Source organism: Saccharopolyspora galaxeae, assembly GCF_016526145.1.
GTDB lineage: Bacteria > Actinomycetota > Actinomycetes > Mycobacteriales > Pseudonocardiaceae > Saccharopolyspora_C > Saccharopolyspora_C galaxeae.
This window is the reverse complement of record NZ_JADDUE010000002.1, coordinates 337,444-451,020: the sequence shown is the minus strand read 5'-3', so window position 1 is coordinate 451,020 and position 113,577 is coordinate 337,444. Positions and strand designations below refer to the sequence as shown.

The 113,577-nt window shown below is 69.5% G+C and carries 109 protein-coding genes and 1 tRNA gene (1 of these 110 only partly in view); 41 read left to right on the top strand and 69 right to left on the bottom strand.

Annotated elements, in window-relative coordinates; genetic code table 11:
• The first annotated feature begins 134 nt into the window (after positions 1-134).
• On the top strand, positions 135-1,289 hold the full coding sequence (locus INP57_RS06480; protein ID WP_200069108.1) for a hypothetical protein: 1,155 nt from the start codon (positions 135-137) through the stop codon (positions 1,287-1,289).
• Here the strand turns inward: INP57_RS06480 and INP57_RS06475 are convergent.
• The gene (locus tag INP57_RS06475) at positions 1,286-3,355 is read right to left on the bottom strand and encodes an NB-ARC domain-containing protein (RefSeq protein ID WP_200069107.1); all 2,070 of its coding nucleotides are present in this window, start codon (positions 3,353-3,355) and stop codon (positions 1,286-1,288) included. The two genes, INP57_RS06480 and INP57_RS06475, sit on opposite strands and share 4 nt — an antisense overlap.
• A 145-nt stretch (positions 3,356-3,500) precedes the next feature.
• Between INP57_RS06475 and INP57_RS06470 the strand changes: the two genes are divergently transcribed.
• From INP57_RS06470 to INP57_RS06445, 6 genes are all read left to right on the top strand, one after another.
• Positions 3,501-3,573: transfer RNA gene (locus INP57_RS06470), tRNA-Arg, on the top strand.
• A gap of 258 nt (positions 3,574-3,831) precedes the next feature.
• The gene (locus INP57_RS06465) at positions 3,832-4,215 is read left to right on the top strand and encodes a DUF6317 family protein (RefSeq protein ID WP_200069106.1); all 384 of its coding nucleotides are present in this window, start codon (positions 3,832-3,834) and stop codon (positions 4,213-4,215) included.
• Positions 4,216-4,295: 80 nt separating this feature from the next.
• A complete protein-coding gene (locus INP57_RS06460; RefSeq protein WP_200069105.1) occupies positions 4,296-5,624 on the top strand; it encodes a putative T7SS-secreted protein in 1,329 nt (442 codons plus the stop codon).
• Positions 5,624-6,232, top strand: coding sequence for a hypothetical protein (locus tag INP57_RS06455; RefSeq protein WP_200069104.1), 609 nt, complete (start codon positions 5,624-5,626; stop codon positions 6,230-6,232). Before INP57_RS06460 ends, INP57_RS06455 begins: the two co-directional genes overlap by 1 nt.
• On the top strand, positions 6,229-6,867 hold the full coding sequence (locus tag INP57_RS06450; RefSeq protein ID WP_200069103.1) for a hypothetical protein: 639 nt from the start codon (positions 6,229-6,231) through the stop codon (positions 6,865-6,867). Before INP57_RS06455 ends, INP57_RS06450 begins: the two co-directional genes overlap by 4 nt.
• Before the next feature lie 486 nt (positions 6,868-7,353).
• Positions 7,354-7,923, top strand: a complete 570-nt coding sequence (locus INP57_RS06445; RefSeq protein ID WP_200069102.1) for a DUF4232 domain-containing protein — start codon at positions 7,354-7,356, stop codon at positions 7,921-7,923.
• A 120-nt stretch (positions 7,924-8,043) separates the two neighbouring features.
• Here INP57_RS06445 and INP57_RS06440 read toward each other — a convergent pair whose 3' ends face one another.
• Positions 8,044-9,336: an MFS transporter gene (locus INP57_RS06440; RefSeq protein ID WP_200069101.1), complete on the bottom strand. Its 1,293-nt coding sequence runs from the start codon at positions 9,334-9,336 to the stop codon at positions 8,044-8,046.
• A gap of 71 nt (positions 9,337-9,407) precedes the next feature.
• On the opposite strand from INP57_RS06440, the gene INP57_RS06435 reads away from it, so the two are divergent.
• Together INP57_RS06435 and INP57_RS30265 are read left to right on the top strand one after the other, a co-directional pair.
• A complete protein-coding gene (locus INP57_RS06435) occupies positions 9,408-10,400 on the top strand; it encodes a GlxA family transcriptional regulator (RefSeq protein WP_200069100.1) in 993 nt (330 codons plus the stop codon).
• A gap of 88 nt (positions 10,401-10,488) precedes the next feature.
• Entirely contained in the window at positions 10,489-11,643 is a 1,155-nt protein-coding gene (locus tag INP57_RS30265; protein ID WP_200069099.1) for a cytochrome P450, read from the top strand.
• A 5-nt stretch (positions 11,644-11,648) separates the two neighbouring features.
• Here the strand turns inward: INP57_RS30265 and crcB are convergent, their stop codons facing one another.
• Together crcB and INP57_RS06420 are read right to left on the bottom strand one after the other, a co-directional pair.
• The gene (gene crcB, locus INP57_RS06425; protein ID WP_200069098.1) at positions 11,649-12,011 is read right to left on the bottom strand and encodes a fluoride efflux transporter CrcB; all 363 of its coding nucleotides are present in this window, start codon (positions 12,009-12,011) and stop codon (positions 11,649-11,651) included.
• A complete protein-coding gene (locus INP57_RS06420; protein ID WP_200069097.1) occupies positions 12,008-12,478 on the bottom strand; it encodes a fluoride efflux transporter FluC in 471 nt (156 codons plus the stop codon). The genes crcB and INP57_RS06420 overlap by 4 nt, the downstream gene beginning before the upstream one ends.
• A 167-nt stretch (positions 12,479-12,645) precedes the next feature.
• Here INP57_RS06420 and INP57_RS06415 point away from each other — a divergent pair, with 167 nt between their 5' ends.
• Positions 12,646-13,590 (top strand): RsmB/NOP family class I SAM-dependent RNA methyltransferase, encoded by a 945-nt coding sequence (locus INP57_RS06415; protein ID WP_200069096.1) that lies wholly within the window; start codon positions 12,646-12,648, stop codon positions 13,588-13,590.
• A gap of 167 nt (positions 13,591-13,757) precedes the next feature.
• Positions 13,758-16,055: a heavy metal translocating P-type ATPase gene (locus tag INP57_RS06410; protein WP_200069095.1), complete on the top strand. Its 2,298-nt coding sequence runs from the start codon at positions 13,758-13,760 to the stop codon at positions 16,053-16,055.
• A gap of 550 nt (positions 16,056-16,605) precedes the next feature.
• On the opposite strand, the gene INP57_RS30480 is transcribed toward INP57_RS06410, so the two are convergent.
• On the bottom strand, positions 16,606-16,854 hold the full coding sequence (locus INP57_RS30480) for an HC3 family zinc finger protein (protein ID WP_200069094.1): 249 nt from the start codon (positions 16,852-16,854) through the stop codon (positions 16,606-16,608).
• Between the two features lie 134 nt (positions 16,855-16,988).
• On the opposite strand from INP57_RS30480, the gene INP57_RS06400 reads away from it, so the two are divergent.
• Together INP57_RS06400 and INP57_RS06395 are read left to right on the top strand one after the other, a co-directional pair.
• A complete protein-coding gene (locus INP57_RS06400; protein ID WP_307849935.1) occupies positions 16,989-17,873 on the top strand; it encodes a helix-turn-helix domain-containing protein in 885 nt (294 codons plus the stop codon).
• Between the two features lie 3 nt (positions 17,874-17,876).
• Entirely contained in the window at positions 17,877-18,080 is a 204-nt protein-coding gene (locus INP57_RS06395) for a DUF397 domain-containing protein (RefSeq protein WP_200069093.1), read from the top strand.
• 37 nt (positions 18,081-18,117) lie between these two features.
• On the opposite strand, the gene INP57_RS06390 is transcribed toward INP57_RS06395, so the two are convergent.
• The gene (locus INP57_RS06390) at positions 18,118-20,064 is read right to left on the bottom strand and encodes a bifunctional copper resistance protein CopD/cytochrome c oxidase assembly protein (protein ID WP_200069092.1); all 1,947 of its coding nucleotides are present in this window, start codon (positions 20,062-20,064) and stop codon (positions 18,118-18,120) included.
• Positions 20,065-20,300: 236 nt separating this feature from the next.
• Here INP57_RS06390 and INP57_RS06385 point away from each other — a divergent pair, with 236 nt between their 5' ends.
• Both INP57_RS06385 and INP57_RS06380 read left to right on the top strand, forming a co-directional pair.
• Entirely contained in the window at positions 20,301-21,689 is a 1,389-nt protein-coding gene (locus INP57_RS06385) for a PepSY-associated TM helix domain-containing protein (RefSeq protein WP_200069091.1), read from the top strand.
• Positions 21,690-21,691: 2 nt separating this feature from the next.
• Positions 21,692-22,330: a DUF5134 domain-containing protein gene (locus INP57_RS06380; protein WP_200069090.1), complete on the top strand. Its 639-nt coding sequence runs from the start codon at positions 21,692-21,694 to the stop codon at positions 22,328-22,330.
• 3 nt (positions 22,331-22,333) lie between these two features.
• Here INP57_RS06380 and INP57_RS06375 read toward each other — a convergent pair whose 3' ends face one another.
• From INP57_RS06375 to INP57_RS06350, 6 genes are all read right to left on the bottom strand, one after another.
• The gene (locus INP57_RS06375; RefSeq protein ID WP_200069089.1) at positions 22,334-23,221 is read right to left on the bottom strand and encodes an alpha/beta fold hydrolase; all 888 of its coding nucleotides are present in this window, start codon (positions 23,219-23,221) and stop codon (positions 22,334-22,336) included.
• A gap of 267 nt (positions 23,222-23,488) precedes the next feature.
• Entirely contained in the window at positions 23,489-23,737 is a 249-nt protein-coding gene (locus INP57_RS06370; protein ID WP_200069088.1) for a hypothetical protein, read from the bottom strand.
• A 1,026-nt stretch (positions 23,738-24,763) separates the two neighbouring features.
• Complete coding sequence (locus tag INP57_RS06365; protein ID WP_200069087.1) at positions 24,764-25,399, bottom strand: GTP-binding protein; 636 nt, start codon at positions 25,397-25,399, stop codon at positions 24,764-24,766.
• Positions 25,380-26,273 (bottom strand): DUF742 domain-containing protein, encoded by an 894-nt coding sequence (locus INP57_RS29385; protein WP_233626963.1) that lies wholly within the window; start codon positions 26,271-26,273, stop codon positions 25,380-25,382. The genes INP57_RS06365 and INP57_RS29385 overlap by 20 nt, the downstream gene beginning before the upstream one ends.
• Before the next feature lie 4 nt (positions 26,274-26,277).
• Positions 26,278-26,724 carry a roadblock/LC7 domain-containing protein gene (locus INP57_RS06355; RefSeq protein WP_200069086.1) on the bottom strand — a complete coding sequence of 149 codons (447 nt, stop codon included), beginning with the start codon at positions 26,722-26,724 and terminating at the stop codon, positions 26,278-26,280.
• A gap of 186 nt (positions 26,725-26,910) precedes the next feature.
• On the bottom strand, positions 26,911-30,189 hold the full coding sequence (locus INP57_RS06350; protein WP_200069085.1) for a sensor histidine kinase: 3,279 nt from the start codon (positions 30,187-30,189) through the stop codon (positions 26,911-26,913).
• A 754-nt stretch (positions 30,190-30,943) separates the two neighbouring features.
• Here INP57_RS06350 and INP57_RS06345 point away from each other — a divergent pair.
• Both INP57_RS06345 and INP57_RS06340 read left to right on the top strand, forming a co-directional pair.
• On the top strand, positions 30,944-31,375 hold the full coding sequence (locus INP57_RS06345) for a DUF485 domain-containing protein (protein WP_200069084.1): 432 nt from the start codon (positions 30,944-30,946) through the stop codon (positions 31,373-31,375).
• Between the two features lie 32 nt (positions 31,376-31,407).
• The gene (locus INP57_RS06340) at positions 31,408-33,012 is read left to right on the top strand and encodes a monocarboxylic acid transporter (RefSeq protein ID WP_374220919.1); all 1,605 of its coding nucleotides are present in this window, start codon (positions 31,408-31,410) and stop codon (positions 33,010-33,012) included.
• A 124-nt stretch (positions 33,013-33,136) separates the two neighbouring features.
• Here the strand turns inward: INP57_RS06340 and INP57_RS06335 are convergent, their stop codons facing one another.
• The gene (locus tag INP57_RS06335; RefSeq protein ID WP_200069083.1) at positions 33,137-33,334 is read right to left on the bottom strand and encodes a hypothetical protein; all 198 of its coding nucleotides are present in this window, start codon (positions 33,332-33,334) and stop codon (positions 33,137-33,139) included.
• Between the two features lie 327 nt (positions 33,335-33,661).
• Between INP57_RS06335 and INP57_RS06330 the strand changes: the two genes are divergently transcribed.
• Entirely contained in the window at positions 33,662-34,018 is a 357-nt protein-coding gene (locus INP57_RS06330; protein WP_200069082.1) for an SH3 domain-containing protein, read from the top strand.
• An 88-nt stretch (positions 34,019-34,106) separates the two neighbouring features.
• Here INP57_RS06330 and INP57_RS06325 read toward each other — a convergent pair whose 3' ends face one another.
• Positions 34,107-35,081 carry an aldo/keto reductase gene (locus tag INP57_RS06325; protein WP_200069081.1) on the bottom strand — a complete coding sequence of 325 codons (975 nt, stop codon included), beginning with the start codon at positions 35,079-35,081 and terminating at the stop codon, positions 34,107-34,109.
• 32 nt (positions 35,082-35,113) lie between these two features.
• On the bottom strand, positions 35,114-36,763 hold the full coding sequence (locus INP57_RS06320; protein WP_295146197.1) for an FAD-binding dehydrogenase: 1,650 nt from the start codon (positions 36,761-36,763) through the stop codon (positions 35,114-35,116).
• 250 nt (positions 36,764-37,013) lie between these two features.
• Here INP57_RS06320 and INP57_RS06315 point away from each other — a divergent pair, with 250 nt between their 5' ends.
• The 5 genes from INP57_RS06315 (at position 37,014) to INP57_RS06295 (ending at position 41,299) form a co-directional block, all read left to right on the top strand.
• Positions 37,014-38,042: an NAD(P)-dependent alcohol dehydrogenase gene (locus INP57_RS06315; RefSeq protein WP_200069079.1), complete on the top strand. Its 1,029-nt coding sequence runs from the start codon at positions 37,014-37,016 to the stop codon at positions 38,040-38,042.
• Between the two features lie 24 nt (positions 38,043-38,066).
• Positions 38,067-39,119: an amidohydrolase family protein gene (locus INP57_RS06310; protein WP_200069078.1), complete on the top strand. Its 1,053-nt coding sequence runs from the start codon at positions 38,067-38,069 to the stop codon at positions 39,117-39,119.
• A complete protein-coding gene (locus INP57_RS06305) occupies positions 39,116-39,826 on the top strand; it encodes an iron-sulfur cluster assembly protein (protein WP_200069077.1) in 711 nt (236 codons plus the stop codon). Before INP57_RS06310 ends, INP57_RS06305 begins: the two co-directional genes overlap by 4 nt.
• A 5-nt stretch (positions 39,827-39,831) precedes the next feature.
• A complete protein-coding gene (locus INP57_RS06300; protein WP_200069076.1) occupies positions 39,832-40,656 on the top strand; it encodes an IclR family transcriptional regulator in 825 nt (274 codons plus the stop codon).
• A gap of 223 nt (positions 40,657-40,879) precedes the next feature.
• A complete protein-coding gene (locus INP57_RS06295) occupies positions 40,880-41,299 on the top strand; it encodes a peptidase inhibitor family I36 protein (RefSeq protein ID WP_200069075.1) in 420 nt (139 codons plus the stop codon).
• Here INP57_RS06295 and INP57_RS06290 read toward each other — a convergent pair.
• From INP57_RS06290 to INP57_RS06270, 5 genes are all read right to left on the bottom strand, one after another.
• A complete protein-coding gene (locus INP57_RS06290; RefSeq protein WP_200069074.1) occupies positions 41,258-42,466 on the bottom strand; it encodes a glycosyltransferase family 4 protein in 1,209 nt (402 codons plus the stop codon). The genes INP57_RS06295 and INP57_RS06290 overlap by 42 nt on opposite strands.
• The gene (locus INP57_RS06285; RefSeq protein ID WP_200069073.1) at positions 42,466-43,383 is read right to left on the bottom strand and encodes an alpha/beta fold hydrolase; all 918 of its coding nucleotides are present in this window, start codon (positions 43,381-43,383) and stop codon (positions 42,466-42,468) included. Before INP57_RS06285 ends, INP57_RS06290 begins: the two co-directional genes overlap by 1 nt.
• Positions 43,384-43,392: 9 nt before the next feature.
• On the bottom strand, positions 43,393-44,628 hold the full coding sequence (locus INP57_RS06280; RefSeq protein ID WP_233626962.1) for a glycosyltransferase: 1,236 nt from the start codon (positions 44,626-44,628) through the stop codon (positions 43,393-43,395).
• On the bottom strand, positions 44,625-45,566 hold the full coding sequence (locus INP57_RS06275; RefSeq protein ID WP_200069072.1) for a DMT family protein: 942 nt from the start codon (positions 45,564-45,566) through the stop codon (positions 44,625-44,627). The genes INP57_RS06280 and INP57_RS06275 overlap by 4 nt, the downstream gene beginning before the upstream one ends.
• 1,253 nt (positions 45,567-46,819) lie before the next feature.
• Positions 46,820-47,620 carry a GH25 family lysozyme gene (locus INP57_RS06270; RefSeq protein ID WP_200069071.1) on the bottom strand — a complete coding sequence of 267 codons (801 nt, stop codon included), beginning with the start codon at positions 47,618-47,620 and terminating at the stop codon, positions 46,820-46,822.
• Between the two features lie 455 nt (positions 47,621-48,075).
• Here INP57_RS06270 and INP57_RS06265 point away from each other — a divergent pair, with 455 nt between their 5' ends.
• The 10 genes from INP57_RS06265 to INP57_RS30260 all read left to right on the top strand — a co-directional run bounded on the left by INP57_RS06265 (position 48,076) and on the right by INP57_RS30260 (position 57,904).
• A complete protein-coding gene (locus INP57_RS06265; RefSeq protein WP_307849934.1) occupies positions 48,076-48,759 on the top strand; it encodes a DUF4232 domain-containing protein in 684 nt (227 codons plus the stop codon).
• Positions 48,760-48,960: 201 nt separating this feature from the next.
• Complete coding sequence (locus INP57_RS06260) at positions 48,961-49,764, top strand: alpha/beta hydrolase (RefSeq protein ID WP_200069070.1); 804 nt, start codon at positions 48,961-48,963, stop codon at positions 49,762-49,764.
• Between the two features lie 245 nt (positions 49,765-50,009).
• Positions 50,010-51,116 carry a DUF2382 domain-containing protein gene (locus tag INP57_RS06255; RefSeq protein WP_200069069.1) on the top strand — a complete coding sequence of 369 codons (1,107 nt, stop codon included), beginning with the start codon at positions 50,010-50,012 and terminating at the stop codon, positions 51,114-51,116.
• Between the two features lie 134 nt (positions 51,117-51,250).
• Positions 51,251-52,105 carry a hypothetical protein gene (locus tag INP57_RS06250; RefSeq protein WP_200069068.1) on the top strand — a complete coding sequence of 285 codons (855 nt, stop codon included), beginning with the start codon at positions 51,251-51,253 and terminating at the stop codon, positions 52,103-52,105.
• Positions 52,106-52,270: 165 nt separating this feature from the next.
• Positions 52,271-52,531: a hypothetical protein gene (locus tag INP57_RS06245; RefSeq protein WP_200069067.1), complete on the top strand. Its 261-nt coding sequence runs from the start codon at positions 52,271-52,273 to the stop codon at positions 52,529-52,531.
• 1 nt (position 52,532) lies between these two features.
• Positions 52,533-52,784 (top strand): hypothetical protein, encoded by a 252-nt coding sequence (locus INP57_RS06240; RefSeq protein WP_200069066.1) that lies wholly within the window; start codon positions 52,533-52,535, stop codon positions 52,782-52,784.
• Between the two features lie 135 nt (positions 52,785-52,919).
• Positions 52,920-55,706, top strand: a complete 2,787-nt coding sequence (locus tag INP57_RS06235; protein WP_200069065.1) for an FtsK/SpoIIIE domain-containing protein — start codon at positions 52,920-52,922, stop codon at positions 55,704-55,706.
• Entirely contained in the window at positions 55,703-56,095 is a 393-nt protein-coding gene (locus INP57_RS06230) for a hypothetical protein (protein WP_200069064.1), read from the top strand. Before INP57_RS06235 ends, INP57_RS06230 begins: the two co-directional genes overlap by 4 nt.
• 204 nt (positions 56,096-56,299) lie before the next feature.
• The gene (locus tag INP57_RS06225; RefSeq protein ID WP_307849933.1) at positions 56,300-57,319 is read left to right on the top strand and encodes an NADP-dependent oxidoreductase; all 1,020 of its coding nucleotides are present in this window, start codon (positions 56,300-56,302) and stop codon (positions 57,317-57,319) included.
• A gap of 120 nt (positions 57,320-57,439) precedes the next feature.
• Positions 57,440-57,904 (top strand): DUF397 domain-containing protein, encoded by a 465-nt coding sequence (locus INP57_RS30260; RefSeq protein ID WP_307849932.1) that lies wholly within the window; start codon positions 57,440-57,442, stop codon positions 57,902-57,904.
• Here the strand turns inward: INP57_RS30260 and INP57_RS06215 are convergent.
• Positions 57,790-59,448, bottom strand: a complete 1,659-nt coding sequence (locus tag INP57_RS06215) for an FAD-binding oxidoreductase (RefSeq protein ID WP_200069061.1) — start codon at positions 59,446-59,448, stop codon at positions 57,790-57,792. The genes INP57_RS30260 and INP57_RS06215 overlap by 115 nt on opposite strands.
• A gap of 16 nt (positions 59,449-59,464) precedes the next feature.
• Here INP57_RS06215 and INP57_RS06210 point away from each other — a divergent pair, with 16 nt between their 5' ends.
• Positions 59,465-60,115 carry a TetR/AcrR family transcriptional regulator gene (locus INP57_RS06210; RefSeq protein WP_200069060.1) on the top strand — a complete coding sequence of 217 codons (651 nt, stop codon included), beginning with the start codon at positions 59,465-59,467 and terminating at the stop codon, positions 60,113-60,115.
• Complete coding sequence (locus tag INP57_RS06205) at positions 60,112-61,689, top strand: glycerol-3-phosphate dehydrogenase/oxidase (RefSeq protein WP_200069059.1); 1,578 nt, start codon at positions 60,112-60,114, stop codon at positions 61,687-61,689. Before INP57_RS06210 ends, INP57_RS06205 begins: the two co-directional genes overlap by 4 nt.
• 56 nt (positions 61,690-61,745) lie before the next feature.
• On the opposite strand, the gene INP57_RS06200 is transcribed toward INP57_RS06205, so the two are convergent.
• From INP57_RS06200 to infA, 8 genes are all read right to left on the bottom strand, one after another.
• On the bottom strand, positions 61,746-62,576 hold the full coding sequence (locus tag INP57_RS06200) for a tRNA pseudouridine synthase A (protein WP_200069387.1): 831 nt from the start codon (positions 62,574-62,576) through the stop codon (positions 61,746-61,748).
• Positions 62,577-62,641: 65 nt separating this feature from the next.
• On the bottom strand, positions 62,642-63,172 hold the full coding sequence (gene rplQ, locus INP57_RS06195) for a 50S ribosomal protein L17 (protein ID WP_200069058.1): 531 nt from the start codon (positions 63,170-63,172) through the stop codon (positions 62,642-62,644).
• Between the two features lie 49 nt (positions 63,173-63,221).
• Positions 63,222-64,304, bottom strand: coding sequence for a DNA-directed RNA polymerase subunit alpha (locus INP57_RS06190; protein WP_200069057.1), 1,083 nt, complete (start codon positions 64,302-64,304; stop codon positions 63,222-63,224).
• Between the two features lie 142 nt (positions 64,305-64,446).
• Positions 64,447-65,052: a 30S ribosomal protein S4 gene (gene rpsD, locus INP57_RS06185; RefSeq protein ID WP_200069056.1), complete on the bottom strand. Its 606-nt coding sequence runs from the start codon at positions 65,050-65,052 to the stop codon at positions 64,447-64,449.
• A 23-nt stretch (positions 65,053-65,075) separates the two neighbouring features.
• Positions 65,076-65,480, bottom strand: coding sequence for a 30S ribosomal protein S11 (gene rpsK, locus INP57_RS06180; protein WP_200069055.1), 405 nt, complete (start codon positions 65,478-65,480; stop codon positions 65,076-65,078).
• Between the two features lie 25 nt (positions 65,481-65,505).
• Positions 65,506-65,886 (bottom strand): 30S ribosomal protein S13, encoded by a 381-nt coding sequence (gene rpsM, locus INP57_RS06175; protein ID WP_200069054.1) that lies wholly within the window; start codon positions 65,884-65,886, stop codon positions 65,506-65,508.
• Positions 65,887-66,047: 161 nt separating this feature from the next.
• Positions 66,048-66,161: a 50S ribosomal protein L36 gene (gene rpmJ, locus INP57_RS06170; RefSeq protein WP_184476415.1), complete on the bottom strand. Its 114-nt coding sequence runs from the start codon at positions 66,159-66,161 to the stop codon at positions 66,048-66,050.
• 52 nt (positions 66,162-66,213) lie between these two features.
• The gene (gene infA, locus INP57_RS06165) at positions 66,214-66,435 is read right to left on the bottom strand and encodes a translation initiation factor IF-1 (RefSeq protein ID WP_009948665.1); all 222 of its coding nucleotides are present in this window, start codon (positions 66,433-66,435) and stop codon (positions 66,214-66,216) included.
• A gap of 660 nt (positions 66,436-67,095) precedes the next feature.
• Between infA and INP57_RS06160 the strand changes: the two genes are divergently transcribed.
• Both INP57_RS06160 and INP57_RS06155 read left to right on the top strand, forming a co-directional pair.
• A complete protein-coding gene (locus tag INP57_RS06160; protein WP_307849931.1) occupies positions 67,096-67,746 on the top strand; it encodes a class I SAM-dependent methyltransferase in 651 nt (216 codons plus the stop codon).
• Positions 67,747-67,852: 106 nt separating this feature from the next.
• A complete protein-coding gene (locus INP57_RS06155) occupies positions 67,853-68,458 on the top strand; it encodes a methyltransferase domain-containing protein (protein ID WP_200069053.1) in 606 nt (201 codons plus the stop codon).
• An 18-nt stretch (positions 68,459-68,476) separates the two neighbouring features.
• Here INP57_RS06155 and map read toward each other — a convergent pair whose 3' ends face one another.
• From map to INP57_RS05990, 33 genes are all read right to left on the bottom strand, one after another.
• On the bottom strand, positions 68,477-69,280 hold the full coding sequence (map, locus tag INP57_RS06150) for a type I methionyl aminopeptidase (RefSeq protein WP_200069052.1): 804 nt from the start codon (positions 69,278-69,280) through the stop codon (positions 68,477-68,479).
• A gap of 38 nt (positions 69,281-69,318) precedes the next feature.
• Positions 69,319-69,876: an adenylate kinase gene (locus INP57_RS06145; RefSeq protein ID WP_200069051.1), complete on the bottom strand. Its 558-nt coding sequence runs from the start codon at positions 69,874-69,876 to the stop codon at positions 69,319-69,321.
• A gap of 265 nt (positions 69,877-70,141) precedes the next feature.
• Complete coding sequence (gene secY / locus INP57_RS06140; RefSeq protein WP_200069050.1) at positions 70,142-71,446, bottom strand: preprotein translocase subunit SecY; 1,305 nt, start codon at positions 71,444-71,446, stop codon at positions 70,142-70,144.
• A 290-nt stretch (positions 71,447-71,736) separates the two neighbouring features.
• Positions 71,737-72,333, bottom strand: coding sequence for a hypothetical protein (locus tag INP57_RS06135; RefSeq protein ID WP_200069049.1), 597 nt, complete (start codon positions 72,331-72,333; stop codon positions 71,737-71,739).
• 37 nt (positions 72,334-72,370) lie between these two features.
• Complete coding sequence (locus tag INP57_RS06130) at positions 72,371-72,976, bottom strand: hypothetical protein (RefSeq protein WP_200069048.1); 606 nt, start codon at positions 72,974-72,976, stop codon at positions 72,371-72,373.
• 63 nt (positions 72,977-73,039) lie between these two features.
• Positions 73,040-73,537 (bottom strand): hypothetical protein, encoded by a 498-nt coding sequence (locus tag INP57_RS06125; RefSeq protein ID WP_200069047.1) that lies wholly within the window; start codon positions 73,535-73,537, stop codon positions 73,040-73,042.
• 310 nt (positions 73,538-73,847) lie between these two features.
• Entirely contained in the window at positions 73,848-74,297 is a 450-nt protein-coding gene (rplO, locus tag INP57_RS06120) for a 50S ribosomal protein L15 (RefSeq protein ID WP_200069046.1), read from the bottom strand.
• Between the two features lie 2 nt (positions 74,298-74,299).
• On the bottom strand, positions 74,300-74,482 hold the full coding sequence (rpmD, locus tag INP57_RS06115) for a 50S ribosomal protein L30 (protein WP_200069045.1): 183 nt from the start codon (positions 74,480-74,482) through the stop codon (positions 74,300-74,302).
• 4 nt (positions 74,483-74,486) lie between these two features.
• Positions 74,487-75,098, bottom strand: coding sequence for a 30S ribosomal protein S5 (gene rpsE, locus INP57_RS06110; RefSeq protein WP_200069044.1), 612 nt, complete (start codon positions 75,096-75,098; stop codon positions 74,487-74,489).
• Between the two features lie 42 nt (positions 75,099-75,140).
• Complete coding sequence (gene rplR / locus INP57_RS06105; protein WP_200069043.1) at positions 75,141-75,545, bottom strand: 50S ribosomal protein L18; 405 nt, start codon at positions 75,543-75,545, stop codon at positions 75,141-75,143.
• 2 nt (positions 75,546-75,547) lie between these two features.
• Positions 75,548-76,087: a 50S ribosomal protein L6 gene (gene rplF / locus INP57_RS06100; protein WP_200069042.1), complete on the bottom strand. Its 540-nt coding sequence runs from the start codon at positions 76,085-76,087 to the stop codon at positions 75,548-75,550.
• Positions 76,088-76,099: 12 nt separating this feature from the next.
• Positions 76,100-76,498: a 30S ribosomal protein S8 gene (gene rpsH, locus INP57_RS06095; protein ID WP_200069385.1), complete on the bottom strand. Its 399-nt coding sequence runs from the start codon at positions 76,496-76,498 to the stop codon at positions 76,100-76,102.
• Between the two features lie 232 nt (positions 76,499-76,730).
• Positions 76,731-76,916 carry a type Z 30S ribosomal protein S14 gene (locus tag INP57_RS06090; RefSeq protein WP_200069041.1) on the bottom strand — a complete coding sequence of 62 codons (186 nt, stop codon included), beginning with the start codon at positions 76,914-76,916 and terminating at the stop codon, positions 76,731-76,733.
• A gap of 42 nt (positions 76,917-76,958) precedes the next feature.
• Positions 76,959-77,522, bottom strand: coding sequence for a 50S ribosomal protein L5 (gene rplE, locus INP57_RS06085; RefSeq protein WP_200069040.1), 564 nt, complete (start codon positions 77,520-77,522; stop codon positions 76,959-76,961).
• Positions 77,523-77,524: 2 nt separating this feature from the next.
• Positions 77,525-77,839 carry a 50S ribosomal protein L24 gene (rplX, locus tag INP57_RS06080; RefSeq protein WP_200069039.1) on the bottom strand — a complete coding sequence of 105 codons (315 nt, stop codon included), beginning with the start codon at positions 77,837-77,839 and terminating at the stop codon, positions 77,525-77,527.
• Positions 77,839-78,207 carry a 50S ribosomal protein L14 gene (gene rplN / locus INP57_RS06075; RefSeq protein WP_200069038.1) on the bottom strand — a complete coding sequence of 123 codons (369 nt, stop codon included), beginning with the start codon at positions 78,205-78,207 and terminating at the stop codon, positions 77,839-77,841. The genes rplX and rplN overlap by 1 nt, the downstream gene beginning before the upstream one ends.
• A gap of 134 nt (positions 78,208-78,341) precedes the next feature.
• On the bottom strand, positions 78,342-78,626 hold the full coding sequence (rpsQ, locus tag INP57_RS06070) for a 30S ribosomal protein S17 (protein WP_200069037.1): 285 nt from the start codon (positions 78,624-78,626) through the stop codon (positions 78,342-78,344).
• A complete protein-coding gene (gene rpmC, locus INP57_RS06065; RefSeq protein ID WP_200069036.1) occupies positions 78,623-78,865 on the bottom strand; it encodes a 50S ribosomal protein L29 in 243 nt (80 codons plus the stop codon). The genes rpsQ and rpmC overlap by 4 nt, the downstream gene beginning before the upstream one ends.
• Positions 78,865-79,284 (bottom strand): 50S ribosomal protein L16, encoded by a 420-nt coding sequence (gene rplP, locus INP57_RS06060; protein ID WP_200069035.1) that lies wholly within the window; start codon positions 79,282-79,284, stop codon positions 78,865-78,867. The genes rpmC and rplP overlap by 1 nt, the downstream gene beginning before the upstream one ends.
• Before the next feature lie 3 nt (positions 79,285-79,287).
• Positions 79,288-80,187: a 30S ribosomal protein S3 gene (rpsC, locus tag INP57_RS06055; protein WP_200069034.1), complete on the bottom strand. Its 900-nt coding sequence runs from the start codon at positions 80,185-80,187 to the stop codon at positions 79,288-79,290.
• Positions 80,187-80,600 (bottom strand): 50S ribosomal protein L22, encoded by a 414-nt coding sequence (rplV, locus tag INP57_RS06050; RefSeq protein WP_200069033.1) that lies wholly within the window; start codon positions 80,598-80,600, stop codon positions 80,187-80,189. Before rplV ends, rpsC begins: the two co-directional genes overlap by 1 nt.
• Positions 80,601-80,632: 32 nt before the next feature.
• Positions 80,633-80,914, bottom strand: coding sequence for a 30S ribosomal protein S19 (gene rpsS, locus INP57_RS06045; RefSeq protein ID WP_200069032.1), 282 nt, complete (start codon positions 80,912-80,914; stop codon positions 80,633-80,635).
• An 18-nt stretch (positions 80,915-80,932) separates the two neighbouring features.
• Positions 80,933-81,769, bottom strand: a complete 837-nt coding sequence (gene rplB, locus INP57_RS06040) for a 50S ribosomal protein L2 (RefSeq protein WP_200069031.1) — start codon at positions 81,767-81,769, stop codon at positions 80,933-80,935.
• A gap of 32 nt (positions 81,770-81,801) precedes the next feature.
• Positions 81,802-82,101: a 50S ribosomal protein L23 gene (gene rplW / locus INP57_RS06035; RefSeq protein ID WP_295150907.1), complete on the bottom strand. Its 300-nt coding sequence runs from the start codon at positions 82,099-82,101 to the stop codon at positions 81,802-81,804.
• Complete coding sequence (gene rplD / locus INP57_RS06030; RefSeq protein ID WP_200069030.1) at positions 82,098-82,796, bottom strand: 50S ribosomal protein L4; 699 nt, start codon at positions 82,794-82,796, stop codon at positions 82,098-82,100. Before rplD ends, rplW begins: the two co-directional genes overlap by 4 nt.
• A complete protein-coding gene (gene rplC / locus INP57_RS06025) occupies positions 82,796-83,446 on the bottom strand; it encodes a 50S ribosomal protein L3 (RefSeq protein ID WP_200069029.1) in 651 nt (216 codons plus the stop codon). Before rplC ends, rplD begins: the two co-directional genes overlap by 1 nt.
• 57 nt (positions 83,447-83,503) lie before the next feature.
• Positions 83,504-83,809, bottom strand: a complete 306-nt coding sequence (gene rpsJ, locus INP57_RS06020; RefSeq protein WP_009948626.1) for a 30S ribosomal protein S10 — start codon at positions 83,807-83,809, stop codon at positions 83,504-83,506.
• 655 nt (positions 83,810-84,464) lie between these two features.
• A complete protein-coding gene (gene tuf, locus INP57_RS06015; RefSeq protein WP_200069028.1) occupies positions 84,465-85,658 on the bottom strand; it encodes an elongation factor Tu in 1,194 nt (397 codons plus the stop codon).
• Positions 85,659-85,803: 145 nt separating this feature from the next.
• Complete coding sequence (gene fusA, locus INP57_RS06010; protein ID WP_200069027.1) at positions 85,804-87,906, bottom strand: elongation factor G; 2,103 nt, start codon at positions 87,904-87,906, stop codon at positions 85,804-85,806.
• Between the two features lie 76 nt (positions 87,907-87,982).
• Positions 87,983-88,453: a 30S ribosomal protein S7 gene (rpsG, locus tag INP57_RS06005; protein WP_200069026.1), complete on the bottom strand. Its 471-nt coding sequence runs from the start codon at positions 88,451-88,453 to the stop codon at positions 87,983-87,985.
• Positions 88,453-88,827 carry a 30S ribosomal protein S12 gene (gene rpsL / locus INP57_RS06000; protein WP_200069025.1) on the bottom strand — a complete coding sequence of 125 codons (375 nt, stop codon included), beginning with the start codon at positions 88,825-88,827 and terminating at the stop codon, positions 88,453-88,455. The genes rpsG and rpsL overlap by 1 nt, the downstream gene beginning before the upstream one ends.
• A gap of 626 nt (positions 88,828-89,453) precedes the next feature.
• Positions 89,454-90,599: an ADP-ribosylglycohydrolase family protein gene (locus INP57_RS05995; protein WP_233626960.1), complete on the bottom strand. Its 1,146-nt coding sequence runs from the start codon at positions 90,597-90,599 to the stop codon at positions 89,454-89,456.
• Between the two features lie 224 nt (positions 90,600-90,823).
• The gene (locus INP57_RS05990) at positions 90,824-94,534 is read right to left on the bottom strand and encodes an ADP-ribosylglycohydrolase family protein (RefSeq protein WP_200069024.1); all 3,711 of its coding nucleotides are present in this window, start codon (positions 94,532-94,534) and stop codon (positions 90,824-90,826) included.
• A 524-nt stretch (positions 94,535-95,058) separates the two neighbouring features.
• Between INP57_RS05990 and pdxR the strand changes: the two genes are divergently transcribed.
• Both pdxR and INP57_RS05980 read left to right on the top strand, forming a co-directional pair.
• Entirely contained in the window at positions 95,059-96,447 is a 1,389-nt protein-coding gene (gene pdxR, locus INP57_RS05985; protein ID WP_307849929.1) for a MocR-like pyridoxine biosynthesis transcription factor PdxR, read from the top strand.
• A 116-nt stretch (positions 96,448-96,563) separates the two neighbouring features.
• On the top strand, positions 96,564-97,001 hold the full coding sequence (locus INP57_RS05980) for a DUF6319 family protein (protein WP_200069023.1): 438 nt from the start codon (positions 96,564-96,566) through the stop codon (positions 96,999-97,001).
• Between the two features lie 65 nt (positions 97,002-97,066).
• Here the strand turns inward: INP57_RS05980 and INP57_RS05975 are convergent, their stop codons facing one another.
• Positions 97,067-98,002 (bottom strand): NADP-dependent oxidoreductase, encoded by a 936-nt coding sequence (locus tag INP57_RS05975; RefSeq protein WP_200069022.1) that lies wholly within the window; start codon positions 98,000-98,002, stop codon positions 97,067-97,069.
• A 99-nt stretch (positions 98,003-98,101) separates the two neighbouring features.
• On the opposite strand from INP57_RS05975, the gene INP57_RS05970 reads away from it, so the two are divergent.
• Entirely contained in the window at positions 98,102-98,416 is a 315-nt protein-coding gene (locus INP57_RS05970; RefSeq protein WP_200069021.1) for a hypothetical protein, read from the top strand.
• A gap of 122 nt (positions 98,417-98,538) precedes the next feature.
• Here INP57_RS05970 and INP57_RS05965 read toward each other — a convergent pair whose 3' ends face one another.
• Positions 98,539-102,450, bottom strand: a complete 3,912-nt coding sequence (locus INP57_RS05965; protein WP_200069020.1) for a DNA-directed RNA polymerase subunit beta' — start codon at positions 102,448-102,450, stop codon at positions 98,539-98,541.
• Between the two features lie 111 nt (positions 102,451-102,561).
• Positions 102,562-106,044 carry a DNA-directed RNA polymerase subunit beta gene (rpoB, locus tag INP57_RS05960; protein WP_200069019.1) on the bottom strand — a complete coding sequence of 1,161 codons (3,483 nt, stop codon included), beginning with the start codon at positions 106,042-106,044 and terminating at the stop codon, positions 102,562-102,564.
• A gap of 744 nt (positions 106,045-106,788) precedes the next feature.
• Between rpoB and INP57_RS05955 the strand changes: the two genes are divergently transcribed.
• A complete protein-coding gene (locus INP57_RS05955; protein WP_200069018.1) occupies positions 106,789-109,917 on the top strand; it encodes a CHAT domain-containing protein in 3,129 nt (1,042 codons plus the stop codon).
• 49 nt (positions 109,918-109,966) lie between these two features.
• Here the strand turns inward: INP57_RS05955 and INP57_RS05950 are convergent, their stop codons facing one another.
• The 4 genes in view from INP57_RS05950 to INP57_RS05935 are tightly spaced (at most 47 nt apart) and all read right to left on the bottom strand, a layout consistent with a single transcriptional unit that may run on beyond the window.
• Positions 109,967-111,091: a hypothetical protein gene (locus tag INP57_RS05950; RefSeq protein WP_200069017.1), complete on the bottom strand. Its 1,125-nt coding sequence runs from the start codon at positions 111,089-111,091 to the stop codon at positions 109,967-109,969.
• Between the two features lie 47 nt (positions 111,092-111,138).
• On the bottom strand, positions 111,139-111,687 hold the full coding sequence (locus INP57_RS05945; protein WP_233626959.1) for an Rv1363c family protein: 549 nt from the start codon (positions 111,685-111,687) through the stop codon (positions 111,139-111,141).
• Between the two features lie 32 nt (positions 111,688-111,719).
• Entirely contained in the window at positions 111,720-112,826 is a 1,107-nt protein-coding gene (locus INP57_RS05940) for an MCE family protein (RefSeq protein WP_200069016.1), read from the bottom strand.
• A protein-coding gene (locus tag INP57_RS05935) for an MCE family protein (RefSeq protein ID WP_374220916.1) crosses the window boundary here: on the bottom strand, positions 112,826-113,577 show its 3' portion. It continues 454 nt past the right edge of the window; the window shows 752 of its 1,206 coding nt (coding positions 455-1,206); its start codon lies off the right edge, out of view — the gene reads right to left on this strand; its stop codon occupies positions 112,826-112,828. Before INP57_RS05935 ends, INP57_RS05940 begins: the two co-directional genes overlap by 1 nt.

The following is a 113,577-nucleotide window of genomic DNA, read 5'->3' as shown; positions in this document are numbered from 1 at the left end:
GAGCCGGAGAGCCGGAGAGCCGGAGAGCCGGAGAGCCGGAGAGCCGGAGAGCCGGAGAGCCGGAGAGCCGGAGAGCCGGAGAGCCGGAGAGCCGGAGAGCCGGAGAGCCGGAGAGCCGGAGAGCCGGAGCGGGCATGGCCGCTGAACGCGCCGACCGCTGGTCCACCGTCCCGGTGCGCCGCCGCGTGCTCGGCGTGGTCCGCACGCTGACCGCGCTGGACCGGCTGCACGACGTTTTCGGCGTGCTGGCCGACGATTTCCGCGTGGAGGTGCGGTTCGCGGTCGCGGAAGGTTCGGAGTTCTCCGACCGCCTCGCCGAACACCTGCACGCCGCTGGCATGACCGTCGTCGATTGGCAGGACGCGACGAAGGAGCACTTCGACCTCGCGATCTCCCCGAGCAGCAACGGCGCGCTGCACGAACTGGACGTCCCGCTGCTGACGCTGCCGCACGGCGCCGGCTACCACAAGCTGCGGCCGACGGATTCCGGCGTGGCGGGCGCGATTTCCGGCCTCGCACCCGAACAACTCCTCCACAATGGACGCGTGGTGGCGTCGGTCCTGGCGCTGTCGCACGACGACCAGCTCGACCTGCTCCGCCGTTCCTGCCCGCAAGCGGCCGAGCGCGCGGCGGTCGTCGGCGACCCGTGCTTCGACCGGCTCCGGGCGAGCGTGCCGATGCGCGCGCACTACCGATCCGCCATGAGCGGCGGAAAACTGGTGATGGTGAGTTCGACCTGGGGCGGCGAGTCCCTCTTCGCCCGGCAACCGGACCTGGCCGCACGCCTGGTCGCGCAGTTGCCCGGCGATCACCGGGTCGCGCTGGTGCTGCACCCCAACATCTGGTCCCGGCACGGTGCCTGGCAGATCGACCGGTGGACGCGCGGTGCGCAGCGCGCGGGGCTGATCGTGGTGCCGCCGCACCGCGGTTGGCGGGCGGCGCTGGTGGCTTCGGACGTGGTCCTCGCCGACCACGGCTCATTGGCGCTGTACGCAGCGGCGCTGGGGAAACCGCTGCTGCTGGCCGAGTTCGGCGCCGCCGAGGTCGCTGCGGGAACTCCGGCGGCCGATCTGGGCACTCGCGCGCAGTTCCTCGGCCCTGGCGACTTGCGGTCCCAAGTGGACGGTGCGATCCCGCTGCCGGAACACGCCTCGTTCGCCGCCCGGACGTTCGCCGCACCGGGCGGATCGACGGCTCGGTTGCGCGCGGTCATCTACGACCAGCTCGGCCTGCCGGAGCCCGACTACCCGGCACGTCCGGAACCGGTCGAGGTGTTCGCCGGGAGTTAGAGCTGTTCGCGCAGCTGCTCGGCGCGCGGACTACCGGCCTGTTCCAAGATGTTCAGCGCCTCCGCGGCGCATTCCCGCGCGGCCGCGGTTTCGCCGATGTGCGCGAGGGATTCCGCCAGCAGCTCCAACGGTTCCGCGAGGTCGTGCGAAACCCGCCGCTCCCGCGCGTCGGACTCCGCGGCACGCAGCACCCGCACGGCCTCGGCGTGGTCGCCGAGCCGCTGGTGCACCCGCCCCATCGCGACTCGGATCCGGCCCGGTGTGCGCTTGTCCTGCGGATAGTCCTGGAGCCGGTCCAGCGCGCTGTGCAACTGCCGCAGCGCATCGTCCGGTCGTCCATCGCCTCCGAGCGCGCGCCCGAGCATGTATTCCTGCAGCGCCATGGCGCGCGGCAGCCCCAACTCCGCGTTGAGGTCGCGGGCCCGCCGGAACAGCGGTATCGCTTCGGCCCACGAGCTCTGCTCGAGGTGGGCGCGGCCGTGGAACTCCAGTGCCGAAGCCAACGCCCGCCGGTGCCCGGCCCGCTCCGCCACCTCCCGAGCATGAGCGGCCTGCTCGTGCGCCGCGGAGAAATCGTGCTGTTCCGTGTGCAACCGCACCAGCAAGGTCCGCATCCGGGCCTCGGCGACCAGGTCCTGCGCGCGCTCGGCGGAAGAAACTCCGTTGCGCAGCGCCGAGATCGTGTCCGCGTAGTGCTTGTGCTGGTTGTGCAGCGTCCACACCGGACTGTCGCAGAGCGAGATCACGACCCGGTCCCATCCCTGCTGGTGCGCGGTGTCCAGCACGGCCAGCAGGTTGACCCGCTCGCGCTCCAGCCATTCCAGCGCGGAGTCGTGGTCGAACGGGTTCTCGCCCAGCAGCTCGTCGTCGTGGCCGACCCGGAACCGCTGCGGCTCCATCACGGCCCGGTCCGCGTACGCCCCGCGCAACCGGTACCAATCCGCGAGCCTGCGCAGCGCCGCCGCGTCGGCACGCCGCTTCTCCACCGCGTGCAGCCGGACGAGGTCGTGGAACCGGAACTCGTCGTGGTCGTTGCGTTCCAGGAGGTTCGCATCGTGCAGCTCGTAAAGGAGGTCTTCGGCCTCGTCGACAGTCAGCCCTGCCAGCGCGGCCACGGCGTCGGCCGCGAACGCCGGTCCCGGAACGTTGCCCAGCAGCGCGTACAAATCCCGCTGCGCCTGCGGCAGTTCCTCGACGGCGCGGTCCAAGGCGTTGCGCACCACCGGCTCCCCGCCTTCCTGCAAGCGGTCAAGCCTGCTGTGGTCGTCTTCGAGTTCCGCGGCGACCCGGGCGAGTTTCCAGCCGGGCCGCTTCGCGAGCCGTCCCGCGACGATCCGCAACGCGATGGGCAACCCGCCGCACAGCTCGACGAGCCGCCGCGCGTGCGCGGGTTCGGCATCGACACGCGCAGCGCCCGCGGAGCGCAGCACGTCGACCCCCGCAGCCGCGTCGAGCCTCGGCACTTGCAGCGACAGCACACCGTCGACCGCCAACTCCGCCATGCTCCGCCCGCTGATCACTCCGACCAGCGCCGCGGACGAGGCGGGCCGCAGCTGAAGCAGCTCCCGCGGTTGCACGACGTTGTCGAAGACCAAGGCGACCGAGCGACCGCTGGTCTTGCTGCGGTAGAGCGCCAGCGCAGCGTCCGACGACCCCGGATACTCCTCGCCCAGCGCGGACAGGCAATGCCACAGCACTTCGTCGAGCCCGACGCTGCGCCCCCGCATGTCCAGGTACACCACATCGTCGAACCGCGCCCGCGCACCGTGCACCCACCGCGCCACCAACGCGCTCTTGCCCGTCCCGCTGCCCCCGCTGACCAGGACGCACAAGGCTTGATCAGGAGCCCGCTGCGCACCCAACGCCGCGTCCAGCTCCGCCAGCACGTCCTCCCGGTCGACGAAAAGCGCCGGCGCGGGCGGCAACTGCTGAGCACGCAACGCTTCGCCGCGATGATTGTGAATGTGCACGTCGCCGACCGTCTGCGCCTGCACCAGGTTCCGGACGTCGCCGACGTTCTCGTTGCGGCCGAAGTTCTCGTTCTGGCCAGCGCTCTCGTTGACCATCCCACTCCCCAGGCACGACCGACTCGACCCCGTGACGATCACATCACCCTACGCCACCCGTCACCCCTGCCCCGGCCGTCCGCACTCCCTGCTGTCAACAACCACGCCCCGGCCGGTACCCTCCAGGGGTCGACACGTCGACCACGCCCCCGTAGCTCAGGGGATAGAGCACGGCTCTCCTAAAGCCGGTGTCGCAGGTTCGAATCCTGCCGGGGGCGCATACGCTGACCAGCGGAAACGCTGGTCACGAGGTTCGAGTTCTGTCGGTATGGGCGGCTGCTGCGTCCGGGTCTTCACCGACGCCTACCCGGTCACCGGTAAACCAGGCCAACGCGATGGTCAACGGCCCAAGGCGCCAGCCCCCGAGTTAAGACCTCCGGTGCGGCGCGGGTCTCGTCTTTCTTCTGTTCTCCCCCACGCGCGCCGAGCGATTGCTACTTTGCCCGGGCAGCGATCGTGCGAAGAGGAAGGTTTCCGTGGGGGACGGCTACCGAGTCCACATGGACAAGCTGGCGCAACTGGTCAACGACCTGGACCGCGCGGCCGACGACATCACCACCGCGAACAACGCGCTGAGCAACGCCCGAGGCCGCGACCTGGGCACTCCGGGCATCGACAACGCCAGCGAGCACTTCCGGGAACGCTGGTCGCACGGCATCAAGAAGATCTCCGAAGGCGCCAAAGCGACCAGCGACGCCCTCGACGGCGCCCGCGCCACCTACGCCAAGCTCGAAAACGAAGTCGCCACGCTGGTCGCCTCCGCAGCCGAAGCCCAGCCGGGGAACTCGGGCGGCGATCACGGCCGGCCCGCGGACGGCGAGCAGCCCTCGAGCATCGAACAACGCATGGCCGGGCAATGACCGCCCACGTGGGCGCCGGAACCACGTAGCTCCAGGAACTGCTAAGACACCGTTTCGGGCAACCAGATAAGGACGACAGGGTGACTGGAACCTCCGAGTATCCGGTGCTGGGATTCGACCCCGCGCCCGGCACAGTAGCGACGGTCGAATCCGTGGCCACCGATCTTCAACAAGTTTCGACCAAGATGGGTGACGCTCATCAAGCCCTGACCAAAATCGGGCGCGAGGACGGGATCTGGGAAGGCCAGGCAGCCGACGCATTCCGCAGAACTGTGGGTGAACTGCCGAAGTACTTGGAGCAAGCGCACCGTTCACTCGGTGACGCGGCACGGACGCTCACCCAGTGGTACGAGCATTTGGGTTCCATGCAGCAGAAAGCGCGCAGCTACGAGGCCGAAGCAGCCGCAGCGCAGCAACGAGTGCGCCAGGCCGAGTCCAATCCGCACTTCAACCTGGCCAACCAGCACTTCCCGGACCGAGCATCGCTACAGCAGGCCCAAAGCAAGCTGGACGCCGCCCAATCCACCCTCAACAACGCCAACGCCGACCTCGAAGCGATCCGCGAACAAGCGACTCGCTTGCTGCACCAGCACGACGACCTGGCCAAAACCGTCGAGGACGCGCTACGGCGGGCCGCCGACGAAGCCCCTGAAAAGCCGGGCTTGCTCGAACGCCTCGGCAACGCTCTCGACCAACTCGGCCAAAGCATCAGCGACTCCGCGGACAAGGCATGGCAATGGATCCAAGACCACGCCGACGACCTCAAGCAAGTCGGCGATGTGCTCAGCACTGTCGGAAGTGTGCTCGGCGTCGTCGCGCTAGCTACCTCCTGGATCCCGGGCGTGAACGCGGTCACGGCCGGGGCGGCGATGACCGTGAGTGCCGCAGCGTTAGGTGTGAACGCACTGGCCAAGGCCGGCGGTGCCGACGTTTCCTGGGGGAAGATCGCCACAGATGCTGTCGGGGTTATCCCGGGCGGTCGTATCCTGGCAGGCGCCAAGAACGCTGCGTCCCAGGCAGCGAAGGTCGGCTTGGCTGCCCAAAGCACGGGGAGGGCAGGCAGGATCGGTCAAGCCGTCACCGGAACCGGCAAGGTGACCACCGAATCGAAGGTGCTGAAAGATGTGACCGGAGTCGGTGGCAAGGTGGACATTACCCCCAGCACGATGGCGGAATTGAAGGCCAATCCGAAGGAAGCCATCGACAATGCCGCGACCTTCACCCACACGAAGTCGGTCGAGCTGGTCAACAAGATCCCTAATGTGAACCTGGACCCGTTTTCCAATGCCGGCATCGCAGCCGGCGCTGGAGTAGGCTCCGTCAAGAAGGTTGCCGTGGCCGAGGGCATTGACTACGCGTCGGGCCAGGTGGAATCTCAGATCCAACAGAAAACAGGTGTGAGGCCCTGATGACGAGCACGAACAACACCAGCGCGTTCTCGCCGGAGCGCGAACAGCAGAGAGTGAAGATCCGGCAGTGGGGCCAGGGCACCTGGGCAGAACCGTGCGACGCGATCTTTTTCCACTGGAAGCGGTTTTCCCTGAGCAAGTTCAAGGGCCGTCAAGAGCTGGGCACCAAGCCATTCTGGTTCAGGATCGTCTGGGTGCTGGCGCTGCCTGTGCTTCTCATCTACGGCTGGATCCGGCAAGGTCTTGACGATGCGGGCCTGACCAAAGAGCCCGAAACGAAGACCACACCTGGCTTGATCTCCGTTTCGGGATCGACGAGCAATCCTGCCCCAACCTCGCTGATCGACACGGTAAAACGCGCCCCACGACCGCTATGGATGGTCTTCTCACACTCGCGGTTGGCAGTCGTGGCAGCCGCCAAGGACGAAAGCGCGCCGAGCGTGGTGTGGCAGACGGACGAGGCCGCCAGTGTGCGCTTCCACCATGCGGCGCAGAACAGCATCGAAGTCACCTGGCCGGATCGTTCCCGCGTCTTCTTCTACCCAACGATCGAAGAGCGGGAAATCATTACAGGCTTCGTCCGGTCCACCTGGAACGACCCGCGATGACAACAGCGTCCACCCCTGCCCTGCCGAGCTATTCCCTCCTTCTCCCGGAAGGCTTCATCGAACTACCCGGCGGTGAGCCGACTGACGCCAAGCTGCACGCGCTCGCCTCCACGATCGCCTTCCGCTTCGGCCTGCCCGCCGACACCGAGGTCGACCAGAGCCTGGCCGGAACAGCGGCCATGCTGATGACCCTCGGCGCCTCGGCCGAGGCTGGTGGCGCGCACTACTCGGCCGCTGCGGTTTTCCGTTCCGCCCAGCAGTCGGATCGACCGTTGATGGTCGTGGTGAGCTGTTTCATCGTGATGTCCGAGCATGCTTCGCCGCGTACCGCGGTCGCTGGTTTGGAGGAGTACTACAACAACGAGCCAGGCACGGACGTCGAACAGGTCCGCTTGCCGGCAGGGGATGCGGTCGTGACGAAGACTGCAAGCAATAGCACGATTGAGGCCAACGACCAGGTCGTCGAGATCAGTAGCCACGCGATCACAGCCTGGGTTCCGAACCCGGCTGGGCCGGGAATCTTGAACGTCTCGATCACCAGCAACAACCCGGAAGATTGGACGGACATCGTCGACCTCGCACACGGCATCTTCGAAACGGTTGAATGGGCACCGCGCGAAGAACCGGTCGAGTGAAGGCCAGGGGTTTCATGCTCCGTCGCCAACGGCTTCCGAGCGGCGTTCGTCTCCGGTTCGGGTGAGAGCCGCTCAGCGGTTGATATAGCACGCGCGACCAACACCCAGATTTCCGAGCAGCACCGCGAACAGATCCGCCGCATGCCCGCGCAACTCAACCAACGAGACAGCCTCCGCCGTGCACTTCTCCGCCCGGTCTCCCTGCACCGGACGCATTAGACGCTCGTGAAACGCAAGGCGGGGGCGCGTGTTCGCGCAACGCGCCCCCGCCTTTCTCAAAGATGGTCGCGTTTCCTATTGGAGCACACGCAACTCCCAACGAACGAATTGCGCCGTCCGGACCGAACGGCGCCACCGGGATCCCGTTCCGAGCCGCGACGACGGTGCGCGCCACGGCGAGCACGCGAGGCAACCTGAATCGGATTCGGGCGTCTTACTGGGAGAGGCAGGCGGGAACACGGACTCCCGCAAGGAGAGGAGCAGAACATGCTGCGGACCACCCTTGGGGCGCTGGCTCTGGCGGGCACGGCCTTGACTATGACGGCGTGCGGAGCCGGTGCCCAGGCGGGCCAGTCGGCGCTCGACGTGCAGTCGGCCGCCGGGAACAACGCGGTGCGCACCGCCGAGGTCGACACCCCGCGTTGCGGCACCGGCGATCTGAACGCCAAGTTCGGCGGGGTCCTCGACGACGGCTCCGGCCAGCTGCGCATCCAGCTGGAGTACACCAACGTCTCCGACCACGAGTGCATCCTGCGCGGCACGCCGGGCGTCGACCTCATCGGCCCGATCGACCCCGTGCACGGGCCCACTTATTCGGTTCCGCGGATCGACGACGGGGACCCCGGATACCTGCTGAAGGCCGGCGAGAGGGGTATCGCCTGGCTGACGGTGCTCCCCGACCACAGCCCGGAAGCGTGGCGGCCGACGGAGCTGATCACCATTCCGCCGGGCCAGGAGGACCCGCTGCGGATCCCGTGGTCGCACGATTTCGGCGTGGTGCGCCAGGACGGCGCCACCCACCCGGGCACCTACGTGCACAACTTCAAGCCGTTCTGATCGGCCGAGCGGACCGTTCGTGCCACCTGGCCGTTCGGTCCGCTCCCAGTCCAGGACCGCATCGTTCATACGACGACCCGGGGCGTGCGTGCGGAACGAGATCCCAATGCTCTGATCCATTTACACCCGCACTGCGGCCGGAAAGGCGCCACCAGCGGCGCGGGATCGGACTCCGGTTCCGAGCCGCACCGACAACGCCGCCGCGGCCAGGCACAGCACTCCCGACCCGAGCCACACGGCCGTGTAGGAACCCGCCAGGCCGCGCAGCACCCCGCCCGAAAGGGCCGCCGCACCCGCGCCCAACGCGTGCACGGCGCTGAGCCAGCCGAACACGATCGGGCCGTTGTCCGCGCCGAAGAACTCCCGGCACAGCGCGATGGTCGGCGGCACGGTGGCCAAGTCGAGCAGACCGTAGACGACGGTGAACACGATCATCCCCGCGCCGACCCCTGACCCCATGAACAGCGGCAGGACCAGCAGCGAAACGGCACGAGCGCCGTAATGGCCGACCAGCAGCCACCGCGCGCTGAACCGGTCGGTGAGCCAACCGGAACCGGCCGCGCCGACGATGTTGAACACGCCCATCACCGCGAGCAGCGAGGCCGCGACGACCACGTGCATCCCGTGTCCGGTCGCGGCGGGCACGAAGTGCGTCATCATGATCCCGTTCGTGGAGGCGCCGCAGATTCCGAAAGTCACGGCGAGCAGCCAGAAACCCTTGGTCTTCGCGGCGTTGCCCAGCAGCACCAACGCTCGGCGCGCGGCCCCCTCCGAACGTGCCGGCGGCGCGGTGAACTCGGCCGCGCCGTGCGCGCGGGCGCCGACCTCGCCGGGGTGATCGCGCAGCACGAGGAACACCAGCGGCACCAGCGCCAAGGAGGCCGCGCCCACCACGACGGCCCCGATGCGCCAGCCTTCGTGGTGCACGATCCACGCCAGCAGCGGCATCAGCACCATGCCGCCGAACATGCTCGACGACGTGAGCACGCCGCTGACCAGTCCTCGGCGGGCGACGAACCAGCGGTTCGCGACGGTGGCCGCGAAGGTCAACGCCATCGATCCGGTGCCGAGGCCCACCAACAGGCCCCAGCCCAGCAGCAGCTGCCACGACTCGGCCATCGCGGCGGTCAGCGCCGAGCCGGCGGCCACGATCGCCAGCGCACCTCCGACGACGCGCCGGATTCCGATGCGGTCCATCAGCGCGGCGGCGAACGGGGCGGTCAGCCCGTAGAGCGCCATGTTCACCGCGAAAGCGAAGGCGATGGTTCCGCGGGACCAGCCGAACTCCGCGCGCAGCGGTTCGGTGAGCACGTCCGGCACGCCGGTCGACCAGCCGGTCACCAGCACGACGAGGCCCGTGACGGCCGCGACCCACCAGGGACGGCGCGATCGAGCAGGGGAAAACCGAGTCATACCGGTCATCGTGCGATCCCGGCCGCAACGAAACGAGTGGCCCGGAAGCCATCATGTGCAAGGATCGGGCCATGGCCGTTTTCCGCCACCCCGCTCGCCACCACGTCGCCGTCCTGGTGCGGCAAGGCCTGCTGCCGATGGAGCCGGGCATCGTGCACCAGCTGTTCTCGCTGGCCGCGAACTCCGCGGGCGAGCAGCTGTACGAGGTCGTGACCTGCGGTGTCACTCCCGGCGCGGTGCGCACGACCGCCGATTTCAGCGTGTTCGTGGAGCACGGGCCGGAAGCGTTGGCCGAGGCGGACACGGTTTTCGTGCCCGCCTCCGACGAGGACTACGAGCCGACCGCGGGCGACCTGTCCGATCCGCTGGCGGCAGCTGTCGAACACATCCCTGCGCACGCCCGCGTCGCCTCGATCTGCACCGGTGCGTTCGTGCTGGCGGGGGCAGGGCTGCTCGACGGGCGGGCGGCGACGACGCACTGGAATTCCGCCGCGCGCTTCGAGCAGCGGTTCCCGGACATCCGGCTCGACCCGGACGTGCTCTACGTCGACGAAGGATCGGTGCTGACCTCCGCGGGCGAAGCTTCCGGGATCGACCTGTGCCTGCACCTGATCCGCAAAGATCACGGCACGGCCGTAGCGAACGACGTAGCTCGCCGGGCGGTCGTCCCCGCGCACCGCGATGGCGGCCAGGCGCAGTTCATCCGCTGGGCGGTGCCGGAGCCGCAACGCGCCAGCACCGGCCGTGCGCGGGCATGGGCGTTGCAGCACCTGGACCGCACGTTGCCCCTGAGCGAACTCGCGGCGCGCGAGTCGATGAGCGTGCGGACCTTCACGCGCCGATTCCGGGACGAGGTCGGGCTTTCGCCGCTGCAATGGCTCACCCACCAGCGCGTGGAACGCGCGCGGCAGCTGCTGGAGGAGACCGACCTGCCGGTCGACCAGATCGCCGAGGACTCCGGATTCGGCACCGCGGCCTCGCTGCGCCAGCACTTGCGCGCGAAGCTCGGCACCTCGCCGAGCACGTACCGCAGCACCTTCGGGTCGGCTCGGCCTGCCGGTTAGAACTCGCGCTGCTCCGTTAGGAGTGCACTCCCTGGGCACGGACCTGCCGCCCTGCTAAGCAAGAACGGGCGACGCTGCGGGAGGAACCGTGCAGGACGCGCGCAAGATCGTTCGCGAAGAATCCCGGGACCGGTGCCCGGTGCACCGGGATCCGGACGGGATTTGGCAGGTCAACGGCCACGCAGCAGCTCGTGCGGTGCTGCGCAGCTCCGACACCGTGCAGGCCGGGCTCGGCGTGCAGACGCTCGAGAAGATGCCGCCGAACATGCGCCGCCCCGTGCTGTACCGGGACGGGCAGGGGCATCGGGACGACCGGAGGCAGACCGCGCGGTTCTTCACCCCGCGGCGAGTCGACGAGCACTACCGCGGCGTCATGCAGCGCACCGCCGAAGCCCAGATGGCGACACTGCGCCGCGACGGCGAAGCGCACCTGGGCGACCTGGCCTTCCAACTCGCCATCGGGGTCGCCGCCGAGGTGATCGGGCTGACCGAAAGCCGTCCCGGTATCCGGCGGCGACTCGAGCGGTTCTTCCCCGAAGAGTTCGGCACACCCGGTTTCACCAGCATCGATGGACTCCGCTGGCTCTTGCGGCAGGTGGTCAACTGGAGCGCGATCCACATCCGCGACGTGCGCCCCGCGGTGCGGGCGAGATGGCGGGAACGTCGCGACGACGTCATCTCGCACCTGCTCGACGAGGGTTGTTCCAGCGCGGAGATCCTCGCCGAGTGCATCACGTTCGCCGCGGCGGGCATGGTCACCACCCGCGAGTTCGTCAACCTCGCGGCCTGGCACCTGCTCACCACACCCGAGCTGCTGGCCCGGTACCGCGCCGCGGACGAGCCGGAACGGCTGGCCGTGCTGCACGAATTGCTGCGCCTCGAACCGGTCCTCGGCCATCTGCGCAGGCGCACCACCGCACCGCTGGAACTGTCGGGCACGACCATCCCGGCAGGCGCGCTGGTGGACATCGCGCTCGGCGACACCAACGTCGACCCGGCCGAGATGGGCGCCGAACCGCTGCAGGTGTGCCCCGGACGCGAAGTTCCCGGTGACGCGGCGGGGCTTTCGTTCGGGGACGGTGCGCACAAGTGTCCCGGCGCAACGATCGCGATCTTGGAGACCGACGTGTTCCTGCGGGAACTGTTCGCCCTGCCGGTGCGGATGAAGACGCCCCCGCGAGTCTCGTTCAGCGAGGCCACGACCGGCTACGAACTGCGTGGCCTGGTGGTCGCGGTGGATTGAGCCGGTCAGCTCAACGCGGCTTGCACCGCGACGAGCCCGAGCAAGGCCGCGCCGACCGAGGCCAGCACGCTCACCACTACGTTCACCGCGGCGTAGAAGTACGCCTCCTGCTCGGCGAGCCGCAGCGTCTCGTAGCTGAACGTGCTGTACGTCGTAAGCGCACCGCAGAAGCCGACGCCTAGCAGCGCCGACACCTGCTCGGGCAGCACACCACCGGTCAGCGCTCCCAACAGCAACGAGCCGACGACGTTCACGGTGAGCGTGCCCCACGGGAAAACCGTGTCGTGGCGCTGCTGCACCGCGCGGTCGGTCAGGTATCGCAGCGGTGCCCCGATCGCCCCGCCGAGGAACACGAGCACGGCCGTCACTGTTGCACCTGCTTTCCCACGATGGAACGGGTGAGCGCCACGCCCGCCAGTACCGCGAGCAGCGCTCCCAGCACGGTGCCCACGAGGTACAGGCCCGCGGGCAGAACTGATCCCGGCCGCAGCAACCCGGCGAATTCCACCGCATACGTGGAAAAAGTGGTGAACCCGCCGAGGACACCGACTCCGATGAACGGTCGGAGCAGCCGATGCACCGACCAGACCTCGTGGATCAGCACCATCAGCACTCCGATGAGCAGGCAACCGAGCACGTTGACCCCGAAGGTCGCCCACGCTCCGATCGGCAGCAGCACCCCCACCGCGTACCTCGCCAGCGCGCCGAGACCCCCTCCCAGCGCGATCACCAGCAACACCGCGCCGTGCGTGCGGACCAGCTCACCGCGTTGCTCCGCGACGTGCACGTCCACGTCGGGATCGATGGGTTCCTCGCGATCGGCCTCGGTTGCCATGCTGCCTCCCGATTCCGGACGGGTTCGGGTCGAGCAGGGACCGTTGGCGGCTCGCAGCCGCGGTTCTCCGTGCCGGACCGGTGAGCCCCACCACCGCGGCCCGCGATGCTATCGCGCCAGGTCCGCACCGGTAGATTGGTCCGCGTGCAGGACGGGAGCCTCGGGCGGTGAGCGGTCAGCGCAAGACCCGCGCGTTCGAGAAGCGGATGGCCGACGTGCTCGGGATCCGGGCGAACCAGGTCGAATCGGTGTTCCGGGGCGCGCGCCCCACGTCGATCCGGGTGAACCGGCTGCTGGACGAACCGCGCTACCAGGAGACGCTGGCCGAGGTGCGGGCCAAGGCGCCGAGCGTGCAGCCGGTGGACTGGTGCGAGCACGCCTTCTTCTGGCTGGAGCAGGACGGTTTCGACGACATCCTGCCGATGGCTCACGAAGGCCGGGTTTACCTGCAGAACGCCGCGAGCCTGATCCCGCCGGTCGCGTTGGACGCGCAGCCGGGCGACGACGTCCTCGACGTCGCCGCGGCGCCGGGTGGCAAGGCGTTCCACATCGCCGCGCGCACCGGCAACGAGTGCTCGTTGTGGCTGAACGATTCGGCGCCGCCGCGGGCGCAGAAGCTCGCCGAGCTGGCCGAGCTCTACGGCGTGCGCTACTCCGAGCTGACCACGCACAGCGCGCAGTACATCGACAAATCGCTGCCTGCGGAATCCTTCGACCGGATCCTGCTGGACGTGCAGTGCTCCGGCGAAGGCCGGGTCAACCTGCGCAAATCAGACGCGCTGCGGTACTGGTCGGAGGAGCGGGTCGAGAAGTACAAGTTCCTGCAGACGAAGATGTGCGACGCGGCGTACAAGCTGCTGCGGCCGGGCGGGGTGATGGTCTACTCGACCTGCACGCTCAGCCCGGAAGAGGACGAGTTCCCGGTGCACAAGGTGCTGCAGCGGCATTCGGAACTGACCGTGGAACCGCTCGGGTTCACCGAGGAGGAGTTCCTCGGCGGCGTGGGTTCGTGGCAGGGCACCAAGTTCGACAAGCGACTCCGGCACGCCGTGCGGGTGCGCCCGTCGGAGCTGTTCGAGGGCTTCTTCGTGGCGCGGCTGACGAAGGGCTGAAGCCACCCCTTCGTGTCATGGCGAACGACTGTTCGACCCAGGATCATGGAGTCATGGCCGCCGAGTTCCGCGACTCACACCCGGGAACCCGCAGGCGGTCACTGCCGACCATGTCAACGCCAGAGGTTTGCCCAGGACCACCGAGAGCTCCCCGCGAGAGGTAGACGATGTCCCCGACGGTTGCCGAAAACGACCAGGTCGAGCTGGCCGTGCGCGGCATGACCTGCGCCGCGTGCGCCACGCGCGTCGAGCGCAAGCTGAACAAGCTCGACGGAGTGCGCGCGGGCGTGAACTACGCGACCGGGCGGGCGAGCGTCGCGGGCGCAGGGGACGTCGACCTGCTGTTGCGGACGGTCCGCGATGCGGGCTACGAGGCCGATCCGATCCCGGAAGAGGCGCCGGAGTCCGCCGCCGCGGAGGAGCCGGATCGGGTGCGGGACCTGTGGCGGCGGATGCTGGTGGCGATCGTGCTGTTCATGCCGCTGTGCGATCTGTCCATCATGTTCACGGTGCTGCCGCAGTACCGGTTCGCGGGCTGGCAATGGCTGCTGGTGGCGTTGACGATCCCGGTCGCGGGCTGGGCGGCGTGGCCGTTCCACCGGGCCGCGTTGCGCGGCGCCCGGCACGGTTCGTCCTCAATGGACACCTTGGTGTCGCTGGGGATCACCGCCGCGGTCGGCTGGTCGCTGTATTCGATGTTCTTCCAGCCCACGCTGCCCGCCGAGGCGGGTTGGCACCTGCTGCTGAGCCCGCAGGGCGCGCTGTACCTGGAAGTCGCGGCCGGAGTCACGGCGTTCGTGCTGGCCGGGCGCTACTTCGAGGCGCGAGCGCAGCGTCGCGCCGGGGACGCGTTGCGCGCGTTGGCCGCGTTGCGCGCCAAAGCGGTGACCGTGGTCCTCGACGATGGCGCGCAGCAGGAGATCCCGGCCGAGGATCTGCAGGTGGGACAACGGTTCCTGGTGCGCCCGGGCGGCACGATCGCCACCGACGGCGTGGTCGTGTCCGGTCAGGGCGCGTTGGACCGCAGCTCCATGACCGGCGAGTCGGCACCGGTGGAAGTGACCGAGGGCGATGCGGTGCTCGGCGGCACAACGGCGCTGAACGGCCGGCTGGTCGTGCGGGCCACGCAGGTCGGTGCGGACACCCGGCTTTCCGCGATGCTGCGGCTGGTCGCCGATGCGCAGTCCGGGAAAGCGGCCGTGCAGCGGCTCGCGGACCGGATCGCCGCCTACTTCGTCCCGGCCGTGCTGGCGCTCGCGGCGGTCACCCTGCTCGGCTGGTCGCTGCTGGACGGCTCGGCGGACCGGGCGTTCACCGCCGCACTGGCCGTGCTGGTGATCGCTTGCCCGTGCGCGCTGGGCCTGGCGACGCCGACCGCGCTGATGGTCGCCTCCGGACGTGGTGCCGCGCTGGGCATCTTCATCAAGGGCTACCAGGCGCTGGAGTCGACCCGTGCGGTGGACACGGTGGTGCTGGACAAGACCGGCACCGTCACCGAAGGCCGGATGTCGGTGGTGGAACTGGATTTCGTCGCTGATCAGGACCGCGCTTCGGTGCTGCGCCAGGCGGGCGCCGTGGAAGAGGCGTCCGAGCACGCGGTCGCCGCGGCGATCAGCGAACTCGCCCGCTCCGAGACCGGGCAGCTCCCGGCCGCCGAATCGTTCGCGGCACGGCCGGGACTGGGCGCGAGCGGCAAGGTCGACGGCCGCGAAGTCCTCATCGGCCGCCGGGAACTCTTCCAGGAACAGGACTGGTCCGTTCCCGAAGAACTCGACCGGACCCGCGAGCAGTGGCAGGAACAGGGCCGCACCGTGGTCCTGTCCGGTGTGGACGGAGCGGCGGTCGCGGTGTTCGCGCTGGCGGACGCGGTGAAACCCTCTGCGCCGCAGGCGGTTGCCGAACTGCATCGGCTCGGCCTGCGCACGGTGCTGCTGACCGGCGACAACGATGCCACGGGACGCGCGGTGGCGGACGAGGTCGGCATCGAGCGGGTGATCTCCGAGGTACTCCCGGACGAGAAGGCCGAGGTGGTGCGCGGTCTGCGCGCGGAGGGCCGGACCGTCGCGGTGATCGGCGACGGCGTCAACGACGCACCGGCGCTGGCGACCGCCGACCTCGGCCTCGCGGTCGCGACCGGCACCGACATCGCGATCGACGCAGCCGACTTGATCTTGGTCCGACCGGACCTGATGGTCGCACCGGACGCGATCCGCCTTTCCCGCGCTACCTTGCGCACTATCCGCGGCAACCTGCTGTGGGCGTTCGGCTACAACGTGGCCGCGCTGCCGCTCGCCGCCTTCGGCCTGCTCAACCCGTTGATCTCCGGTGGCGCGATGGCGTTGTCGTCGTTCTTCGTCGTCTCCAACAGCCTCCGCCTCCGCCGGTTCACCGGGAGCGGTGCAGTCGCCGGTTCCCAGGCACCGCAACGGGAACGGACAACGGCAACAGCCGACGCCGCCGCTTGATCGCGCTCACCGAGCGCAGCACGGGCGCTTCGACCACCCTCGTGGCCGAGAAGTACGAAGTCGACGGGTGATGGGGTGGCCGGACAGCGCGCTTTTCGGGGAGGAACTGCGCGCGCTGCCCGGCCATTCGGTCCGTCGCTGCTCGGGAGAGTGGGCAGTTCCGGACCGCATCGGGAAAGCCGCGGGGGACTCGGCCTTCCCAGCCTTGGCGGTTGAGCTTCGGCGCGGCGATCAAGCCGCCGTGTCGTTCATCAGCGGTTACACCAGCTCGCTGGGATTCCGTTCGTTGCCGGGCATGGGAGCGAAAACAGCGTGCTCACCGGTGATCGTCACGGGCCCCAGCTGCGGACCGGGATCTTCCAGCACGATCCGCTGGTTGCAGGCGCGACAAAGCCACCTTCCGCTGCGAGGAACGGGGATCCGCTGCCGGTGGTGGACGGGCCCGAGCACGACATGACCGCATTCGGCGACCGGCGCCAAGAAGCCACCGACCCGGCGGCAGCTCGCCAGTCGGTGCCACACCGACTCCGCGACACCGCACATCCACCGTTCAGTCCCCACGCGGCCGTACCTCCGGAAGCGGATTCCTCGCGTTGTGCCGTTCCGCGATCGGCCGGACCTTTTCCGCGCAGGTTGTGCACGTCGGCCACAGCCACGCGGCAGCCCCTTCCTCCGCCACCAGCGCAGCACCGCACAACGCCTCGACACACGTCCCCGCTCGAAAACCCAGCCGCGGCGCGGAATCCCGGCCCGCATGACGCTCACCCCTCGCCGGAAACCAACGAAACGGATACGGCAACGCACACCTCCAGGGAGCACTACCCGCGATCGATCACGGGCTCGAGAGCAATGAACCGCCGTCAACTTGTCCCATGAATCTATCTTGTCCCACGGGACACATCTATTCCACGTTGGAGTGATCTATCCGGTCGCGTGGTCGACATCGGCCCCGCCTCTAGGATCGCGACCATGGCGACCACACCAGCCAACTCACCAGCGACACGTGCACTCGGGGCTGAGCTGCGGAACGCGCGCACCCAGGCCGGATTGACCGTGCGGGCGCTGGCCGAGAAGTTGGACCTGCCGAAGACGCGCATCAGCAGGTGGGAGACGGGCAGCGGAGTCCCGCAGCCCGAAGACGTCGCTAGCTACCTGACCGCGCTCGGTGTGACCGGAGACGAGTACGAGCGCTTGCTGGAACAAGCTCGCAGCACCGAAGCGCCGAGCTGGGTGACCTCCGGCATCCCGGGAGTCCAGAAAGAACTCGCATCACTGGTCCAGTTCGAGCGGACCGCTACCGAGATCGTCGATGTCGCACCGATGCTGATACCCGGCCTGCTGCAAACCGCTGACTACATGCGAGCGGTCATGAACGGCATGGACGACAGCCAGATCGGTCCGCGCATCCTCACCCGCATGGAACGGCGCACGATCTTGACCAAGAAGCGAGCTCCGACCTTCACCGCACTGATCGGCGAGTACGCCCTCCAGGAACCCTTCGGTGGGCCGCACGCGATGGCGGAGCAGTTGGCCCACATCGAAGCTACGGCCGTCGACGTGCCGAACGTGACGGTCCGCGTCCTGCGTTCCGGGGCTGAAGGCTTTCACCCCGCGCACGCTGGGCACTTCGTGCTGATGCGCTTCCCGAAAGCCGATCCGATCGTAGAGGTCGAGCACTTCAGCAGCCTGGTCTTCCTCAAGTCACCGCGCGACATCGCTGCTCATTCCAAAGCCGTGGACACGCTGACCGATCTCGCCCTGAGCGAATCCGAGTCCCTCGACCTCATCGCAGATATCCGAAAGACGATGGAAGGATGAACGATGAATCCTGAGCTGCGCGGATGGCGCAAGAGCAGCAGGTCCGCCCAGCAAGGCTCCTGCGTCGAAGTCGGCGGAGCCCCCGGCCTCGCCGCCGTCCGCGACACCAAGGACCGCGACGGCGGACACTTGATCTTCGCCGCACCGGCTTGGTCCGCGTTCCTGCGGCACCTCCGCACAGGCGCCCTGGACCGCTCGCACACCTGAAGGTTCGCCGAGAACACCCGCTGGCGAGCGTGCCGCGTCAGTTGCCGCGGCGTTGGGCGAGTTGGGCGAGCATTTCGTTGTAGGCAGCGAGTTCCTCGTCGCCGGAGCGATCGGCGCGGCGGGCCTCACGCATGTCGTGCCGGTACCACTGGGTCATCAGGGCCAGCAGCACCACGATCAGCGGGCCTTCGCCCGCCGCCCAAGCGATCCCGCCCGCGAGGTACTGGTCGGCGAGCAGGTCGTGCGCCCACGGCAGGTCGAGGGTGCGGTAGAAGTTCTCCGCGATCACGCCGTCCATGCTCATCATGATCACGCCGAAGAAGGCGTGGAACGGCATCACCGCGAACACCATTCCGAGTTTCGCCAGGTGCGGCAGCGGTTTCGGCGCCGGATCCACGCCGATCACCGTCCAGTAGTACAGGTAGCCGACCAGCAGGAAGTGGATGTTCATGAGCTCGTGCGCCCAGTGCTCGGACATCGCGGCCTCGAACAGCGACGTGAAGTACAGCGCGTAGAACGAAACGACGAACAGCACCGTGGCGATCGCCGGGTGCGCGAGCCACCGGGCGAGCGGCGAGTGCACGGCGGTGAGCACCCATTCCCTTGGGCCGTGCGGATTTCCGCGTCCGGCCGGGGTGCAGGCGCGCAATGCCAGCGTGATCGGCCCGCCCAGCACGAGCAGCACCGGAGTGAGCATGTTGAGCACCATGTGCACGAGCATGTGCACGCTGAACACTCCGGACGAGTAGACGCCGAGCCCGGAGGACGTGGCGATCACGAGCGTCGCGCACCCCACCAGCCACGCCGCCGTCCGGCCCGGCGGCCAGGAATCCCCGCGCTTGCGCAGCGAACGCACTCCCAGCAGGTAGAGCGCGGCGAGTGCTACGGCGGCCGTGCCGAGAATGAGGTCGAAGCGCCAAACCGTCAGCAGGTTCAGCAGGCTCGGCGGCCCGGGCAGGTCGTAGCCGAGGATCACTTCGGACGTGCTGGTCGTGCGGTCCAGCAGGTTCGGCGGTGGCGTGTGCGCCATGCCCATCGATACCCCGACCGACACGAGCATGATCGTGAGCTCGGTGCCCAGCAGCGCCGCCGGTGCCGCGAGCCGCCGTCGCGCCCACATCCCGGCCGCGCCCAACGCGGCCAGCAGCACCACCTTGGCCAGCACCAACGCGCCGTATCCGGTTGCCAGTCGACTCGGCGGCAGCAGCACGAACGCATCCACGAGCCCGGAAGCTGCCAGCACGAACCAGCAGACGGCCGCGAGCTTGCGGTAGCGCGCCAGCACCAGTTCCCGATGTCCACCGCCACGGCGCACGTGCGCGATGACGGCGATCAGCACGCCCAGCCACAACGCGGCCGCCACCACGTGCAGCACGATCACGTTGGTCCCGTAGTCGTGCCCGGCGTTGGATGCCGAATGACTCACCACCGCCGGTGGCAGCAAGCCGATCGCGGCCAGCGCCGCCAGTCCCATCGCGGGTCGCCACATCAACGCCATCCGCGCGCACACCGCGACGACCAGCGCGATGAGTGCCGTGGCCAGCCACGCCTTCGGCTCGTACAACGCGGACAGCAGACCGGTGAACGCCGATGGCTCCACCACGTCGGCCAACGACTGCCCGGACGAATCAGCCATTTCGAGCGGAATCATCAACACCGCTGCCACGAACCAGACCCAGCCCGCAGCGCCACCAGCACGCACCGCCGCGAAACCGTCCGGAGACACCCCACCGGAACCGCGCGGTGTGGTGAAGAACGTCGCGAACGCCAACGCTCCCAAGCAGATCGCTGCGGACACGTCGGCTACCAGCCGCACGAGTCCGATGCCGAGCTGCACCACCGCGCCCGGTGCCGACAGCCCTAGCTGCGCGTAGACGTCCGCGCCGCCGAGCGCGGCGACGAACACCGTCAGCAGCACCGCGAAGCCACCACCCAGCAGCCACGGCAATCCGCTCCGCACCCGGCCCGTACGTTCCTCCGACATCGGTGGTTGCTGCTCCCTGCGCCTATCGACACCGGCCGCCCGAGATGGCAGGCCGCACAGGACGGGTCGGCCGCGAGTTCGTCGCGGTTCCGGCAGATGTTGCGGCGTGACAAGGCACACGGCCGAACCGGCGCGGCCGTTCCCAGTTGATGGACGTCATTTTCCCGGCCGGGAACCGATGCCGATGATCCCGCGACTAGTGGTGCGACGACACGCGCCGAACGGTGGGAGAAGCGATGGCGACGGATCCGACGCTCGTGCGGCAGGACCCGCTACCGGAAGCCGGCGCCCCGGAGGACGTGCCGCCGGGGCGTTCCACCTGGGCGGTGCTGCGCCCGCTGATCATGCGGCTGCACTTCTACGCCGGGATCTGCATCGCACCGTTCCTCACCGTCACCGCGCTGACCGGCCTGCTGTACGTGTTCACCCCGCAGCTGGAGCAGTGGGCCTACGCGCACGAGCTGCACGTTCCGGCCGCCACGACCAGCGCACCGCTGTCCGCGCAGATCGACACCGCGAAGGCGGCGCTGCCGGACCGGGAACTCAGCGCGGTGCGCCCTGCGCCGACCGCGACCGACACGACGCAGGTCATCTTCGCGCCCGACGCAGGCCGCTCGGACAGCTACCACCGCACGGTGTTCGTCGACCCGCACACCGGCGAAGTGCGCGGGAACTTGGAGACCTACGGCGACGGCCAGTCGTTGCCCCTGCGCACCTGGGTCGACAACCTGCACCGGGGACTGCACCTCGGCGACGCGGGCCGGGTCTACAGCGAACTCGCCGCGAGCTGGTTGTGGGTGGTGGTGCTCGGCGGACTCGCCTTGTGGATCGGGCGGCGCCGCCGCGAGCGCCGCGCCCGGCTGCTGCTGGCACCGGAGTTCCGGCCCGCCGGGCGCAAGCGGGTGCTGTCCTGGCACGGAGCGGTGGGCATCTGGGCCGCGATCGGCCTGCTGTTCCTCTCCGCGACCGGACTGACCTGGTCGCTGTTCGCCGGTGAGAACGTGACCGCGTTGCGCGCGGCGCTGTCCTGGGAGACGCCCGAAGTCACCACCGATGTGCCACCCGCTCCGGCCGCGGGCCCGAGCGGAGACGTGGGCGTCGACCGGGTGCACCAGGTCGCGCTCGGGCAAGGGCTCAACGGACCCGTGGAGATCACTCCGCCCGACGGCCCCGGCAGCGCCTACACCGTGATGCAGGTGCAGCGGCACTGGCCGACGCAGCAGGACCAGATCGCCGTCGACCCGGCGAACGGGAACGTGACCGGAATCGTGCGGTTCGCGGACTACCCGCTCACGGCGAAGCTCTCGCGCTGGGGCATCGACGCGCACATGGGGATCCTGTTCGGCTGGGTCAACCAGGTGCTGCTGGCCTCGCTCGCCCTCGGCCTGCTCAGCATGATCTTCTGGGGCTACCGGATGTGGTGGCTGCGGCGGCCCACCCGCGGTTTCGGCCGGTTGCCGGAACGCGGGGCGTGGCGCCGGATCCCCGGCCGGGTGCTCGCGCCGATCATCGTCGGAGGCGCCTTCATCGCCTACTTCGTCCCCTTGCTGGGGGCTTCGCTGCTGTTTTTCCTGATCGTCGACATCGTGCTCGGGCTGCGCGCCCGGCGGATCACCGGAGCCTGACCGTGGTCGAATCGTTGCTGCTGCGCTGGGTCCTGACCGTGCTGTTCACGCTGACCGCGGTGTGGTGCGGATTCCGCGCCGCCCGCCCGGCCGGTGGGTGGCCGGACCGGCTCAGCTCGATCAGCCACCTCGCGATGAGCCTGCTCATGATCGCGATGGCCTGGCCGTTGGGCATGAGCGTGCCCGCAGGGCCGCAGATCGCGCTGTTCGCGGTCGCCACCGGGTGGTTCCTGGTGCTGACCGCGCTGCGGGTGCCTTGCGGCCACGCCCGGCGGGCGCGGATCGCGCACACCCACCATGCCGTGATGTCGGCGGCCATGGTGTGGATGATCGCGACGATGCCGATGCTGATGATGGGCGGATCCGACTCCGGCGGCGGGCATCATCACCACTCCATGGGCGCACCGTCGTCCGGAGTGCTGGCCGCCGCGGCGACGCCAGGGCCGCCGGGCGGTGTCGTGACGATTTCGGTGCTGCTGGCCGGTTTCCTGGTGCTGTCGTCGGTGGTGTGGATTTCCAGCGCCGTCGACACCGGCCGTCGCGCCCTGGCGGAATCCACCGCGACCCACCCGGCGTGGGACTCGGCCTGCCACGGGGCGATGAGCATCGGCATGGGCGCGATGCTGCTCAGCATGGTCTGAGGTTCACAAGCTGCCGAAGAAGGTCAGCAGCGCATCCGCGGTCTCCTGCGGCGCTTCTTCCGGCACGTAGTGACCGGACGGGAGTGCCGCCCCGCCCACGTTGTCGGCATAGCCGCGCCACACCGACAGCACGTCGTAAGTGGCGCCCACGAACCCTTCCGCGCCCCACAACGCCAGCAACGGCGCGATGACGCGGTTCGCGCGGTCGGCTTCGTCGTGTTCCAGGTCGACCGAGGCCGCCGCGCGGTAGTCCTCGCAGGACGCGTGGATCGCCGCCGGATCGGAGAAGCACCGCACGTACTCGTCCACGGCCGCGGGCTCGAGCAGCCCGGCGTCGCCGCTCCACGCGTCGATCCGGCTGCGCACCCAGAACTCCGGCGCGCCACCGATCAGCCGCTCCGGCACGCCATCGTCAGCGGCCAGCAGGAACCAGTGGTAATAGCCGAGCGCAAAATGCATGTCGGCGTGCCTGAACGCGTAGTGCGTCGGCACGATGTCCAGCACCGCGAGCCCGCGCACCGCGTCCGGATGGTCCAGCGCCATCCGGTGCGCGACCCGGCCGCCGCGGTCGTGCCCGGCGACGGCGAACCGCTCGAAGCCGAGCTCCCGCATCACCAGCACTTGATCCCGCGCCATCGTGCGCTTCGAGTACCCCTCGTGCCCCGGCCCGCCCGCTGGCTTGTCGCTGTCGCCGTAGCCGCGCAGGTCCGTGAGCACCACGGTGTGCTGCTCGGCCAGCGCGGGCGCGACCCCGTGCCAAATCAGGTGCGTCTGCGGGTAGCCGTGCAGCAGCAGGACCGGCGGGCCGTCGCCCCCGACGAGGGTGTTGATGCGGACATCGCCGACTTGGACGGTTTCGCGGCGGAACGAGTCGGGCAGCGGGACGCTCATGCAGGTGCTCTCCTGACTGTCTCGGCAGCTCCTCCCCGCACGCTAACCCGCCGGTCAGCGCTCGCGCGTCAACGTCGTCACGATCACTTGCTCGGCCGGGGACAAGCGTTCATCGCTGCGGCGTCGACGCTACCGGGGATCCGCGTTCGCCGTGGTTTCCGGAAAGCCGCAACGCCGGAACCGTCTGCTGTGGATCGTCCTTGAATCGAGCGAGCCGGTGAGCGCGGCCGGACAGGTGCGCTCACCTTGCACCGAACGGCGGGGCATTCATCGCACACCGCGTCCCGCATTCGCCCGAATCCATTTCTTGGCCTGCACGCGCACATCCTGGTCATCGATCCAATCGGTGCCGACCTGCACGGTGTCGACCAAACCGTCATCACCGTGCGAACCACGCGCGTCGCCGCGATGCACGGTGATCACTCCGGCGCCGCGGCCCCAGCGGAATGTGTAGCTCTCGCGCGCCGACACCCGCTCGAAGTGCCAAGCCATCGGCAAGTGCTTCTTGTCGTTCACCGCGCACCCCCGGGCTCCGCGCGACGTTGCTGCGGGATGCGCGGCCAACGCCGCCGGAAACGGAAATTCGCGCAGGTGTGCGCCTCGTCGCCGGCTGCGGGCGGAATCGGTGCTGCGGCTGAAGAATCCCGGGTTCGCGGAAGTTCCGGGACCACCGGTGAACCGCGCGCGCCGTGCACGGGTAATGCGAGCAACGCGGGAACCACCTGGTCCACGGGCCCGGATCGCCGCCACGACGCGAGCGGTTCGGGATTTTCCAGGTCCGCCGCCCGATATCGGGCGGCGACCGAGTCGTCGGGCGCGCTGGCGAGGAACACGTCCAGCACACCTCGCACCACGCAGAATCCTTGCAACACCGGCGCCGCCGGGACGCGCGCGCACCGGAATCGGAACCCCTCGCGCGCCGCGGCGCGAATCGCCCGCGACTGCGGCTGGAAGAGCGCGTCGATGTCCACAATGGCCACCTTTCGTCGGATCGCCTTCTCGAACGCGGGAAATCACCTGGAACAAGGCGGTGCCGCCACCCGAGAACGATCTCGGGAGCGCGCCGCGACAGCTCGCTCAGGCGCTGTCGAGAAGTGGGATTAGTCGGCCATCGGCCGCTATTGAGGAATGTTAGCGGCCGGATAACGACGGGCGCACTCTTTCAATTGGGTGAATATTTCGCAGCGGTCCGGCACGGCCACTTGCGCACTTTCCTCCATAAAGGACTGTGCCGCGCAAGTGGCCGGACCAGCCGGAATCCGCGTCCGCGGACTCCGGAAGTCACCGCACAGCAGGCAAAAACCGCGCGCCGCGCGGGCGCGCACCGGCATACCCGGGTGGACGAACGCGGCACCGTCCACCGAAGATCGTCAAGAACACCGTGGACAGTGCCCGCGCCCGGGACCGGCGCCCGGCCGGGCACGAGATTTTCCCCGCACAGCGCAAAAAAGAGCGCGCCGCTCGAACGTTTCCGCTCGAACGGCGCGCTCGCGCAGGAGTTCCACCGCGGCAACCGCGGCGGGCCCGGTCACCGCAACCGGTTCACCGGGATGCTTGCGCGCCCTGCTTGGCCTGCCAGTGCCGCATCGAGTGCTGCACCAGCGCGATCAGCGCGTGCTTGGTGGACTGCTGGTCCCGCGCGTCGCACGGGCCGATCGGCACGTGCGGGCCGATCGCCATCGCCTCGCGGATCTCCTCCATCTGGTGGCGCAGCTCCCCGTCGAAGCAGTTCACCGCGATCAGGTAGGGCAGCCCGCGATCCTCGAAGAAGTCCACGGCCGAGAAGGAATCCGCGAGTCTGCGGGTGTCCACCAGCACGACGGCACCGATCGCACCGCGCACCAGGTCGTCCCACATGAACCAGAACCGCTGCTGCCCGGGCGTGCCGAACAGGTACAGGATCAGATCCGAATCCAGCGAGATGCGGCCGAAGTCCATCGCGACGGTGGTGCTGGTCTTGTCCGGCGTCGCCGCGAGGTCGTCGACGCCGGAACTGGCCTCCGTCATCACGGCCTCGGTGGTCAGCGGGACGATCTCGGAGACCGACCCGACGAAAGTCGTCTTGCCGACCCCGAAACCGCCGGCGACGACGATCTTGGCCGAGGTGGTGGCACTGCGCTGCTGGGCAAGCGGTCCCTGAGCGCCTGCTTGGGGAGCTCTAAAGCCGACGGAGTCCACTCAAAACCCTTTCCATCAACATCATGTGTGGTGCGCTGCCGCTTTCCGTCACAGTCTGGTGCACCGTGATCATCCCCAGTTCAGCCATGTCGGCCAGCAGCACCCGGGCCACCCCGATCGGAACGGACAGCATCGCCCCGACCTCGGCAACCGACCGCGGGTGCCTGCACAACTCGGCGATCGACTCGTGTTCCATCCGTCCCGCCGCGCCGGATCGGTACGACTCGCTGGTGGACACGAGCGTTTCCATTTGAAGCTCGTAGTTCGACCGGGTCCGCCCCCCGGTCCAGGTGTAGGACCGGATGCTGGAAGCCGCCGGCACGTCCGATTCGGCGTCCTGCGCAGGCCACTCCGCCGCGGGCCGCTCCCACTCCTGCCCCGCGGGCCGCTGCCCGCCGGTGGCCGGGACTCCGCGCGCAGGTCCCGCGGAGCCCCAGTCCGGTGGCGGCTGCGGCGGAACCGGCGGCTGCGGACCCGTGGACCACCCGCCGGGCGGCTGCTGCGCCTGGAAACCCGGCGGCGGCCCGGGAGGCTGCCTACCGGGCTGCGGAGGCGGAGCAGGCGGCCCGGGCTGCTGCGGAGCCGGGCCGGGCGGCGGTGCCTGTCCCGGCCCCGGCGGCCCCGGCGACTGCTGCCGCTGCGGCGGCTCCGGCTGCTGCGGTTGTTCCGGCTGCGCAGGTCCCGCTTGCGGAGGCTGTTCCGACGGCTCCTCCGACCGCTGCGCGCGCTTGCGCCTGCCGCGCCTGCCGCCGCGACCGCTGTCGAAGCTGAAGCCGTTCATCACATCGGCGAACGTGGTGCCTTCCGGCCCCTCTTGCGGACCCGTGTCGTCCCGTCTTCGGTCCTCGTGTTCGCCGAAATCGGAGTCGTCCATCGGTTCACCTCACCGCGGCCGGTGGGGAGAACGGATTCCCGGCGCCCTGCAACTGGTGCCGCAGCTCCGGCGTGAGGATCTGGCCGACGCGCTCCACCAGCATCGCCATCTCGTAGGCGATCAGGCCCATGTCGCACTGCGGTGCCGCGAGCACCGTCAGGCACGAACCGTCGCTGATGCCCATCTGGATGAGCGTGCCGTAGTGCATCTCGACGATCGTCTCGGTCACCTCACCGGCCTCGAAGCACTTGGCGGCGCCGTTGGTGAGGCTGAGCAGACCGGACGCGACCGCGGCCAGCTGGTCCGCCCGGTCCGGGGGGAGTTTCGCCGACGAGGTCAGCAGCAGGCCGTCCGCGGACACCACGATCGCGTGCGCCACACCGGCGACGCGCTCGGTGAAGTCCGTGACCAGCCACCCGAACCGCCGGGACATCGTCTCCTGGGGAGTCATGCAACCTCCTGGCTGTTGCTAGTGGAGTCGCCGGTCGAGACGACCCCGTGTTGCCGTATCGGTGGAACCGGGCGCGACCGGCGCCCGCAGTGGCCTGGTTCAGGACTCCTCGTCGCAGCGCAGCTCATCCGCACCTGAGCAACGCATTCACACCATCTCCTAAGTCTTTTCCGCCGGCGTGCGTTCTCAGGACTCGTCCGGTGCGCGGTGGCGTCCACGTTGGACACCGGTCTGGAAGCTGGAGAGCCGTCCGCGCAGCGCGTTCGCGTCCCGCTCGAACGGTTTGTCCTGCTCCTCCTGCTCACCGAAGAACGTGCCCGCGCTGCCGGGTGCGAGCTGCGCCTTCGGCGTGCGCCGCGGCAGGCCGGAAGAGGTGAACGACTCCGGGCTGGAGCTCGTCGCCGCTGCGGCCTGCTTCCAGCCGTCGTCGGTGGCGAAGTTCCAGCCGTCGGCGCCCGCCTCGGCACCGTTCGAGTCCGCGCCGTGCGATTCGGCGGACTCGGTGATCCAGCTCGAACCACCGTTGCGGCGCGGCTGCAGCTGCCGGTCCGCCGCGGTTTCCGGCGCGGCTTCCTGTTCAGTCTCCTGCGACTGCACTGGCCCCTTCCTCCCGAAACGCAGACCGCCTTGGAGGTCGGCCAACCGGCGGCTCAGTTCGTGCGGGCTGCGTCCCGCGGAATCGGGTTCCGCGGCAGCCGTCCCGTTCCCGGCGGCACCGGAGCGGCCGAGATCTTCACCGCCGGTGCCGTTGCGCCCGTCGGCGAGGTGGTCGATGCCGAGCGGGTCGGATTCGTCGATGCGCGGCTCGGAACCGGCCGAGCCGCCGGGATCGCGGCGGGGCAGTCCGGAACCGGTGGCCTGCTCACCGGGGAACCCGGCGGTTCCGGAGTCCGCTGTGGACCCGCCGGTGGGTTCCCCGGTCGGCCAGGCGTGCTCGTCCGGAGCGGCCTCGGGTTCGGGGGCCGGCTGGAACCACTGCGTGGAGACTTCCTCGAAGATCGGCGAGGGCGCGTCCCCGGACGTGCTCGGCGCCTGCGTCGCCGAGTCCTCGATGGCAGGCGGCCACGCCAGGTCCGAAGAGGTCCAGTCGGAGCGGAAGTCCTGCCCGTCCTGCTGCTCCGGGATCTCCAGCGGCGTGAACAGGCTCGCGGTCGGCGCGTCGCCCGGATCGTGCGTTTCCTCGTCGCGCTGCGAAGGCGCGAACATGCCCGCGGACGGTTCCCGCTTCGGCAGCGCGTTGCCTGCGACGTCCTCCCCGGACCCGGTGAAGAAGCCGCTGTTGAACGTGTTGTCCGGCTGCGCGGTGGAGAAGCCGGTCTCGGCGCTGTCCACCCCGCTGTTGTTCCGCTGGAACGCGGTTTCCTCAGCGGTAGCCGCGCCCGAGGCCGATGCGCCCGGCTGCGCGGACTGGGCGGCGCCGATCGCTCCCGAGGTCGGCATGTCGTGGTGCGCGAACCCGTTGCGCTGCCCGCCCTGCGCCGGGGTGGGCTGGGCGCTCGCGGGCGGCCCGGCGGTGGAGACCACGTGCTCGGCGGGCACGACCACGGTCGAGCGCACGCCTTCCACGTCCGGCCCGCCGTAGAGCCGGACCGCGATGCCGTGCCGCAGCGCCAGCCTGGAGATCACGAACAGGCCCATCCGGCGCGAGGTTGCCAGGTCGTTCTCCTCGACGCGTGCGAGCTTGGCGTTCGCGTCGGCCAGCTCCGCCTCGCCCATGCCGATGCCTTCGTCGAGCACGTCCACCGTGATCGAACCGTCCCCGGCCTGGTAGGTGGAGACGGTCACCGAGGTGTCCGGCGAGGAGAAGTTCGCCGCGTTGTCCATCACCTCGGCCAGCAACCGCACCATGTCGCTGGCGGTGTGCCCGAGGATCTTCACCTGCGGCGGCGGCTGCAGGACCACCCGCGGGTACTGCTCGATCTCGGAGACCGCGGCGCGCAGCACGTCGGAGAGGTCGGTGGGCCGCACGAAGCGCCGCGCCAGGTCGCTGCCGGAGAGCACCATCAGGTTCTCGTTGTTCCGGCGCATCCGGGTCGCCAAGTGGTCCAGCTGGAACAGCCTGGAGAGCTGGTCGGGGTCTTCCTCGTCCTGCTCGAGCTGCTCGAACAGGCGCAGCTGGCGCTCCAGCAAGCTCTGGCTGCGTCGCGATACGCCGACGAAGGATTCGCTGTACCCGTGTCGCAGCACGGCCTGCTCGGCGGCCAGCCGCAGCGCCTGCCGCTGCACCTCGTCGAAGGCGCGGGCCACCTGGCCGACCTCTTCGGTGGTGGACACCGGCAACGGCCGGATCTCGTTGACCTCACCGCCCGCGCGGATGCCTTCCACCGCGTCCGGCAGCTCGTTCTCGGCCGCGTCCAGCGCGCCGCGGCGCAGGGCGCGCAGCGAGCCCAGCAGCTGCCGGCTGATCGTGATGATCACTGCGGCGGCCGCGATCAGCGCGGACAGCAGCAGCACCGAGTCCCAGCCCGCCGCGGCGCTGGCGTCCTCCTCCAGCTTGCCCGCATCGGCGCGCACCTCGTCTGCGAGGTCGTTGTGCCCGTCGTCGATGAGGGCGACGACCTGATCGGACACGGAGTTCCACTGCTCGGTCCCGACCGGGTAGCCGCCGGAGGGCTTGTCGTCCATCGTCGCGGCGACGATCGCCGTGAGCAGCCCGTTGCGCTGCTGGATCGGCGGGCTGAGCAGCGTCGCACCCAGCCGCTTCTCCCAGTGCCGGGCCACCGTGGCGCGCGCGTCGGTGATCTTCGATTCGAGCCGGGCGCGGGATCCCAGCAGCTCGTTGATCGCCTGCTGCTCCAGGTTTCCCTCTTCCAGCCCGGTGAGCACCCACGCCTGCTGGAAGCGGACTTCCTCCATCAGGCCCAACATGTCCTGCAACGCCGAGGCGGTACTGGCCAGGCTCGGCTCGGACACGGTGCTGGTGAGCGCGCGGTCCATGGACAGCACGGTGTTGATGGCGGTGGTGTAGCCCTCGATCACCTGCGGCGCCGGGGCGAGGCCCGCCTGCACCGCGGGGCGCGCGGAGCGCAGCTTGTCCAGCGCGAGGTGCATTTCCCGCTGGCGGTCCTGCACGAGCTGGCCGAATTCGCCGGGATCACCGAGCTGCGCGTCCACCTCGCGCGCCGTCTTGTCCACATTGGACATCCGCTCGGCGAGGCCGACGTCCTCGCCGAGAGTGCGCTGCACCGCCGCGTTGCGCTCGGCCTGCAGCGCCTCCGTCAGCGGCTCCACCCGCTGCGCCGTGTCCAGGACCTCGGCCACGCGGTTGTATTCGTCGGCCTGCTCGACCTGCCAGCGAATCTGCGAGACACCGAGGCCGACCGCGAACAGCACCGGCACCAGCACGACCGCCGCGAATTTGACGGGCAGGCTCCAGTTGCGCCACTGGCGGACTCCGGCGCGTCCGGGTGCGACGTCCTTGCGTGCTTCGTACGCCGTCTCCGTCCGGGCGTCCGGCGTCGTCACGAGCACCACCCCGGCAGCAGCCGAACGGCCCGGCGAGGCAGGAGGTCTCTTTCGAGTGGACTTGGCGTCGGGGAACGGCGCATCCGTGTGATCCCGCAATCGTCGTCTGGGTTGTCGGTGGGAAAGGTTTCCGGCGGCGGGCAGGCTCGCAGGCGAGTGCGCGCACTACCAGCACGGAACCGTATCGGAACGGCGGCTCCGGCGAGACCGAGCGTTACCGAACCGAGCTGGCGCAGCCGCGGCGGAGGCATTCCGGACACTGGCACCTAACCGGGGCGGAGGAACAGGAGCGGTCTGGTTTTCAGGTGCCTCGCACTATAAACCCCCCGCCCGGGAAACAGCGGAGGGCGTTTTCAGCGGAATCCACTGCTGTGAACACCGCACACCGAAGGCCGTCCGGCGGCGGCCGGAAGCGGCCGGAACGAGGAATTTTTCACTGCGCGGAAGGCTCTCCGGCACCCGGCGGGCAGCCTCGGCAACGAGCTGATAACACTTCTCCCAAGATCGTCGACAGTCGACCGAGTATCAACCGTTCGCGTGACGCCCCATCCCGGACGTCGGTATGGCTGTGACCTACAGTGACAAAATTGATCACTCCATGTGCCCCAAGGGTGTACTTTCTGCTCCACCGACAGAGTCGTTATGCTTCGCCGCCGCGAGGTCCTTCGCCTCCCCGCGAAGTCCTCGACGCCCCCAACTCCGCCGGATCCTGAAGGGTTTGGCCGACCCGACGCACAACTTCCTGGAAGGAAGCATGAGCAACGCAACGCAATCCGCGCTGCGCGGTCGCCCCCACGACCGGTCCGGGAAAGCACGGACCGGCTTCGGGGGAATCGAGAAGAGCGCGGTCCGCACCCAGCAGACCGAGCCGAATTACCAGGCCATCGCGCAGAGTGCGGAATTCAACGACCTGCGCCGCCGGGTGTCCGCGTTCGTATTTCCGATGACCGCGCTATTTCTGCTCTGGTACCTCGCCTACGTGATCATCGCGGCGTACCTTCCGGACTTCATGTCCCAGCCGGTGTTCGGCTCGGTGAACGTCGGGCTGCTGATGGGCATCGGCCAGTTCGTGTCCACTGTGCTCATCACCGCCGCCTACGTGCGGTTCGCCGACCACTACATGGACCCGCGGATCGAGCAGCTGCAGGCCGCTGTGGACGGTCGCGCTGAGGAGGGTGCGCAGTGATCCCGACGCTGTCCGCGCAACATCGGCAGCCGATCCTGGCGCAGGCACCCGGAAGTGACCTGCTGCCGTCCGAAGGCCCGATCATCAACACCGTCATCTTCGCCGGCTTCGTGCTGCTGACGCTGTTCATCGTGTACCGGGTCAGCAGCGCGAACACCTCCAGCGACTACTTCGCCGCAGGCAGCTCGTTCACCGGCGTGCAGAACGGTGTCGCGTTGTCCGGCGACTTCCTGTCCGCGGCGTCGTTCCTCGGCATCGCCGGTGCGATCGCGGTGCACGGCTACGACGGGTTCCTGTACTCCATCGGGTTCCTGGTGGCGTGGCTGATCAACCTGTTGCTGATCGCGGAGCGGATGCGAAACACCGGCCGCTTCACGATGGGCGACGTGCTGAGCTTCCGGATGAAGCAGCGCCCGGTGCGCGCCGCCGCGGCCATCTCCACGATGGCGATCACGTTCGTCTACATGATCGCGCAGATGGCCGGTGCAGGCGGCCTGGTCGCGCTGCTCGCGGACGTGCACAGCTACTGGGGCCAGGCGATGGTGATCGCCATGGTCGGCCTGGTGATGATTCTTTACGTGCTGCTCGGCGGCATGAAGGGCACCACATGGGTGCAGATCATCAAGGCCACGCTGCTGATGCTGTGCGCCGCGATGATCACGATCTTCCTGCTCGGCAAGTTCGGCTACGACTTCAGCCGGGTGCTCGACGAAGCGGCGGCGAACAACCCGAACGGCAGGGACATCCTCGGCCCTGGCGTGGAGTACGGGAAGTCCGAACTGACCAAGTTGGACTTCGTGTCGCTGTCGCTGGCGCTGGTGCTCGGCGTCGGTGGCCTGCCGCACGTGCTGATGCGCTTCTACACCGTCCCGAATGCCAAGGAAGCCCGCCGCTCGGTGGTCTGGGCGGTGTGGACGATGTCGCTGTTCTACCTGTTCACCCTGGTCATCGGCTACGGCGCCGCCGCGCTGGTGGGCACTCCGACGATCGTCGGCGCACCGGGCGGGGAGAACTCCGCGGCGCCGCTGCTGGCCTACCGCATCGGCGGCACGCTGCTGCTGGGCATCGTCGCGGCGATCGCGTTCGCCACGATCCTCGCGGTGGTCGCCGGGCTCACGCTGACCGCGTCGGCGTCGTTCGCGCACGACGTCTACGCGAACATGATCAAGCGCGGCAACGTCGAATCGCACAAGGTGGTGCGGGTGGCGCGGCTGACCGCGCTGGGCATCGGGCTGGTCTCGATCGTCGGCGGGGTCGCGGTCAACGGCCAGAACATCGCGTTCCTGGTCGGGCTGGCGTTCGCGTTCGCGGCGTCGGCGAACCTGTCCACGTTGCTGTTCTCGCTGTTCTGGAAGCGGTTCAACACCACGGGCACGCTGTGGGGCATCTACAGCGGACTGATCTCCTGCCTGCTGCTGGTGGTGTTCTCGCCGGTGTTCTCCGGCGCGGCCGACTCGATCTTCCCGGACGTGGACTTCGCGTTCTTCCCGCTGAAGAACCCGGGCATCGTGTCCATCCCGATCTCGTTCCTGTGCGCCGCGCTCGGCACCCTGTTCGGGCCGCGCTCGGACGACCACGAGCGGCAGTCCGAGATGGAGGTCCGGTCGCTGACCGGCATCGGCGCTCGCATCGGCTGACCGCGGGCAGCGGTCGAAGCGGCCGGGACGGGCATCGCCCGCCCGGCCGCTTCGCTTTTCCGGGCCGAACGGTGCCGCGGGCTCGCGCGTCCGGACTCAGGCGCACGGCGCCCGGGCCGCCGACTCAGCCGCCTGCCTGCTCGAACCCGACGCACTCGACGACCGGCAACCCCGGGTAGCGCGGCAGCCGCTCGTCCCAGGACGCGCGCGTGCAGCGCATGTAGGTCACGCCATGCCTGGTGCGGTTCAACGACGGATGCGCGCACCAGCGGCACAGGCCGGGCGGCACGGCCAAGCCGTCCCAAAGATCCGCCTCGCTCATCGCACGCCCCTCTCAGACCCGGCCGAGGTTAGTCGCCGCTCCGTCACGCGCGGCGAACGCACCGCGCCGATACCCCCACGTAGGTGGGCACTCCCGCGGGAATCCGCGTGGCGAACGGTAATCCACCTGCGAATTCCATTCAGGACTCCGCACGAAAGCGCGCAGCTGCCCCGATACCTGAACGGCTACTCCCGGAAACCGGGCCACCGCCGATAAAATGAGAGCGCGTTGCAGAGATCGACCGGCCGCGCCGAACGCCGCCGAGCGATCTTGTCGCGAGACTCCCGCCCAGGGCAACGGCCCCCGGCGGGAGTTTGGGGGGAAAACATGCATGCGATCCGGAATGCGGTGCTCGCCGCGGTGGCGACCCTGGTGCTGCCGATGAACGGCGTGGCCAGCGGCGTCGCGCACTTCGTTTTCGAATTCGGCGAGCGGCTCGGCGAACTCAGCCGCGCCGCCGATCGCACCGGCGACTTCCGGGTTCCGGGGGTGAACCTGCGGGCGGCGCCGGACACGGCCTCGGCGGTGCTCGGCCTGGGCAACGCCGGCGACCGGGTGCGGAAGAACCGGCAGGCGGAGGGCGAACCGGTGACCTGTCCGGGCGGCCGACCGGACCGCACCTGGTGGCACGTCCTGGACCGGCACACGCGCGTCGCCGGGTGGGTCAGCGCCTGCTACCTGTGAGCCGGTGGGGCCGCGCTGGACACGGCCCCACCGGCCTGCACACGGGATTTTCAGCGGTGCGGCCCTGCGCGTCCGGGCCGCACCAGGCTCACGCCACGCCTTCGGGCGCGGCGCCCTCGATGGACATGCCGTCCGCGGTGATGCGCTCGATCTCGGCGAGGTCGTCCGCGCTGAGGTCCACTTCGGCCGCGGCCAGGCTGTTCTCGATGTTGCGCGCGCTGCGCGCCCCCACGATGGCCACGTGCACGCCGCGCTGCGCCAGCACCCACGCGATGGCCAGCTGGCTGACCGTGAGCTCGCGGGCAGCGGCGAACTCCTTCAGCCGCTGCACCACGGCCAAGTTCCGCCGCAGCATCTCGCCCCGGAACGCCGACGAGTTCGCACGCCAGTCGCTGTCCTCGAACGTGCTCTCCGGCGTCAGCGTCCCGGTCAGCAGCCCGCTGGCCAGCGGGCTGTAGGCGAGCACGCCGATGTCGTGCTCGCGGGTGTAGGGCAGCACCTCGTCCTCGATGCCGCGCCGGAACAGGTGGTACGGCGGCTGCAGCGTCTCGACCGGGCGGGTGCGGTCGAACGCGGCGAGCTGGGCGGCGTCGTAGTTGGACACCCCGGCGTGCCGGATCTTGCCCTCGTCGACCAGTTCCTGCAGGGCACCAGCGGTCTCCTCGGCCGGCGTGTCCGGGTCCGGCCAGTGCACCTGGTACAGGTCGATGTGCTCGAGCCCGAGCGCCCGCAGGCTCTCCTCCACGCCTTGGCGCAACCAGGCGCGCCCGGCGTCGCGGGGTCGTTCACCGCCGGGGTTGATGCCGCCCTTGGTGGCGATGACCAGGCCGTCCCGGTCCCTGCGCAGCTCGTCCGCCAGCGCACGGCCGAGCACCTGCTCGGAGCGGCCGAAGCCGTACGCCTGCGCGGTGTCGAAGAAGTTCACGCCCTGCTCGCGGGCGTGCCGGATAGCGGCCACCGCGGCGTCCTCGTCGAACGAACCCCACTCACCTCCGAGCTGCCAGGTGCCGAAGGCGATGCGGGACACGTCCAGTCCGGTCTTTCCCAGCACGATGTTTCGCATGTGCCCATCACATCACGGAACCGCGAATCGGTTCAGCCCGTCGCCCGCGCGGCCGCGCGCCCGGCGGTGCGCCCGGAGAACAGGCAGCCGCCGAGGAAAGTCCCCTCCAGCGAGCGGTATCCGTGCATCCCGCCGCCGCCGAAACCGGCGACCTCGCCCGCCGCGTACAGGCCCGGCAACGGGTTCCCGGACGACCCGAGCACTCGAGCGTCCAAATCGGTCTCCACCCCGCCGAGCGTCTTGCGGGTCAGCAGCGACAGCCGGACCGCGATCAGCGGGCCCGCCGCCGGATCCAGCAACCGGTGCGGCGGTGCGACCCGCGCCATCCGGTCCACCCGGTAGCGGCGGGCTTCCCGCACGAGGTTGACCTGCGCATCCTTGCCCAGTCCGGAGTCGACTTCGCGGTCCCGCGCGCGGATGTCGCGTTCCAGTCCGGACGGATCGATCAGGTCCTCGCCGACCAGCTCGTTCATCCCGCGCACCAGGTCCGGCAGGTTGCGGCGGACCACGAAATCGGTGCCGCGCTTGACGAACTCGGCGACCGGCGGTGGCGTGACCTCGCCGCCGCGGCGCAGCACCTCGGCCACGTTGCGCTCGGTGAGGTCGGGGTTCTGCTCGGAGCCGGACAGCGCGAACTCGCGGCTGATGATCCGCCGGTTCAGCACGAACCAGGTGTGCTCGTGCCCGCTCGAGTTGATGTGCGCCAACGTCGCCAGCGTGTCCGCGCCGGGGAACAGCGGCGGCGGCAACCGGCGCCCGCGCGCGTCGATCCAGAACGGTGACGGGCCGGGCAGAATACGGATGCCGTGGTCCGTCCACACTGGACTGTAATTGCGGATTCCCTCGGTGTAGTGCCACATCCGGTCGGAATTGATGACGCGGCCACCGGTCTCGCCGACGACTTCCAGCAGCTGCCCGTCCACGTGATCGGGCACTCCGGCGATCATCTCGCGCGGTGCCGGACCGAGCCGTTCCGGCCAATTCCGCCGCACCAGCGGGAGATTCGCGCCGATCCCGCCGGAGGTCACGACCACGGCCTGCGCGCTGAGCGCGAATTCCCCGGCCACGGCCCGAGAACTCTTCTGCCCGCGGGAGACACCGCTGGGCTCCAGCACCTCACCGCGCACTCCGTCGACGGTGCCGTCGGTAGTGCTCAACCCGGTCACGCGGTGCCGGAATCGCAGCGACACCAGCCCGCGCCGCTCGGCATCCCGCACCCGGCGCAGGAATGGTTCGAGCACGCCCGGACCGGTTCCCCAGGTGACGTGGAAGCGCGGCACCGAATTGCCGTGCCCGGTGGCCAGCGACCCGCCGCGTTCGGCCCACTGCACCAGCGGGAACAGCGAAATCCCCTGCTGCCGCAGCCAAGAACGCTTCTCCCCCGCGGCGAAGTCCACGTACGCCTCGGCCCAGCGCGCCGGCCAGTGGTCGTCGTCCCGGTCGAAACCCGCGGTACCGAGCCAGTCCTGCCACGCCAACTCGTGCGAGTCGCGCACCCCGAGACGTCGTTGCTCGGGCGAGTCCACGAGGAACAATCCGCCGAACGACCAGTGGGCCTGACCGCCCAAGGACGCTTCGGGTTCCTGGTCCAGCAGCAGCACCCGGCGGCCCGCATCAGCGAGTTCCGCGGTGGCGACCAGACCGGCGAGCCCGGCTCCCACGACGATGACGTCCGCGTCCACGTCCGCCTCCTTAACGCGCCAGTAGCAACGTCTCGGCACTATAGACACCGCAGCCATCGAGCGGTGCTGCGAGACGGCGCAACAGCCCGCTGGCACACGGCCCCGAGCAGATGGCGCCGATCCGCCGCAGCGCTTGCTGCGACCAGCCCAGACGCATTGCCTTATCAGCATCTGACAACGGCTCTTTGCTCCTCACGGGACGCCGTACACCCTGTGGTGCGGGACACAGCTCAACGGAGAGGAGCCCGCCGTGAAGGCAGTCAGAGTGCACGCCTACGGCGAGAAACCCGCGGTCGAATCGATACCCGATCCGGCCGTGCGGGACCCGCTGGACGTGCTGGTCGAGATCAACGCGGCGGGCGTCTGCCGCACCGACCTGCACATCATCGAAGGACAGTGGGCGGACAAGAGCGGTGTCGCGCTGCCCTACGTCATCGGCCACGAGAACGCGGGAACGGTCCGCGAAGTCGGCTCCGCGGTGAGCAACGTGCGCCCCGGCGACAAGGTCATCCTGCACCCACTGGTGACCTGCGGCTTGTGCCGCGCATGTCGCAGCGGCGACGACGTGCACTGCGAGAACTCGCAGTTCCCCGGCATCGACACCGACGGCGGCATGGCCGAACTGCTGCGCACCAACGCCCGCTCGGTGGTCAAGCTGGACGACGGGCTGGCACCGGCCGACGTGGCCGCGCTCGCCGACGCCGGACTCACCGCGTACCACGCGGTGCGCAAAGCGGTGCCGCTGCTGTACCCCGGCGCGCACGTGGTGATGATCGGCGCCGGCGGACTCGGCCACATCGGACTGCAATCCCTGCTGGCGCTCACGCCGGCGGAAATCACCGTGGTGGACCGGTCGGCGGAAGCCCTGCGGCTGGCCACTGAGCTCGGCGCGCACCACACCGTCAACGCCGACGGCAAGCACGTGGACACCGTCCGGGACATCACCGGCGGCAAGGGCGCGCACGTCGTCCTGGACTTCGTGGGCGAGAACGGCACCGAAGCCGAGGGCGTGGCGATGACCCGCGACGCGGGCTCCTACTTCGTCATCGGCTACGGCGGCCGGGTGGACGTGCCCACCATCGACGTGATCTCCCGCGAGATCAACGTGATCGGCAACCTCGTCGGCTCCTACAACGACCTCGACGAACTGATGACGCTGACCGCGCAGGGCAAGGTTTCGCTGCGCACCCGCACCTACCCGCTGGACGGCGCGCTGGATGCGCTCGCCGACCTCGACGCAGGCCGCATTCCGGGCGGCCGCGCCATCCTCGTCCCCTGATCGCTCCCACCACGGAGGTAATTCATGTACGAGAAGGACGGCACGAAGTACTTCATCGTCGACAGCCACATCCACGCCTGGGACGGAACCCCGGCCAACCAGGCCAACCGCTACGGCGAAGGCTTCCTGAACTGCTTCTACGACTACCACCGCAACCTGAGCCCGGAATCCGCGCTGTGGTCGCACGAGCAGTTCCAGAAGCAGAGCGAGGAGAAGATCCTCCACGACCTGTTCGAGGTCGGCTACGTGGACAAGGCGATCTTCCAGCCCACCTACCTCACCGACTTCTTCGTCAACGGCTTCAACACCACCGAGCAGGACGGCGTGCTGGCCGAGAAGCACCCGGACAAGTTCATCGTCAACGGCGGCTGGGACCCGCGTGACGGCGAGTCCGGGCTGGCGGCGCTGGAGCGGCTCGCGGAGCGCTGGCAGCTCAAGGGCACCAAGCTCTACACCGCCGAGTGGAAGGGCGAGTCGAAGGGCTGGAAGCTGACCGACCCGTGGTCCTACCGGTACCTGGAGAAGTGCCAGGAACTCGGCATCAAGAACATCCACATCCACAAGGGCCCGACGATCTACCCGCTGAACCGGGATGCGTTCGACGTCGCCGACGTGGACGACGTGGCCTCCGCCTTCCCGGAGCTGAACTTCATCGTCGAGCACGTCGGACTGCCGCGGCTGGAGGACTTCTGCTGGATCGCCACCCAGGAGCCGAACGTCTACGGCGGGCTCGCGGTGGCGATGGCGTTCATGAACCACCGCCCGCGCTACTTCGCGCAGATCATCGGTGAGCTGCTGTTCTGGCTGGACGAGAACCGGATCACCTTCTCCAGCGACTACGCGATCTGGACGCCGAAGTGGCTGGTGGAGCAGTTCGTCGACTTCCAGATCCCGGAGGACATGCAGTCCGAGTACGGCGCGCTGACCACCGACATCAAGCGCAAGATCCTCGGGCTCAACGCCGCCCGGCTCTACGACATCGACGTGCCCGCCGAGATGCGTGCCAGCGAGGCCGCGGTGCCGGCCGGTGGCGAGCCGGTCGCCTCCGAGCTGAACAAGGAGGTCCTGCCGTCATGACCACTGCCGTGAGCCTGGAAACCGAGGTCTGGCGGGCGCTGGGCACGGTGCTCGACCCGGAGCTGGACCAGCCCGTCACCGAACTGGACTTCGTCGCCGAAGTGCGCCTCGACGGTGCGGACGTGCACGTGGACCTGCGGTTGCCGACCTACTTCTGCGCCCCGAACTTCGCCTACCTGATGGTCGCCGACGCGCACGACGCGGTGGCCGAGCTGGCCGGGGTCGAGCGGGTGCGGGTGCGGCTGCTGGACCACTTCGCGTCCGAGGAGATCAACGCGGGGGTCGCGGCCGGGGACGGCTTCAACGCCGCGTTCCCCGGTCTCGCCGCCGGTGAGCTCGAAGAACTGCGGGTGACCTTCCTGCGCAAGGCGCACGTGGCCTACCAGGAACAGGTCGCGCAGGAGTTGTTGCGGGACGGCGTCACGCACGAGGAGCTGGTCACCAAGCGCCTCGGCGAGTTGTCCGCGAGCACCCCGCTGGACCGGTTGCGCAGGCGCCGGGAACAGCTGGGGCTGCCCACGGGCCCGGATGCCCCGCTGCTGCTCGACGAGCAGGGCGAACCGGTCCCGGTCGAGGGGCTCTCGGCGCGGCTTCGGTTCGCACGCACCACGAGGGTCAGCATCGAAGGCAATGCCGGTTGGTGCCGCGGGCTGCTGGACACCCGATATGGTTCACCCGTACGGCGTAACGGGTCTGACCTACATTGAGGAGTATGAACGCGCTACCCACCGGCGGATCGAACCCGCAGAACGGCGCGAAAGCGGCATCGGGAACGCTTCAGTCGGTGGGTCGCGCGCTGCGCGTGCTGGAAGCGATCGCCGCATCACCGTGCGGGATCAGCGCCAAGGACCTCTCCACGGCGCTGGGGTTGACGCTGCCGACCACGTACCACCTGCTGACCACGCTGGTGGAGGCCGGGCACGTGGTGCACCTGACCGACAAGAAGGTGTTCGCGCTGGGCTACAAGGCGCGCTACCTAGGTCAGGCGCTGTCCCGGCAGCTGGCGGTCCCTTCGGAGATCGCCTCGTCCATCCGGGTCGTGCACCAGCAGGCGGACGCGGCCGCGTACTACGCGATCTACCGGGACACCGAGGTGGTCATCGCGCACGTCGAGGACTCCGACCGGCGGCCGCGGGTGCAGCCGCTGGACGTGGGTTTCCACCAGGCCGTGCACGCCACCGCGTTCGGCAAGATCATGTTGTCCGCAATGGAGGCCGAGCAGCGGACGCAGTATCTGGACCAGGCGGGCATGGACCCGTGCACGCCGTCGACGATCCGTTGCAGAGACGGGCTCGAGGAGCACCTCACGCACGTGCGGCAGTCGCAGATCGCGCTGGAGATCGGCGAGTTCCAGCACGGGCTGGCCTGCATGGCCGCGCCGGTGTACGACCCGGCGGGCGGGGTGACCGCGTCGGTGGCGATTTCGCTGCCGATCGCGGAGTTCCGCGCCCGGCGGTGGTCGGTGGAGCGCGCCGTCCGGCAGGGCGCGGTGCGCGTCACGCGCTCGTTGGCGCTGGTCGGCAGGTCCGGAGCCTGAGTTCCGGCCGATCCCCGCTCGTCGTCCGCCGCCCCGGACGACGGGCGGAGATCTTCGCATTTCCGCTCGGAGAAAAATCCCGGAACAGCACACGGTCGGGGTGTATCCGGTCGAAATGCTGGCGCGGCGATCACGGCTTCGGGAATCTGGATCTCATCGGGCCGCCGCAAGGCGCGACCGCCCGGAATCCGTTGATTTCCCTTGCTGTGAAAGGTGATCCCTGATGTTCGCTCGCGTCCGCATGATCGTCCGCCGCGGTTCCCGCATCCGTCCTTTTAGGACCAGCAGGGTCGTGATGCCCGCGGTCCTGCTCGCACTCGGCGCCGCGTCGACCGGGCTGAGCGGTGCCGCGCAGGCCGAAGCTCCGGCCGGCTGCGGAACCGGAACCTTCTGCGCCTACCCGGAACCGGACTACCGGGGCGAACCGCATCGCGCCGAGCTGCGCTCGACGACGTTGGAGCAGTGCATGCCGCTTCCCGCGCGTCCGGAGACGAAATCGTTCGTCAACAACACCGGCAAACCCGTGACGGTGTACCAGGACCCGGAGTGCGACACGCACGCCGACTTCGCCACTTACCCGACCGGGACCTTCGTACCCGGCTCAGACTTCGTCGCCCGCGCCATCAAGGTCTGGCCGCGGTGAGCCCGGCACCAGCACTTCGAGCAACCGTCGGGCCGAACGGTCCCAGCTGAACCGCTGCGCCTGCTCCCGGCCGCGGTGGGCGAGCCCGGCGCGCACCGCGGGATCGGTCACTTCGCGCACGGCCGCGGCGAAGGCTTCGGCGTCGCCGGGCGCGAAGAACCGCGCGTGACCGCCCGTGACCTCTCGGAAGATGTCCAAATCGCTGCACACCACAGGAGTTCCGCAATGCATGGCTTCGATGAGCGGCAGTCCGAAACCCTCGTCGCGGGATGCGGTGACCAACGCGGCCGCCCGGCTCAGCAAAGCGCGGTAGTCGGCTTCGGCGATTCCGCGCCAGAACACCACATCGGTCCCGTCCGGGACGAGCCCGCGCAGCTCGGCCTCCCGCGCCGGCGGGATCCGGCTCAGCAGGTGCAGGCGGTGGCCGGGCAACGAGCGCATGCCGGCGATCAGCGTCTCGACGTCCTTGTACGGCATGAAGGACCCCATGTAGACGAGGTCTCGCGCGCCGTCGGAGTCGGCTGCCTCGATGTCGGCCGTCTCGGGCAGCCCGGACGGTGCGTTGTGGACGACGGTCACCGGTTTCCGGGTGAGCCGGTGCCGCTCGATCAGCCGCCGGGTCGTCTCGCTGACCGTCACCACCGCGTCCCCGCGGTTGAGCAGTACGCGTTGCGGCCAGTACGCCTTGTGATAGATCCGCCAGAGCAAACGCACCGGCCACGGCAGGAAACCCGGCGGCTGCGGATGGCGGTAGTAGATCAGGTCGTGCAGCGTGAGCACGAGCCGGTACCGGCGCCGGAGACCGCCGATGACCTGCATCGGGCTGAACACGACGTCGGCACCGAGAGCGTCCAGCCGCCGGGAGACGGCGAGTTCCCGCACCGACATCGGACTGTTGATCTTGACGTGCGGCACGCCGTCCGGCAACAGCGCGAGCTGGCGTTCGTCGTGGATCAGCATCGTCACCGGGTGCAGCCGGTGCAGCGCTTCGGCCAGGCACGCGCCGAACCGGCTGATCCCGTCGTGGGCGTCGACGCGGGTCCACCGGGCGTCGATGAACACCCGCGGCCGCCGGCTTCCGTCGGCGGCGGTGCCGAGATCCGCGCCGGACCGCGATTCGCCGGTCAGCGATTCGCCGGTCGGTGATCGTTCGGGCACGGGACTCATCACTGCTCCAAGAACCGCTCGATGGCCTCGGCCGCAGCCCGCGGAGTCTCGTAGTGCACCAGGTGCCCGACCTCGTCGAGCACGACGAGCTCGGCGTCAGGGAGCCCTTCGACGAACGCACGCTGCCCCTCCAGCGGCGCGATCTCGTCGGACTCGCCCGCAATCGCAAGCGTCGGAAGCTGCAACGCACCGCGGTAGTCGGCGACCGTGCCGCTGACCGACGCGGTGTAGGTCTCCTGCAGCAGCTGAGGGCTGTGGAACCGGCTGAAGTGCCGCAAGTGGCTCTCGTGCACGAACCGGCGCACCTCCGGGTCGCGCGAGCGCAGCATCGCCCGGCTGGCACCCAGCACCACGAGCCTGTTGGACAGCAATGCGCGGCCCAACCGGTCCGGCAACGCCGTGCCGATCTTGTAGTAGAGCGAGGTCAACCAGGACAGCACCACCCGAGGACCCCGTAACGCCGGGGTGGAGATCGGGTTCACCAGCACCAGCCGCCGCACCAGATCAGGCTCGGAGGACACGACGTGCGCCGCCACGATGGAACCGAAGGAGTGCCCGAGCAGCACCACGGGCCGCTGCCGGCCACCCAGCGACTCGATCAGCTCGCTGATCGCGGCCGCGTACCCCTGCACGTCGTGCGTGCGACCCGGCATCGGGCCGGAATCCCCGAAGCCGGGCAGGTCCGGCACCACCACGCGACGACCCGGCAGGTGCTCGACGATCGGCTCCAGGCCGTGATGGGTACCGCGCAGGCCGTGCACCATCACGATCAACGGCGCCTCAGCCGAAACCTCCGCGGGGTCCGGCCCGTACTCCCAGAAGTGCAGGTCCGCGCCTTGGATCCGCTCGACCCGGGCGACCGGGCCATCGTTGCGGGCAGCCGCGTCCGATCGTGCCGTGTTCGGTGTGCCTTCCATGGCGGCAGATTAGCTCGCCAGTTCGGCGGGCACGTCGACCGGCTCGGCCGCGTCCTCCTGCTCGAGCGCGTACCGGTAGATCGACTCGAACCGCCCGAGCACCGCGTCGATGTCGTGCTTGCGCACCAGCTTCGCGCTGGCCGCGCCCATCCGGTCGATCGTGGCGCGGTCGGCGATCACGTCGTCGATCGCGTGCGCCAGGGAATGCACGTCGCGCGGTGGGTACAGCCAGCCGTTCTCGCCGGGCTCGACCAAGTGCGGCAGCGCCATGGCGTCGGCCAGCACGACCGGGGTGGTCGCCGACATCGCCTCCATCGTGGCCAAGCTCTGCAGCTCGGCGATGCTGGGCATGCAGAACAGGTCGGCGCGCGCGTAGGCGTCGAGCAGTTCTTCCTCGCTCACCAGCCCGGCGAAGTGGACCTGGTCGGCGATCCCGAGTTCCGCGGCCAGCTCGCTCAACGGCTCGCGGCAGCTCCCGTCGCCGACGATCTCCAGCCGGACCGGCTCCGCGGTCTTGCGCAACGCGACCGCGCGCAGCAGGTCGTCGATGTGCTTCTCCTCGTCGAGCCGCCCGACGAACAGGATGGAGCGGGTGCTCGGCTCCGGGCTTTCCAGGCGGTGCTGCTGGGCCCGCCGCCGATACCGGTCCACGTCGATGCCGCAGGAGACCGGCACGGCGGGGCGGTCGAACCCGTTCTCCTTGAGCAGCTGCACCGCACGCGGTGTGGGCGCGGTGACCAGCTGCGCCTTGGCGTAGTGCTTGATCAGGTAGTGCCAGAGCACCCGGGCACCCGCCTTCTGCAACGCCCGCGGGATCCGCACGTAGCCGAAGATGTTCTCCGGCATGAAGTGGTTCGTCGCGATCAGGCCGATGCCCAGGTCGCGCGCCGCGTTGATCAGGCCCCGGCCGATGAAGAAGTGCGACTGCACGTGCACCACGTCGGGCTGGATCTCCTCGAGCAGCCGCCGCGCGACCGACTTGGCCTGCCACGGCGGGCAGACCCGGAACGTCGGGTGCGCCGGAGTCCGGTAGGAGGCGACCCGGTGCACGGTCACCCCGTCCTCCACCGACGTGCTCGCCTGCCGATCCACCGAGTGGCAGATGACGTGCACGTCGTGGCCGCGGCGGGCCAGTCCGATGGCGAGCCGGTGGCCGAAGTTCGCCGCGCCGCTCACCTCGGGCGGGTACATGACCGCGCCGAGCACGATGCGCAGCCGGCCTCCGCCGAACGGTTGCGAAGTCAAGTCACTCTCCCGTCAGAACGATCGGAACGCGACGCGATGGCGGCACCACCGGCGTCGACGTCAGTCGATTGCACTCGCCGCTGTTCGGTTTCGGGGTGGAACCGCGCGAGTGCGAAAACCCCGGCGCAGGCGACGAGTCCGCAAAGCACTTCGCCGACCGCGGTGGCGCTGCCGACCTTGTCGGCTTCGCCGAGCAGCCCGATGCCCAGGCTCACCGCGATCAGCGGGTCGATGACCGTCAGGCAGGCCACGACCAGATCGGGGGGACCACTCGCGTAACCGTGCTGCAGCAGCCAGCCGCCCACGAGCATCGCGACGACGATCACCAGCAACGGTGCCGGATTGATCTGCAGCAGCGGGGTGCTGCCGATCTGCTGCGCGACCGCGCGCACCAGCAGCGACACCAGCCCGTAGGCGACCGCGCAACCGGCCGCGTAAGCCATGCAGCGCACCTTGGATCGGGTGAACAACCCGAGCACGCCCAGCAACACCACGGCCGCGCCGACGAGCTGAGTGGCCGTTATCTGGTCGTCGCGCAGCACCGGCGTGGCGGTCGCGCTGCCCGCGGCGAGCACGACGAACGCGGCGACCCCACCAGTGGCGCCGCACACCGCCAGCACGGCGTTGATGTTCAAGTTCCGGATCGCCATGCCCTGTTGCCTGGCGTTGAGCAGCACGGTGATCGGCAACGCCAGGACCCCCACCGGCTGCACGACGCTCAGCGGGGCCAACCCGAGCGCGACCGCGTGCAGCAGCGCACCGAAACCCAGCGCGAACAATCCGAGCAGCCAGCGCGGGTTGCGCAGCAACTGCAGCTGGCTGCGCACCTTCAGCCCGCCGTCACCGATCGTGGCGTGCACCGCTGTGTGCTGCACCCGCGCACCGACCGCCTGTGCGCAGGCGGCGATGACGACCAGTCCCACCGCGAACGCGGTCATGGCGCACCACGTCCCATGAAACCAACGACGGCCGTTGGTTTCGGACGACAGGAGGACGCCGAGTGCGGACGGCCGTCAGCGCTCGTCCGGAACGCCTGCGACAACCGCACGGGCCGGGCTGCGTCCTGCGCAGCACCGTCGTCTCCGGCTTCGAGCCGTTCCTCGACAGCTTCGCCCGCAAGGTCGCGCCGACCCGTCACTGGCAGCTTGTGCTGTTCGTCCACACCGCTCAATCTCGCGCATCGCGGATACGCCCCACATCGGGGTGCACCCTCAATTTCCCTGAGCCCGATCGCCCGGCCGCCCCGTGCAGCTCCCTCGGCGCGGTCGGCCGCGGCCCGTGCCATCGCGCCCAATAGTCCCGCGCCTTCGCGCCCCAATAGTCCCGCGCCATCGCGCCCCAATAGTCCCCGCGCCTTCGCGCCCCATAGTGCTGCAGGCGCACCTGCGCGCGCGGCGTTTCCAGCGATCCATCCGGTTCCGGCCGCGGACCACAACACCGCGTCGAGCGGCGCGCTTCGCCCGGCCAACACCCGGAACACCGCAAGCCCGCGTGGTTCCGGAATCCGCGCGCACCTGGGTACGCATCCGGCCGAACACCTTCCGTGGCCGCGGCCGCGACGGTGAATTCCGCAGCTGCGCCCACTTGACCGAAAGCGGACGCAGTCCGTCCAGAACGCGCGGGCGAACATTCGACGAATATTCGCGCCCTGCGCGGGAAAGGCGTCGGCGAAGCCGGGTCGGCCGCTGCGAACCGAACAGCGCTCGCTTCACGGGAATGCGCCACGTGATCGGCCGAGTGCGACGCGTGCAAGTCGGTTCGCGGTGGCTCGGCGACGGCCTCCGAATAAGCGGACGCGAGCCGGGACGGGGTATGCCTCGCGCACCCCGCACGCCCATTACCGTCCGCCGGATCCATGTGCCCGACTCTAGAACAACCCCTCCGGGGCCTTTGTCAGCAACACATCAACCCGGGAGTTTCCCTCAGCTACGCAGAGCTGATCCGCCGCGCCGGGAACCCGCCATTTGCAGGGACGACGACGTCCCGCTCGACCCGGCACGCACAATCAAGATCAACAACTTCGATCGTCGAAATGGTGATCGGACCGACATGTCGAACCGTTTCGGCGCCCGCTCCCCCGACGGGCTGCGGCCGGTCGTGCGGGCCCGCCGTGCTGCCCGCACGCCGACCGGAACCGGTGCAGCGGACTTCTCGACGCCCGCTGCCGGTCGAAGTGCAACTCCGCAGTGGCTCACCGCGGGATGCGCAGCACTTGCCCCACGTAGATCAGGTTCGGGTCGGTGATGCCGTTGGCCTGCGCGACCGTCTGCCACGGCACGCCCACCTTGTTCCCGATGTCGGAAAGCGTGTCGCCCGGCTGCACCACGTAGGTGTCCGGCGCGGGCTGCGGAGCCGGTTGCGGCGCGGGCGCCGGTCCGGTTCCACCCGTCAGGACCTGCAGGTCCACCAGCGAAACGTTCAGGTCGGTCGCCCCGCCGATGCCGGGAACCTGGCCGTCGTCAGCGTGCTGGTGGATCGCGACCCGGTCGGTGAGGTAGCCCGGCTCCCCCGGTGGACGCCCGTAGTGCGCCACCCAGAGGGACACTCCGGGGTCGACCCACGAGTCGGTGGCGAGCTTCCCGGACAACCAGCTCGACGATGCGTACACGACGACCTCGTTGCGTCCGGTGTGCCCGCGCAGCGCGGCGATGAACCCCTTGGTCCAAGCGGCGAGGTCGCCGCCTTCGGTCTCCATGTCCAGGCACGGGGGCAGGTTCCCGCCCGCGCTGGAGTTGGTCCGCGCCAGCTGCCCCGCGAAGTCGGCCGCCTCGGCCTCCGGTGCGTTGGTGTCCGGTCGTGCGTAGTGGTACAGCCCGGTGACCAAGCCCGCCCCGCGCGCCCCGCCGAGCTGCGCGTCCAGCGTCGGGCTCACGTACCCGATGCCTTCGGTGGCTTTGATGTAGGCGAAGGCGTATCCGGCGCCGCGAACCGCTGCCCAGTCCGGTTCCCCCTGATGCTTCGAAACATCGATTCCCGGAATGTGACCTGCCATGCCGACCCCCTCACTGCGCCGAATTCCGGCGGCGCGCGCCACGCGCCCGCGCCACGGCGATTGCGTTCGGTTCTGCGTTCTGTGCACGCCCCGGGGGCGGCATTTCCCGGGAAACCGCCGGAACGGTTCGCCCGCCGCACACCGGGCGCAACTCAAAGTATCGGAGGTCGACGATCATGCAGTTCCGCCGTTCAGGTCAAGGTGGCAACCCGAACGGGCCTGTTGCGGCAGTGCACGGCCGCGGTCCTCCCCGGCGACCTGTTCGCAGCGGTCCGGCAGGTCGCGACGTGCCGCGGGCAGCGGGAGGGTTGACCCGGCAGCACTGCCCGCCATCCGGGGGAACTCGGGCGGATCGGGCGCCAGACGTGCAACCGCCCACGGCGCCATACGTCCTCATATCAGCGGACCGGTAATCGAAAACCCGCCGCACGAGGCGGCCGACGGAGGTGGTCACCGTGACCCCGCAACGCATGGGCAAGCTGAACCGACTCGGACCTGCCGGAGCGGCGGTGCTGACCGCAGCGCTGCTCGGCGGCTGCGGCACGATCGCGAACCAGGCCGAGCTGCCGAACGCGGCAGGCAACGCGGTCACGCCGAGCTCCCCGGCGCCCGCACCGGCTCCGGAACCGGCGTCGAGGCCGTCCCCGGCTGCGGAAAGCAGCGCGGAGCCGACCGCTGAACCGGCCACGGAACCGGCGCGCGAGCAGGCGCAGCCCTCCCAGGTGGAGCGCTGCCACACCTCGATGCTGTCCGGCAACGTGCAGCGCGGTGAGCCGGGTGCCGGCCAGCGCTACGCCGAGCTGGTGCTGACCAACACCAGCGGCGAAGCGTGCACGCTGTACGGCTACGGCGGGATGCAGCTGATCGACGAGAACGGCGACCCGTTGCCGACGGACGTCGAGCGGACGCCGAGCCCCGGCCCGGAGGTGGTCCGGCTAGCACCGGGCGATTCGGCCAGCGCGACCTTGCACTGGACGGCCGTGCCGCACCAGGGCGAGCCGACCGATGGCCCCTGCCAGCCGCGCCCGGCCAGCGCGCAGGTGATCCCGCCGGACGAGACCGACCCGCTCACGGTGAGCTGGCAGTTCGGCCCGGTGTGCGGCTTCGGCTCGATCGACGGCAGCGCTTACCACGCCTGATCGGGATCCGGGTTGCCCGTCGCGGAACCTGCTCCGGTGCCGGCTTTTCAAGTCGCATCAGCCGCTTCCGCCACACCGGCGCAGATCGAGTCGACGTCGTGCACCGGGGCGCGCGGCGGAACCGACCGGGTTCCGCCGCGCGCCCACACGCGAGCGGCTCGGGTGCTGGCCGGGAAAGCAACGGTGTGCTGAGGTGAGGGCATGATCGAGCCTTCGCAGCGACGGGTGTCGGGTTCCGGCGGCGAGCGCGTGGTGCGCGAGTGGTCCGGGCGCTCGCCCGGCTGGATCGCCTTGCTCGCGCACGGCTACGGCGAGCACTCGGGCCGCTACCAGTGGCTGGCCGAGCAGCTGGTCGGCAACCGCGCGCTGGTGGTGGCCGAGGACCACGTCGGCCACGGCGAGTCGCCCGGCGAGTGGGCGGCGGTTCCCGACGCCGATCAGGTCATCGCGGACCTCGACGCGGTGCGCCGAGACGTCCTCGTGCGGCACCCGGACCTGCCGGTGGTGCTGATCGGGCATTCGCTGGGCGGCATGTTCGCGGTGCGCTTCGCGCAGAAGCACCCGGACGCGCTGGCCGCCCTGGTGCTCTCCGCGCCGGTGCTGGGCACCTGGCACGTGCTGGATCTGCTGGAGTGCGACGAGATCCCGCAGACCCGCATCGACCCGGCGACGTTGTCCCGCGACCCGGAGGTCGGCCGCGAGTACACCGAGGACCCTCGGGTGTGGCACGGCCCGTTCAAGCACACGACGTTGACGATGGTCGACCGCTGCCTCACCGAGATCAACGATGGCCCGGCGTTGCGGATTCCGACGCTGTGGCTGCACGGCGCGGACGACGAACTGGTTCCGGAAGCGGACACCCGGACCGGCATCGACCGGGTGCGCGGCACCGAATTCCACGAGCACATCTACCCCGGCGCGCGGCACGAGCTGTTCAACGAGACGAACAAGGCCGAGGTGGTCGAGGAAGTGCTGACCTTCGTCGGGCGCGAGCTCAACACGTGAAACCCGAACGGTCTGCTGCTATTACTCGTTCGTAGTGCTGACTGCGCACCCTCGATCACTTCGACTCGATCGCGCAGTTCGACTATCACTCACACGGGTCGACGTCGCCGCCCGACCGGTTGCGACCTGCTGTTTCGGAGCGCAGCGTTGGAAGCGTCGGCGACCGGCCCCCGGAGCGGGCTGCTTTTCCGGCGGCCTTCGGACGATCCCGAGCTGCTCCGGCAGCGACGAGTGAGGCGGTAGTCATGAAGGACGTGAAGCGTGCGCAGGACTTGATCGGCAGCGACGTGTACGACACCGGCGGCGAACGCATCGGCCGGGTCGGCAACGTCTACGTCGACGACAGCAGCCACCAGCCGGAGTGGGTCACCGTGCGCACCGGGATGTTCGGCACGAAGGAGAGCTTCGTGCCGCTGACCGGCGCGGAACGAAGTGACCGGGGCATCAACGTGGGGGTGTCCAAGGAGAAGGTGCGCGACGCCCCGCGCGTCGACGTGGAACACGGCCACCTCTCCGACAACGAGGGCCGCGACCTCTACACCTACTACGGGATGCAGCCCGGTTCGACCTCGCCGCAGCAGCGGGACGTGCCGCGGCAGCAGAGCACCGGCGGCACCGAGGGTGCTGCCGCGGGAACCGCGACCGCGGCTTCCGGGAGCCGTACCACCGAGCAGGAGACCCGTTCGAGCGCCACCGGTTCCGAAACCGGGACCGCGTCGACCTCCGCTGCGGGCACGGCGTCGACCACCACGGGCGCGACCGAGACCGGCTCGATGTCCGGAACCCGCCAGTCGGGCGCCACGGCGCAACGCACCGCGGGCGAGAGCACGGCTCGCGGGGACAGCGCGGGCATGAAGTCGATGACCCGCTGCGAGGAACGGCTGCGGATCAACACCGAGCAGGCGGAATCCGGCCGGGTGCGGGTGCGCAAGTACGTCGTCACCGAGCAGCAGTCGGTGACCGTGCCGGTCAGCCACGAAGAGGTCCGCATCGAGCGCGAGCCGATCAGCGAGTCCGAGCGCGGTTCGATGTCCTCGGCCCGGATGGGCGAGGAGGAGCAGGAGGTCGTGCTGCACGAGGACCGGCCGACGGTGAGCAAGGAATCCGTTCCGGTGGAGCGGATCCGGCTGCGCACCGAGACGGTCACCGAGGAACGGACCGTGCAGGACGAGGTGCGGATGGAGCGCTTCGACGTGCAGGACCAGAGCGGCAGGCACCACGAGCGCTCCGACGGACGCGGCAGCTCCGGCCGGACCGAGACCGGCGGCTCCGGCACCGGCGGCCAGAGCGGTTCCGGCGGCCAGAGCGGCACCGGTGGCCAGCGCAGCGGTGGCGGCACTCCCCGCTCCTGACCCGCATCGACACCGATGGCCCGCACCCGAACGGGGCGGGCCATCGCTCGTTCGCAGCGCCGCCACCGGTCGCCGGGAGTTCACCTGATCAACCCTTCGCCGGGTTGCGAAGGATGCGGGACAATCTCCGCGCGATGACTGAGAACACCGGCCTGGAACTGCTCATCACCGTCGTGCTCGGTGCCGAGGACGACGGTCGCGCCCGCGAGGCGTGCCTGCCGCTGCTGCAGCGCGTCGGCGGCCGGATCGTGGAGTCCGGCGACTGCTCCGACGAGGAACCGGGCTGCTGGTCGGTAACGATCAGCAGGCCCGCGGACTCGACGCACACCGGTCCGGCCGCGCTTGCCCGCGCGGTGCGCACCTTCCTGCGCGAGCTCGGTTCGCTCTACAGCGGCCAACGGGTGGCGTGCGAGCCGCCTGCGGCGTGGGCCGTGATCGACGATCCGGAACTGGTCGGCGAGCTGGTTCCGGGCGGGGAACGACTGCTGCTGGAGGCGTGGGCCGCCGGGCCGGTGCTGCAGGACGGAGCCGGTGCCGACGACGTCGCCGTCGACACCTTCGCGGACGACCCGGACGAACCCGCCCCGCCCGCACCGGAACCGGGCATCGACGACGTGGACGAGCACGGCAGGCCGCGGGCCCGGCTGCAACTGCTGGTCGACGTGGTCACCGAGCGCCGCGCGGGTGCCGAGTGGCCTGCTCGCGCGCTGGCGGCCAGGTTGTCGCGGCAGCCGACGATCACCGGCTGCTCCGAACATCCGCCGGTGGTGCGGGTTGCGCTGGATCTCGGCCCGTCTCCGGGAGAACCGGCCGAGATCGTGCTGGGCGCGGTCACCGCGCTCGGCGGCGACGGCTGGTCGCGGCTGCGGGTGCGGGACAGCAGCGCGATGTCGCGGTGGTCGGCGGCGCCGACGCCGCGGTCCGGGATCGCGGCCGTGGAGTTGAACGCAGCGGCGCCGGACCCGGCTCAGCGGCAGCCGGCGGGATGAGCGCGCACCGGCCGTCCGGGCGCGTCCGGACGGTCGAGCCGGTTCGTCGCACCAGGGGGCCACCCCTGATCAACACCGCCGCCCTGCCCGCGTCCGGGCGGGTGGCGCGGGATAACTTTGCACCGTCAACTGATCACCTTCGGCGGAAGGGTCGGCGAAGAACACATGGCAAGCGTGGATGAAGTTCGCCAGGAAGTTGCACGCGCCAAGGACAAGGCCGACGAGAGCCTCGGGAGGATCCAGGAAGCGATCTCGTCGCTGGACGAGGCGCGAACGGCTCTGCACGGAGCGACGCACGACAGCGTGCAGGACGATGTTCACCAGGCGTACGGAATGCTCTCCGAAGCCGTGAGCAACCTGACCGCGGTACAGGGCGCGATCCGGTCCAGCATCACGCAGGCCGAGGGCTACGCGGGACGGCTGTGACGTGTCGTCGCTGACGGAGCTGATGGCGGCGCTGCGCGCCACCGAGGCGAAGCTTGACGAGGCGAACCGCGGCCTCACCGCAGGCCGCCGTTCACTGGCGGAGGCGAAGGTCGCATTGGCGAAGTTGGATCCGGATCATCCGGAGACCGTGGTACCGGCGGGAATGTCCCACGCGGACGACCAGCTCGAGCGAACTCAGGCGGCGGTGGCGCACGTGGTGGACACGTTGCGTACGTACGCCGCAGGGCTGTGAGTCGACCGGCCGGACGGCCGTCTCCGAGCGGCCGCACCGGAATCCAGCGGTGGCGAGTGCCACCGGAACCGACTCCAGGAAACCTTCGGGTGGTAGTTTCCTCACGGTCCGTAACACCGGCTGCCGAGGTGGGGTGTGCGCAAACGCAACGAGCGGCGTAGCAGCATCGAGTCGGCCTTCGACCACCTGCGCAGCACCGTCGCCGGTGCCCTCGGCGCCGCGGAGAACGAACTCGACCGGGTCCGCGTCTCGTTCGCCGAGCAGGAATTCGCCAAGCGCATCGCCACGACGGGACTGGCAGCGGTGGAGCGCGATCCGGATTCGATCGAAGACACCCCGAGCCTGGCCTTCGACAGCGCGCTGCGGGAAGCCCGCGCCGAACGCGAGCGGTTGTTCACCGGCTGGACCGGCGACGGTCCCGACCAGCTCACCGAACTGGTCGCCGCGGCCGCACCAGGCACCGCGGGGCGGCCGATGCACGAATGGCTCGGCACGACCGGCACCGCGGAGCTGAACTCGCCCCCGCCGCAGCTGTGGCGGATCGGAACCGGCCACGTGCCGGAATCGCCGGACCCGCGCCCGTTCCCGGTGGCGATGCCGATGCTCGACGAGTCGCACCTGCGCATCACGTCGAGCTCGCAGACCACCGAGGCGCGCGAGGCGCTGGTGCAGAACCTGCTGCTGCGGATGCTCAGCCACTACAAGCCCGGCCTGGTGCGCGTGCACGTCTGGGACGTCGCGCAGCTGACCGGCACGCTGCCGGGCCTGTACCCGCTGACCAACGCGGAACTGCTGACCGCGCACGACCCGACGCGGCTAGGCGAGATGCTCGAAGAGCTGTCCGACCACATCCGCCGGATCCACACCAACGCGCTCAACGGCGGGCACATCTCGCTGCGATCGCTGGCCGAGCAGACCGGTCAGCGCGATGAGCCGTGGCGCGTGGCGGTCCTGTTCGGCGATGGCGAACCGCTGCGGGAGGAACGGCAGCAGCAGCTGCAGCGCGTGGCCCGCAACGGCCTGGCCTGCGGGATCCAGCTGATCGTTGCGGACCTGCCGATGACCGTGAACAGCTCGGTGGAGTCGGTGCGGCTGCTGGATGCCGACGACGTCCGCACCAGCATGACCGGCCCGGAAACCGCCGTGCGGCTGGACGAGGCGCCGCCGCGCGACCAGGTCACCAAGGCGTGCACCGCCATCGCGCAGGAGTTCATCACCCATCGCGCGCGCGTGCGCACGTTCGACGATCTGGTGCCGGAGCAGATCTGGACGCAGCGCTCCGCGTCCGGATTGCAGGCTCCGGTGGGTTTCCACGAGGGCGAGCCGTCGAAGGTGACCCTCGGCGACGCGAGCCCGCACACGCTGATCGGCGGCCCGAGCGGCTCCGGCAAGACGAACCTCCTGTACTCGATGCTCGGCGGGATGGCGGCCCGCTATTCGCCGGACGAGCTGGAGCTGTACCTGCTCGATTTCAAGGAGGGCGTCTCGTTCGCGCAGTTCACCCCGGGCCGCCGGGACCCGACCTGGCTGCCGCACGCGCAGCTGGTCGGGGTGAACGTGAACGCCGACCGCGAGTTCGGCCTGGCGCTGCTGCGATTCCTGTCGACCGAGATGCGCAGACGTGCCGACGCGGCCAAGGAGCACGAGGTCACCAAGCTCGAGGAGCTGCGCGCGGAGGACCCGGACGGGCGCTGGCCGCGGATCGTGGCGGTGATCGACGAGTTCCAGTACCTGTTCGCCGAACGCGACACCGTTTCCTCGCAGGCGACGTCGCTGCTGGAGGACGTGGCCCGGCGCGGCCGCTCGCAGGGCATCCACCTGGTGCTGGCCAGCCAGGACGTTTCCGGGATCGAGGCGTTCTGGGGCAAGCCCGCGATCTTCGAGCAGTTCATCCTGCGCATCGCGCTGCCGAAGGCGCGGCGGGTGCTGGCCGAGCAGAACGACGCCGCGCTGGAGCTGCCGCGCTGGCACGCGGTGGTCAACCACGAGTCGGGCGTCAAGCACGGCAACGACGTCGCGCGCATCCCGGACGCCACCGCGAAGGGCACGTTCGACGTGTTGCAGCGGCGGTTGTGGGAGCAGCGCCCGGAGGGCTCGGCGCCGCCGCGGCTGTTCGACGGCTCGCTGCTGCCCTCGCTGGCCGCGCTGGCTGATTTCCGCGCACTGAGCACCGCGGCGGGCACCCCGGCGGCGCTGCTCGGTCAGGTCATCGACGTGGACGGCACCGCGGCGGAGGTGCGGTTGGCCCGCTCGCCGGGGCGCAACATCGCGGTGCTCGGTTCGGTGCGGGTGGACGCCACCAGCGTGCTGGGCGCGGCGGCGCTGTCGCTGGCCCGCCAGCACGAGCCGGGCAGTGCCCGGTTCACCGCGCTGGGCCTGGTGGAGGAGGTCGAGCCGGACGTGCGGCAGCTGGTGCAGGCGCTGCTCGGGGACGGGCACGCGGTGCAGTCCTACGGTTTCGGCGACGTCGACAAGACCGTCGAGGAACTGGCCGCGGAGCTGGACAAGCGCGCTTCCGGCGCGGAGGACTCCGACCACACCCCGCACTACGTGCTGATCTACGGCGTGGACGCGGCGCACTCGCTGCTGGAACGCAAGGACCCGGCGACGCTGACCAGCGGCTTGGACCGGCTGCGCAAGCTGCTCAAGCAGGGCCCGGAGCAGCGGATGCACGTGCTCGGCTGGTGGCGCAGCCCGCAACGGCTGAAGAACACGCTGATGGGCCCGGTCGACGAGATCGGCGCGTGGATCGCGTTCGACGTGCACGGCCAGGAGCTGTCCAGCTTCGCCGCCGGGCAGCTGGTGAACTGGTCGCCACGGGAGCGGCGCGGGTTGTTCTTCGACCGCTCGGTCCACTCGCAGCCGGAAGTGGTGCTCCCGTTCGACCTCTCCGCCGCGCTTTCGCAGGAGGACGTGCAGTGACCGATCCGCAGGTCCCAGCTTCGTCCCGCTACAAGGAGATCATCGCCGCCGCGACCGGCGCCGCGGAGAAGATGCGCGAGCACGAGCGGGAGAAGGCGGCCCGGCTGGCCAAGGAGGTCGCGTCGGCGGACGAGCGGATCGCCGAGGCCGAGCAGCAGCGCGACGACGTGGTCGAGGGCGCCGAGCTGCGCTGGAACCACGCGATGGAAGCGCTGTGGGACGAGCGCTGGATGCGGGTGACCCCGATGCCGCAGCCGGACCACCGGGCGCAGCCGGGCCGCGCCGCCGACCTGATCGCGCTGATGCAATCCGCCTACCTCGGTTTGCGCCGCTCGCTGGAGAAGTCCCGCTGGACTCCCACGCTGCGCCGCGGCAAGCGGGAAGAGTAGCCCGGGTCGGGCACCGCGGCCGGTTCTGCCCTGCGGTGATCCGTCAGGTGGAATGGAGCGGCGGCCGCACGGCGTTGTCTCGTCGAGAGGCCGTCGTCGCGCCGGGGCAGCCGGTCGGATCCGGGACGGAGATCCATCCAGTGCGGAGACCCGTCCTCGGCGTGACATTTTCGGTACCGACAAGTTCCGTATATGGAGGTCAGTGTGACGACCCAGGCACTTCCCGACCTCGGCGTGGAGATCCGGCTCGCCGCCCGCCCGCAGGGCTGGCCGACCCAGGAGAACTTCGAGATCGCCGAGGCCCCGGTGGCCGCTCCCGGTGACGGCGAGATCCTGGTGCGCAACAAGGTCATGAGCGTCGACCCGGCGATGCGCGGTCGGATGAACGACGTGCGCTCCTACGTCGCACCGTTCCAGCTCGGCAAGCCGCTCGACGGCGGCGCGGTCGGCGAGATCATCGCGTCGAACTCGCCGAAGTTCCAGGTCGGCCAGCACGTGCTGCACGCGCTCGGCTGGCGCGAGTACGCCACCCTCAGCGCCGACCACGCGACCGCCGTGGACCCGGATGCCGCGCCGCTGAACGCCTACCTGGGTGTGCTGGGAATGCCGGGCATGACCGCCTACGCCGGCCTGTTCGACGTCGCCCGCTTCCAGGAGGGCGACACCGTGTTCGTCTCCGGCGCCGCGGGCGCGGTCGGCTCGCTGGCCGGGCAGCTGGCCAAGCTGAGCGGTGCGGCCAAGGTGATCGGCAGCGCCGGCTCCGCGGAGAAGGTCCGGCACGTCACCGAAGACCTCGGCTTCGACGCCGCGTTCAACTACAAGGACGCGCCGGTCGCCGAACAGCTGGCCCAGGCAGCGCCGGACGGGCTCGAGGTGTACTTCGACAACGTCGGCGGGGACCACCTCGAAGCCGCCATGGACAACCTCAACGACTTCGGCCGGGTCGCCGCCTGCGGCGCGATCTCGCAGTACAACAACGCCAAGCCGGAGCCGGGCCCGCGGAACATGTTCCAGATCGTGAAGAAGCGCCTGCACATCCAGGGCTTCATCGTGATCGACCACGCGAACCTGAAGGACCAGTTCGTCGACCACGTCGCACCGCTGGTGCGCGATGGCCGGATCCACTACACCGAGACCGTGGTGGAGGGCCTGCGCAATGCGCCCGAGGCTTTCCTGGGCCTGCTGCGCGGTGAGAACACCGGAAAGATGCTCGTCACGGTCTGACCGCCGACCGGATCTCCAGCGAACGGACCGCCCGCCGCTGCAACGGGGCAGGCGGTTCGTTCGCTCGTCGGCGACTGCTTTTCGAGCGGTCCGGCGGCCGCTCGGTCCAATCGCTTGCGGATGCTCGCGGGAACTCGCGATGCTCCGAGCCGATTCCCCGATTCCGCCATTTCCGATCTTCGCCGCGGATACGATGACTCGCGGTTCCAGCGCGCCGGCGCGGCTCGGCCCCGACTCCGGTCACCTCGAGCGCTCCCGCGCGGGAACCGGAGGGGGGAATCGATCATGAGCGGCTGGCACAAATCCAGTCGATCCGGAGCGAACAGCGGCTGCGTGGAAGTCGGCGGTTTCGCGGACACGGCGGCGATCCGGGACACCAAGAACCGTTCCGCCGGGCAGCTGAGCGTGCCGAAACCGCAGTGGTGCGCGTTCCTCGCGGCGTTGAAGCGCGGCAGGTTCGACGGCTCCGGTCAGTCCACCAGCTTGCCGGGGTTCAGGATGCCGGTCGGGTCCACCGCCCGCTTCGCCGCGCCCAACACCGCCGTGCCGACCGGACCGACCTCGGATTCCAGCCACGGCAGGTGATCCGCGCCCACGGCGTGGTGGTGGGTCAGCGTGCCGCGGCCGGTTTCGCCGCCGGGCGGGCGTTCGGCGATGGCGTCGGTGGCGGCCTTCTTCGCGCGCTGCCACTGGCCGATCGGGTCGTCGGAATCCCGCGCCGCGAGCACCGTGAAGTACAGCGAAGCTCCCGTTTCGTAGGCGTGCGAGAGGTGGCACATCACGATGGGCGTCCGGCCGTCGCCGTCCAACGCCCCGATCAGCGCCGCGCGCACCGCCGAGCGCAGCTCGGCCAGCCGGGACCAGTGCGTGGCGGTCTCCAATGTCTCCACGCACACGCCGACGTCCAGCAACGCATCCCGCTGCCGCGGAGCCGCGAACCTGTTGGCGCGCCAGGACTCGCCACCACGCGCACCCAGCTTGAACGTGCGGAATCCGCGCAATGCGCGAAAAGTCGCCGCGCGGCGCTGCTTGAGCTCGGCCCCGGTGGCCGCCTCCCAGCCGAGCACCAACATGCACGGTTCGCTGATCCCCCTGCCGCGCAACAACGTTCGCAGCGCACGCGCCTTCGCCGCGCCGGACAGTTCCAGCTGCACCGCGGTCTCGTCAACATCGGACAGACGGGTCACGTCGGCGAGCACCCGCTGCTGGGCCAACGCCCGCACCGCACCGGCACCCGCCTGCCAGCCGTCCAGCACCAGTGCCTCGTAGCGGGTTTCGGAAGGCTTCGGGCGCACCCGCAACGCCACCTCGGTGAGCACGCCGAACGCGCCTTCCCCGCCGATGGCGAACTGGCGCAGATCCGGGCCTGCCGCCGAGTTGGGCGCGGTGCCCAGCCGCCACTCCCCGGCCGGAGTCGCCACCTGCACGCCTTCCACCAGGTCGGCGAACCGGCCGTAGCCCGACGACGCCTGCCCGGCCGAGCGGGTCGCCGCGAAGCCGCCGATGGTGGCGCGCTCGAACGACTGCGGGAAGTGCCCGAGAGTGAACCCGTGCGCGGCCAGCAAGGACTCCGCTTCCGGCGCGCGCACCCCGGCCTGCAGCACCGCCACCCGCGAGACCGGGTCGACCGACACCAGCCGGTCCAGCCGGGCCAGGTCCAACGCGATGACGGCGGTTTTCCCGCCGCGCAGCGCGGAAACACCGCCGACCACGGAGGTGCCGCCGCCGAAGGGCACCACCGCCACGTCGTGGCGCACGCAGATCTCCAGCAGCCGCTGCACCTGCTCGGGATCGGCGGGTAGCACCACGGCGTCCGGGACCGCGAAACCGGTGCCGTCGCGCCGTCGCATCAGGTCGCTGTAGGAGAGCCCGCCCGCCCGGCCGAGGCGGGCGCTGCCGTCGGTGTGCACGTAGCGCTCACCTACCAGGTCGGCCAGCTCGGCCCGGGCGCTCTCCGGCAGTGCACCGTCCGGGATGTCCAGCAGTGAGGCGGGCAGCGCGGGCGTCGTCTCGCCGCTGAGCCCGAGCCTGGCGGACAGCCACCGCAGCGCGTGCGCGGGCAGCGGTGCCGCACCGGCCCCCGAAGGGGTCCAACCGCTGCGCAAGGTGTGGTCGATCAACTCGCTCACCAGTACAGTGTTACACATGACGGCGCAATGTCACAGCGCCTCGGGTTGGTCGGGCACACCACCCCGGAGCACCCGCGTGGAAGATGCCGAGATCCTGCGCGCGGCGCGGGATTGCGTGCTCGCGCACGGCGTGCGGCGCACGACCCTCACCGGCATCGCCCGCCGCGCCGGAATCAGCCGGATGACGCTATACCGCCGGTTCCCGGATGTGACCAGCGTGGTCAACGCGCTCATGACCGAGGAGTTCTGCGCGATCCTGCGCGGCGCCCAGTACGACGAGGGCGCCGGGACCGCCCGCGAGCGCCTGGTGACCACGGCCGTCGAGGCGGTGCGGCAGTTGCAAGCCTCCCCGCTGCTGCGGCGCGTGCTCGACACCGACGCCGAGCTGCTGCTGCCGTACCTGGTGGAACGGCTCGGCAGCACCCAGCGCGCGGCCGAAACCTTCCTGCTCGGTTACGTCACCGAAGGCCACCGGGACGGTTCGGTGCGCCGATCCGATCCCGCGGTGCAGACGCGGGCGCTGCTGCTACTCGTGCAGTCCTTCGTGATCTCCGCGAAGGTCGCCGCCGACGGGACCGATCCCGGGGCGCTGGCCGCGGAACTCGCCGACGTCCTCGACGCCGCGTTGCGGCCGAACCTCACCCGCACCTGTTCGGAGTCCGCATGACCGCCACACCGCTGCCCGCCGGATCGCTTCGCGCCACCTCGCTGAACGCGGGCAGGCGCAGCGCCGAACTGTCCGCCGCCGCGGACGAGGTGCTGGACCTGCTCGTGGTCGGCGGTGGGGTGACCGGCGCAGGCACCGCGCTGGACGCCGCCGCCCGCGGGCTGCGGGTCGCGCTGATCGAGGCCGAAGACCTCGCCTGGGGGACGTCCCGCTGGTCGAGCAAGCTGGTCCACGGTGGACTGCGGTACCTGGCGCGCGGTGACGTGCCGCTGGCGCGGGAAAGCGCGGTCGAGCGCAACGTGCTCATGACCCGCACGGCGCCGCACCTGGTGCGCACGCTGCCGCAGCTGATCCCGCTGCACGACGAACTCTCCCGGAAATCCGAGGTGATCCTCAATGCGGGCCTGCGGGCGGGTGATGCTCTGCGGCGCAGCGCACGCACGCCGTCCGCGGTACTGCCCGCGCCGCGGCACGTTCCGGCGGTGCAGGCGAGCGCACTGGTGCCCGGGCTGCGCACCGACGGACTTCGCGGCGGGCTGCTCAGCTACGACGGACAGCTCATCGACGACGCGCGGCTGGTCGTCGCGATCGCCCGCACCGCAGCGGGATTCGGCGCGAAGGTGCTTCCCCGGGTGCGCGCCACCGCGCTGCACCGGGACGGCGCGGACGCCGTCGACCGGCGCAGCGGCGAGTCGCTGCGGATCCGCGCGCGGGCGGTGGTGAACGCGACCGGGGTGTGGGCAGGCGAGCTCGCGCCGGACGTCCGGCTGCGGCCGTCGCGCGGATCGCACCTCGTCATCGACGCCGCATCGGCCGGGTTGACCGGGACCGCGCTGGTGCTGCCCGCCTCCGGCGGGAGATTCCTGTTGCTGCTGCCGCAATCCGACGGCACCGCCTACCTCGGACTGACCGACGAGCCGGTGCGCGGGCCGATCGAATCGGTACCCGAGGTACCGGAGTCCGATGTGGACTTCCTGCTCGACGCGGCCCGCTCCGCGTTGAACGTCCCGCTGAGCCGCGAGCACGTCGTGGGCTCGTTCGCCGGGCTGCGGCCGTTGCTGGACGCCCCGGCGGGCCGCAAGAAGTCCGACTCCGCCGACCTGTCCCGCCAACACGCGGTGCGCACCTCGCCGGACGGCGTGGTGACCGTGGTCGGCGGCAAGCTCACCACCTACCGGCGGATGGCCGCGGATGCCGTGGACACCGCGATCCGGGCCGCGGGCCTGCCCGCCGGACCGTCCCGCACCACCGCGGTGCCGCTCGTCGGGGCTGCGCCCCGCGCCGACCTGGAGCGCGTCGAAGCCGACCCGAGGCTTCTCGCGCGCTACGGCACCGAAGCCGCGCGGGTCGCCGCGCTGGCCGAACTCGACTCCGACCTCGACTCACCCGTCGCCGAGGGCATCGACCTCACCGCCGCCGAAGTGCTGTGGGCGGTGCGGCACGAAGGCGCACTGGAAACCGAGGACGTGCTGGACCGGCGCAGCCGCATCGGCCTGCGGCGCGATCGGCGGGATCGGGCGCAGCCCGCGGTCGCCGAACTGGTCGACAAAGCACTGCACGGCGTTCTCGCCTAGGTCCGGAGCGGCGGAGCCGCTTGCGCCAACCCGCTGAGACCGGCGTCGCAGGCGGATCAGCGCAGCGTGCGAACGGCCCTGGCCTGCGCAGCGCGGTCGGCCAGCCCCGCGGCGTCCGGATAATCGACGCCCACGAGGGTGAGCCCGTGCGCCGGTGCGACCGAACTGGTCCGCTCCCCCGAATCAGCCAGCTCGGCGGGCCAATCCCGGCCACGCCGCCCATCGCCGACCATGAGCAGCGCCCCCACCAGGCTGCGCACCATCGAATGGCAGAAGGCGTCCGCGCTGACCCGCGCGAGGATCAGGTGCTCACCCACCCGCTCCCAGGAGAAGCGCTGCAACTCGCGCACCGTCGTGGCGCCCTCGCGCGGCTTGCAGAACGCGGCGAAATCCTTGAGCCCCAACAAATCCTGCGCGCACGCATCCAGCACGTCCACATCGACCGGACGGTTCCAAGCCAGCGTGTCCCGCCGCCGCAACGGATCCACGCCCCACGGCGCATCCGAGACCTGATACCGGTAATGCCGCCGCAGCGCGGAAAACCGCGCGTCGAACCCCTCCGGAGCCACCGACACCCGCAGCACGCGCACGTCGCCGGGCAAGATCCGGTTCCACCGGTGCCGCATCCGCTCCAGATCCGGAACGCCCCGCTCATCGACGGGAACGCGTGCTTGCGCAGGCGACTCGAACGGCACGGCGTCGACGTGCACGACCTGCCCGTCCGCATGCACCCCGGCATCGGTGCGGCCCGCCACGACGACCGAGCGCGGCACCGCACGCCCCGGCGGCTGCTTCGCCAGCGCGTCCTCGAGCAGGCCCTGCACCGTGCGCAATCCCGGCTGGCGCGCCCAGCCCGAGAAGTCGGTGCCCTCGTAGGCGATGTCCAGCCGAAGACGAACGAGCCCGCCGCCCCCGGAGGGAGCAGCGGGCTCGTTCCCGGCTTCGGGAGGAATCAGGACTCGTCCTTCTTCTCGGTCTCCTCGGCCGACTCGGTGGACTCGACGGCCTCGGCGTCCGCGGCACCGCCCTTCTCCTCGGCCGGCGTGGCCTCGGTGACCTGCTCGGCAGGGGCGGCGTCCTTGGCGAACTTGGTGCCGCGCGCGGCCTCCGCCTCGGACGTGACGGTCTTCTCCGTCACCAGCGCGATCACGGCCATCTTGGCGCTGTCACCGCGGCGCGGCATCGCCTTGATGATCCGGGTGTAGCCGCCCGGCCGGTCCGCGAAGTGCGGGCCGATCTCGTCGAACAGCTTGTGCACCACGTCCTTGTCGCGGATGGTCTTCATGACCTCGCGACGGTTGTGCAGATCGCCCTTTTTCGCCTTGGTGATCAGACGCTCGGCCAGCGGCCGCAGCCGCTTCGCCTTGGCCTCGGTCGTGGTGATCTTCCCGTGCTCGAACAGCGAAGTGGCCAGGTTGGCCAGCATCAGCCGCTCGTGCGACGGCGACCCGCCGAGACGCGCTCCCTTGGTGGGGGTGGGCATCGGTTGCTCCTCTCAAAGCGCGGATCGGGTAGCCCTCCGCGCAACACAGCTACAGCTGCTCTGTCTCCGCGTAGTCCTGGCCGTCGTCGTAGTCGCCGTCCTCGGCAACCGACAAGGAACCCAGCGGGGTGTCGTCGCCTGCGGCCCAGCCTTCCGAGGGGTACTCGGCGGCCGCGGCCGTCGGGTCGAACCCGGGCGGGCTGTCCTTGAGCGACAGGCCCAGACCGACCAGCTTCAGCTTGACCTCGTCGATGGACTTCGCACCGAAGTTGCGGATGTCCAGCAGGTCCGCCTCGCTGCGCGAAACCAGCTCGCCGACGGTGTGGATGCCCTCCCGCTTGAGGCAGTTGTAGGAGCGCACCGTCAGGTCCAGGTCCTCGATCGGCATCGCGTAGGCCGCGATGGTGTCGGCCTCCGCGGGCGACGGCCCGATCTCGATGCCCTCGGCGTCCACGTTGAGCTCGCGCGCCAGCCCGAACAGCTCCACCAGGGTCCGACCGGCCGAAGCCACCGCGTCCCGCGGGGTGATCGACGGCTTGGTCTCGACGTCCAGGATCAGCTTGTCGAAGTCGGTGCGCTGCTCGACGCGGGTGGCCTCGACCTTGTAGGTCACCTTCAGCACCGGCGAGTAGATCGAGTCCACCGGGATGCGGCCGATCTCCGCGCCGGTCTGCTTGTTCTGCACCGCAGGGACGTAGCCGCGACCGCGCTCGACGACGAGCTCGATCTCCAGCTTGCCCTTGCCGTTGAGCGTGGCGATGTGCAGATCCGGGTTGTGCACGGTCACCCCGGCCGGCGGCACGATGTCCGCCGCGGTGACCTCACCCGGGCCCTGCTTGCGCAGGTACATGGTCACCGGCTCGTCCTCCTCGGAGCTCGTGACGAGCTCCTTGAGGTTCAGGATGACGTCGGTGACGTCCTCCTTCACGCCCGGAATCGTGGTGAACTCGTGCAGCACACCGTCGATGCGCAGGCTGGTGACCGCCGCGCCGGGAATGGAGGACAGCAACGTCCGGCGCAGCGAGTTGCCGAGGGTGTAGCCGAACCCGGGCTCCAGCGGTTCGATGGTGAACCGGGAGCGGGTCTCGGTCACGGCCTCTTCGGCCAGTGAGGGTCGCTGGGAGATGAGCACTTGGGTTTCCTTTCCTCACGGCGCCCGCCATTTGACGCCGATGGGATGGCGGCCCGCGGAGATCGCGGGCGGGCGGCGGAATCCGATCCCGCCACCCGAACTGCCACCGCCGGCGACCACGCGTGGCCGCCGGCGGGAAGCGTCACTTCGAGTAGAACTCGACGATGAGCTGCTCGGTGACCGGGGTGTCGATCTGCGCGCGCTCCGGGAGCTGGTGCACCAGGATCCGCAGGTTCGACGGCACGACCTGCAGCCAACCCGGAACCGGCCGCTCGCCCAGGGTCTCCTTGGCGATGATGAACGGCGTCATGCCCAGCGACTTCGGCCGCACGTCGATGATGTCGAACTTGGACACCTGGAAGCTGGGGATGTTCACGTTCTGGCCGTTGACCAGGAAGTGGCTGTGGTTGACCAGCTGGCGGGCCATCCGCCGGGTGCGGGCCAGGCCCGACCGGTAGATGACGTTGTCCAGCCGGGACTCCAGCAGCTGCAGCAGGTTCTCGCCGGTACGGCCGGAGCGCCGGTTGGCCTCCTCGTAGTAGGAGCGGAACTGCCGCTCCAGCACGCCGTAGGTGTAGCGGGCCTTCTGCTTCTCCTGCAGCTGCAGCAGGTACTCGGTTTCCTTGATCCGCGCGCGGCCGTGCTGGCCCGGCGGGTACGGACGGCGCTCGAACGCCTGGTCACCGCCGACGAGATCGACCTTCAACCGGCGGGACTTACGGGTCGCGGGACCGGTGTAACGTGCCATCTTCTTCTACTCCCTTCCCGCGATCAGACCCGGCGCCGCTTGGGCGGCCGGCAGCCGTTGTGCGGCTGCGGGGTCACGTCCTGGATCGTGCCGACCTCGAGGCCGGCGGCCTGCAGCGAGCGGATCGCCGTCTCCCGGCCGGAACCGGGGCCCTTGACGAACACGTCGACCTTCTTCATGCCGTGCTCGGCGGCCTTGCGGGCGGCGTTCTCCGCGGCCATCTGCGCGGCGTACGGGGTGGACTTGCGGGAGCCCTTGAACCCGACGTGGCCCGCGGAGGCCCAGCTGATCACCGCACCGGTCGGGTCCGTGACCGACACGATGGTGTTGTTGAAGGTGCTCTTGATGTGCGCCTGTCCGTGCGCAACATTCTTCTTTTCCTTGCGCCGCACCTTCTTGACGGCGCCGGCGCGAGACTTGGGTGGCATAGCTGTCGTGGTCTCCTAGCGAGGCTTACTTCTTCCCGGCCTTCTTCTTGCCGGCGACCGTCTTCTTCGGCCCCTTGCGGGTGCGGGCGTTGGTCTTCGTCCGCTGCCCGTTCAACGGCAGGTGGCGGCGGTGCCGCGTGCCCTCGTAGCAGCCGATTTCGATCTTCCGGCGGATGTCGGCCGCGACCTCGCGGCGCAGGTCACCCTCGACCCGGTAGTTGTTCTCGATGTGCTCGCGCAGCCGCGCGAGCTGATCGTCGTCGAGGTCCTTCGCCCGGACGTCGAACGGGACGTCCGTCGCCTTCAGGATCTCCTGGGACCGGCTGCGGCCGACCCCGAAGATGTAAGTCAGCGCGATCTCCATGCGCTTGTCGCGCGGGAGGTCGACACCGCTGATCCGTGCCATCTCGGCAGGTCTCCTTCGGTTCGTTCCAGGTCTGCAACCCCTGCCGTCCCCGCGCCGGTGTCAGCGCGCGGAGCCCCGGCCTGGACCCGGGGGTCGCACCGGTCCACTCGCGGACCGGCTGGTCAGGGGAGTTCCCTCGGTTGTCTGGCTGCGAGTCGCGATCAGCCCTGGCGCTGCTTGTGGCGCTGGTTGTCGCAAATCACCAGCACCCGCCCGTGACGGCGGATGATCTGGCACTTGTCGCAGATCTTCTTCACACTCGGCTGGACCTTCACGGTCGTGCTCCTGCTCGGACGGCGTGCCCGGTCTCGCCGGACACCGTGGAGGTCACTTGTAGCGGTAGACGATGCGCCCACGGGAGAGGTCGTAGGGCGAGAGCTCCACGACGACCCGGTCTTCGGGCAGGATGCGGATGTAGTGCTGTCGCATCTTGCCACTGATGTGCGCGAGGACCTTGTGCCCGTTCTCCAACTCGACGCGGAACATCGCGTTGGGTAGCGGTTCGATCACCCGACCCTCGACCTCAATGGCCCCGTCCTTCTTGCCCATGTCCTCCGCGTTTCGTGACGGTGACGGTTTGTAGGCTTGCGCCTTCGGCCGCCCGCCCCGGAGACTTCCCAGGACAAGCGATCGGACGCACTTCGACCGGTTCGGACACCCCCTGGAAAACGGCGGCGAGCCGTGCGGCGAGAAGACGCTCCCAGGAAAAAGCCCCTGCGAACCCCTCCGAGCGCAGCGCCCGGAGGACAGCAGCCCGAAAAGGACTTCCGTTCCTGGAACCAGGCTCCTCATGGGCCGGATCCTCGAAGCGGAACCGACTCCCCAAGGGGCCGGTGTTCCCTCAAGGCACGGCAAACCGGCGCGATGCGTGCGCCGATGCTCCACTGTACGCGCACGCCGAATGGGCACTTCACCCCGGGTGCGAGGCGGACTGCGCCGGTCGCGCCGGGCACGGCCGAGCGCACCGCCCGCAACACCGGAAACGCGTAGAAGATCACCGATTTGCGCCCGCCGATCACTGGCGGGGGTGGTTGCGGTGCGCGTTCCCCGCTGTCTACGTTCAACTCGATCGGCTGCCCGACAACGCGGTCCGGCAGCAGTGCGTCCACGCGCAGGCCGGCGCACCGCCTGATCATTCCGCTCGTCCACCGCCGTGATCGTCCGATCGCTCGACCATCGGCGCGCGCGGCCCGTGCTCCGAGGAGAGACGTGACAGCCCAGCAGGACAGCCGCTCGTCCGCCCGCAGGAAACCGCTGATCAAACCGGCCGCCCGGATCGGCGAGTACCGCACGTTCTTCAGCAGCGCTTTCCACAACCCCAAGCAGGTCGGCGCGGCCACGCCCACCTCCGCCGCGGTCGCCGATGTCGTCGCGCAGGTGGTGCCGACCACCGGGCGGCCGGTGGTGGTCGAGCTGGGTCCGGGCACCGGCTCGCTCAGCAGCGGCATCCGGCAGCGGCTGCCCGCCGAAGCGCGGCACATCGGCATCGAGGTCGTCGCCAGCATGGTCGAACACCTGCGGGTGCACGCGCCGTGGATGGAGCTGGTGCACGGCGACGCGGGCGAACTGGTCGAACTGCTGGCGCAGCGGGGCATCGAGCAGGTGGACGCGGTGATCACCAGCATTCCGTGGTCGCTGCTGGAAGACACCGAGCAGGACCGGATCCTGCGCCAAGCCGCCGAGGCGCTGGCGCCGCACGGCGCGTTCACCGCGCTCACCTACGTGCCGGCCGAGCACAACTCGGGGGGTCGGCGCTTCCGCACTCGCCTGGCCGACACCTTCGACGAGGTCCTCACGCACACCACCTGGCGCAACTTCCCCCCGATCCTGCACTACATCTGCCGCCGGCCGCTGCGCTGAGCGGGCTCCCGCCGTACGCCTGCGGACCGCGCACCGGCCGCACCCGTACGGCCCACTACCGTGCGGGCAGGACAGCCCAGCCCGACCGAGCCAGGAGAAGCCGCCCGTGAGCAACCAGGCCAAGCTGCGCGAGTACCGCACGTTCGTCACGCGCGCCTTGCGGCAGCCCAGCACCGTGGGCGCCGTGCTGCCCACCTCCGAGCACGTCGCGAAGGCCGTGGCGCGGGTCGTGCCCGCCAGCGGCGCGCCGAGAGTGCTGGAGCTGGGGCCCGGTACCGGTGCGCTGAGCAACGCGCTGCACGAGCGGCTGCCCGCCGCCGCCGATCACTTCGCGGTGGAGATCGACCCGGAACTGGTGCGCTACCTGCGAAGCGCCAAACCGTGGCTGGAGGTCATCGAGGGCGACGCGCGGCACCTCACCGAGCTGCTCGCCGCCACCGGCCGCGACCAGGTGGACGCGGTGATCAGCAGCATCCCGTGGACGCTGCTTCCCGCCGAGCAGCAACGCGCCCTGCTCGGCGAGGTCGCGAAGATCCTCACCCCGCAAGGCGTGTTCACCACGGTCACGTACCTGACGACGCTGTGGCGGGCGAACACGATCGCCTTCACGCGGATCCTGGAAGAGACCTTCGAAGAAGTGCTGCCGCGCAGCGCGGTGTGGCGCAACGTCCCGCCCGCCCGGGTCTACGCCTGCCGCCGCCCGATCAACTGAGCGGCGGCCCGGCGGCCATCAGCGGGCGTCGGCGTCCTCGGCCTCGGTGAGCACCCAAGGGCCGTTCTCGGTGATCGCGACGGTGTGCTCCCAGTGCGAAGCGCGCGAACCGTCGAAGGTCACCACGGTCCACTCGTCGTCCAGTTCGCGGGTCACCGCCGAACCCAGCGTGAGCATCGGCTCCACCGCCAGCGCCATCCCGACCCGCAGCTTCGGGCCGCGGCCGGGCTTGCCGAGGTTCGGCAGGAACGGCTCCATGTGCATCTCGGTGCCGATCCCGTGCCCGCCGTACTCGGCGATGATCCCGTAGTCGACGCCGTCCACCGCCGACGAGGTCTGCGCCGCGGTCTGCACCGCGTAGGAGATGTCGGACAGGTGCTTGCCCGGCTCGGCGCGCTGCAACCCCGCCCACATCGCCTTGCGGGTCGCCTCGGACAGCGCCCGGTCCCGCGAGCTGAGCTCGCCGACGCCGATGCTGACCGCCGAGTCGCCGTGCCAGCCCTCCAGGATCGCCCCGCAGTCCACCGACAGCAGGTCGCCTTCGGCCAGCACCTCCGACTTCGACGGGATGCCGTGCACCACCTTCTCGTTCAGCGAGGTGCAGATCGACGCCGGGAACCCGTGGTAGCCCTGGAAGGACGGGACGGCGCGGGCGTCCCGGATCGTCTGCTCGGCGATCTCGTCGAGCTCGCCGGTGCTCACGCCCGGCTTCGCCGCCGCGGAAACGGCGGCCAGCGCGCGGGCCACGACCAACCCGGCCGCGCGCATCGCCTCGATCTCCCCCGCCGACTTGAGCTCGATGCCCTTGCCTCGCCGAAACACCCGCGATCCCGTCCGTTCCTGGTTGCTGGTGAGCCGTCTCAGGCCCGCTGCTTGCCCAGCGCCTGCAGCGCGCGCTCGGTGATCTCCTCGACCGAACCGACGGCGTCGACCGTGATGACCTTGTCCCGGTAGTACTCCAGCAGCGGAGCCGTCTCCGACTCGTAGACCGCGAACCTGCGCCGGATCACGTCCTCGGTGTCGTCCGAGCGGCCGCGCTCGAGCATCCGCTTGACCAGTTCCTCCTCCGGCACGTCGAACTGCAGCACCGCGGTCAGTTCCATGCCGTTCTCGCCGAGGATGTCGCCGAGCACGTCGGCCTGCGGCGTGGTGCGCGGGAACCCGTCGAGCAGGAAGCCCTGCTGCGCGTCCGGTTCGGCCAGCCGCTCGCGCACCATCTCGTTGGTGACCTCGTCGGGTACCAGCTCACCGGCGTCCATGTAGGACTTGGCCTTCTGCCCGAGCGGCGTGGAGTTGCCGATGTTCGCCCGGAACAGGTCGCCGGTGGAAATGTGCGGTACGGCGAGCTGTTCGCCCAGCACGGCCGCTTGGGTGCCCTTGCCCGCACCCGGCGGGCCGACGAGAACCAATCGCACCAAGGGTCTGCCTCCGAATCAGTCCGGTGGTCTGCCGCCACCTTCGTCGAGCGCTCCGCATTTCACGCCGAACGCGGATGCTGATCGCCGTGCCCGTTGCCCGGCGCGGGGACCGGTGCGGATCGGCTCGACGTCCCGGAAGCTCCGGGCGGCGGCCGAGCCGCGCACCGCCACGAACGAACACCCTAACGCACGGGTTCCGCGAAACGGCTTTTCTATTTCGCGATGCGGAACCGGAAGCGTCGCCCGGTGCTCGTGTCGAGCGAGTTTACCGGAGGAATCCCTCGTAATTGCGCTGCGTGAGCTGGCTCTCGATCTGCTTCACCGTGTCCAAGCCCACGTTGACCATGATCAGCACTGCGGTGCCGCCGAACGGGAAGTTCTGGTTCCCGCCCTGGCCGGTCAGCCCCAGGAAGAAGTTCGGCAGGATCGCGATGATGCCCAGGTACAGCGAACCGGGCAGCGTGATCCTGGAGAGCACGAAGCTCAGGTACTCGGCAGTGGGCCTGCCCGGGCGGATGCCCGGGATGAAGCCGCCGAACTTCTTCATCTCGTCGGCACGTTCCTCCGGGTTGAACGTGATCGAGACGTAGAAGTAGGCGAAGAAGATGATCATCGCCATGTACAGCAGGATGTGCACCCAGCTGGACGGATCGACGATGTAGGTCTGGATGAACTGGGCCCACCAGGAGTTCTGGTTGCCCGCCAGCTGCCCGAGCAGCTGCGGCAGGTACAGCAGCGAGGAACCGAAGATCACCGGGATGACACCGGCCTGGTTCACCTTCAGCGGCAGGTAGGTCGAGGTCCCGCCGTACATCCGGCGGCCGATCATGCGCTTGGCGTACTGCACCGGGATCCGGCGCTGCGCCTGCTCGATGAACACGACCGTGCCAATGATCACCACGGCGAAGGCGCACACGACGCCGAACACCAGACCGCCGTGCGTCTGCAGGATCTTGCCGCCCTCGGCGGGGATCCGCGCCGCGATCGAGGTGAAGATCAGCAGCGACATGCCGTTGCCGATGCCGCGCTCGGTGATCAGCTCACCCATCCACATCAGCAGCGCCGCACCCGCGGTCATCACGACCACGATGGAGATCAGGTTCAGCACCGAGCTGTCCGGGATGACGTCCGCGCTGCAGTTCGGGAACAGCTGGCCCCGCTCGGCGAGCGCGACGATGCCCGTGCCCTGCAGCACCGCCAGCGCGATCGCGAGGTATCGGGTGTACTGCGTCAGCTTCGCCTGGCCGGACTGGCCTTCCTTCTTCAGCTGCTCGAAGCGCGGGATGACCACCTGCAGCAGCTGCACGATGATGCTCGCGGTGATGTAGGGCATGATGCCCAGCGACAACACCGACAACTGCAGGAGCGCGCCGCCGCTGAAGAGGTTCAGCAGCGAGAAAACGCTTTGACTGCCCTGCAACTCCTGGTAGCACGTCTGGACGTTCGGGTACGAAACCCCGGGAGAGGGAATCGTGGCGCCGAGCCGGTAGAGCACGACCATGCCCAGGGTGAACAGGATCTTGCGGCGCAGGTCCGGCGTCGCCAGAGCCGAGCGGAAGGCGCCGAGCACGCGAACCTCCTGTTGCGCGAGCCGGGTGGTACCGGCCGGGACGGTGGCCGGCTTCCCAGAACCTCGTAGCGGGGGCCGGCACGGCTGGAAAATCCGCAGCACCGTGCCCGGCACGGTGCTGCCTGGGCGACCCTAGCAGGTCGCCGGACACGCTCCGTCGGTCGGCGGTGATTCGCCGCACCCGGCGTCAAGCCTGCCCTCGTTCGCGCCCTGCCGGGCACGACCAGTGGTAACTCGAGGGGCCGCCCGGCGCGGTGCCGGACGGCCCTGTCGAACCGTTTCACCGAGGGTCAGCCGCAGTTGGCCTGGCGCTCCTCGTCGGTCATCGGGCTGGTGTCCTGGGTGACCGTGCTCGTCTGCTCGTCGGCCGGGCCGGTGACCTCCATCGGCACGTACCAGATGTAGTGGTCGTAGAACTTGTCCTCGAAATGCAGCTCGTAGGTTCCCTTGACCTTCTGCATCTGCGGACCGTGGTAGACCCGCCCGACGTCGCCGCCGTTGACGTCGATGTTCGTCGTCTGGGTCTCGGTGTGCGACTGCTTCCACTCGTGCCCGTAGGTGGTCTTGAAGCTCACCTTGAACACCTCGCCGAACGAGGTCTCCATCGACAGCCCGAGGCTGTTGCTCTCGCTGGTGGTGTCCGACCACGAAACCGTCATGCGCTGCTTGCGGTCGGTGCAGTTGAACGTCGGGCTGCCCACCTGCTCGGAGTTGTTCTGGAAGTACTCCGGTTCGCCCTCGGGGTGGAACACGCAGCTGTCGGTGCCGTTGTCGCACTTCTCCAGCAGTTCCCGCGCGGTCGGCTCATCCGCCGCGGAGGCCGGTGGCGCGATCAGCAGTCCCGCCAAGGCGGTCACGCCCGCGGCGGTGATGGTGCGGCGGATCATCAGAAGATCTTCCTTCCTGCCCACGAGCGCGTCGTGATCACGGGCACTGGCCCTGCTCCTCATCCGTCATCGGCCGGACGTGCTGGCTGACCGCCTGCGAGGAGTCCTCGGCAGGGCCGGTGACCTCCATCGGCACGTACCAGATGTAGTGGTCGTAGAACTTGTCCTCGAAATGCAGCTCGTAAGTGCCCTTGACCTTCTGCATCTGCGGGGCGCGCTCGACCCACCCGACCTCGGCGGGCCGGGTGTCGACGTTCGTGGTCTGGGACTCGGTGTGCGATTCCTCCCAGGTGTGCTCGTAGGTCTGCTCGTAGGAGACCGCGAACGCCTTGCCGAAACCGGCCTCGGTGGTCATCGACAGGCCGACGCTGTTGCTCTGCGAGGTGGTGTCGGACCACTCGACGGCCGAGCGCTGCAGACCGTCGGTGCAGTTGTAGACGGGGTCGCCGACGGTTTTGGCCTCGTCGGTGTAGTACTCCGGTTCGCCTTCGGGGTGGAACACGCAGCTGTCGGTGCCGTTGTCGCACTTCTCCAGCAGCTCACGGGTGGTCGGCTCCTCAGCAGCCGCCGCCGGACTCGCGAACGCGACCGCGGCCAGCGAGCACGCTGAGGCCAGGACCGCGCAAGAGCGTCGATGGGACATGGGGGCTCCTCGATCTGGGTCCGCCGGGCGCGGCGCCCGCGACCGGCTGGGTTCGCGGGCGGCTCAGCTGAGCCCGACCGACCGGGTGCGGTCGTTCATCAGCTCGCCGACGTCGCCGGTGTTCTCCTTGAACGGACCGTCCCGATCGCCGCCGAGATCCGGTTCCGGGTACAGCCAGATCCAGCAGTCGCCCCACGGCTGCACCGAGGACACCCGGTTCTGCCAGTCCTCCGGCAGGTTGATCTGGTAGTCGACCTGGTCGTTCTTCTCGCACAGCCCGTCGCCGTAGACGGTGAAGCTGGCGCCGCCGAAGTCCTTCTCGTCGAACAACGTCGCCTGGGTGATCTCGCCTGCGCGCACGCCCGATCGGGCTCGGACGTCGGCGGTGGCCTCCTGCACGCTGCCGAAGCAGCGCTGCTGCCCGGTCATCGCATCGAAGTTGCAGTGCCGCGCGGTCTCGCCCGCGTCGCCGCCCTGCGCACCCGCCACGGCGGGTGTGCCTGCGGCCAGCAGGGACAGCGCCACCACCGACAGCCCCGCTCGTAGTTTCCGATGCCGCATACCCGCTCCTCACGGTCGATCCGCGCCGATGTCGCCGCGCACCGGCACGGTCAACCTAAGCGGGTCGCGAAACGCCATGTACCGACCGATGGGAGCGCTCGCATGCATCGTTCGGAAGGCACGGTCAGCAATTTCCGCACCACTGTGCGGCGGAGCCGGGCTGCTCCGGACCGGTCCGAGCGCCCCGCACGGCACCGCTGACCAGCGCTCGCGCGCACCACCGGCGCATCGGCGCAATACCGCTGAAAACGCGAAAAGGCCGGCCGACCCGAAGGTCGACCGGCCCTTGCGAGGCGATGCGTGCCGGAGCTCAGCGCTCCAGCTTCGTCGCCGAACCGCCCACGGCGGTGATCTTCTCCTGGGCGCTGCCGGTGAAGGCGTGCGCGGTGACATCCACCTTGACGCCCTCCAGCTCGCCGCCGCCCAGCACCTTCACCAGCTCGCCCTTGTTGGCCAGCCCAGCGGAGATCAGCTCGTCGATGCCGACGGTGCCCCCGTTCGGGAAGGCCGCGGCGATCCGGCCGATGTTGACGCCTTGGTACTCCACGCGGTTGCGGTTCTTGAAACCGCGCAGCTTCGGCAGCCGCATCTGCAGCGGCATCTGCCCGCCCTCGAAGCGCGGGGAGACGTTCTTCCGGGCCTTGGTGCCCTTGGTGCCGCGACCGGCGGTCTTGCCCTTCGAGCCCTCACCGCGACCGACCCGGATGCGGTCCCGGTTCGAGCCCGGAGCAGGCCGCAGATCGTGAATCTTGATGACCATGCTCAGTCGACCTCCTCAACCGTGACCAAGTGGTGCACGGCCTTGACCAGACCACGCGTGTTCGGGTCGTCCGGGCGCACCACGGACTGCCGGATCTTGCGCAGGCCGAGGGAGCGCATGCTCTCGCGCTGGTTGCGCCTGGTGCCGACCAGACCGCGAACCTGGGTGATCTTCAGCTGCGACATCGGATCACACCCCCTGACCGGCGCGCGCCCGCAGCACGGACGCCGGGGCCACGTCTTCCAGCGGCAGGCCGCGGCGGGCCGCGACCTCCTCCGGACGCTGCAGGGCCTTCAGCGCCGCCACCGTGGCGTGCACGATGTTGATCGGGTTGTCGCTGCCCAGCGACTTGCTCAGCACGTCGTGCACGCCAGCGCCTTCCAGCACCGCGCGCACCGGGCCACCGGCGATGACACCGGTACCGGCGCTGGCAGGCCGCAGCATGACCACGCCTGCGGCGTCCTCACCCTGCACGGGGTGGGTGATGGTGCCGCCCAGGCGCGGGACGCGGAAGAAGTTCTTCTTCGCCTCCTCGACGCCCTTGGCGATCGCCGCGGGCACCTCCTTGGCCTTGCCGTAGCCGACACCGACCATTCCGTCGGTGTCGCCGACGACCACGAGCGCGGTGAAGCTGAACCGCCGGCCGCCCTTGACGACCTTCGCGACGCGGTTGATCGTCACGACGCGCTCGAACTGCATGCTCTTGTCTTGGGCCGCCCCGCCACGGCCACCGTCGCGGCGGTCCTTGCGGTCTTTGCCGCCGGACTCCGAACCGCCGTCACGCCGAGTGCGTCCAGGCATCAGGCGTCCCTTTCGATCGTCGTCATTTCAGTCGTACGCATGTCAGAACTCCAGCCCGCCGTCGCGAGCGGCGTCCGCCAGCGCGGCCACCCGGCCGTGGTAGGCGTTGCCGCCCCGGTCGAACACGACCTTCTCGACACCGGCGTCCTTGGCCCGGGCCGCGACGAGCTCGCCGACCTTGGTCGCCTTGGCCTTCTTGTCGCCCTCGATGCCCTGCAGGCCGGCTTCCTTGGTGGAAGCCGAAGCCAGCGTGTGGCCGGCGACGTCGTCGATGACCTGCGCGACGATGTGCCGCGTGGAGCGGGTCACGGCCAGGCGCGGGCGCGCGGGCGTGCCGCTGATCTTCTTGCGCAGCCGGAAGTGGCGCTTGTCCCGGGCGTTCCGACGCACGGTCGAGATGCTCTGACCCACGGGCTTGCGCTTCGTAGCAGTAGTTGTCTCGCTCATGGTCACTTACCCGTCTTCCCGACCTTGCGGCGGATGGCTTCGCCCGCGTAGCGCACACCCTTGCCCTTGTACGGGTCCGGACGGCGCAGCTTGCGGATCCTGGCGGCGACCTCGCCCACCAACTGCTTGTCGATGCCCTTGACCGTCAGCTTCGAGGGACCGTCGATGGCGAACTCGATGCCCTGCGGCGGCTCGATCACGATGGGGTGGCTGTAGCCCAGCGCGAACTCCAGGTTCGCGCCCTTGAGCTGCACCCGGTAACCCACGCCGTGGATCTCCAGGTCCTTCTGGAAGCCCTGGCTGACGCCCAGCACCATGTTGTTGACCAGGCTGCGCGACAGGCCGTGCAGCGAGCGGTTCTCCCGCTCGTCGTCCGGCCGGTTGACCAGGACCGACCCGTCGTCGTCCTGCGCGACGGTGATCGGCTCGGCGATCTGCTGCGACAGGGTGCCCTTCGGCCCCTGGACCGTCACCGCCTGCCCGTCGATGGTGACCTCGACACCGGAGGGCACGGTGACCGGAAGTTTCCCGATACGCGACATGCTCCTCCTCCCTCACCACACGTAGGCGAGGACTTCCCCGCCCACGCCCTGCTTGATGGCCTGCCGGTCGGTCACCAGACCGCCCGACGTGGAAATGATCGCGATGCCCAGCCCGCCGAGGACCTTCGGCAGGTTCGTGGATTTCGCGTAGACCCGCAGGCCGGGCTTGGAGACCCGCCGCAGGCCGGCGATGCTCTTCTCGCGGTTCGGCCCGTACTTGAGCTCGACGACGAGGTTCTTGCCCTTCTCGCCCTGCTCCTCGCGGGAACCCGAGACGTAGCCCTCGCGCTTGAGGATCTCGGCGATGTTCGCCTTGAGCTTCGAGTGCGGCATCACGATCTCGTCGTGGTATGCCGAGCTTCCATTCCGCAGACGGGTCAGCATGTCTGCGATGGGGTCGGTCATCGTCATGGTGACCTGGTCCACCTTTCTCACCTGGTTCCGACGGAGCCGGACGCACCCGCGCACGGGGGTCTGGATCCTGGCCTGGGCGAAGTCGGATCACGCCTGCCCGCGGGCAGGCCACGTCATCGGCGCGCGCGGGTCGTCGAACCCGGCAGCGCCTGCCCGCCGAAGCGGGTAAAAGCCCTGGTGATGCCCACCGAGCGTACCGATTGCCTGTCGCAGCCCGGTGGGCGGGCGGTCACCAGGAAGCCTTGCTCACGCCCGGCAGCTCGCCGGCGTGCGCCATGTCGCGGAAGCACACCCGGCAGAGGCCGAACTTGCGGAAGACCGACCGCGGACGGCCGCAACGCTGGCAGCGGGTGTAGCCCCGCACCTTGAACTTCGGCTTGCGCGCGGCCTTGTTGATCAGCGCCTTCTTGGCCATCGGCTCAGTTCTCCTTGTTTCGACGCCCAGCGATGCCCGACATCACTGCTCCTTGAACGGGAAGCCCAGCTGGCGCAGCAGCACCCGGCCTTCCTCATTGGTGGCGGCCGTGGTCACCACGGTGATGTCCATCCCGCGCGGGCGGTCGATCGAGTCCGGGTCGATCTCGTGGAACATCGACTGCTCGTTGAGCCCGAAGGTGTAGTTGCCGTGCCCGTCGAACTGCTTCGGGGACAGGCCCCGGAAGTCGCGGATCCGCGGCAGCGAGATCGTGACCAGGCGGTCGAGGAACTCCCACATCCGGTCGCCGCGCAGCGTGACGCGCGCGCCGATCGGCATCCCCTCGCGCAGCTTGAACTGCGCGATGGACTTGCGGGCCCGGCGCACCTCGGGACGCTGGCCGGTGATGGTCGTCAGGTCGCGCACGGCGCCTTCGATCAGCTTGCTGTCCCGCGCGGCGTCGCCGACACCCATGTTCACGACGACCTTGACCACGCCGGGCACCAGCATCGGGTTGGAGTACTGGAACTCCTCCTGCAGCGCCGAGCGGATCTCGTCGCGGTACCGGGTCTTGAGCCGGGGGACGATCTTCTCCGTCGTCGTCATGATCAGATGTCCTTCCCGTTGCGGCGGGAGATGCGGACCTTCTTGCCGTCCTCATCGAACCGGTAGCCCACGCGCGTGGGGGTGCCGTCGGAGTCGACCACCATCACGTTGCTGATGTGGATGGGCGCCTCCTGCGTGACGATCCCGCCGGACTGCGCACCGCGCTCGGTCCGGGAGACCTTGGTGTGCTTCTTGATCCGGTTCACGCCCTCGACCAGCACCCGCTCGCGCTGCGGATAGGACGCGATGACCTTGCCCCGGGCACCCTTGTCCTTGCCGGAGATCACGACGACCGTGTCGCCCTTCTTGATCTTCATCACAGCACCTCCGGCGCGAGCGAGATGATCTTCATGTACTTCTTGTCGCGCAGCTCGCGGCCGACGGGGCCGAAGATGCGGGTGCCGCGCGGACCGCCGTCGGTCTTGATCAGCACCGCGGCGTTCTCGTCGAAGCGGATGTAAGAGCCGTCCGGACGGCGCTTCTCCTTCTTCTGCCGGACGATGACGGCCTTGACCACATCGCCCTTCTTGATCCCGGCACCGGGCATGGCTTCTTTCACGGTGGCGACGATGACGTCGCCGATGCCTGCATACCGCCGACTGGAACCACCGAGGACGCGGATCGTGAGGATCTCCTTGGCCCCAGTGTTGTCGGCGACACGCAGTCGCGACTCCTGCTGGATCACTTCTGACTCCTGACCCTAAGTGCCCGCACCCTGCGCCCGGGCACACTCTGGCACGCCAAATTCCCGACCTGACGTGCGCGGTCATCACCGCGCGCGGGCCGCCCGCCGGGGCGAGCGGCCTGCGCGACGATGCCTTACTTGGCCTTCTCCACGATTTCGACGAGCCGCCAGTGCTTCGTCGCCGACAGCGGCCGGGTCTCCATCAGGACCACCCGGTCGCCGACGCCCGCGGTGTTGGCCTCGTCGTGCACCTTGACCCGCTTGGTCTGGCGCATGACCTTGCCGTAGAGCGCGTGCTTCTTGCGGTCCTCCAGCGAGACCACGACGGTCTTGTCCATCTTGTCGGACACGACGTAGCCCTCGCGGATCTTGCGGTAGTTCCGCCGCGCCGCAGCGGTCTCCTCGGTCTGGCTGCTCATGCCGCGCCCTCCTCGGTCGCGTCAGGGGACACCGTCAGGCCGAGCTCGCGCTCGCGCATGATGGTGTAGATCCGGGCGATGTCCCTGCGGACCACGCGCAACCGGCGGTTGTTCTCCAACTGGCCGGTCGCCATCTGGAACCGGAGGTTGAACAGCTCCTCCTTCGACTCCCGGACGCGCTGGATGAGCTCCTCGTCGCCCAGTTCCCGGAGTTCGCTAGCGGTGACACCCGCTGCCATCAGAAGTCACCACCCTCGCGGGACACGATCTTGCACTTCATCGGGAGCTTGTGCGCCGCGCGAGTCAGCGCCTCGACCGCGGTCTTCCGGTTCGGGAAGTTCAGCTCGAACATCACGCGGCCCGGCTTGACGTTGGCGACCCAGTACTCCGGCGAACCCTTACCGGAACCCATCCGGGTCTCGGCGGGCTTCTTGGTCAGCGGGCGGTCCGGGAAGATGTTGATCCACACCTTGCCGCCACGCTTGACGTGCCTGGTGATGGCGATACGGGCCGACTCGATCTGGCGGTTGGTCACGTAGCCGTGCTCGAGCGCCTGGATGCCGTACTCGCCGAAGTTGATCCGGGTGCCGCCCTTGGCGAAGCCCGAGCGCTTCGGCGCGTGGGCCTTGCGCCACCTCACCTTGCGTGGGACCAGCACTGCTCAGCCCTCCGTCTTCTGATCGGCCTGCGGCTCGGCCACGGCCGGAGCGTTCGCAGTGGCCGCGTCGCCCGCGGTCTGCGCCTGCTCCGGGCTCTCCGCCGAACCGCCCTTGGCGGCGCGACCGGCCTCGGTACCGCCGGAGCCGGTGGTGCCGGAAGCGCCGGAACGACGCCGGCCACCGCGCTCGGAACGGCCGCCGCGCTCACCGCGTCCGCCGCCGCCCTCGCCGCGCGGCGCGCGCACCTCGGACTCCTGCTGCTTCTGCTTCAGGCCGCCGACCAGCTCGCCCTTGTAGATCCACACCTTGACGCCGATGCGGCCGAACGTGGTGCGGGCCTCGAAGAAGCCGTAGTCGATGTCCGCGCGCAGCGTGTGCAGCGGCACCCGGCCTTCGCGGTAGAACTCCGAACGGGACATCTCGGCCCCGCCCAGACGACCGCCGCACTGCACCCGGATGCCCTTGACCTGCGGCGAGCGCATGGCCGACTGGATGGCCTTGCGCATCGCGCGCCGGAAGGACACGCGGTTGGACAGCTGCTCGGCCACGCCCTGCGCGACCAGCTGGGCGTCCGCCTCGGAGTTCTTCACCTCGAGGATGTTGAGCCGGACCTGCTTGCCGGTCAGCTTCTCCAGCGAATCGCGGATGCGGTCCGCCTCGGCACCGCGGCGGCCGATGACGATGCCCGGCCGGGCGGTGTGGATGTCCACCTGGACCCGCTCGCGGGTGCGCTCGATCTCCACCTTGGAGATACCGGCGCGCTCCATACCGCGAGAGAGCCGACGGCGGATCTTGACGTCCTCCGCCACGTATTCCGAATACTGCTTGTCGGCGTACCAGCGGGACTTCCAGTCCGTGGTGATGCCGAGTCGGAAGCCGTGCGGGTTGATCTTCTGACCCACTACCGGGCACTCCCCTTCTGGCTCTTCGACTTGCTAGCCGCCTTCGGCCGCGACTCCACCTCGACGGTGATGTGGCTGGTCCGCTTGCGGATCCGGTAGGCACGCCCCTGGGCGCGCGGCTGGAACCGCTTCAGCGTCGGACCTTCGTCCACGTACGCCCGGTGCACCCACAGGGTGTCGGGGTCGAGCGACTGGTTGTTCTCCGCATTGGCGACCGCGCTGGCGAGCACCTTCGACACCTGACCGCTGGCGGCCTGCGGTGCGAACTGGAGCACGGCCAGGGCTTCGCTGGCGCTACGGCCCTTGATGAGCTCGACCACGCGGCGCGCCTTCATCGGCGCCACGCGGACGAAGCGGGCCCGCGCCACCGCGCGGTTGGCGTCCGCGGCGGTGTCGTCGGAACGGGCTGTCATCCTGCTACCCCTTGCTCTTGGTTCGCCCCCGCTCAGCGGCGGCGCGACTTCCGGTCATCCTTGACGTGGCCCTTGAAGGTCCGCGTCGGCGCGAACTCGCCCAGCTTGTGCCCGACCATCGCCTCGGTGACGAACACCGGGATGTGCTTGCGGCCGTCGTGCACCGCGAAGGTGTGGCCGAGCATGTCCGGGATGATCGTGGACCGGCGGGACCACGTCTTGATCACGGTCTTCTTGTTCGCCTCGTTCAGCGCGTCCACCTTCTTGAGCAGGTGGTCGTCCACGAACGGGCCCTTTTTCAGGCTGCGTGGCATTTGCTGCTACCTCCCTGCTCAGCGCTTCTTCTTGCCGGTGCGACGGCGACGGACGATGAGCTTGTCGCTGGGCTTGCTGCGGCGGGTGCGACCCTCCGGGCGGCCCTTCGGGTTGACCGGGTGGCGACCGCCGGAAGTCCGGCCCTCACCGCCACCGTGCGGGTGGTCCACCGGGTTCATGACGACACCGCGGACGACCGGGCGCTTGCCCTTCCACCGCATCCGGCCCGCCTTGCCCCAGCTGATGTTCGAGTGCTCGGAGTTGCCGACCTCGCCCACCGTGGCCCGGCAGCGCGCGTCCACGTTGCGGATCTCGCCCGAAGGCATCCGCAGCTGGGCGTGCGGCCCGTCCTTGGCCACCAGCTGCACCCGGGCGCCCGCGGAACGCGCGATCTTCGCCCCGCCGCCGGGGCGCAGCTCGATCGCGTGGATCACGGTGCCGGTGGGGATGTTGCGCAGCGGCAGGTTGTTGCCCGGCTTGATGTCCGCACGCGCGCCGGCCTCCAGCCGGTCGCCCTGCTTCACGTTGTTCGGCGCGATGATGTAGCGCTTCTCGCCGTCCACGTAGTGCAGCAGCGCGATGCGGGCACTGCGGTTCGGGTCGTACTCGATGTGCGCGACCTTGGCCGGCACGCCGTCCTTGTCGTTGCGGCGGAAATCGATCACGCGGTAGGCGCGCTTGTGGCCGCCGCCCTGGTGCCGCGTGGTGATCTTGCCGTGCGCGTTGCGGCCGCCGCGGCCGTGCAACGGGCGCACCAGCGACTTCTCCGGATGCGACCGGGTGATCTCGGAGAAGTCGGACACGCTGGAACCGCGACGGCCCGCCGTCGTCGGCTTGTGCTTGCGAATGCCCATCTCTGTAGAAACCTCGTCCTAATCAGCGCCGGTCAGGAAGCCGAGCCGCCGAAGATTTCGATCGGCTTGCTCTCCGGGGACAGCGTCACGATCGCCCGCTTGGTGTCCTTGCGCTTGCCGTACCCGGTCCGGGTCCGCTTGCGCTTGCCGACGCGGTTGATCGTGTTCACGTTGTTGACCTTCACGCCGAAGATCTTCTCCACGGCGATCTTGATCTCGGTCTTGTTCGAGCCGGGACGCACCAGGAAGGTGTACTGGCCCTCCTCCAAGAGCCCGTAGCTCTTCTCGGAGATCACCGGCGCCAGGATGATGTCTCGCGGGTCGGGGATCACTGCTGTGCCTCCTCAGCGCTCGCGGCCTCGGCCGACGTGGCCACGGCCTTGGCCGAACGACCCCGTGCAGGCCCGGCGACGAACCGCTCGAACGCAGCCTTGCTGAACACCACGTCGTCGTTGACCAGCACGTCGTAGGTGTTGAGCTGGCTCGGGTCGATCAGGTGCACGTTCTGCAGGTTGCGCAAGCTCAGCCAGGAGTTCTCCTCCTCCGAGCGGTTGAGCACCACCAGCACGCGCTTGGCCTCGGTCCAGGTGCGGACCGCGGACTTGGCGGCCTTGGTCGACGGCGTCTCGCCACCCACCACGTGCGTCACGACGTGCAGCTGACCGGCGCGCGTGCGGTCGGACAGCGCACCGCGCAGCGCGGCGGCCTTCATCTTCTTGGGAGTCCGCTGGGTGTAGTCCCGGGGCTGCGGACCGTGCACCGTGCCGCCACCGACGAACTGCGGGGCGCGGATCGAGCCCTGGCGGGCGTTACCCGTGCCCTTCTGCCGGTACGGCTTCTTGCTGCCACCGGAGACCATGCCGCGGGTCTTCGTGGCGTGCGTGCCCTGGCGCGCGGCCGCGAGCTGGGCCGTCACCACCTGGTGCAGCAGGGCCACGTTGGCCTGCGCGTCGAAGATCTCGGCGGGCAGCTCCACGCTGCCGTCGGTCGCGCCGTCCGGAGTACGGACGTCCAGCGTCAAGCTCATCACGCACCACCCTTCGCAGGGCTCTTAACCAGCACCAGACCGCCCTTCGGGCCGGGGATGGCGCCCTTGATCAGCAACAGGCCGCTCTCCTGCTCCACCCGGTGCACCGTGAGGTTCTGGGTGGTCACGCGGTTGCCGCCCATCCGGCCGGACATCTTCATGCCCTTGAACACGCGGCCCGGGGTGGCGCAGCCGCCGATGGAACCCGGCTTGCGGTGCACCGCCTGAGTACCGTGGCTCATCGGCTGCCGGTGGAAGCCGTGCCGCTTGATCGTGCCGGCGAAGCCCTTGCCCTTGCTCGTACCGACCACGTCGACCACGGCGCCGTTGTCGAAGACCTCGGCGGTGAGCTCCTGGCCGATTTCGTACTCACCGGCGTCGTTGGTGCGCAGTTCCACCAGGTGCCGCCGCGGGGTGACCCCGGCCTTGGTGAAGTGGCCGGTGCGCGGCTTGTTCACCTTGCGGGGGTCGATGGCGCCGTACGCCAGTTGGACGGCCGCGTAGCCGTCCTTGTCGGGGGTCCGGATCTGGGTGACCACATTCGGCCCGGTCTGCACGACGGTCACCGGCACGACCCGGTTGTTCTCGTCGAAGACCTGGGTCATACCGAGCTTGGTGCCCAGAATCCCCTTGATCTGCCTGTCAGACATCAGTCTCGTTCTCTCCGCACTAGGCCCGTGCAGGCCCGCCTCACGATGGGCCGACCCTTACTGGATGTTCACGTCGACGCTGGCCGGAAGGTCGATGCGCATCAACGCGTCCACCGTCTTCGGCGTCGGTTCGAGGATGTCGATCAGCCGCTTGTGCGTACGCATCTCGAAGTGCTCCCGCGAGTCCTTGTACTTGTGCGGAGAGCGGATGACGCAGTAGACGTTCTTCTCCGTCGGCAGCGGCACCGGCCCGACGACCCGAGCGCCGGTGCGCGTCACGGTCTCGACGATCTTGCGCGCGGACGCGTCGATCGCCTCGTGGTCGTAGGCCTTGAGCCGGATGCGGATCTTTTGTCCCGCCATAGTGGCTTGCCGTTCCTCTAGTCTCGTGCCGCCAGTGGTCGGCGCGACGCCGCTGCGCAGCTCGGAAGCTGCCTGCGGCGCCTGGCGCCCATGGGCTTCGGGTGCCCGTCGCGGCCCGGGCCGGTCGAGCACCCCGCCGCGGGAATCCGCGCGGAAGAGCTCCAGCCCTCGGTCCGCCCCTGTTCAGGTTGCTGGTGCCCGGTACACGCGGTCGGGCGTGTCGCCCACTGTGCACAAACCGGTCCCACCGAACTCCGCCGCTGGGATGGGCCGCTGGGATGATTCCGCGCGAAGAACTCGCCGGAAAAGATCCCGAAGACCCGTACACCTCTTGCTTTGCACCCCTGCCGGACCGGCGAATACCGCGAACCAGCGGATCGCAGCGCCCAGGCCCGGCCGAAACCGGTCCTGATCCGAAACTTCCAGGGCGCGGGCTTCTCGCAGCGGAGCGGCCGGGACTTCCCCAGCTCGACGGACAATTCTCCGAACGCCGAACGACTGGTGGAAACCGGCCGCTCCGAACGAGCAACCCATACAGGATGGCACATGCCTTGCGCCAGCCCGAATCGGGGGTGGCTTTCCGGGCAGCACCGCGGTACGGCCCCGGAAAACCGACGAGGACCCGCCCCTACTGGAACGGGTCCTCGCCCTCAGATCACTTGTTGATCTTGGTAACGCGGCCGGCGCCGACCGTGCGGCCACCCTCGCGAATCGCGAAGCGGAGGCCTTCCTCCATCGCGATCGGCTGGATGAGCTGCACCGACATCTCGACGTTGTCGCCCGGCATGACCATCTCGGTGCCCTCGGGGAGGGTCACCACACCGGTCACGTCGGTGGTGCGGAAGTAGAACTGCGGCCGGTAGTTGTTGAAGAACGGGGTGTGCCGGCCACCGTCCTCCTTGGACCGGATGAAGACCTGGCACTCGAACTCGGTGTGCGGGGTCGTGGTACCCGGCTTGACGACGACCATGCCGCGCTCGACTTCTTCGCGCTTGGTGCCGCGGATCAGCAGGCCGACGTTGTCCCCGGCCTGGCCCTGGTCCAGCAGCTTGCGGAACATCTCGACGCCGGTGACCGTGGTCTTGATCGACTTGTCCTTGATGCCGACCAGCTCGACCTCTTCGCTGGTCTTGATGATGCCGCGCTCGACCCGGCCGGTCACCACGGTGCCGCGGCCGGTGATCGAGAAGACGTCCTCGACCGGCATCAGGAAGGGCTGGTCGGTCGCGCGCTGCGGGTCCGGGACGTTCTCGTCCACGGCGTCCAGGAGCTGCATGATCTTGTCAGTCCACTCCGGGTCGCCTTCCAGCGCCTTCAGCGCGGAGACGCGGACGACCGGAACGTCGTCGCCGGCGTACTCCTCGCCGGTCAGCAGCTCGCGGACCTCCATCTCCACGAGCTCCATGATCTCCTCGTCGTCGACCATGTCGGCCTTGTTCAGCGCGACGAGGATGTAGGGCACGCCCACCTGGCGGGCCAGCAGCACGTGCTCGCGGGTCTGCGGCATCGGACCGTCGGTCGCCGCGACCACCAGGATCGCACCGTCCATCTGGGCGGCACCGGTGATCATGTTCTTCACGTAGTCGGCGTGACCGGGAGCGTCGACGTGCGCGTAGTGACGCTTCTCGGTCTGGTACTCGACGTGCGCGATCTGAATCGTGATGCCGCGGGTCTTCTCTTCCGGAGCCTTGTCGATCTCGTCGAACGGCGTGAAGGGGTTCAGCTCCGGGTGCTTTTCGTGCAGCACCTTGGTGATGGCCGCGGTCAGCGTGGTCTTGCCGTGGTCAACGTGACCGATGGTCCCGATGTTGACGTGCGGCTTGTCCCTCTCGAACTTCGCCTTCGCCACTGGATTGTCCTCCTGGACTTGTTCTCTTTCCGCCGTACGACTTGCCAGTCCCCGCGTTGCTGACGCGAAGATTCAGTGCCAGGCGGAGTCCTGTCGGGTTTGGCGGCGGACGACCGGCGGCCACCCGCCCCCGAACTACAGGGAATTACTCGCCCGTAGCCTTCGCGATGATCTCCTTCGCCACGTTCGCGGGAACCTCGGCATAGGAGTCGAACACCATCGAGTAGTTCGCGCGGCCCTGCGTCCGAGAACGCAGGTCGCCGACATACCCGAACATCTCGGACAGCGGCACCTGCGCCTTGACGACGCGCGCACCGCTGCGCTCCTCCATGGCCTGGATCTGGCCACGTCGGGAGTTCAAGTCGCCGATGACATCGCCCATGTAGTCCTCGGGCGTGGTCACCTCGACCGCCATCACCGGTTCCAGGATCGCCGGGGAAGCCTTCTGCGCGGCCTCCTTCATCGCGATCGAACCGGCGACCTTGAACGCCATCTCCGAGGAGTCGACCTCGTGGTACTGGCCGTCCAGCAGCGTCATCTTGACGCCGACCAGCGGGTAGCCGGCCAGCACGCCGTACTGCATGGCGTCCTGGGCGCCTTCGTCCACCGACGGAATGTATTCGCGCGGGATGCGGCCGCCGGTGACCTTGTTGTCGAACTCGTACGTCGCACTGTCCGCGGTCTGCTCGATCGGCTCGAGCGCGATGATGACGCGGGCGAACTGCCCGGAACCACCGGTCTGCTTCTTGTGCGTGTACTCGTACTTCTCGACCGGCTTGCGAATCGTCTCCCGGTAGGCCACCTGCGGCTTACCGATGTTCGCCTCGACCTTGAAGTCCGTCTTCATCCGGTTGACCAGGACTTCCAGGTGCAGCTCACCCATGCCGGACAGGACCATCTGACCGGTCTCCTCGTCGTGGTGGACGCGGAAGGTCGGGTCCTCCTCGGCGAGCTTCTGGATCGCCGTGGACAGCTTCTCCTGGTCGGCCTTGGTCTTCGGCTCGACCGCCACGTCGATGACCGGTTCCGGGAAGGTCATCGACTCGAGCACGATCGGGTTCTGCGGGTCGCAGAGCGTGTCACCGGTGGTGGTCTCCTTGAGCCCCACCACGGCGTAGATGTGCCCCGCCTGCGCCTCCTCGACCGGGTTCTCCTTGTTGGAGTGCATCTGGAACAGCTTCCCGATGCGCTCCTTGCGCTCCCGGGTGGCGTTCATGATCTGCGCACCCTGGGAGATCTTGCCGGAGTAGACCCGGACGTAGGTCAGCTTGCCGTAGAACGGGTGCACCGAAACCTTCGAGACCAGCGCCGCGAACGGCTCCTGGGTGCTCGGCTTGCGCTCGGCCTCGGTCTCGCCGTCCCGCAGCAGGCCCTGCACCGGCGGCACGTCCAGCGGCGACGGCAGGAAGTCGACCACCGCGTCGAGCATGGGCTGCACGCCCTTGTTCTTGAACGCGCTGCCGCACAGCACCGGGAACGCCTCGCGGTTGATGGTGAGCTTGCGGATGCCGGTCTTGATCTGCTCGGTGGTCAGCTCCGCACCACCGAAGTAGGCCTCCATCAGCTCTTCATCGGACTCCGCCACGGCCTCGATGAGCTCCTCGCGGTACTTGGCCGCGCTCTCGGCCAGGTCCGCGGGGATGTCCTCGATCTCGTACTGCTCGCCCTTCTTCACGTCACCGCGCCAGGTCAGCGCCTTCATGCTGATCAGGTCGACGACGCCCTCGAACTCGGATTCCCGGCCGATGGGCAGCTGCAGCACCAGCGGGCGGGCACCGAGCCGTTCGCGGATGGTGTCCACGCTGAAGTAGTAGTCCGCGCCCAGCTTGTCCATCTTGTTGATGAAGCAGATGCGCGGCACGTCGTACTTGTCCGCCTGCCGCCAGACCTGCTCGGACTGCGGCTCGACACCTTCCTTGCCGTCGAAGACGGCGACGGCACCGTCCAGGACGCGCAGCGAACGCTCCACCTCGGCGGTGAAGTCGACGTGCCCCGGCGTGTCGATGATGTTGATCTGGCAGTCGCCCCAGAAGGTCGTGGTAGCAGCCGAGGTGATCGTGATCCCCCGCTTCTGCTCCTCGGCCATCCAGTCCATCGTCGACGCGCCGTCGTGCGTCTCGCCGAGCTTGTGGTTGATCCCCGTGTAGAAGAGGATCCGTTCGGTCGCGGTGGTCTTGCCCGCATCGATGTGGGCCATGATGCCGATGTTGCGGACCTTCGTGAGGTCCGTCAGCACGTCGCGTGCCACGAGTTTCTTCCCCGTTCCTACAGCAGGTGCAAGCCGTCGAATCGGTGAGCCGAGGCGGGCAGGAGCCGACCCGTCGTCACCAGCGGTAGTGCGCGAAGGCCTTGTTGGACTCCGCCATCTTGTGCGTGTCTTCGCGCTTCTTGACGCTCGCGCCGAGTCCGTTGCTGGCGTCGAGCAGCTCGTTCATCAGGCGCTCGACCATGGTCTTCTCCCGGCGCTTGCGGGAGAAGGTGACCAGCCAGCGCAGGGCCAGCGTGGTGGAGCGGCCGGCGCGAACCTCGATCGGCACCTGGTAGGTCGCGCCACCGACGCGGCGGCTGCGGACCTCCAGGGTCGGCTTGACGTTGTCCAGCGCGCGCTTGAGCGTGACCACCGGGTCGGTGCCGGTCTTCTCCCGGGCGCCTTCCAGCGCGCCGTAGACGATCCGCTCGGCCAGCGAGCGCTTGCCGTCGACCAGGACCTTGTTCACCAACTGCGTGACCAGCGGCGAGCTGTACACGGGGTCGGCGTTCAGCGGCCGCTTCGGGGCCGGACCCTTGCGGGGCATCAGCTCTTCTCCTTCTTCGCGCCGTACCGGCTGCGAGCCTGCTTGCGGTTCTTCACGCCTTGCGTGTCAGCGGACCCGCGGATGATCTTGTAGCGCACGCCGGGGAGGTCCTTCACACGGCCGCCGCGAACGAGCACGATCGAGTGCTCCTGCAGGTTGTGCCCCTCACCCGGGATGTAGGCCGTGATCTCGGTGCCGCTGGTGAGCTTGACACGGGCGACCTTGCGCAGTGCCGAGTTGGGCTTCTTCGGGGTCGTGGTGTACACGCGAGTGCACACGCCGCGCCGCTGCGGGCTCCCCTTGAGCGCCGCGGTCTTGGTCTTCGCGGCCTTGTCCTGGCGGCCCTTACGGACCAGCTGCTGGATGGTGGGCATGGACCGGCTTTCTCTTGAGCGTTCGCGTCTTCGTGGTTGCTCTCGCCCGGCGGCGCTCGCACGAGTCGGCGTCCGGGCACGTGCCCTGGCGCCGAGCACCTGGCAGGCACTGTGTACTTGGGACTCCCCCGCACCACGAGGTCGGGCGTGTCGGCCACTCCCCGGCCCTTGCGGCGCTAATGGTGTCTCCCACGGGAGCGAACCGACAGGAACGAACCCGATGGTTGTCAGGAGAGTTCCGCACGGCCCATGTCCATGGTCGCGGTCACCTCGATGAGCCAGTCATCTCAACGACCACGTCGCACGCACGGGCATACGGACCGACCCGATCGCTTTCGGGTCCGATAAGCAAAGATACCCGCCCCGTTCTGAGGGGGTCAAAACGGGGTCCCCATGACCTGCTCGGTCGTCCCCAAGCGCCGCAGACCGAGCTAATGGTGTGGTGTTCTTCGCGACTTTACCCGCGATGACAAGGGGTGCGAGCGGACGCGGCGGCGGGCCCCGGCGCCCGGTGAGCCGCGCAGACCTCGAGGTGCTGCGACGCGGTCGTCCGCTCGTGGCGCTGTCCAGGACCGGCAACACCGCAAATGGACGGCGGGCCGCGCCGTGCGCCGACCATGAACTCCTCACCAGGCAGGATAGCGCCGGGTCCAAGCCGGGTCGGTAGGCGCGGCGGGGCTGAACTCAGTCAGCGCGTCGGTGGCCAGCGCCTCGATCACGTCCCGCAGTTCCAGCGCGCGCAGCCATTCCGGGGGAACGGCCCGAGTACCGTACAGCGCACCCGCGATGTTGCCGCAGACGATGCCGGTGGAGTCCGAGTCCCCCGAGTGGTTCACCGACAGCAGCAGCGCGCTGCGCAGGCCCTCGGTCGCCAGCACGGAGTAGAGCCCGATCGCGAGCGCTTCCTCACCGGTCCAACCCTCTCCCAGCGTCTCCTTGAGCTCTTCGGGACCGACCGGCCCCTTGCTCGCGAGCTGGACGGCGGCGTCCAACGCCCGCAACTGCTCTTCGTGACCCGGCCAGCGCACGAGGAGTTCGCGCGCCATCCGCACGCTTTCCGGCAACGAGACGTCCCGCAGCAACTGGTGCACGAGCACGGCGAGCACGCCGGCCGACACGAAGCCGCTGGGATGACCATGGGTCAGCGCCGCCGTCCCGACCGCGGCCCAGAAGACCTCGGCCGGATCGTCCGACCACACCGCAACCGGAGCGGCCCGCATGACCCCGCCGCAGCCCTTGGAGTCGTTGATCCGGTGGTCCGGGGTCGCGTGCTGATGCGTCCGCGCGAAGTTCAGCAATGCCGACATGCAAGTGCTGCCCGGGGCCCGCGGCGCGAACAGCTCCTGGTTGCTGATCAACCACCCGTCCGGGACCTGGAGGTGCTGCGCGTAAGGACCACCGGCCTGCTCCCACGGCCGGTTCTGGGTGTGCAGCCACCGCAGGTAAGCGTGCTGCACCTCGGGAACCGGGTCGTTGTCCACGGGCTTGATCCGGCGCGCGACGTGCGCGCGGATCAGTCCTTCCGCGGTGAACAGCATCATCTGCGTGTCATCGGAGATCTGCGCGACGCCATCCCGCAGGACCGGCTCGGTGAGCCCGTGATCCCCGTGATAGCGGCGGATCATCCCGATGTCGTGGAACTCGATCGCATAGCCGAGGGCATCGCCAAGGGCACCGGCGAGCATCGAGGCGATGAAGCGTTCTTGAGGGGTGCGGGGAGACATCGCGTCGGCAGGCGAGGTCGAGCCTGCCTGCGTCGAATCATCGCGCAAGATCGGGTACCGCCGTTACCACTCGTCGTCGTTTCGCGGACCATCCGCTCAGCCGCGCTGATGCCGCCGACCCGAACGCTCGCGACACCGCGCGGTCGACGTTCACGCAGCGCTGCGGCCTCCTTGGCCGGCGAGAACGCTATCAACATCAACACTGGCCGAGAGTCGATTCACCGCATTCGGCCGCTGTATCCCGGATCACGGCGAAACCGATCGGATCGCCCTCAGCCCTCGCTGTCGTAGGCGGGCTGTGCACCGTGGATGCGGCGCGGAGCAGGCTTCGGCGCGGGGAACGCGGCCAGCGGCTCTGGATCCGCGGGCGCGTCCGGAGCCGCCTGCTCGGGCTCGGCCGGAGCATCGCCGGGCTGCGCGGACTCGGACACCGGTGCGCCCACCGCGGGCAGCAGGGCCGTCGGCGAATCACCCCGCCCGGCGGCGGGCAGCGGCTGCACCGGATAGCGCTGGTCCCACTCCTCGTCGGCGGGCCGCTCATCGGCCGGGGGCTCCGGGGACTCCGGATCGTGCAGCAGCGGTTCGCCGAACTCCGCGACGCAATCCAGCGCGATCTGCTCGACGACGTCGCGCAGTTCCAGGTCGGCCAGCCAGCTCACCGGGAGCTCTCCCACCCCGGTCAACGCGCCGACGATGTTGCCGCAGATCGCACCGGTGGAATCGCTGTCACCGTCGTGGTGCACCGCGATGCGCAGCGAGTTCGGCACATCGCCGCCCGCGAGCGCGGCGCACACCGCGATCGCCAGCGCCTGCTCGCCGACCCAACCGCCGCCGAGGGTCTCGGCGATCTGCTCCGGCGTGGGCTCGCCCTGCTCGGCCAGTTCCACGGCCAGCTTGAGCAGCTCGCTGGTCTCCTCGTGCCCGTCCCAGGTCTCGAGGACCTGCAACGCCAGCCACACGCCGTCGTCGAGGGTTTGGCCGAGCAGCGCCTGCTGGACGATCACGGCCAGTGCACCCGCGGACAGGTAGCCGGACGGGTGGCCGTGCGTCAGCGCCGTCACCCGGGCCGCGAACTCGAACGCGACCGGCGGGTCGGGCGAGTACAGCGCCACGGGAGCTGCCCGCATCACGCCGCCGCAGCCCTTCGAGTCGTTGACCGGCTCGGCCAACGAGCCCGCCTGCTGCCCATCGCCGAAGCGCGACAGCGCGCGGAAGATCGTCTTTCCGGGGGCGCGGGTGCTGAACAGGCCGCGCACCCCCATCAGCCAGCCGTCCGGTTGCGGATACCGGTCGTGGAACACGCCCGCGGCGGCCTCCCACTCGACGCCCTGGGTGTGCAGCCAGCGCTGGTAGGCCAGCTGCACCTCCGGCATCGGGTCGGTGCCGCCGAGGGTGCGGCGGGCGACGCTGCCGCGGATGAGGCCCTCCGCGGTGAACAGCGTCATCTGCGTGTCGTCGGTGATGGCACCCGGCACGCCGTACGCCTCGCGGAGTCCTTGCGGGCCGCCGGGCCCGAACCGCTCGGTGATCTGCTCGGCGGTGGCGAACTCCAGGTCCGAACCGAGCGCGTCGCCGAGCGCGCCGCCGAGGAAGCAGCCGAGCACCCGCTCGGTCAGCGAGGGCGCGACCTCGTCGGTGAACTCGGGCTTCGCGTGGCCGCCGGAGACCGGTTTAGCCGCGCGCGCCTCGGAAACCGGGAGCGGATCGGTGTGCGCCTCGGAGGGCTCCGGCTGGTCCGCGTGCTCGTCGGGGGATTCCGCAGCTTCCGCGGCGACCGCTTCGTCCGATGTCTGCGGCTGCTGGACGGGTGCTTCCCAGAGCTGCGCAGCGGAGTCCGCGGGCGCGGGCTCGGACTGTTCGCCCGTCGACGGCTCCGACTCCGAACGCCCAGGCTCCTGCCACTGCTGAACCGGCTCAGCAGGCTCATCCCAAGCCTGTCCGACGGACTCCTCCCGCACAGGAGCGGGCTGCTCGCCCACCGGCGAGTACGACTCGGAGCGCCCGGGTTCCTGCCACTGCTGAACGGGCTCAGCAGGCTCTTCCCAAGATTCGGCGGATTGCGCGAACGCCGACGCGGACTGCTCACCCATCGACGGGACCGACTCCGCACCAACAGGCTCCTGCCACTGCTGAACCGGCTCAGCAGGCTCATCCCAAGATTCCGGGGACTCCGCGAACGCCGACGCGGGCTGCTCGTCCGCCACCCCGCCGACTTCCGACGGCTCCGCAGCAGCCGCATCGGAGCGGTCGGCAGGCACGTCCGCCCCCGAGCCGGCATCTCGCGCGGGCTGCGGTGGTGGCTCGGCCGGGATGCGGCCCGCTTCCTCGGGACGTAACGAGACCAGCCTGGCCAGCCTCGACAACTCCTCCCGGTCGGTGCGGTCCGCGGAGAGGCCGAACATGTTGTTGCTGAAGTCCGGCGTGATGCTCGGCGCAGGCCGGTCGGCGTCGACCGGATCGTCGTCCTCGCTACCGAAGTCCAGTCGGGACAGATCGGTGCGGTCGGTCGGTTCGGCGGAGGTGTCCGCGACCGGCCGGGGCTCCTGGTCCGCGGGTGGGAACTGCGGTTCGGGCTGCGCGGGTTCGGGCTGCGCGGGCGCGGGCTGCGCGGGCGCGGGTTCGGCGGACCGCGGCCGATCGAAATCCACCTTGCTCAGGTCGATGACCATCGTCGGATCGTTGTTGCCGTCCACCTGCCGCGCCGGTTCCGGACCGCGACCACTGTCCACAGTGGTCATCGGCTCCGCGGGCGGCGCGGCGCCCAGCTCCCGCGGCGCAGGCGTGGCACGGCGCGGATCGGCGACGTAGCGCTGCGCCCACTTGGGCAGCGGCGGAGGCGGCGGTGGCGGCGCGAAGGCCTCCGCGGCATCCGCGCACAACGTCTCGATGATCTCGGCGAGTTCCAGTTCCTCGCGCCACCGCGGCGGAATCGCGTCCGGCCCGTACAGCGCTCCGGCGAGCTGGCCAGCCAGTGCTCCGGTGACGCTGCTGTCCGCGGAGACGTTCACCGCCGTGAGCACGGCCGCGGGGAATCCGCCGCCCGCTCCGACGGCGGCCAGCGCGGTGCCCAGCTCACCCGGCTGCTGCTCCGTTTCGAACTCGGCATCCAGTTCCGCGGGCGCCGGCCGCCGGCCGCCGCGGGTCGCGAACATCGCCGCGTGCACCGCCCGGCGCACCGCTGCCGGGGCGGCCGCTCCGGTGTTCAACGAGCTCAGCCGGGCATCGGCGAGCCCGACCGCGTCCCAGAGCCCGATGTCGCCCTGGATCAGCTGAGCCAGCACGTCCGCGTGGAAACCCGTCGCACCGTGCACGTTGACGTCGTCGGTGAGCAGCCGCGCGGTGTCCGCGCCCGCCGCGAAGACCCGATCCTCCGAAGTGCTCCACACCATCGTCGGCGCCGCCCACACCGCGCACTCGGCGAACCCCGGCCGAACCGACGGGCCGAACCGCGGGTCGTACGAGGCCTCCGCAGGCGGCTGCGCGGCGAGCTTGCCCAACCCGGCCAGCGCGCCGCCCCCGGGATTGCGGGTGGAGAACAGCTGCGGGCGTTCGAGCAGCCATCCACCCGGTTCCGGATGCGTGCGCAAGTAGCCGGACATGGCGAATTCCCACGGCACGCCCTGGGTGTAGAGCCAGCGCAGGTGATTCGTGCGGATCACCGGAGTCGGCAGCCACTCGGCGGCCGCGCCGTTGACGGCGCGCGCCCGCAACAGCGCTTCGAGGGTGAACACGGACAGCTGGGTCAACTCCGTGACACCACCGCGGCGGCCGAACACCGGCAGGTAGTCGGCGACCCCCTGCCTGCCGAACCAGTGCTGGATGTCCCACACGGAACGGGTGCGCACTCCCGAGCCGAGCGCGTCGCCCACGGCACCGCCGAGCAGCGCGCCGCGGAACCGCTCGGACCAGCTCAGCTCGGGCGGCTCTCGGCGCGACACCGCCGACGTGCCGGTGTTCGCGAACCTCGAGGTGTCACCGCTCATCCCCAGTCTCCTGTCGGGTCACCGTGCGGGGCAGCGCTTGCGTCCACGAGCGCGGGCCGTGGAGCGCCGGTCGGGAGCGGAGCCGTTCCGATCCCGAGACCTTCATCCACATGTTGCCGCACGGGCACGACGATCTGGGCGGCTCCCCCGGTGGATCGACGATCGAATTGCCCCGCTCCGGCGAACGCCGGAGGACACGAGGCGTCCGCCGGCCGAGCGAGATCTTGCTCACCGATCCAGGTGGTTCGCGCACCGAGCCGGGCCGCGGAAGACGCCGGAGCTGAGCCGGGCAGGGCCTTGCTGCCCAGCGTGGATGCCGCTTCCGACGCTCTGCGCGGCGATCCGAATCAGCGCTCGCCCGGCGCAGCCCACGGCGCGCACGACCGAGCTGCCGCGTCCCGGTTCCGAATCACCGGAACGGTTGATCGACAACGGGCCCGGCGTCCGGCGCCGCTGTCCCTCAGCTGTCGCACCACGCACCGATCAGCAGGAGTCGGCGGCGCGGTCCGTTAAAGTCCGATCCCGTGACCGACCCACGGCCCGGATCCGCCGGGCTGGACCTGCACCTGGACTGGTCCGGGCGTCCGGACAGCAGCGGTCTCGCCGAAGCGCTGCGCACGGCGATCCGGGACGGGCGGCTGGCGGCTGGGACGCGGGTGCCGTCGACCCGGGCGCTCGCCCGAGACCTCGGCGTCGCCCGCGGCACGGTGACCCGCGCGTACACCCAGCTCACCGCGGAGGGTTTCCTGCTGTCCCGGCAGGGCGCCCCCACGACCGTCGCGGAACGGCTCCGCACCGGCGAGAGCTCCGCACCGCCCGCGCGTCCCGCACCGCACCCGCCGCGCTGGGATTTCCGGCCGGGCCGGCCGGATCTGAGCTCCTTCCCGCGCAAGGACTGGCTCAGCGCGCACCGCCGGATCGTGCGCAACATGCCTGCCGGGGACCTCGACTACGGCGACCCGCAAGGACCACTGGAACTGCGCGAAGTGCTCGCCGACTACCTGCGGCGTTCCAGGGCGGTGGACACCGCGCCTGATCGGTTGATCGTCTGCAACGGCTACAGCGAAGCGTTGTCGCTGCTCAGCAGGGCCCTGCTGGCGCAGGGAACCGGCTCGGTGGACTTCGAGGACCCCTCGCTGCCGCAGTTCCGGGACATCGCCGCGAGCGCGGGGATGCGGGTGCGCGGTGTTCCCGTGGACGACCAGGGCATCGAAGTGCAGCGGCTGCGCAGTCCGGTCACCGTGGTCACTCCCGCGCACCAGTACCCGCTGGGGGTGACCATGCGGGCGCAGCGCCGCTCGGCGCTGATCCGCGCGGCGCGCTCGGCGGGAGGTCTCATCGTCGAGGACGACTACGACGGCGAATTCCGGTTCGACCGCCGACCGGTCGGATCGCTGCAGGGGATGGCGCCCGATGTGGTGATCTACGCGGGCACGGCGAGCAAGAGCCTCGCCCCGGCGCTGCGAATAGCGTGGCTCGCATTGCCCGCACGCCTCGTGGAACCGGTGCGGGCGATGAAGCTGCCCGGTGGGCACGGCTTCGATCAGCTCGCCTTGGCCGAGATGCTGCGATCCGGTGCGTACGACCAGCACGTCCGGCGATCGCGCAACACCTACCGCTCGCGGCGCGAACAGCTCTTGCGCGCGCTGGACGGTCTTCGCGCCCGGCACCGGCTCTACCCCGCGGGGATCTCGGCCGGGCTGCACCTGACCCTGAGACTTGATCCGGACGGCCCCGGCGAACGTGAAATCCTGACCCGCGCCCGCGCACGCGCCGTTGAACTCGAAGCTCTCGGGCCGCACTGGGTGAACGCGCAGTCCCGGCCGCCCGGCGTCGTCATCGGCTACGCGGCACCTGCGGAGCACGCCTTTCGGCCAGGGCTCGCCGCGCTGCTCGACGCACTTGACCCATGACAGCCGGTTCCCGTGGTCCGTCCCGATAAAGTGCGGTCTCGCGAGCGACCGCGGGACACCACAGGGGAACTGGTGTTCTACTCTATGCCGCAGGTTCGTGAGATCGAGGAGGAACTTTGGACGCGGAAGCAGATCAGGGCACCAGCGAAGGAACCGAGCAAGCCGCGGCGCCGGAATCGGGCCAGACCCCGGCCGCGGGCACCGACGAAGGCACGGGTGCAGCCGCCGCGGCGGAGTCCGCGCCGAAGAAGCCGAAGCCCCGCAAGCAGAGTTCGGCCAAGAAGACCCGCACCGTCGAGCTCACCCTCACCGTGACCGGCACCGCCGAAGGCGAATGGCAGGCCGAGCTGCTGCACTCCGGCAAGCGGGTCGTGCAGGGCCTGCCGATCCCGGCCGCCGCCGTGTCCAAGGCCGCGGCGGAACTGCACGAGGACATCTCGGAAGCCATCGAGGGGGTAATCAGCGCCGCGCGGGAACAGCACGAAGCGAAGCTGGCCGAACTCGAAGCCGAGGTCGAACGGGTCCGCAAGGCCCTTTCCGACCTGGAGGGCTGAGCCCCGCAGCGACGCAGCCGACAGGTGGTGGCGGCGCGCACGCCACCACCCGGCGGCCCGGCGGCTCAGAACATCAACACCATCCGCCCCCGCGCACCGCCGGCCTCCAAGGCGCGGTGCGCCTCCGGCGCCTGGTCCGCGGAGAAGGTCTGGGCCACCCGCAAGCTGAGCACACCTTCCTCGACCTGCGCGCGCAGCCGGTCCAGCTTCTCCTTCTCCAGCTGATAATCGCGCACTGACACCGGGTGGTACGTGATCCCGCGCTCGCCCTCAGCGGAGAAGAACCGCACGGTCGCCACCCGGCCTCCGTCGCGAACCGCGGGAAGCACGAGTTCGTTGTGCACGGCACCATCCGCCACGGCGTGCACGCCCTCCGGTTCGACCTCGCGGAGCCGTTTCGCCACGTCGTCGCCGCGCTCGACGATGACGTCCGCGCCCAGCGACCGGACCAGCTCGCGATCCTTGTCGGCCGCGTCCGCGATCACCTTCAGCCCGTCGGCCTTCGCCAGCTGCACGACGTGGCCACCGAACGCGCCTGCCGCGCCGGTCACCGCGAGCGTCTGACCCGGTTGCAGTTCCAGCAGGTCGAGGGCTTGCCGGGCGGTGAGCGCGTTCATCGGCAGACTCGCGGCGGCGACGTCGTCCGCGCCTGCGGGAACCCGCACGACCGACCGCTCGGGCAGCACCAGGCTTTCCGAATAGCCACCGTGCGCTCCATCGGGCACCACGATCGCCATCACGTGCTCGCCGACCGCCAGATCGGAGACCTCGGACCCGACCTCGTCCAGCACCCCGGCCACGTCCATCCCGGGCACGTACGGGGGCGGATTCGTGCGCAGGCGTTCGGCATAGGCACCGCTGCGCAGGACCGTGTCGGTGGGGTTCACCGCGGCGGCTCGAACGTCGATCCGCACTTCGCCGGGCCCGGCATGCCGCTCGGGGATCTGGAATTCCCGCAGCACATCGGGACCGCCGAACTCAGAGACACCTATCGCTCGCATACGGCGTACAACCCGATCTCCGCGGGCGGCTATTCCGCGGCCGGACACCACCCGCACGTGTAATGGCGAACGGATGTTCGATGCTGGATGATCGAACACATGAACGCCAAAACGAAGCCGCTCGACTGCGGCCCGCACCTCAGCGCCGTGCCCGCCGATTGCGCCGGGCCGGAGGAGCTGGACCTCGACCCGCCGGCCCAGGAACAGCAACCGTCCCAGCAGCTGTCGGAGTGCTCGGACGGTTCGCTGGTAGACGCGATCCGGCAGTGCGAGGCGATCCGCTACCGCGCGCTGTCCGATCAGCTCGCCTTGATCACCGAGGCGCAGCGCCGCGGGCTGTGCCTGACCCCCGGGCCGCGCCCGGCGGACCGCCACGCCGCGGCGGGCACGGATGCGGAGGACCCGCCGACATGATCACCAACGCACGACACCGACGGCAGTCCGGAACACGGCAGCCGGAAAAGCGGAAGGCCCCCGCCCGAGAACGGGCGAGGGCCTTCCGAAAGCAGATCCGCGGCCGCGGATCGCGGACTTCGTTACCGGTAGTCGCGGCCGAAGTCGTAGTCGTCCAGCGGCACCGCAGCACCGGTGCCCGCACCGAACACGTCCGGGGTGTAGTAGCCGTCGTCGTAGGACGGGATCGCGTAGGCCGCGGCCCGTGCCTCCTCGGTCGGCTGCACCTGGATGTTGCGGTAGCGGTTGATGCCGGTACCGGCCGGGATCAACTTACCGATGATCACGTTCTCCTTGAGGCCGACCAGCTTGTCGCTGGCGCCCTCAATGGCGGCGTTCGTGAGGATGCGGGTCGTCTCCTGGAAGGAGGCCGCCGACAGCCAGGACTCGGTCGCCAGCGACGCCTTGGTGATGCCCATCAGCACCGGACGGCCGGAGGCCGGGTCGCCGCCCTCGGCCACCACGCGGCGGTTCTCGCCCTCGAACTGCGCGCGCTCCACCGGGGAGCCGGGCAGGAACTCGGTCGCACCGGAGTCGATGATGATGACCCGGCGCAGCATCTGGCGGACGATCACCTCGACGTGCTTGTCGTGGATGCCCACACCCTGCGAGCGGTACACCTCCTGGACCTCGCGGACCAGGTGCAGCTGCGCCTCCCGCGGGCCCATCACGCGCAGCACCTCGTGCGGGTCGACGGCGCCTTCCAGCAGCTGCTGGCCGACGTCGACGTGGTCCCCGTCGGAGATCTGCCGCTCGGTGCCGTCCACCGAGATCACCGCGAGCCGCTGCCGCTTGGACAGCTTGTCGTAGACGATCTCGTCGCTGCCGTCGTCCGGAATGATCGTGATCTTCCAGTACCGGTCGTTGTCCTCCATCCGGATCCGGCCGGGGGCGTCCGCGATCGGCGCCTTGCCCTTCGGGATCCGGGCCTCGAACAACTCGGTGACGCGCGGCAGACCGGTGGTGATGTCGTCACCGGCGACACCGCCCTGGTGGAAGGTACGCATCGTGAGCTGCGTGCCGGGCTCACCGATGGACTGGGCGGCGACGATGCCGACGGCCTCGCCGACGTCCACCAACTTGCCGGTGGCCATCGAGCGGCCGTAGCAGACCGCGCAGACCCCGTTACCGGACTCGCAGGTCAGCACGCTGCGGACCTTGGCCTTGGTGACCTTGGCGGCGAGCAGCTTCTCGATCGCCGGGTCGCCCAGGTCCGAACCGCGGGTGAGCACGATGTTGCCGTCGGCGTCGGTGACGTCGTCGGCCGTGGTGCGGGCGTACACGCTGGTCTCCGCGTGCGCGTCCCGCAGCACCGTGCCGTCCGGCAGCACCTCGGCGATCGGCATCCGGATGCCGCGCTCGGTACCGCAGTCGGCCTCCCGGACGATCACGTCCTGCGAGACGTCCACCAAGCGCCGGGTCAGGTAACCGGAGTCGGCGGTGCGCAGCGCGGTGTCGGCCAGACCCTTGCGGGCACCGTGGTTGGAGATGAAGTACTCCAGCACGGACAGGCCCTCGCGGTAGTTCGCCTTGATCGGACGCGGGATGTACTCGCCCTTCGGGTTCGACACCAGCCCGCGCATCCCGGCGAGCTGCACGACCTGGGTCATGTTCCCCGCCGCCCCGGACTTCACGATCATGCTGATCGAGTTGTCGTCCGGGAAGTTCTTCTCCATGGCGTCGGCGACCTCGTCCTTGGCCTCCGTCCACACCCGGACCAGTTCGGCGTTGCGCTCCTGGTAGGACAGCGCACCGCGGCGGTAGCGCTTCTCCACCTGGTCGGCGCGCTGCTCGTAGGAGTCCAGGATCTCGCCCTTGGTCTCCGGAACCACCACGTCGGAGATCGACACGGTCACGCCCGAACGGGTCGCCCAGAAGAACCCGGCGTCCTTGAGCTTGTCCAGCGTCTGGGCGACGGTGACCATCGGGTACCGCTCGGCCAGGTCGTTGACGATCGCCGCCTGCCGCTTCTTCGGCAGCAGGTCGTTGACGAACGCGTAGTCCTCCGGCAGCAGCTCGTTGAAGAACACCCGGCCCAAGGTGGTCTCGGCCAGCCAGGGCTTGCCCGGCTCCCAGTCCTCGGGGGTGGCCTCCTTGGCCGGGACCACGTCGCGCAGCCGGATCCGGATCTTCGCCTGCAGCGAGAGACCGCCGCGGTCGTAGGCCATGATCGCCTCGCCGACCGACGAGTACGACTGGCCTTCGCCCTCGGCACCGTCGACCTGCCGCGTCAGGTGGTACAGGCCGGTGACCATGTCCAGCCGGGGCATCGCCAGCGGCCTGCCGGACGCGGGCGAGAGGATGTTGTTGCTGGACAGCATCAGCACCCGGGCCTCGGCCTGCGCCTCGGCGGACAACGGCAGGTGCACCGCCATCTGGTCACCGTCGAAGTCGGCGTTGAACGCCTCGCAGACCAGCGGGTGCAGCTGGATCGCCTTGCCCTCCACCAGCTGCGGCTCGAACGCCTGGATGCCCAGGCGGTGCAGCGTGGGAGCACGGTTGAGCAGCACCGGGTGCTCGGCGATGACCTCTTCCAGCACGTCCCACACCTGCGGGCGCTGGCGTTCCACCATCCGCTTCGCGGACTTGATGTTCTGCGCGTGGTTGAGGTCGACCAGCCGCTTCATCACGAACGGCTTGAACAGCTCGACCGCCATCTCCTTCGGCAGCCCGCACTGGTGCAGCTTGAGCTGCGGGCCGACGACGATGACGGAACGGCCCGAGTAGTCCACGCGCTTGCCGAGCAGGTTCTGCCGGAATCGGCCCTGCTTGCCCTTGAGCAGGTCGGACAACGACTTCAGCGGCCGGTTGCCGGGACCGGTTACCGGACGCCCGCGACGGCCGTTGTCGAACAGCGCGTCCACGGACTCCTGCAACATCCGCTTCTCGTTGTTCACGATGATCTCGGGTGCACCGAGGTCGATCAGCCGCTTGAGGCGGTTGTTCCGGTTGATCACCCGGCGGTAGAGGTCGTTGAGGTCGGAGGTCGCGAACCGGCCACCGTCGAGCTGCACCATCGGGCGCAGGTCCGGCGGTATCACCGGGACGCAGTTGAGCACCATGCCGCCGGGGTTGTTCCCGGTGGTCTGGAACGCCGCGACGACCTTGAGCCGCTTCAGCGCGCGCAGCTTCTTCTGGCCCTTGCCGGAGCGGATGGTCTCGCGCAGCGACTCGGCCTCGGCGTCGATGTCGAAGTCCTGCAGCAGCGCCTGGATGGCCTCGGCGCCCATGCCACCGGTGAAGTACTCGCCGTAGCGGTCGTAGAGCTCGCGGTAGAGCAGCTCGTCCGAGATCAGTTGCCGGGGCTCCAGCTTGGTGAAGGTCTCCCAGATCTCGTCGAGCTTGTCGATGTCGCGCTGGGCCCGGTCGCGCAGCTGGCGCATCTCGCGCTCGCCGCCTTCCTTGACCTTGCGCCGCACATCGCTCTTGGCGCCCTCGTTCTCGAGCTCGGCCACGTCGGATTCCAGCTTCTGGGCCCGGGCCTCCAGGTCCGCGTCCCGCTGGTCCGCGATCCGCTTGCGCTCGACCTGCATCTCGTTCTCGAGCGTGGACAGGTCGTTGTGCCGCATCTCGGTGTTCACCGAGGTGACCACGTAGGCGGCGAAGTAGATGATCTTCTCGAGATCCTTCGGCGCCAGGTCGAGCAGGTAACCGAGCCGACTCGGCACGCCCTTGAAGTACCAGATGTGCGTCACCGAGGCAGCGAGCTCGATGTGCCCCATCCGCTCGCGGCGGACCTTGGCCCGGGTCACCTCGACGCCGCAGCGCTCACAGATGATGCCCTTGAACCGGACCCGCTTGTACTTGCCGCAGTAGCATTCCCAGTCACGGGTCGGGCCGAAGATCTTTTCGCAGAACAGCCCGTCCTTCTCCGGCTTCAGGGTGCGGTAGTTGATCGTCTCGGGCTTCTTGACCTCGCCGAACGACCACTGGCGGATGTCGTCGGCCGTGGCGAGGCCGATGCGGAGTTCATCGAAGAAGTTGACGTCCAGCACGTCGGGTCTTCTCCCTTTGTCGAAAGGTCCGGCCGGCTACCGGCCGGGAATGCCAGGTCAGGTCCGTGGCCGGTCCGCGGGCGGGCACGCGCCCGCGGACCGGCGGCGAGGTCACTGAACGACGTCGTCCACCGACGGCGACTCGTTGCGGGACAGGTTGATGCCGAGGTTGGCCGCGGCACGCTCCAGGTCCTCGTCGTCGCCATCGCGCATCTCGATCGCCGCACCGTCCGTGGAGAGCACCTCGACGTTCAGGCACAGCGACTGGAGCTCCTTGAGCAGCACCTTGAACGACTCCGGAATACCCGGGTCCGGGATGTTCTCGCCCTTGACGACGGCCTCGTACACCTTCACGCGGCCGATCACGTCGTCCGACTTGATCGTCAGCAGCTCCTGCAAGGTGTAGGCGGCGCCGTACGCCTGCATCGCCCAGCACTCCATCTCACCGAAGCGCTGGCCACCGAACTGCGCCTTACCACCCAGCGGCTGCTGCGTGATCATCGAGTACGGGCCGGTGGAGCGGGCGTGGATCTTGTCGTCCACCAGGTGCGACAGCTTCAGGATGTACATGTACCCGAGAGCCACCGAGTAGGGGTACGGCTCCCCGCTGCGCCCGTCGAACAGCTGCGCCTTGCCGTCCTCCTTGACCATGCGCTCGCCGTCGCGGTTCGGCTTGGTGGAGGCCAGCAGGCCGGTGATCTCCTCCTCGCGGGCACCGTCGAACACCGGGCTCGCGGTGTTCGTACCCGCGTCGACCTCGTAGAGATCGGCGGGCAGCCGCTTCGCCCAGTCCGGATCCCCGTCGATGGACCAGCCCTGCGAGGCGATCCACCCGAGGTGGGTCTCGAGCACCTGCCCGATGTTCATCCGTCGCGGCACGCCGTGCGTGTTCAGGATGATGTCGACCGGGGTGCCGTCCTCGGTGAACGGCATGTCCTCGACCGGCAGGATCTTGCCGATGACGCCCTTGTTGCCGTGCCGGCCCGCGAGCTTGTCACCGTCCTGGATCTTGCGCTTCTGCGCGACGTAGACCCGCACGAGCTCGTTGACCCCGGGCGGCAGCTCGTCGTCCTCGTCCCGGTTGAACACCCGGACGCCGATGACCTTGCCGGTCTCGCCGTGCGGCACCTTCAGCGAGGTGTCCCGGACCTCGCGGGCCTTCTCACCGAAGATCGCCCGCAGCAGCCGCTCCTCCGGCGTCAGCTCGGTCTCACCCTTCGGGGTCACCTTGCCGACCAGGATGTCGCCGCCCTGCACCTCGGCGCCGATCCGGATGATGCCGCGCTCGTCGAGGTCGGCCAGCACGTCCTCGGAGACGTTCGGGATGTCCCGGGTGATCTCCTCGGCACCGAGCTTGGTGTCCCGGGCGTCGACCTCGTGCTCCTCGATGTGGATCGAGGTCATCACGTCGTCCTGCACCAGTCGCTGGGACAGGATGATCGCGTCCTCGTAGTTGTGCCCCTCCCACGGCATGATGGCCACGCGCAGGTTCTTGCCCAGCGCCATCTCGCCGTTCTCGGTGCACGGCCCGTCCGCGAGGACCTGCCCGGCCTCGACCCGGTCGCCCTCGTTGACGATCGGCTTCTGGTTGGTGCAGGTGCCGTGGTTCGAGCGGTTGAACTTCTGCAGCCGGTAGGTGTGCCGGGTGCCGTCGTCGGCCATCACCGTCACGTAGTCGGCGCACAGCTCCTCGATGACGCCGGCCTTGTCGGCCACCACGACGTCGCCGGCGTCGACCGCACCGCGCAGCTCCATGCCGGTACCCACCAGCGGAGCCTCGCTGCGCAGCAGCGGGACCGCCTGCCGCTGCATGTTCGCGCCCATCAGAGCGCGGTTGGCGTCGTCGTGCTCCAGGAACGGGATCATCGCGGTCGCGGCGGAGACCATCTGCCGCGGCGAGACGTCCATGTAGTCGATCTCGGTCGGCGCCAGCAGCTCGACCTCGCCGCCCTTCCGGCGGCCAAGGACGCGCTCCTCGAGGAAGTTGCCGTCCTCGTCGATCGGCGTGTTCGCCTGCGCCTTGACGTGGCGGTCCTCTTCGTCCGCGGTCAGGTAGTCGATCTGGTCGGTGGCCTGACCGTCGATGACCTTGCGGTACGGCGTCTCGATGAACCCGAACGGATTGACCCGGGCGAACGTGGCGAGCGAGCCGATCAGGCCGATGTTCGGGCCTTCCGGCGTCTCGATCGGGCACATCCGGCCGTAGTGCGACGGGTGCACGTCGCGGACCTCCATGCCCGCGCGTTCCCGGGACAGACCGCCCGGCCCGAGCGCGGAGAGTCGGCGCTTGTGCGTCAGGCCCGCGATCGGGTTGGTCTGGTCCATGAACTGGGAGAGCTGCGAGGTGCCGAAGAACTCCCGGATCGCCGCCACCACCGGGCGGATGTTGATCAGGGTCTGCGGCGTGATCGCCTCGACGTCCTGGGTGGTCATCCGCTCCCGGACGACCCGCTCCATGCGGGACAGGCCGACCCGGACCTGGTTCTGGATCAACTCACCGACGGTGCGCAGGCGGCGGTTGCCGAAGTGGTCGATGTCGTCGACCTCGACCGGGACCTCGAGCTCGCCCTCGCCCATCGAGGTCTCGGCCGCGTGCAGCCGCACCAGGTACTCGATGGTGGTGACGATGTCGTCCTCGGTGAGCACGCCGGACTCGAAGGGCAGCTCCAGGCCGAGCTTCTTGTTGACCTTGTACCGGCCGACCCGGGCCAAGTCGTAGCGCTTCTCCTTGAAGAACAGGTTCTCCAGCAGGGTCTGCGCGCTCTCCTTGGTCGGCGGCTCGCCGGGGCGCAGCTTGCGGTAGATGTCCAGCAGGGCCTCGTCCTGCCCTGCGGTGTGGTCCTTCTCCAGGGTCGCCAGCAGCGTCTCGGAGAAGCCGAACCGCTCGCGGATCGCCTCCGCGGACCAGCCCAGCGCCTTGAGCAGCACGGTGACCGGCTGGCGGCGCTTGCGGTCGATGCGGACGCCGACGGTGTCGCGCTTGTCGACGTCGAACTCCAGCCACGCACCGCGGCTGGGGATGATCTTGACGCTGTAGACGTCCTTGTCGGTGCTCTTGTCGACCGACTGGTCGAAGTAGACACCCGGGGACCGGACGAGCTGGGACACGACGACCCGCTCGGTTCCGTTGATGATGAAGGTGCCCTTGTCCGTCATGACCGGGAAGTCACCCATGAACACCGTCTGGCTCTTGATCTCGCCAGTGGTGTGGTTGGTGAACTCCGCGGTGACGAACAGCGGGGCCGCGTAGGTCATGTCCTTGTCTTTGCACTCATCGACCGTGGCTTTGACCTCGTCGAAGCGCGGGTCGGTGAACGACAGGGACATCGAGCCGGAGAAGTCCTCGATCGGGGAGATCTCGCTGAGGATCTCTTCCAGACCACCGACGGGGTTGTCCTCGCCGGCGTCGACCCGGCGCTGGAACCAGGTCTCGTCGCCGACGAGCCATTCGAAGGACTGGACCTGCAGATCGAGCAGATCAGGCACTTCCAACGGTTCGCGGATGTTCGCGAAAGAGACCCGCTTGGGTGCCCCAGGGATCCCCGACGTGTAGTTGGAAGCTGCAGAGACCTTGGTCGCGCGGGAGACTGCCAAGATGCGTCCTTCCGGGACTCTGAACTGGCTACAGCCGCGTCAGAAGGCGTTGGCGACCAGCTAACACGACTGTCAAGGGTGCAATGGCGCCCACGATCCTACGTCCCGGTTCGGGGCGGGCGGAAAGAGGGCAGCGCAAAGTAGCAGTCTAGATGCTACGACGCCACCTGTCGAGGGGCTCGCTGACGAACGTCCCGAAAGTCGTCAGCTCCAGCCGCACCCCGCGAGGCCCTGCCCGTGTTGCTGACCAGAGTGAACCCGCCGCCGCCGACAGTCAAGAGATCACGCTGCGATCACCCTCGTGGCGCAGGACACGATCACGGGCAGTGCCTGCCGATCAAGCACTTTTAGCTGCTCAACGTGCCAAAGGCGGCGCTGAAGAAGATCCATCCGGGGTTCTCCGACGAGCCCGCGAACCGTCGGCGACGGCTGTTCCACGCGCGATCGCGGAGGCGTTCGACCGGGAACCTCGACGGCTTACCTATGCTCTGGGCGCGTTGCCGCTGCTGTAGGGCATCTCACCCGCCGGCCTCCTGGGGAACCGGCAGGTCAGCGGTGGACGCCTGGCCAGCGGGCTTGTGACCTCGGGGGAGGCCTGCCGAGCACGCGGCGCCCGCGCCTCGCGCCCGGCAAGGTTCCGCGTCGTGCACGGTCTACTCGGCGGCGGTCAACGCCGGTAGCGTGAAACGCCCCGCCACGCCGCGACGCTGTTAGTCGTGTGAGCACGCCACAGGAGAATCGCCGATGAATGACGATGCGGGCCGGCCGGAGGGCGACTCCGGCGGGCAGCAGCGTTCCAATGGAGGCAATGCGCGCGCCGCGGCGGGGTCCACATGGTTCGCCGGCGAGCAGGAGCAGCCGTCCGCTCCGCAGGCGCGGCCCAGCCTGGAACAGCGCTACGCCGACGCGATCGCCGCGATGAACCGGATCATCTCGACGTTGGAGTTCGACGATCTGCCGTGGGTGACCGAGGTCTTCCGCACCACCGCGGGAGTGCTCGACGAGCGGGACCCGGCGCGCGCCGGTGTGCTGAACAACCTGGGCAGCGCATCCCAGCTGGCCCACTTGAACAGCAAGCAGCTCGGGGATCTGGAAGACGCGGTCGGCTACTACCGCGACGCCTCGACCAGCGCGCAGGCCGACGACCCGGATCTGGTGCTGTACCTGTGCAACCTCGCCCTGGCGCTGACCGACCTGGCCACGAGGGGCGCAGCGGCGCAGCCCGCCGAGGAGGCGGTGCGGGCGGCTCGGGAAGCGGTCGAGCAGACGCCACGCCGAGATCCGAGGCGCGTGATGGCGCTGGTCCGGCTGGCCAATTCGCTTAAGGCGCACGCGCGACTGGCCGATGACGCGTCCTCCGACGACGCCTCGATCGGCGCCTTCCGGGACGCGGCCCGCGCCGCCTCCAGCAGCGGCGGTTCCGACCCGTCCGAGCTGCGGATCAACCTGGGAGCCGCGTTGATGCGCAGGCACCAGCGCACCGGGTCCCCGCAGGACCTGGAAGAGGGGATCTCGCACCTGCGCGGCGGCGCGGACGGGCTCGCCGATGGAGAGCCCCGGCGCAACGCCCTGTGCCACCTGGCCAGCGCGCTGCGACTGCGCTTCGAGCAGGCCGGGGACCTGGGCGACCTGGAATCGGGGATCAGCGAGTTGATCGGAGTGCTGGGCGTGCTCGGCGCCGGGCATCCGCTGACCGGGCGGGTACTGGTCCTGCTCGCCGAATCGACGGTCGAGCACGTGGACAGCACCGGCGAGCCGGGGCCGTTGCGGCGGACGTTGCGCACCTACGCCTCCAGCGCCCGCGGGATGGCCGCCGACGACGCTCGCCGGGCGTTGGCGTTCGCCGGCTACGGGGCCTTGCTGCGCAGGCATTTCCAGCACGGCGGCGAGACCGACTCGCTGGACACGGCCGTCACCGCCGGGGAGGTCTCGGCGCAGGAGGCCGCGGGAGCCGACCGGCGGGCGGTGCTGAACTCGCTGGCGACGACGCTGCTGACCCGGTACGGCAACAACGGCGATGAGCAGGATCTGCGGCGTGCCGAGGAGGTCTGCGAACAGGCGGTCGCGGCCGGGCAGGATTCGCCGCACATCGCGTGGACGCAGCTCGGCGTGATCGCAGGGCACCGGTTCCGCCGCAGCACCCGCACCACGGACATGGAATCCGCGGTCGACTGGTTCGACCGCGCGCTGCAAGCGATGTCGCCGTACGCGCCGGAGCGTGCCTACGTGGCTACGCAGCTCGGACGCGCGCTGCGATCGCTGCACCAGCGCACCGGCAGGCGCCGGTACTACCGGTGGGCGCGCAGGGTGCTGTCCGAAGCGGCCGGGCAGCAGACGGCGCCTGCCGATCAGCGGCTGCGCGCGGCGAGCCTGGCCGGGCGGCTCGCGGCAGGGGCGCAACGCTGGTCCGAGGCGCTGGAGTCCTTCAGCGCCTCAGTGGAACTGCTGCCGCTGGTGGTGCGGGGTAAGCGCGCCGTGGCTTCTCCGGCCGTGCAGCAGCATTGGGCGCTGATCGCCGCGGACGCGGCCGCCTGCGCCGTGGAGAACGGCGAACCGGAACGCGCGGTCGAGCTGCTGGAGCACGGTCGCAGCGCGCTGATGTCGGACTTCCTGCCCGCCGAGGGCGAGCTGGGCAGGCTGCACCGGGACCACCCCGAACTCGCGGACGAAGCGGTGCGGCTGCGCAGGCTGCTGGACCGGCCTCCGGGCGAGCCCGCGCTGGCCGATCCGGAAGACGGCACGGGCCTGCGCAGCAGGCTGGTGCACGCCTGGGAGGACATGCTGCGCGAGGTGCGCTCGGATTCGGCGCACGCCGAGCACCTGCGGGTCCGGTCGTTCGCCGAGCTCTCCGGCGGCGAGGAGGGCTCGGTGGAGGGTTCGGTGGTGCTGGTCAACCTGAGCCGGTACCGCTCGGACGCGCTGATCTTGTTCGCCGGCCGGGTGGTGATCGTGCCGCTGCCGGGCGCCGGCCCGGACTCGGCGCGGGAGCAGGCGCGCGCCGCGCTGGCCGCCACCGAGCGGCGTGACCAGTCGGCGATGGTGGAGGCGCTGGATTGGCTGTGGCACAACATCAGCCGCCCCACCCTGGACCGGATGGGCTACGTGGGGACGCCCGAGGAAGGCCAGCGCTGGCCGCGCGTGTGGTGGTGCGTGATCGGCGCCCTCGGATATCTGCCGTTGCACGCGGCCACCGCGAAGGACGGCCCGAGCGCGCTGGACCGCGTGGTGTCGTCCTACATCCCGTCGCTGGGAGTGCTGGAGGACACGCGGCAACGGCCGCTGCCGGAGAACGGGGCGGCGTTGGTCGCCGCGAGCTCCAACGGCCGGGTGTCCCGCGAGTTGCCGCCGCAGAACCAAGTGCTGGCCCAGTACTGGCCGAACGCCGAGATCGTCTCACCCGAGACGGCGGCGCCGGACGAATTGCTGCGCATCCTCCCCGGCTACGCCTGGCTGCACGTGTGCGAACCGAGCGTGCAGTACCCGGGGCAGCCCGCTGCGGGCCGCCTCGTCGAACGGGAGGCGCCGCAGCGCCCGGTCGGGCTGGTCGACCTCGGCCAGGTGGGGCTGCAACACGCCGAGTTCGGTTTCCTGGGCAACTGCTCGACGTTCGTGGACAACCCCTCGGCCGCCGCGCTGCCGCTTGCCACGGCGCTCGGGTTCGCCGGGTTCGCGCATGTCATCGGCACCCTGTGGGAGGTCGACGAGGACAGCGCGCTGCGTGTGCACACCGAGGTCTACGACGACGTCTTCGGTTCGGGTGAGCACGACACCGCCCGCTCGGCGCACGCGTTGCACGGTGCGGCCCGCCGGCTGCGCGCCGCGCACCCGGACTCACCGGCCCGCTGGGCGGCGCACCTGCACGTCGGTCCGTGAGGTGCGGCCGCCGGGCCGTCCCCGCGGGCGGTGCCCGCGGGGACGCTGATCACTTCTGCGAGATGTGGGTGATCTTCCACTGGTCGCCGTGCTTCTTCGCGTTGAACACGACCTGCGCCGGACCGACCTGGTTCTGGCCGTTGTCCGTGCGGGTGGCGTTCTGGTCGACGAACAGCAGCACCTCCGCGCGGTCGCCTTCCAGCCGCAGCACGCTGCTGGCCTTGACGGTCGTGGTGACCACGAGCTTTTGCGCGGGAGCCTGCTGCTTGACGGTGGAGAACAGCTGGTTGTACTCGTTGATCGCGTCGCCCTCGAGGAGGTTCTTCGCCGCCTGCTCGGCCTTGCCGGTATCGGCGAAGTCGTAGGAGAAGATCTTCGCCGCGGCATCGCTGAGCTGCCCGTTGACCTCGCTGGTCGCAGCTTCGTCGACGAGTGCTTCATTGGCGGTGGCGGCGCTGCTGCGGTACGTCTCGACGCCGAACCAGACGGCCAGGCACGCCAGCACGAACGCCGCGACGAATCCAGCCGCGATCAGGGGGATAGCGGGCCGGTTCGGTCCGGCCTGCACGCGCTGCTGATCGGACTGCTCCGTGGTCTGCGCGTCAGCTCGCCAGACCGACGTGGACCCCGATGCGGCGGATCGGGATGCCGCGGATTCAGCAGTCGCGGATTCGGTACTCGCGGACTGGGACTGCTCGGACTGCGACTCCCCGGACTGGGACGGGGCGGACTGGTCGGTCCCGGATCGGGACGCGACGGCCGAGTCTTCGGATCGGACGTCGCTCGCGGTGGTCGCAGCGGCTGCCGAGCTCCGGTCGTCCGCAGTTTCGTCGCTGTTCTCGTCCGACGCGTCCTGCGACGACTCGGTCCCGGAACTCTCCGGCGTCGTCTGGACCGCATCCGCGGCGGCATCAGCCGAGTCGGCGGCCGCATCTTCCCGGCTTCGGTCGCGCGAGGCCGCCGAGTCCTCGCCGGCCGGTTCGGCCCCGGCCTCCGCACCCGGCGCGGTATCCACGGCTTCGACGGCGCCGTCGGCCTGCTCCTCCTGCTCGGGCGGGCCGCCGGGCCGGCTGAGGCCGACCCGGGACGACCGGTTCGACTTCGTTTCCGGTCGGTTGCGCTGCCCCGCGACGCGCTTGCGCGAGGTCGCTCTGGGACGGCGGGATTCGGGCACGGGAACCACTCCTCGAACGAACGGGTCAGCAGGTCTCGGGCGCGGCGTCAGCCGACGGGCACCGGACCGAGCACGCTGAGCTTCCACTCCTGGCCTTCGCGGGTGAGCTCGGCCTGGTAGCGGCTGCGCTTCTCGGTCGGCGGCTGGCCGTCCGGGGTCACGGTCACCTTCACGACCGCGATCATGCGGGCCTTGCCGGCGCGCTCGTTGAGCTCGGTCAGACCTGCGGAGAGCACCTCGGCGTTGGTGACGGTCTTGGCCTGGGTGATCCGCTCGGCGTTGGCCTGCCGCCCCTTCACGACCTCTTCGTGCAGCGGGCCGGTGGAGGACTGCGCCCACCGGTCCAGTCCGCGCTGCACGTCGTGGTAGTCGAGGGTGTTGAAGTTGATGACCGCCTGGGTGCCCGCCTGCAACGCCTCGTCGCGCGCGGTGGCGTAGCCGGCGGCGCCGCCACCGGCGGCCAACGCCCAGGAGACCCCGAAGAACAGCGCCGCGGCGGCCGCGACGACCACCGAGATCAGCGAGGCCATGGCCGGTAACCGCGTCCGCTCGGAGCTGCCGCGATCGGTCTCGACGGCCGTCTCGTTCTCGGACATCTGCTCACCTCGTTTCCCGGTCGGCCGGTCTGTCACTGGCCTGGGGCATTCTGCGCGCCGCGTACGTTGATCGGACTACCTGGTGGCTCCGCACAGTGTGCATCAGTGTTCAGCGGCATCGGAGCCAGGTCATTTCCGGCACGTTTCTCGGTCGACTCGTAACCCTTCGTGCAAGGCATCGGGTCGAAGACGTTCAGCGCCAACCCGAAGTGGGCGGTGCCGTCGCCGGGCACCACGCTGTAACCACCGGCGGAGACCATCGGATAGGTCACCATCAGCTGCTCGATGCCGTCGTTGTGCTGCGCCAGCAGCTCGGTGGTGCTGGTGAGGTTGCCGATCAACGTCCCCAGCTGCGGCCCCGTCTCCCGCAGCAGCCCGCTCACCTGCTGCGCGGCCGGTGGCGCCCGCTTGATCAGCTTGCGCAGGTCCGGATCGGAATCGCGCAGCTGCTCGGACAGCGCGCGCAGGTCGGAGCTGTAGGACCGGATCGCCGAGCCCTTGTCGTTCTGCGTCGCCAGCACGTCGGTGCCGTCCGCGAGCAGCTGCCGGGTCTGCGGCAGGTGCTGCTGGGCCTCGGTGGTGAACTCCCGCGTGGTGTCCAGCACGGTCTGCAGGTTGCCGCCGTTGTCCCGGAACGCCGTGCCGAGCTCGCCGACCACGGTCCGCAGCGAGTCCTCCGGAACCGACTTGGCGAACTGGTCCAGGTTCGTCATCAGGTCTTCGACGGGCAGCGGAGTGCTGGTGGACGAGCGCTTGATGACCGATCCGTCCTTCAGGTACGGCCCGCGATCGCGCTTCGGGCGCAGGTCCACGTACTGCTCGCCGACCGCGGAGCGCTGCGCGACCACGGCATCCACGTCGGCCGGAATGCGCGAGAAGCTCTTCTCGATGTCCAGCGGCACCTGCACGCCGTCCGCGGTCAGCTGCATCTCGCCGACTCGCCCGACCGGCACCCCGCGGTAGGTGACCTCCGCGTTCTTGAAGATCCCGCCGGAGTCGGCCAGCTGCATGGTCACCTCGTACCCGCGCGACCAGAACAGCCTGTCCAGCTCGGCGTAGCGGAAGCCCGCGTAGCCGACGCCGACCAGCGCGATGGCCACGAACGCGGCGATCTGCACGCGCATCTTGCGGCTGAGCATCAGTCACCTCCGAACAGGAAGCCGAGCAGGCCGCCGTTGTCGGACTTGCCCGGTTCCGGCGCCTTCGAGGTCTCCGGCGACTCCTTGCCCGGTTTGGCCGAGTCCGGTCGCGGTAGCAGGCCACCGGGTTGCTGCTCCGGCAGCGGCAACGGCAGCTTCGGCGGCTGGATCAGCGGCTGCCGGGAGCGTCCGATGTTGCCGAGGATGTTGGTGAGGTTGAGGTCGGCGTCGATGTAGAGGTTCGTGTAGTCGCCCTTGATGCCCTCGACCGCCTTGTCGGTGAACGGGTAGGTCAGCAGGATCTCGAAGGACTTCGGCAGGTTGTCGCCCGCCGCTTCCAGCTGGGTCAGCGTCGGCTGCAGCTGCTGCAGGTTGTGCACCATGTCCGCACGGCTCTGATCGACCACGTTGGTGGCCACCCCGGAGAGCTTGTCCAGCGACTGCAGCATCGTGACCAGCTGCCCGCGCTGCTCGTTGAGCACCCGCAGTCCGGGCTCGAGATCGCGCAGCGCGGTGTCGATGTTGCCGCGCTGGTTGTTCAAGCTGGCCGAGAGCCGGTTGACGCTGTCCAGCGCGCGGGTGATGTCGTCGCGCTGCGCGTCCAGCCCGCCGACCAGCTGGTCCAGGTTGTTCAGCAGCGAACGGGCATCGCCTTCGCGGCCTTGCAGCGCCGTGTTTAGTTCCTTGGTGATGTTCTGCAGCTGGGCCACGCCGCCGCCGTTGAGCAGCAGCGACAGCGCGCCGAGGACTT

Coding starts and splice junctions, on each gene's coding strand:
- rplQ (WP_200069058.1), bottom strand. CDS start 63,172: ATGCCCACCCCCACCAAGGGAGCGCGTCTCGGCGGGTCGCCGTCGCAC.
- infA (WP_009948665.1), bottom strand. CDS start 66,435: ATGGGCAAGAAGGACGGGGCCATTGAGGTCGAGGGTCGGGTGATCGAA.
- INP57_RS06305 (WP_200069077.1), top strand. CDS start 39,116: ATGACCACTGCCGTGAGCCTGGAAACCGAGGTCTGGCGGGCGCTGGGC.
- INP57_RS05970 (WP_200069021.1), top strand. CDS start 98,102: ATGAACGCCAAAACGAAGCCGCTCGACTGCGGCCCGCACCTCAGCGCC.
- INP57_RS06270 (WP_200069071.1), bottom strand. CDS start 47,620: ATGGCAGGTCACATTCCGGGAATCGATGTTTCGAAGCATCAGGGGGAA.
- INP57_RS30260 (WP_307849932.1), top strand. CDS start 57,440: ATGCTCGCGGGAACTCGCGATGCTCCGAGCCGATTCCCCGATTCCGCC.
- INP57_RS06285 (WP_200069073.1), bottom strand. CDS start 43,383: ATGGAAGGCACACCGAACACGGCACGATCGGACGCGGCTGCCCGCAAC.
- INP57_RS06325 (WP_200069081.1), bottom strand. CDS start 35,081: ATGCGAAACATCGTGCTGGGAAAGACCGGACTGGACGTGTCCCGCATC.
- INP57_RS06260 (WP_200069070.1), top strand. CDS start 48,961: ATGATCGAGCCTTCGCAGCGACGGGTGTCGGGTTCCGGCGGCGAGCGC.
- INP57_RS05975 (WP_200069022.1), bottom strand. CDS start 98,002: ATGCGAGCGATAGGTGTCTCTGAGTTCGGCGGTCCCGATGTGCTGCGG.
- rplE (WP_200069040.1), bottom strand. CDS start 77,522: ATGACGACGACGGAGAAGATCGTCCCCCGGCTCAAGACCCGGTACCGC.
- rpmD (WP_200069045.1), bottom strand. CDS start 74,482: ATGTCGCAGCTGAAGATCACCCAGGTTCGCGGTCTGGTCGGCACCAGG.
- INP57_RS06210 (WP_200069060.1), top strand. CDS start 59,465: ATGACGGCGCAATGTCACAGCGCCTCGGGTTGGTCGGGCACACCACCC.
- INP57_RS06245 (WP_200069067.1), top strand. CDS start 52,271: ATGGCAAGCGTGGATGAAGTTCGCCAGGAAGTTGCACGCGCCAAGGAC.
- INP57_RS06420 (WP_200069097.1), bottom strand. CDS start 12,478: ATGGCAACCGAGGCCGATCGCGAGGAACCCATCGATCCCGACGTGGAC.
- rplR (WP_200069043.1), bottom strand. CDS start 75,545: ATGAGCGAGACAACTACTGCTACGAAGCGCAAGCCCGTGGGTCAGAGC.
- rplD (WP_200069030.1), bottom strand. CDS start 82,796: ATGAGCTTGACGCTGGACGTCCGTACTCCGGACGGCGCGACCGACGGC.
- rpsH (WP_200069385.1), bottom strand. CDS start 76,498: ATGACGATGACCGACCCCATCGCAGACATGCTGACCCGTCTGCGGAAT.
- INP57_RS06125 (WP_200069047.1), bottom strand. CDS start 73,537: ATGCGGCATCGGAAACTACGAGCGGGGCTGTCGGTGGTGGCGCTGTCC.
- rpsD (WP_200069056.1), bottom strand. CDS start 65,052: ATGGCACGTTACACCGGTCCCGCGACCCGTAAGTCCCGCCGGTTGAAG.
- rplC (WP_200069029.1), bottom strand. CDS start 83,446: ATGTCTGACAGGCAGATCAAGGGGATTCTGGGCACCAAGCTCGGTATG.
- INP57_RS06480 (WP_200069108.1), top strand. CDS start 135: ATGGCCGCTGAACGCGCCGACCGCTGGTCCACCGTCCCGGTGCGCCGC.
- rplF (WP_200069042.1), bottom strand. CDS start 76,087: ATGTCGCGTATCGGGAAACTTCCGGTCACCGTGCCCTCCGGTGTCGAG.
- INP57_RS06130 (WP_200069048.1), bottom strand. CDS start 72,976: ATGTCCCATCGACGCTCTTGCGCGGTCCTGGCCTCAGCGTGCTCGCTG.
- INP57_RS06440 (WP_200069101.1), bottom strand. CDS start 9,336: ATGACTCGGTTTTCCCCTGCTCGATCGCGCCGTCCCTGGTGGGTCGCG.
- INP57_RS06345 (WP_200069084.1), top strand. CDS start 30,944: ATGAGCAACGCAACGCAATCCGCGCTGCGCGGTCGCCCCCACGACCGG.
- INP57_RS06335 (WP_200069083.1), bottom strand. CDS start 33,334: ATGAGCGAGGCGGATCTTTGGGACGGCTTGGCCGTGCCGCCCGGCCTG.
- INP57_RS05940 (WP_200069016.1), bottom strand. CDS start 112,826: ATGCTCAGCCGCAAGATGCGCGTGCAGATCGCCGCGTTCGTGGCCATC.
- rplV (WP_200069033.1), bottom strand. CDS start 80,600: ATGACAGCCCGTTCCGACGACACCGCCGCGGACGCCAACCGCGCGGTG.
- INP57_RS06290 (WP_200069074.1), bottom strand. CDS start 42,466: ATGAGTCCCGTGCCCGAACGATCACCGACCGGCGAATCGCTGACCGGC.
- rpsE (WP_200069044.1), bottom strand. CDS start 75,098: ATGCCTGGACGCACTCGGCGTGACGGCGGTTCGGAGTCCGGCGGCAAA.
- INP57_RS06275 (WP_200069072.1), bottom strand. CDS start 45,566: ATGACCGCGTTCGCGGTGGGACTGGTCGTCATCGCCGCCTGCGCACAG.
- rplX (WP_200069039.1), bottom strand. CDS start 77,839: ATGAAGATCAAGAAGGGCGACACGGTCGTCGTGATCTCCGGCAAGGAC.
- INP57_RS06375 (WP_200069089.1), bottom strand. CDS start 23,221: ATGAGCGTCCCGCTGCCCGACTCGTTCCGCCGCGAAACCGTCCAAGTC.
- INP57_RS05955 (WP_200069018.1), top strand. CDS start 106,789: ATGAATGACGATGCGGGCCGGCCGGAGGGCGACTCCGGCGGGCAGCAG.
- INP57_RS29385 (WP_233626963.1), bottom strand. CDS start 26,273: ATGGACGACTCCGATTTCGGCGAACACGAGGACCGAAGACGGGACGAC.
- INP57_RS06390 (WP_200069092.1), bottom strand. CDS start 20,064: ATGTCGGAGGAACGTACGGGCCGGGTGCGGAGCGGATTGCCGTGGCTG.
- INP57_RS05990 (WP_200069024.1), bottom strand. CDS start 94,534: ATGAGCGGTGACACCTCGAGGTTCGCGAACACCGGCACGTCGGCGGTG.
- INP57_RS06295 (WP_200069075.1), top strand. CDS start 40,880: ATGTTCGCTCGCGTCCGCATGATCGTCCGCCGCGGTTCCCGCATCCGT.
- INP57_RS05945 (WP_233626959.1), bottom strand. CDS start 111,687: ATGTCCGAGAACGAGACGGCCGTCGAGACCGATCGCGGCAGCTCCGAG.
- INP57_RS06255 (WP_200069069.1), top strand. CDS start 50,010: ATGAAGGACGTGAAGCGTGCGCAGGACTTGATCGGCAGCGACGTGTAC.
- INP57_RS06355 (WP_200069086.1), bottom strand. CDS start 26,724: ATGACTCCCCAGGAGACGATGTCCCGGCGGTTCGGGTGGCTGGTCACG.
- rpsQ (WP_200069037.1), bottom strand. CDS start 78,626: ATGAGCAGCCAGACCGAGGAGACCGCTGCGGCGCGGCGGAACTACCGC.
- rpsS (WP_200069032.1), bottom strand. CDS start 80,914: ATGCCACGCAGCCTGAAAAAGGGCCCGTTCGTGGACGACCACCTGCTC.
- rplB (WP_200069031.1), bottom strand. CDS start 81,769: ATGGGCATTCGCAAGCACAAGCCGACGACGGCGGGCCGTCGCGGTTCC.
- INP57_RS06445 (WP_200069102.1), top strand. CDS start 7,354: ATGCTGCGGACCACCCTTGGGGCGCTGGCTCTGGCGGGCACGGCCTTG.
- INP57_RS06090 (WP_200069041.1), bottom strand. CDS start 76,916: ATGGCCAAGAAGGCGCTGATCAACAAGGCCGCGCGCAAGCCGAAGTTC.
- INP57_RS06135 (WP_200069049.1), bottom strand. CDS start 72,333: ATGATCCGCCGCACCATCACCGCCGCGGGCGTGACCGCCTTGGCGGGA.
- INP57_RS06385 (WP_200069091.1), top strand. CDS start 20,301: ATGGCGACGGATCCGACGCTCGTGCGGCAGGACCCGCTACCGGAAGCC.
- rplO (WP_200069046.1), bottom strand. CDS start 74,297: ATGGTCATCAAGATTCACGATCTGCGGCCTGCTCCGGGCTCGAACCGG.
- INP57_RS06310 (WP_200069078.1), top strand. CDS start 38,067: ATGTACGAGAAGGACGGCACGAAGTACTTCATCGTCGACAGCCACATC.
- rpsJ (WP_009948626.1), bottom strand. CDS start 83,809: ATGGCGGGACAAAAGATCCGCATCCGGCTCAAGGCCTACGACCACGAG.
- INP57_RS06300 (WP_200069076.1), top strand. CDS start 39,832: ATGAACGCGCTACCCACCGGCGGATCGAACCCGCAGAACGGCGCGAAA.
- INP57_RS06330 (WP_200069082.1), top strand. CDS start 33,662: ATGCATGCGATCCGGAATGCGGTGCTCGCCGCGGTGGCGACCCTGGTG.
- INP57_RS06395 (WP_200069093.1), top strand. CDS start 17,877: ATGAATCCTGAGCTGCGCGGATGGCGCAAGAGCAGCAGGTCCGCCCAG.
- rpmC (WP_200069036.1), bottom strand. CDS start 78,865: ATGGCAGCGGGTGTCACCGCTAGCGAACTCCGGGAACTGGGCGACGAG.
- rpsK (WP_200069055.1), bottom strand. CDS start 65,480: ATGCCACCCAAGTCTCGCGCCGGCGCCGTCAAGAAGGTGCGGCGCAAG.
- INP57_RS06250 (WP_200069068.1), top strand. CDS start 51,251: ATGACTGAGAACACCGGCCTGGAACTGCTCATCACCGTCGTGCTCGGT.
- rpsM (WP_200069054.1), bottom strand. CDS start 65,886: ATGGCACGGATCAGCGGTGTCGACCTCCCGCGCGACAAGCGCATGGAG.
- INP57_RS06455 (WP_200069104.1), top strand. CDS start 5,624: ATGACGAGCACGAACAACACCAGCGCGTTCTCGCCGGAGCGCGAACAG.
- rpsL (WP_200069025.1), bottom strand. CDS start 88,827: ATGCCCACCATCCAGCAGCTGGTCCGTAAGGGCCGCCAGGACAAGGCC.
- INP57_RS06475 (WP_200069107.1), bottom strand. CDS start 3,355: ATGGTCAACGAGAGCGCTGGCCAGAACGAGAACTTCGGCCGCAACGAG.
- rpsG (WP_200069026.1), bottom strand. CDS start 88,453: ATGCCCCGCAAGGGTCCGGCCCCGAAGCGGCCGCTGAACGCCGACCCC.
- INP57_RS06205 (WP_200069059.1), top strand. CDS start 60,112: ATGACCGCCACACCGCTGCCCGCCGGATCGCTTCGCGCCACCTCGCTG.
- INP57_RS06410 (WP_200069095.1), top strand. CDS start 13,758: ATGTCCCCGACGGTTGCCGAAAACGACCAGGTCGAGCTGGCCGTGCGC.
- INP57_RS06435 (WP_200069100.1), top strand. CDS start 9,408: ATGGCCGTTTTCCGCCACCCCGCTCGCCACCACGTCGCCGTCCTGGTG.
- INP57_RS06450 (WP_200069103.1), top strand. CDS start 6,229: ATGACAACAGCGTCCACCCCTGCCCTGCCGAGCTATTCCCTCCTTCTC.